This window comes from Streptomyces gossypii (genome assembly GCF_025165795.1).
GTDB lineage: Bacteria > Actinomycetota > Actinomycetes > Streptomycetales > Streptomycetaceae > Streptomyces > Streptomyces gossypii.
This window is the reverse complement of the sequence record NZ_JAJAGO010000012.1, coordinates 227147-315901: the sequence shown is the minus strand read 5'-3', so window position 1 is coordinate 315901 and position 88755 is coordinate 227147. Positions and strand designations below refer to the sequence as shown.

Here is an 88755-nt window from a genome sequence, read left to right as displayed (position 1 = left end):
GGCACACCGACTCGGTGTGCCCCGGTCAGGGCGCGCGTCACTCCCGGGCGCCGCAGCACTGGTGCGACGCCCGGGCCCGCGGCCCAGGGCCTGCCCGGAGCGGCGGGTGACCGGCCGGTCCGTGCCCGGCCGGTGCGTACCGCTCCGGATCGTGCGCCGATCCGGCTGCGCGCCGCCTCAGCGCGCTCCCGCACGGGCCATGCGGCCCACCGGGGCCGGATGGCGCCCCTGATCGGGAACCGGCCGTGGCGGCTGAGCGCGTTGCGCCTGCGCCTGAACCGGGGATGCCGTCGCACCCGGCCGTACGGTCGCCGCACGGTCGCCGGGCCCACCGCCCGGGCTGCCGCCCGGACCGCCGCCACCGCCGCCCGGCGCACGCCGTGGCTGCGCGGCAGCGCCGTTCTGCACATCCATCACGGCATGTGCCACGAGGCCGCCCATCGGGTCGTGCCTGATGAGGTCCCGCAGGCGCGAACGGCATGAACGCCCTTCGTTCCCGGGATAGAGATGCTTGCCGAGCCCGACCGCGTGGGCCAGTGCGGCAAGCGCCGCCGTCCGTGGGTCCGGCGGCACGCCGGTGCGGATCGCGCTGTCCAGCCGGGTCCGAATCTCCCGGCTGACCACCGACTCCGACGCCTGATAGCGCGTCGTCGGCAGCACTCCGCACATCTGGCCCGATACGGCATGCACCATGCCGCACCGCTCAAGATGCGAGAGGTAAGTCTGGCGCAGCCCCAGCCGGGGCCCGCCTATCCAGTGGACCGCGCGCACCGGGCTGCCACGCCTGCGCAGCAACTCGAGTGCGGAGTCCAGAGTCGGATCTCCTGTCGGCCGTGGCATCACCACGGCGATACGATCCCCGTCTGGGGCTATCCGTCCTGCCAGAGCCAGCTCGACTAGCTGTGCCCCGGCCAGGCCGAGGTCGAGCGACTGCGGCTGTGCAGTGGTACCCGTGGCCGGGTCCAGTGCCAGCAGCAGAAGCTCCTCCGGGATTGTTCTGCGGCTCCTGCCCATCCATGCCTCCCCGCGTGGATGAATGACAGGGTGACCCCTCTCACAATGGTCTGTCGAGGGTGCCTGGTCGGAATGTGCGGGAACCAGTAGGTATGTCGTCGTCGTCTGCGGGGTGGGAGGGCGACAGCGAGCCCGCAGAAGGCCCCCGGCGAGGTGGGACGGGGCGGAACGGAAACGGTTCCGAGAGACTGTTGACTGGTACGGCGAGCGGCGAGAGCACAGGAGGCATCGGTGGCGGGCGAGTCCCCCGACGGGTCAGCACGGGAAAGGTCGTCGGGAGAGACGGCGGGAGACGCCCGGACGGTTCCCCCCGAAAAGGAGGAAAGCCCGGCCGCGGATGCGGCCGGGGCGTCGTCGGCGGCGAAGGCGGCGGACCCACGGGCCGCGGCCGGTGCAGCGGGGACGGACGACCCCCCCGAGGCCACCGACGCCTCCGACGGCGCCGATGTCACCGACTCGACTGGTGACGACGGTGACGGTGACAGCGGCGGTGACGCGCGGCTGCGGGAGGCGGTCGCCGCGTGGGTGTCCACCGGACGCGAGGGCCCCGAGCCGGGAACGGACGGCGCCGATGCCGACGAGTCGGGCGAACCGGCGTCGGACGTGGCGCAGGCGGACGAGCCGCAGACGGACGTGCCGAAGCCTCGCGCGCCGAGGGTGGATCACCCCACGGCAATGTTCGGAGTGCTGAGGCCGGACGAGTCCGTCGGCGAGGACGATCCTGAGAGCGCGGCGCAGCAGCGCGCCGAGCTCCTCACCAACGCGTACTTCGGCACCCCGCGGCACGCGGACGCCTCGGACGACGCGCAGGACGACACCTCGGCGCGTACGGCGTCGGAGGACGCCGGAGAGGCCGCGGGGGCCGCTGAGCCCTCCGCGTCCGTCACGGACGCTCCTGAGTCCGCTGCGGCCCCGGCGGAGCCCGGACCCGTCGCTGAGGATTCAGACCCCGTGGACACGGATGACTCCGGTGACACCGCCCAGACGGCGGCTGAGGAAGTCGGCGCGCAGGCGCCCGGCGGTACGGCCCCGTCCGCGGAGGACGGCTCGGGTGGCTCGGGTGGCTCCGGTGGCTCCGGTGAGGGCGACGGGGACGCGCGCCCGGCCGCGGCCGGGCAGGCATCGGGCGAGAAGTCCGAGGCGCCCCCGGGCTCCGGTTCCGAGCCCGACGAGGACGCCGGTGAGCCGCCCTCCGGAAAGGCGCCGTCGGTGCCGGACGCATCGCCCGCGGGCGATGCGGCATCGGCCGCAGCCGCAGCCGAGGGTGTTGACCGCCCGACGACGGCGATACGTGTACCCAAGAAGGTCAGGGAGCCCGGCACATCCCAGGCTGCAGCCGCGCCGCTGCCCCAGGCTCAGGACGCCGACGCCGACACCGACGACGGCAACGCCGACAGCGACGGGACCGCGGAGAGGAAGTCCGAGCGGACCAGCCAGTTCATACCGCTCAAATCGGATGACCGCCCGGCGCGCCCGGCCATGCCCCCGCAATCCCCCGCCGCAGCGGCCCGTACGGAGGCGGCCGACGCCGCCCCCGACGCCCGCCGGCCGGAGGCTCCGCCCGCCGTCCCCCAGGCGGGCCCGCAGCCCCCCGCCGTGCCGCCCGCCCCGGCCCAGCCGCTGGCCGATCCGCCCCCGCTGGACCTGCTGGCGCAGCTGACCAACAAGCCCGCGCCGCCCGAGACGCCGATGCGTACGGTGGTGCGGCGGGTCAAGATCTGGACGCCGGTCGTCCTCTTTCTCGTCATCGCCTTTGTGATCGCGCAGATCGTCCGGCCCCTGCCGGAGTCCTCCCTGTCGATGACCGCACCGGCCTCCTACGCCTTCGACGGCGGCAAGCCGTCGATGCCATGGCCCAGCGAGGGGCAGGCGTATGTCGAGGTGTCCGGGCTGGGCGCGCTGGGTTCGTACGGTGACAAGGACAAGCCGGTGCCGATAGGCAGCGTTGCCAAGACCATGACGGCCTATGTCATTCTCAAGAACCACCCGCTGAAGAAGGGCGAGCCCGGCCCGCCCATCACGGTCGACAAGAAGGCCGAGGAGGACGGCAGGCTCGGTGAGGGCAATGGCGGCGAATCAGTGCTGGACACCGTCAAGGAGGGTGACAAGCTCTCCCTCCGGGACGCGCTCTCGGCCGTGATGATCCCGTCCGCGAACAACATCGCGCGGCTGCTCGCACGCTGGCACAGTGACGGTTCCCAGAAGGCGTTCGTCGAGGAGATGAACGAGACCGCCAAGGAACTCGGCATGAAGAACACCGAGTACACCGACCCCAGCGGTCTCATGGAGTCCACCGTCAGCACCGCCGTCGACCAGGTGGAGCTGGCGAAGAAGGTGATGGAGATACCGGCCCTGGTGGACATCACCAAGCTGCCGACCTGGACCGACCCGTCCGGCAAGCAGTGGCGCAACTACAACACGTTGGTGCCGTACAACGGCGCGATCGGCCTCAAGACGGGCAGTACGACGAAGGCAGGCGGGAACCTGCTCTTCGCGGGCCGGAAGAACATCGGCGGCACCACGCAGCTGATCGTCGGCGCCGTGCTGGGCCAGCACAAGCCGCCGATCATCGACACCGCCAACGCGGTGAGCAAGGAGCTGCTGATCGCGGCGGGGGAGACGCTGTCGGCCCAGAAGGTCGTCAAGAAGGGTGATGTGGTCGGGCAGGTGGACGACGGGCTCGGGGGTCTGACGCCGGTTGTCGCGACCAAGGACGTCACCGCCGTCGGCTGGTCCGGGCTGAAGGTGAAGCTCGCGCTGAAGACCGGCGCGAAGGGGATTCCGCAGACGGCGGACGCGGGCGAGAAGGTGGGCACGCTGACCGTCGGCGACGGTCCGGGCCAGGTGAAGGTGCCGGTGGCACTCCAGGATGATCTCGTGGAGCCCGGTTTCGGGGACAAGGTCACCCGCGTTCAGTGAGCCGAGCACGCGCCAGTAGTCGGTAGCCTGGCTCGACGCAATGGCCTCGGGGGGAGAAGAGGGCGCAGTGACGACCATGCGGCCGCCGCGCGTGCGGGCGGCGGACGACGAGGGTGACGGCGACATACGCCCGGCACCCTCGGCGAGACGTGCCCTTCGCGACGCGTGGTGGTTCCCCGTACTCGCTGCCATGCTGTTCGCCTCGGTGCTGCACCTGCTGTGGCTCTGGCTGGTGGCGAGCGGCGGGGGCGACCTGGCGGCGCAGGACGCGTGGGCGGAGTTCGTCGGCCGCCATCCGGATTCGGCGTACAACCTCGCCTGGTACGGGGGGATGCACCCGGTCTCGTACAGCGTGATCTCGCCGTATCTGATGGCGGTGATAGGCGTCCGCCCGGTGCTCATCCTTTCGGGGGTGATCTCGGCGGGTTTGCTGGCGCTGATCCTCGTACGGGCCCGGGGGCTGCGGCGCCCGATGGTGCCCGCGCTGTGCGGTGCCCTGACCTTCGCCTGCAACGCGGCCTCCGGCCGGGTCACCTTCGCCCTGGGGACGATGTTCGCGCTGGTCGTCATCGCGCTGCTGTGGGCCTGGCCCCGCCGGTGGGGGCGCCGTCCGGTGCTGCGCGGCGTGCTCGTCGGGCTGACGTCCGCGCTCGCGACGGCGGGAAGCCCCGTCTCCGGGCTGTTCCTCCTGGTGGTGGCCGCGGCGCTGCTGCTGCGCAAGCGGTGGGCCGTTGCCTGCGCGGTCGGACTGCCGCCGCCGATCATGGTGGGGCTCAGCACGCTCCTCTTCCCGTTCTCGGGAGAGATGCCGATGCCCTGGGTGTCGGTGTTCTTCCCGCTGTCCTCCGCGATCGGGGTCCGGCTGCTCGCGCCCACGAGCTGGTGGACGGTCCGCCGCTGTGCCGAGATCTACGGCCTCGGCATCGTGCTGACCTGGGCGATTCCCTCCCAGATCGGCTTGAACGTCGAGCGGCTGGGGCTGATGTTCGGCACGGTCGTGCTGGTCGCTCTGATTCCCACCGTGACGGCCCAGCGCTCCCGCCGCCGAGGGATCGCACTGATCGTCGCACTGCTGCTCGCGGCAGGCTTCCAGATCGGCAAGCCCACCTGGGACGTCATTCACACCACCCCGGAAGCCGCCTGGGCACACGACCTGGCACCGCTGGTGCATCAGCTCGACAAGCGGGACGCGGACCGCGGCCGGGTCGAGGTGGTCCCGGTCGAGAGCCACCGGGAGGCATCGGCCATCGCGCCGTACGTGAATCTGGCGCGCGGCTGGAGCCGGCAGGCCGACACCGGGCGCAACCCGCTCTTCTACGAGGAAGGCGGGCTGAGCCCGAAGCGCTACCACGAGTGGCTGCGGCGCTGGGCCGTGCGCTTCGTCGTGCTCTCCTCGGACGAACCGGACATCGCGGCGCGGGACGAGGCGCGGATAGTCCGCTCCGGACAGCCGTATCTGCGCAAGGTCTGGTCGGACCCGAACTGGACGCTCTACCGGGTGAACGATCCGATGCCGCTGGCCTCACCGCCCGCCGAGGGCGCGCGCGCAGACCCGGGCGAGGTGACGGTGAAGGTGCGGCACGCAGGCGAGGTGCTGGTCCGCATCCCCTGGTCACCCTGGCTGGGGCTGGTCAACGAGGACGGCGAGCGGATCAAGCCGCCCGACCGGCTGGCGACCAACAAGAACGGCTGTCTCCGTCCTGCCGATCCGATGCCGAGCGAGCCCACGCGGATCCCCTCGAAGGGCGAGGACGGCGAGGACGGCGAGGAGGAGCCGCTGACCGACGAGTGGACGGTGCTGGACGCGCCGCGCGCGGGCACGTACCGGCTGGCCGCGCCCTACCGGCTGCCGCGCGGCACACCGTGCCCGGAGCAGTCGCAGGACGACTGACACACGGGGCGGCGGCCGGGGCCATCCGTTGCCTCAGCCGTCGCCTCAGCCGGGCAGCGCGTCGATCACGGTGCCGACCGTGTCCGCCGCCGACGCAGTCTTGTCCTCGCGGAAGCGGAGGACCCGCGCGAACCGCAGTGTCACCCCCGCCGGATAGCGCGAGGAGCGCTGCACCCCGTCGAACGCCACCTCCACCACCAGTTCGGGGCGTACCACAACGCCCCACGGTTCGGTGCGGACGGCGAGCTGCTGGAGCCGCTCCGTCTGCCAGGCCAGCAGTACGTCCGTGAGCCCCTTGAAGGTCTTGCCCAGCATCGCGAAACCGCCGTCCGCCCGGCGGGCGCCCAGATGCAGGTTGGACAGCTTGCCGGTGCGCCGCCCATGGCCCCACTCGGCGGCCAGCACGACCAGGTCCAGGGTGTGCACCGGTTTGACCTTGATCCAGGAGGCGCCGCGCCTGCCCGCGCTGTACGGGGAGTCGAGCGCCTTGAGCACCACGCCCTCCTGCCCGCCCGCCACAGCCTCCTCGGCGAAAGCGCGGACCGCCCGGCGCACGGACTCGTCCCCCGGGTCGGCGGCCTCCATCCGGCGCACCCGCAGGGCCTCCGGCGCGATGCGGGTGAGCTCCGCGTGCCGGACGGCGGCGGGCTCGGCGAGCAGGTCGCGGCCGTCGAGGGAGAGCAGGTCGAAGAAGGCGGGGGAGAGCGGCAGCGACGCCTGTGCCGTGGCGACGTCGAGCCGTGAGCCGACCCGCGAGGACGTCTCCTGGAAGGGGCGCGGGCGGCCCCCCGGCCCGAGCGCGATGACCTCGCCGTCCAGCACGGCGCGGGTGGCCGTCAGCTGCCCGGCCGCCGCCGTGACCTCGGGGAGCCGCTCGGTTACCTCCTCCAGGGTGCGGGTGTAGATCCGTACGCCGCTCGGGTCCAGATGCACCTGCACCCGGATGCCGTCCAGCTTCTCGTCGACGCAGCAGGGTCCGAGCCGGTCCAGCGCCTCGTCCACGTCCTTCGCGGTCTGCGCCAGCATGGGATGTACGGGGCGGCCCACCTCCAGGCGGAAGGCCGTGAGAGCCGCGGGGCCTTCCGCGAGCAGTGCGCGGGCGACGGTGCCGAGCGAGCCGCTGAGCATCACCGCGTGCCGTACCTCGTCCGCCCCGGCTCCGGAGGCCGCGGCGAGGCCCTCGGCGGCGAGGGCGTCCAGGGCGCCCTGGCGCAGCTCGCCGGCGATCAGCCGGATCAGGAAGTCCTGTTCCGGCGCGGTGGCCGCGCCCAGCAGGGACCGCAGGAGCCGTGCCCGTTCCGCCTGGGCACCCTTGCCGGACACCGCGCCGATGGCGGTGAGCGCCTCGTCGAGCTCGGCGAGGGTGAGCCGTGCGGCGGTGGCGGGCGCGGGCGGGTCCTGCAGGGCGCGCCAGCCGACGCCGATGCGGCGCTGCGGGAGCCGTCCGGCGAGGTAGGTGATGGCGAGCGGCGCCTCTTCCGGCGGGGTGGCGCGGAACAGCCGGGCGAGCAGGGCGGTCTTCTCCGTACGCGCGGAGGCGGCCGTCACCTCCAGGGAGGTCTGGGCGACATCAGCCAGCAGCATGGGTCCATCGTGCACCAGGGCAGCTCCGGACAGCGCCGGACACCCAGGCGAGCTCCGGGCGGTCCGGGCGGTCCGGGCGGTCCGGGCGGCTCGGGCGGCTCGGGGCAGCGCGGGGCGCGCACGCCGCGGCGGATGCGCCGGGGTGCGCCGGTGCACAGGGGCGCGCCGCATCGGCTCCCGCCTCTCCGTTCCGTGGGACGGATTTCTTCGTCTGACGTGGCGTCAAGGCTCCGTGGCGTGGAATGATTCTCCGCGACCGCGCGATTACGGATCGCGCGTGAGCAGACGGTGGCGGAGCGCGCGCGAGCGCGGAAGAGTGGGGTCAGCATGCCGCAGTACGACGGGGCGGGGCGGCCCGTGGTGGATGTGACCACGCCGAGCGTGGCCCGGATGTACGACTTCTATCTGGGCGGCAAGGACAACTACGCGGTGGACCGCGCCGCGGTCGCCGAGCTGGACGAAGTGGTGCCCAGTACCAGGGCGCTCGCACTCAACAACCGGCGGTTCCTGCGCCGGGTGGTGCGCAGGCTGGCCGAGGAGTACGGCGTCCGCCAGTTCCTGGACCACGGTTCAGGTCTGCCGACGCAGGACAACGTGCACCAGGTCGCCCAGCGCGTCGACCCCGGCGCGCACGTGGTCTATGTGGACAACGATCCGATCGTGCTGGCGCACGGCCGGGCGCTGCTGGAGGAGGACGAGCGGACCGTCGTCATCCAGGCGGACATGCGGGACACCGAGGGCATCTTCGAGCGCCCGGAGGTGCGCCGTCTGGTCGACTTCTCGCAGCCGGTCGCCGCGTTGTTCGTGTCCGTCATGCACTGCCTGCCCGATCCCGACCCGGAAACGCTGCTGAAGCAGGTGGTCGAGCGGTTACCGGCGGGGAGTTTCCTGGTGGTCAACCAGCTGGTCAGTGAGGAACGGGAGACGCGCGACTTCGTCACCGACTTCATGGACCGCAGCACACACGGCTGTTGGGGCCGGGTCCGCGAACCACACGAGGTGGCGCGGTACTTCGACGGGCTGAAGGTGCTGGATCCCGGCCTCGGCCGGATCGACGCCTGGCGGCCCGATTCGGAGCTGTGCCCGCGGCAGCGCACCGACGAGTGGTACGAGTTCGGCGGCGTGGCGCGTAAGGGGTAGTGGCCGGGCACCCGGGAAGCGGGCTGCCCGCGCGCGGTTCAGAGCCGTTCGCGCATCCTCTTGAGGAACTCCACCGTGCGGGAGGGAGGTTCGGCAGTCGCCGACAGCCGGTCCATCACCACTATGTAGTTCTCCACCTCGTCCTGCTTGTCCAGATAGAGCGCCGTGGTGAGCTGTTCGAGATAGACGATGTCGGGAAGATCCGGCTCCAGGAAGCGGAGGATGGTCACCGGCCCGCCCGCGGCGGCGAGGCCGCCGATGTCGAACGGTGCGATCTGAAGCGTGATGTTCGGTTGCGCGGCGGCCTGGAGGAGATGGTCGATCTGATCGCGCATCACGTCGGGACCGCCCAGCGGACGGCGCAGCGCCGCCTCGTCCAGGATCGCCCACAGTTTGGGCGCGTGCGGCCGGCCCAGCACTTCCTGCCGGTCCATCCGGAGCCGGACGCGCCGCTCGATGTCCTTCGCCGGGGCACGCGGGTGCCCGAGTTGGGCGCAGGCGCGGGCGTACTCCTCGGTCTGCAGCAGGCCGGGCACGAACTGCACCTCGTAGGTGCGGATGACGGAGGCCGCCTCCTCGAGGCCGAGCAGCTGCTCGAACCACTGCGGCAGCACGTCGTTGTACTGATGCCACCAGCCGGGGATGCTGGCCTGCCGGGCGAGGGCGAGGAACTCCGCGCAGTCTCGCAGGTCGGTGACGCCGTAGAGGGCGAGCAAGTCCGCGACGTCCCGGTCCTTGTATCCCGTACGCCCCAGCTCCAGGCGGCTGATCTTCGCGTGGGAGCCGCGGATCGCGTCGCCCGCCGCCTCGCGCGATATGCCCGCTGCCTCGCGCAGCCGCCGCAGCTGGGTGCCCAGCACGATGCGGAGGATCGTCGGCCCGCCCCTGGGGTGGTCGAGAATGCGCCGGACCGACGACTGCTCCGCCCGCGCAGGCCGTGCTGGCATGTCCCATCTCCCCTGTCCGAATGCCGTGTTGCCGCGTACCTCGCGACGTCTGGCGTACGGCTGTACGGCGTTGTAATGCTTCAGTCTCGCACTCGGGTGCGCGAGCGTACAGCGGCGCACGCGGCGAGCTCACGCGGGCGCACAGGAATGCTCTCGGGTCCGCGGGTGCGCGCGCGAGCATGCGCGCGCCGCGTGCCCGTTGCGGGCACGCGGCGCCCTTGTGCGATACGTGCGGTGGACGGTGTTTGGTGGGCAGGGTGCGGTCAGGACCGCAGGAAGTCGTCGAAGTCACCGTCCTTCGCGCCCTGGATGAAGGCGGTGATCTCTGCCGGTGTGTAGATGAGCGCGGGGCCGGAGGGGTGCCTCGAGTTGCGTACCGCAACACCGCCACCGGCCAGTTCGGCCAGCTCGACGCAGTTGCCGCTCGGGTTGCTCCGCCGGCTCTTGCGCCAGATGACGCCCGCTAGCCGCGAGTCCTGCATGCCATGGTCAATATGCATGGGAAGCACCTTCCCACAGCGAAGTGTGCTTGCACCTGTTCTTGCATGTGTTCTTGCATGTGTACTTGCAGAGGTGTTCGCGGCGGGGGATGATGGCGTCGATCAGGCGCGGTATGCCTCCAATCCCCAAGTCTCGCTGCGGAGTTCGTGATGACGACACCCTCCCGTCTGCTGTCGGACGTGGATGAGCAGCCGTACGCCTGGGAAGCTCCGCTCACCCGCCTTCTGTTGCTGCTGGAGATCGCCAGCGAGCCGGACTGGCTGCGTGAACTGGCGGTGGCCACGGGTGATTCGCCCGGCCGCACGGGGGAGTGGCCGAGCGAAGGCGCCCGCGAGCCGGCGGGTGAGCGGGCGGTGCTGTGGGACGGGCTGCGCGAGTAGCCAGAGCCGCCGCCCGCCCCGACTCCCTTGTCACGTCGTCTAGTTGACCCAAACCCCGTGCCCCGGCGCTGTCGCCCCGGGGCACGGAAGCGCGCGGCGAGAGCGCGCCAACTGCAAGCGGTTGCGCGGGGAATGCCATGGTATGCGGTGGTAAACACGGGGCCCCGAATCCGCGAAGCCGAAGATGCACATGCGGTAATCTGGACCTCACAGTGCGCGGCACGGCACACTCCCCTCCGTGCCGGTGGTGACCGCTCCGGTACGGAAACGGATCACTGAGCTAGAGGCGGTACGAGCAGTGCGGCGACGATATTCGGGGCTTGTCGCGGTGGGGTTGGCCACGAGCCTTCTCTCCACGCTGACGGCCTGCGGGGGCGCGGATTCCCAGAGCGGCGATGTCACACTCCAGTTGGTGGCCATTGAGCACGGCCACCAGTCGGCGGACAGTTCCAAACGCTACTGGAGCAAATTGATCAAGGATTTCCGGCGCACGAACCCGGAGATCAACGTAGAGGTTGACGTCTTCAGCCGGGCCGAGATAGACGACCGGGTCGCGGAGATGGTCAAGCAGGGCAAGGAGCCCGATCTCGCGCAGTCGGTCGGTTCCTTCGCCGAGTACGCGGAGGACGGCAAGCTCTACAACGCGAGCGACGTCCTCTCCACGCCCGCTCAGGGCGAGCTCATCACCGCGCTCGCCGAGGCGGGCACCGTGCGGCGGGTGCAGTACGGACTGCCGTTCGCCGCCAGCACCGAGGCGCTCTACTACAACAGGAAGCTCTTCGCCGAGGCGGGCATCGACGACCCCCCGCGCACATGGAAAGAGGTGCGCGAGGCAGCCGTCGCACTCGACGAGGCGGGCATCGACACACCGTACGGCCTGCCGCTGGGCAAGCAGGAGGCCCAGATCGAGACGCTCAACTGGATGGTGGGCGGCGGCGGCAACTACGCGAGTGACGCGGGCACGTACGACATCGACTCCCCGCAGAACGTCCGCACGTTCAGCTGGCTGCGTGACGAGCTGGTCACCCCCCGCCTGACCGGGGACGACCCCGCCTCGACCAGCCGACAGGACGCGTACACCTCCTTCGCGAAGGGGGAGGTCGGCATGCTCAACGGCAACTCCTCGCTGATGGGCCTCGCGCTGGAGAGCGGCGTCGACTACGGGTGGGCGCCGCTGCCGGGCAGGACCGGGCCCGCCAAGGGGGCGGCCGGGATGGTGGACTGGATGACGGCGTTCACCCGGAACGGCCACCAGGAGGAGATCCGCACCTTCCTCGATTTCGTCTACGAGAAGAAGAACGTCATCGACTACGCGGAGCGGCACGGGCTGCTGCCGGTCACCGCCAGCGCCTCGGAGGCGATGCGCGAGGACGAGAAGCACCGCCAGCTGTGGGACTTCCTGGACCAGCTGCCGAACGCGCGCTTCTTTCCCGTCAACATGGTCTCGTGGGGCTCGACGGTGCGGAGCGTGCAGTCGAGCATCGGAAGAGCGGTCGCCAAGGACGGCAACCCGCGGGCAGTCCTCGGGTCGGTGCAGCGCAAGGCGAACGCGGCCGAGGTCGCCAAGAGCTGACACCGAGTCAGGACACCGGCAGACCCGTGCGCCCTGGCCTGGCGTCGACCGTCAGGCCAGGGCCGCCATCGCACCAAGCGCGAGATACACGCCGCCCACGGCGAGATGCTGCCGCCCGAGCACGCCGGGGCGGCTGTGCAGCCAGCCGCTCAGGGCGCCACCGGCCAGCGCGTAGGTGGCGTCCAGAGTGACGGAGAGGGTGAGGAAGACGACGCTCAGCGTCAGCATCTGGGCGCGGGCGACGCCGGTGCCCGCGCCGTTGTCGACGAACTGCGGGAAGAAGGCGAGGAAGAACAGCGTGACCTTCGGGTTGAGCAGGTTCACCAGCGCTCCTTCGCGGAACACCCTTACCGCCGAGGCGTGTTCACCGCCGCCCGTGAGCGCGCTGGAGCCGCGCTGCCGCAGCGCCCGCACCCCGAGCACCAGCAGGTAGGCGGCGCCCGCGTACTTCACCGTGGCGAACGCCGTCTCGGACCGGGTGATGAGGGCGGAGACGCCGAACACGGCCGCGGCGAGATGCACGAGGGTTGCCGATTCCACCCCCAGGACCGACACCAGACCGGTGCGGCGGCCGTGGGCCACGCTGTGCGTCACGATGTAGACGAGGTTCGGGCCGGGTACCAGGATCAGCGCGAGCGAGGCCGCGCAGAACGCCAGCAGGCGGGCGGGGTCCGGCATCAGTCCCGCACCCGTCCGTACGGCGGGCAGGCGCGGGCGGGAGGTGGTCTACGGTCGATGTCCATGGGTGGCTCCGTTCCTGGGGCGTGCTTTCCCGCCAGCCTGGTCCTCGGAGGGGCGGCGCACCCGTGCCAAAGGAGGCGGAAGTGGACCGGAACGAGACGGGCCGCCCCGGCTGTGACCTGCCCGGCGAGCCCGCCGCGCTGGTCGCCGTCCTCGGCGACTGGATGCGGGGGCCCGGGCCGCTCTACCGCAAGCTCGCCGCCGCGCTCGCCCGCGCGGTACGGCGCGGCGATCTCCGGCCGGGCGAACGCCTGCCCTCCGAACGCGCCCTGGCGGCGGCCCTCTCGCTGAGCCGTGCCACCGTGTCGACGGCGTACGAGGAGCTGCGCGGCCCGGGAGTACTGGACAGCCTGCGCGGCAGTGGTACCCGGGTCGCCGGGCCACCTCTGGGGCAGCGGCCGCCCGGTGCTGACGGCAGGGTCCCCGGCGGTCGGGCCACCTCGCTGGTGCAGCGGCTGGTCGACGGGCCGGAAGGCCCCGGCGGGGTCATCTCGCTTGCCACCGCCTCCGCGGGAGCCGTGCCGCAGGTACGGGAAGCCCTGCTGGAGCTGGCCGGGCGGGATCTGGACCCGCTGCTCACCGACATCGGCTACCACCCCCGCGGCCTGCCCGCCCTGCGTGAGGCCCTCGCGGCCCACTGCTCGGAGGGCGGCACGCCCACCAGCCCCGGCCAGGTGCTGGTGACCACCGGCGCCACCCAGGCGCTGGCGCTGGTCGCCCGGCTGTATCTGCGCCGACGGGACACCGTCGTGGTGGAGCAGCCCAGTTGGCCCGGCTGCCTGGACGCCTTCCGGGCACTCGGCGTCAGCCTGCACGGCGTGCCGATGGACGAGGACGGCGTACGGCCGGACGCGCTGGACCGTGCGCTGCGCGACCGCGCGCCCGCCCTGCTGTTCGTGATGCCGACTTACCACAACCCGACGGGCACCCTGATGTCCGGGGGAAGGCGGCGCCGGGTAGCCGAACTCGCCGCCCGCCACCGGGTGCCGGTTGTCGAGGATCTCGCCTACGACGCCAGGTTCAGCACCCTGGCCGAGCCGCCGCCCATCGGCGCCCACGCCGGACGGGACGCCGAGGTTCTCTCCGTCGGCTCACTGGCCAAATCCGTCTGGGGCGGGCTGCGGATCGGCTGGATCCGCGGACCGGAGCAGACCGTGGAGCGCCTCGCCCGGCTCAAGACACTCGCCGACCTCGGCGGCCCCGTGCTCGAACAGGTCCTGGCCGCCCGGCTGGTGCCGCAGCTCCCCGGGATCCGGGTGCAGCGGGCGGCGGAGCTGCGGGAGCGGCTGGCCTGGCTGGAGCGGCTGCTCGCCGAGCATCTGCCCAGCTGGCGGTGGCGCACGCCCGACGGCGGGTCGGCACTGTGGGTACGGCTGCCGGACGAGGTGGACGCCGGGGTGTACGCGCAGGTCGCACTGCGACACGGTGTCGAGGTCGTGCCGGGGGCCGCGATGGATCCGGAGGGTGCGTACGACAGTCACATCCGGGTGCCGTACACCCTGCCACTGCCGACGCTCACCGAGCTCGTGCGGCGGCTGGCGGCGGCGTGGGACGATCTGTGAGACGGGCCCGAGAAGGCCGAACTGACAGGCCCTAAGCCGCCTCCTCGCTGCGCACCCGTCCGCTGGCGGCGTCCATCCAGGCCTGCCGCAGCCGCGCCAGCTCCGCGAGGTCGGCCGGAGTCCACACCGCGCGGCCTGCCACGAACGCGCGGATCGCCGCATTGGCCTCCTCGACAGGTAACCGCGAGGACCTCGGTGCAGGTGAAGAACTAGGGGACATACCGTCAAGGTTAGGCCAGGGAAGCCGTAATCTCACCCACCGCGTTCAGGACAAGACTCCCCGGATACGCCCCCTGCGCCCCGCGCCCGGCCTGCCCCCTTTGCCGTACGGGCGGGCCCGGCGGGCATACCCGGCGCACTCCTTCGTGATTCCGTACGCCCCCGAGCTGCGAATTCGCCCGTACGAGTGGAAGGTGACCGCATGCGCGGCGGACTCCTGCGCGGGGCAACTGCCCGCGGCAGGGCTTCGGCGGTCACGTGCCGACTGGCCCGGAATGGGTGGCAGATCGTGTGGAACGTCACGGATCCGGCAGCCCCGCGCGGCGGCCAGGCCCGCTGTCGGCCGGTCCCGTCGACTCCGCTGCCGCAGTGCCGTCTTCACCCGGCCGGGCAGCCTGTGGTTGTGTAGCCCGTGCAGCTGGTTCGATCCGCCCGCCAGGCGGAGGCGACGACAAGAGGGAACCTGGTGAGAATCCGGGACTGCCCCGCAGCGGTGAGCGGGAACGAACGGCGTCATGCGCACTGGGCCGACCAGGTCTGGGAAGCGACGGCCAGTAGGAGCCCTGCCCGGTAGCGACCGACAGCAACCGGCGGGTGTGCCCGCGAGTCCGAAGACCTGCCACTGCTCGCGTGCGGTCCCGCACGCGGTGATCTCGGTGACCTCGAGGGCGGGTCGGCGGATGGACGGGCACCCACGCACGCGGGTGGAGCCGGTGGCGGAGGCGATCGCAGTCGCGATCACGACCGCTGTCGCTACCACACGCACCGCGCCGTCGCGCGCACAGGCATCGCGCGGCACCCGTAAGCCGTACCTTCGCGCCTCCAAGGCCGCACCGGGGTCGATCCGCGACTCGCGAAGGAGAGTTCCGTGGCTGACAGTTCCGCCACCACCGCCCACCCGCTCCACCCCCTGCCCACCGTCCACGGCTACCCCCGCCAGGGCACCGGCCGGGAGCTGAAGAGGGCAGTCGAGGGCTACTGGGCAGGCCGCCGCACCGCCGGAGAACTGCTCGGCACCGCCGCCCGACTGCGGCGCGACACCTGGCGCCGGCTCACGGACGCCGGAGTCAGCGAGGTCCCCACCGGCGACTTCTCACTCTACGACCATGTCCTCGACACCCTGGTGATGACGGGTGCGATCCCCCCGCGGCACCGCGCCGCACTCGAAGCAGACGCCCTGGACGGCTACTTCGCCATGGCGCGCGGCGACCAGCGGACACCCCCGCTGGAGATGACGAAGTGGTTCGACACCAACTACCACTATCTGGTCCCCGAACTGGGCCCGGACACCGTCTTCTCCGCCGACTCCACCAAGCCGGTCGCCGAGTTCACCGAGGCACGCCAACTCGGCCACGCCGCCCGGCCGGTGCTCGTCGGCCCGCTCACCTTCCTGCTGCTCGCCAAGCCCGCGCCGGGCGTCGACCCCGCCTTCGAGCCGCTGACCCTGCTGGACCGGCTGCTCCCCGTCTACGCAGAGGTGCTCGGCGACCTCCGCGCGGCGGGCGCCGACTGGGTGCAGCTGGACGAACCCGCGCTCGCGGCGGACCAGCCGCCCGCCGTACTCAGCGCCGCCACCCGAGCCCTGCGTGACCTGGGCGCGCTCACCGACCGCCCGCGGCTCCTGGTGGCCTCCTACTTCGACCGGCTGGGCGAGGCACTGCCGGTCCTCGCACAGTCCCCCGTCGAGGGGCTCGCGCTCGACTTCACCGGGCCCGCCGCCGCCAACCTCGACGACCTCGCGGCGGCCGGCGGCCTGCCAGGCAAGCGGCTGATCGCGGGCGTCGTGGACGGCCGCAACATCTGGACCAACAACCTGGAGAGGTCGCTGGCCACCCTCGCCACCCTGCTCGGCCTCGCCGGGCGGGTCGACGTCGCCCCCTCCTGCTCGCTGCTGCACGTCCCCCTCGACGCCACCCTCGAAACGGACCTGGACCCGCAGGTCGTCCGCTGGCTCGCCTTCGCCCGGCAGAAGACCGAGGAAGTCGTCACCCTGGCACGCGGACTGACCGAGGGCACCGAAGCCATCGGCCCGCAGCTCGCCGCCAACCGGGCCGACCGCCACGCCCGTTCCGCCTCCGCGCTCACCCACGACCCGGCCGTACGCGCCCGCTGCGCGGCGATCGGCCCCGCGGACAGCAGGCGCTCGCAGCCGTACGAGAAGCGGGTGGCGGCCCAACGCGCGCGTCTCGGACTGCCGCTGCTGCCCACCACCACCATCGGCTCCTTCCCGCAGACCACCGGACTGCGCACCGCCCGCGCCGACCTGCGCGCCGGCCGCATCGACGAGGCGGTGTACGACGAACGGATCGCCGCCGAGATCCGGCAGGTGCTGGACTTCCAGGAGCAGGCCGGGCTGGACGTGCTGGTACACGGCGAGCCGGAACGCAACGACATGGTCCAGTACTTCGCCGAGCAGCTGAACGGCTATCTGGCCACCCGGCACGGCTGGGTGCAGTCCTACGGCACCCGCTACGTCCGCCCGCCGGTCCTGGCCGGTGACGTCTCGCGCCGCGCTCCCATGACACTGCGCTGGACGCGCTACGCGCAGTCCCACACCGGCAAACCGGTCAAGGGCATGCTCACCGGGCCGGTCACCATGCTCGCCTGGTCCTTCGTCCGCGACGACCAGCCCCGGGCGGACACGGCACGGCAGGTCGCCCTCGCCCTGCGGGACGAGGTCGCCGACCTGGAGGCGGCGGGCACGGCCGTGATCCAGGTCGATGAGCCCGCGCTGCGCGAGACGCTGCCGCTGCGGAGCGCCGACCGCCCCTCCTACCTGGCCTGGGCGACCGAAGCCTTCCGGTTGACCACCGGGGGCGTACGGGCGGACACCCAGATCCACACCCACATGTGCTACGCCGAGTTCGGCGAGATCCTGGCCGCCATCGGCGACCTGGACGCCGACGTCATCTCCCTTGAGGCGGCCCGCTCGCACATGGAGATCGCCCGCGAACTCGCCACCGCGGGCTACCCGCGCGAGGTCGGGCCCGGCGTCTACGACATCCACGCGCCGCGCGTGCCGGGCACCGCGGAGATGGCCGCGCTGCTGCGTGAGGGACTGCGGGCGATCCCGGCGGAGCGGTTGTGGGCCAATCCCGACTGCGGCCTGAAGACCCGCGGCTGGGCAGAGGTCCGCGCCTCCCTCCACCACCTCACGGCCGCGGCGCGCGAGGTCCGCACCTCCCTCAGCTGACCCCGGCTGCGCCGGCCGCGCCTCCCGCCGCGACGGCGGGCGGGGCGGCGGGCGGGGCGGCCCGGCCGGGTTCGGCGGTGCCGGTCCGGCCTGGGCCGGGGGCGCAGCGGGAGGGATACGCAGCGGGCGGGGGCGCAGCGCCCCCGCCCGCGTCAGCTCATAGACGTGTCGCCGAGGGACTCCAGCAGCTTGCGCAGGCCGTCGCCCAACTGCGCGCACTCCGCGCGGCTCAGGCCCCCCAGGATGCGGGCCTCGTTGGCCAGGTGCTCGGACATGAAGGCGAGCGTGATCTCGCTGCCGCGTTCGGTGAGCCGCATCCGGACGGTACGGCGGTCGCCCTCGTCGCGGACGCGCTCGACCAGGCCCTTGGCCTCCATCCGGTCGATGCGGTTGGTGATGGCCCCCGAGGTCACCATGGATGCCTTCACCAGTTGCCCGGCCGTCAGCTCGTACGGCGGTCCGCTGCGCTGCAACGTGGTCAGGACGTCCAGCTCGCCCATTTCCAGACCGTGGGAGGCGGCGAAGGCCTTTATCTCCCGCTCCAGGTAACGCCCGAGCCGCTGGAGCCTGCCCACCACCTGGACGGGCCACAGGTCGTCCTCGAGTTCCGGACGCTCCTCAGCCCACTGGCTGATGATCACGTCCACCGCGTCACCCATCGAGGTTCCCTTCGAAGTTGGCTTTCTCAGCGTTGAGAGATTTGACGTTGAGAGATCGGGCTGTTTTTATTTCAACGTTGAGATTATCAGCCCTGAATGAATGACGGGAGGGTCAGCCAGCCATGCCCGAGACCTCAGAAACGTCCGCTCCGCCAACCCCACCCGCCGAGCCCGCCCCACGCGGCCAGGAAGAATCCGCCGGACCACCGCCCCGCCGTGTCCACGCGGCCTGGCTTGCACTGCTGGCCACACCCGTCGCCGCCGGAGCCAACAGCCCCGTCCTGATCCTGCCCGACATGGCGGGCTCGCTCGGCACCAGCAAGGCGACAGCGGCCTGGTTCGTCACCACCTTCGCCTGGGCCATGGCCGTCGGCACGCCGCTGATGGCCGGACTGCTGCGGCGCCACGGCGTACGCCCCACGCTCCGGCTGAGCGCCGCGCTCGTGGCGGCAGGCACCGTGCTGGTGGCCGTCGCTCCCTGGCTCCCCCTGGCACTGGCCGGGCGGGCCGCGCAGGCCGCGGGAGGCGCCGGACTGGTCACCCTCGCGCTGAGCCTGGGCGGCACGGCCCGGCGGATGGGCGTGATCACCTCCGGCTTCGGCGTGCTCGGCGCCACCGGGCCACTGCTCGGCTCCTGGCTCGGCGACACGGTGTCCTGGCGGCTCGCTCTCGCGGTCTCCGCGGTCGCGTTGCTGGCCGTCCCCGCGGTGCTTCGCTCCGCGCGGGACGAACCGGTGGCCGCGTCCGCGAGTGCGAGCGGGCGGGCGGCTGCGTCCGCGGGGCTGCCGAACGGCCCGTTCGACGCGCGAGGTGCCGCGCTGCTCACCGTGCTGGCCTCGTCCGTGGTGCTGATACCCCGCTACCCGGCTGCCGCCGTCCCCGTCGCGCTGGTCCTCGGGCTCCTGCTCGTGGCACACAGCAGGGCCCGCCCGGACGGCTTCGTGCCCCGCACCCTCGTGCGCACCCCTGCCTTCCTCACCTCGGCGCTGCTCGCCTGCGCGCTCTCCACCTCGTACTTCACGCTGCTCTTCGCCGTCCCCGAGATGCTGGACAGCGGGACGGGCTGGTCAACCGCCACCATCGGTACGGGCCAGCTCACCGCCCTGCTGGCCGGCTCGGTGCTCTCCTGGCTGCTTCCGGCCGCCGCATCCCGGATGGGGCGGCCGGCCGTGCTGACGGTGCTGATCGCGCTCGGTGCGCTGGCACCCATCACGGCGGTCCTCACGCCGTGGGCACCGCTGTTGCTGCTGGTCGCGACGATGGCGGTGTTCGCGACCGCAGCGGGCAACGCGACCCTCGCCTCGTACGCCGTCGGCGCGGCGCCGGAGCCCCAGCGGCCCACCGCGATCGGATTGTTCACCCTCTGCTACCAACTGGGCGGAGCCTTCGGCCCCTCCATCGCCGTCCTCACGGTCACGGGCTGACCCCGCAACGCTCCGCGCGATGCGCCTCAGTCGGCACCGCCGGGCTGCGTCGTCTCGCGACTTGCGTCTCGCGGCCCGCGTCTCGCCGTCGCGGCGGGGGCGGCCGCCCGTCAGGGGGCTGGGTCGAAGGCTTCGCCGAAGCGGTCGGCGATTCCGGCGGCCAGCCGGTCGCGGAGCTGCGTCAGCGCGTCGATGCGGTCCTCCAGGTCGGCGAGGCGGCGCAGGCTCACGTCCCGCACCTCGCAGGATTCCGGCGCTCCGTCGGCGGGGGGCACGGCAGCCGCGCCCTCCGCAGGGGCCGGGTCGAGCACATGGGCGAAGCTGCGCACGTCCGCGATGGTCAGCCCGGCCTCCAGCAGTTCCCGCAGGGTCCGCAGCCGCCGTATGTCCGACAGCCCGTACTCCCGGTGCCCGGAAGGCGTGCGCCGCGCTTCGAGCAGGCCCTGCTGCTCGTAGTAGCGCACCGCTCGAGGGGTGAGCGCCGCTGCCGCCGCCGCTTCGCCGATCCGCATTCCCGTCTGCCTCCGCATCAAGCGCCAGGGTCAGAGTTCCACCAGTACAGCACCCACATGGCGGCCACGGAGCAGCTCGTCCAAGGCCCGGGGCGCTTCCTCGATCCCCGACAACCGTACGTGCGGCACGGTGAGGGTGCCCTCGCGCAGTCCCCGGCCGAACTCCTCGGCCCACTGCGGCAGCGCGTCCAGGTGGTCGATGCCCGCGATGCCGCGCAGGGTGATCCCGCGCGAGACGAGCGTGGCGGTGTCGATCTCGGTCGGAGTCGAGGTGCCGCCCGACGCCTGGGTGGACAGCATGCCCACGACCGCGATCCGCGCGCCACGGTTGGCCAGGGCCAGCGCGGCGGTCAGCTGCTCGCCGCCGACGTTGTCGAAGACCGCGTCGATGCCCTCCGGGGCGGCTTCGCGCAACTGGTCGACGATCGGCTCGGCGCCGCGCAGTACCACGGCGTCGTAGCCCAGTTCCTTGGTGAGCTGGTCCGCCTTGCGCTGCGAGCTTGTGCTGCCGATGACCCGCGCGGCGCCGTGCAGCCGGGCGAACTGACCGGCCAGCGAGCCCACCCCGCCCGCCGCACCGCTGACGAACACCGTGTCACCGGGCCGTACCTCCGCCGCCCGCACCACGCCGAGCCAGGCGGTGAACCCCTGGGAGAGATGCGCGGCGACGTCAGGCAGACTGTCGAGGTCGAGGGACTGGGCGTCGGCCGCGTCCAGCGCCGCGTACTCACGCCATCCCGCTGAGTGCTCGACGAGATCACCGGGGTTGAGGCCGGGAGCGTCCGAGGTGATCACCTCACCGATGGCGGGGCCCCACAGCACCTCGCCGGGCACGTACAGCGGCATCGGCAGGTCGGCGCTGTCGCGCATCAGGGTGAGCATCACGGCGGCGACGCTCATGAACCGGTTGCGCACCAGCACCTGGCCCGGACCGGCGACCGGCACCGATGCCTCGACGACGCGCAGGTTGTCGACGGAGAACGCCCCTTCCGGGCGGGCGGCCAGACGTACCTCACGGTGGGTGGCCGGTACACCGGCCGGGTCGTGGGCGTCGTGTGCTGGGACGTGCGCGGTGCTGCTCATCAGGGGTCTCCTCGTCAAAGGTGCGGGCTGGGTGCCTGCGACGAACGTAGAACTTGACGCCCACGTCAAGTTCAAGTCCGCTCCGCTCCGCCCCGTTCCGCCCCGCCACGCCGTCCCGCCACTGCTGGTGGCGAAGGCGGCGTGGGGCGCTGGGACGCCGGGATCTCCCCGACCTCCGCGTCGGAGAAGCTGACCCAGACCTCGGACGCGACCGCCGAGGCCGCACGGGCCACCTCGCTGAGGTGACAGTGGGTGAAGCCAAGTCACGTTTAAGTGACGGGTATCACCCTTACGCGAACATCGGGCGACACGTGAGGAGGGCTGTCAGCATATGGCTACGCCCCTGTCAGCCGACCGTATGGTCAAGGCGCTGAAGGCGGAGGGAGTTGCGGTCAAGGAGTACCGGTCCTGGCGTACCCACAACCGGAACCACAAGGGTTCGTGGGGCGGGGTGAACGGTGTCGTCATCCACCACACGGCGGGCGTCGGCTCGGGCATGGCCGACTTCTGCTACGACGGCACCTCCTCCCTTCCCGGGCCGCTGTGCCACGCGTTCGTGTCGAAGAAGGCCACGGTCTATCTCATCGGGCACGGCCGGGCCAACCACGCGGGGAGCTTCGCGCGGAACGCGCACGACGCGGTGGTGCGGGAGTCGTCCAAGCACCCGCGGCCCGACTCCTCCGAGCCGATCGACGGCAACAGGCACTACTACGGCATCGAGATCGAGAACCGTGGCGACGGCGAAGACCCGTACCCCAAGGGCCAGTACGAGCAGGCGGTGCGGTGGGCGGCGGCGATCTGCCGGGCGCACAAGTGGACCGCTGATTCGGTGATCGGCCACAAGGAAGGCACCCGCCGAAAGATCGACCCCAGTTTCAGCATGGCCGAGTTCCGCCGCGACGTGGCCGACCGGCTCAAGGGCAAGCCCGGTTCGGGCGGATCGGAGAAGGAGGCGGACATGCCTATCCGTACGAGTCTGGGCAAGGACAAGGCGCAGAGCACCGGTTGGGGCGACTGGACGGTAGTGCGCTGGGACGTGGAGCACGCGGACCCTGCGAAGCAGCACGGCGACGGCAACTACCCCGGCTATGTCCCCAGTGTCACCTCGTGGGCGGACTTCAACGGGCGGCTGCGGATCACCGGCCTGGAGCCGGGAGACCAGGTCCAGGTGCGGTACGAGGTGCACGACTGGAAGGACGGCAAGTCGACCGGCACCTGGACGGAGGTCATCGCGGACCACCAGGCCACACCTGGCGACCAGTTCCTGTCCATGCCGTTCTCCAAGGGGCTGAAAAAGGGCCAGCACGTCTACGTCGCGGTCAAGCCGATCCCCGGCCCCCGCCGAGGCGACGCGGCGTCCCCCAAGGTGACGGACGGCCGCTGGGCCATCCGCCAGGACCAGAACTAGGGCGTGTTGGAGAAGTAGCGCCGGCCGCCCGGAGGGCGGGTCTCGCGGGGTCTGGTGCGGTCGGCGGCAAGGCGCCGGACCGATCCGGCCGACGGCCGTACCAGGCTCGCTCCTCTCCTGCGAGGGCGTCGCCTTCGTCCTTGCCGCCCTCCGCCCGAGGGTGCAGCAAATCTTCCCATTACCCGGTAAGACTCTGAGTGTCATGGGATAGTCACACCTCCGTCACCCCCCGCTCCGATTCCTTCCCTTCAGGAGCGACCACATGAGCCATCACCCCGGTGCGCCGCCGCAGCCCGGACCTGTGCCCCCTGCCGGACAGCTGCGAAGACGTCCCAAGTTCTGGATCGTGGTCGGCGTCGTCTGGCTCGTCACCTTTGGTTGTTCCGCCGCGCTGGTCGGTGGTACGGAGGACACGTCCGGCGACTCCAAGGCTGATACCAAGGCTGAGGCCAGACCGGGGCCGACCGTGACGGAGACGGTCACCCCGAAGCCCACCGGCAAGCCGAAGCCCGAGCCCACGGCGACCGTCACGGAGACCGAGCGCGCGACCAAGGAAGTCAAGGTCGAGGTGACGACGACCGTCACCGCCCCGCCGGACGGCTCCGGCGGGGCAGGCGCCGACGAGGAAACCTCCGGGGGCGATGGCCCGGTCCACTACGAGAACTGCGACGCGGCCCGCGCGGCGGGCGCGGCCCCCGTCCGCCAGGGAGAGCCCGGTTACGCCTCCCATCTCGACCGCGACGGGGACGGCGTCGGCTGCGACTGAGGGATCTCCCCGCAGGGCCCGGCTCGTTCGGCGTGCGAGGGGGAGGAGCTGCGGAGAGCAGGTGAGTAGCGGACTGAGTAGGAGTGCTCAGGACCGGGCGGGGGCGGGAAGGAAGGATGGGGGCATGACGACGCCCCCATCTGCCACCCAGCCGCCCTATCCGCCAACCGCCGGGTTTCCGCCGCCCGTCCCGCCCCGGCGGGCCGGCGCCCGTCGTGCCGTGGTGGTCGGGGTCGTGGCCGTGGTGCTCCTGCTGGTCGCCGGAAGCGCCACCGGGTGGTGGCTGATGCGGGACGACGAGGACGATGCCCCGCTGGCGGGCCGGCCGAGGGTGACGGACGACGCGGCCGGAGTCTCGTACGGGATACCCGAGGGCTGGAAGCACCAGGGGCAGGACGACCTGATCGACGCTTTCACCTCTTCGATCACCCCGAAGTCCGCCGACGGCGCCGGTGGAGCTGACGACAAGGAGGTCAGCGTCGTACTTGCCGGTCGCTCCGATGCCGTGCCGCGGTCCGCGCTGAAGCGGGAGGCGGAGAGCGCGGCCAAGTCGAACGCCGGGTTCTTCTACCCGTACGGAAGCTCGACGGTCCAGGAGTCCCGGAAGACGACGGTGAGCGAGCGCCCCGCGCACTCGGTAGTGCTCAAGGTGAAGGACAGCGAAGGCGGCACCGGCCGGCTGCGCCTGACCCTGATCGCGGTCGACGACCAGCGCTCCGCCTTCCTCCTCGGCGTCGCCCACGAGGGCGGACCGGACCAGCGCCGCCAGGTCGAGACGGTGCTGCAGAGCGCCTCCGTTACCTGACGGGTCATTTCCATCGGTGTGTTCGACGGCCTGCGGGTGGCAGCAGTCGCCGTCCGCGCTCATGAACGAGGTGCTGCCGTCGGGGCAGGCGAATCCGCCGGCGAACTGGTGCACGAGCCAGTGGCCGCGACGCCACAGCGTCCGGACGCACGAGGCCGAGGGCGGTACCTCCACCCCGATGCTGCCGGCCCGCTCCCGTCACACCTCGGCCGCTTTCTGGAGCGATACGCAGCCCGCCCCGGCGTCGTCCGACGCCGGGATGGAGGTGCTAGCATCTACGGCGCAGAGACAACCGGGTCGACTGCGGGACCAGAAGTGGGAGGTGAGTTGATGTCTGCCGTGAAGGCCACTGCCGTGTGCAGTGCCCGCCGGACCATCCTCACGTCCCGGGCCCCGGTCTGACCTGACGCTGATCCCCTCGTTGGAGCCCTGACGGCTCACGGGAGGCAGCACTCTGTGCCTGTCGGGGTCCCTGTTCAAGGGTCTCTACGTTGCCTCAACTCCTTTGGCATCATCCTCAGCCGTATTCCCTGGCGGACTACGGCTGGGACGAGGCGTGTGAGCACGCCTTCGCTCCCCATCGCGCTACCGGGCTGATCCCGGCCCGTACCGTGCGGGCCGAACGCGGCTCGTGCGAAGCAGTCACCGAAGCCGGAATCGTCCGTGCGGAGATTCCCGGCACCGCCGATCAGAGTGATCCGCTGTCGGCACCGTGTACCGGTGACTGGGCGGCCCTGCGCCCTGTCGCCACCTACCGCTTCCGGGAGCGCCAACTGTGAACAACACCGGCAACACACCCGACCACGCTCCCGGCATCGACCCGGTGACGGAGGCGCTCCTCGCCCTGCACCACGACCTGCCCCGGCAGGGGCCGGGGTCGGACGCCACCACGCGCCGCATGCTGGAGGTGGCCGGTCCCCTGCCCGAGCGCCCGCGGGTGCTGGACGCGGGCTGCGGACCCGGCCGCTCCACCCTGCTGCTGGCCGAGGAAGCCGTGGCGCACGTGACCGCGGTCGACCTGCACCAGCCGTACCTGGACGACCTCGCCGCCGAGGCGGCCCGCCGGGGCCTGGGCGACCAGGTCACGGTCGTCAACTGCTCGATGGACCAGTTGGCCGTCCCTGACCACAGCTTCGACGTGATCTGGGCCGAGGGATCCATATACACCATCGGCTTCGACCATGCCCTGCGCGCCTGGCGTCGCCTGCTCGCCCCGGGCGGCGTCCTCGTCGTCACCGAGATCGAATGGACCGTGCCCAGCCCTGCCGCCCCGGTGCGCGCCTACTGGGACGCGGCCTATCCGCTGCGCACCCATGCGGCCAACGCCGACGCCGCACAGGCCGCCGGCTACCAGGTGGTCGCGCACTGGCCGCTGCCGGAGAGCGACTGGTGGGACGAGTACTACACGCCGCTCATCCAGCGCATCGCCCGAGCGGACCCGCAGCGCCCCGGCATGCCAGAGGCGCTGGCCGCACACCGGACAGAGATCGACATGCGGCGCGAGCACGGCAGCGACTACAACTACGCCGCCTACCTCCTCCGCCCCCACGACCACAGCTCCGACACCACCGAAAGCGGAACCATGACCACCTGGACCACCCGCCTCGAAACCGCCGACGACATCCCGGCCATTCGCGAAATCCTCCTCGCGGCCTTCCCCACCGCCGTCGAGGCCGACATCGTCGATGCCCTGCGCGCCGACCCGAAGGCGTGGATCGACGGCCTGTCGATGGTCACTGCGGCCCCCGACGGCACCCCGGTCGGGTACGCGCTGCTCACCCGCTGCCACGTCGACGGCGCACCCGCCCTCGCCCTGGCCCCGTGCGCGGTAGTGCCCTCCGCCCAGCGCACCGGCGCCGGTTCGGCCGCCATCCGGGCCGCCCTGGCCGCCGCCCTCGCCATGGGAGAGAACCTGGTCCTCGTCCTGGGCCATGCCGACTACTACCCGCGGTTCGGCTTCACCCCCGCTTCCCGCTTCGGCATCCGAGCGCCCTTCGAGGTGCCCGATGAGGCCATGATGGCCATGGCCCCCGACGACACCCGCCCCGTCCCGGCCGGCACCATCCAGTACCCCGCCGCGTTCGGCATCTGACCCCTCCTGTGGCGCCCCGGGGCTCATGGCCCGGGGCGCCACAGCTCCTCTCGGGCCGCGTGACTACCGGGTGGTCTGGGAGGGAGCGACGGCTGTCGGGCCGCGGGGTCGCATCGGGGCCGAGGCCGCTTCCTCCTGTGGGCTGCGCGGCCAGGTCGGTACAACCAGGGCGTGTTTGAGAAGTCCCAGGTCCAACCGAACGGTGCGGTGTGGAGGATGGCGGTCCGCCCGCCCGGCGGCGGCGTCAGGCGACGCCGCCGCGGGGGCCGTCCGCGGTGTCCGGGTGCATCCGGACCAGATCGATCCGGGACTGGATCCGCAGCTTCCGGAATATCTGGCGCAGATGGAAGCCGACGGTATGCGGCGAGAGGAACATCTGCGCGGCAGTCTGACGGTTCGTCAGTCCCTGTGCCACCAGGTCCGCGACCCTGCGCTCGGTGCCCGTCAGGCTCGCCCACCCGGAGGCGGGCCGGTGCGCCAGAGTCCAGTGCCGGCGCCGGACCCCCAGCTGGCGCAGCCTGCGCCGTACGCGGGCCTCGTCCCGCTCGGCGCCCAGCCGCGCGTATCCGGCCATCGCCCGGTCGAGCGCGTCCACCGCGACCGGCCGGTCGCCGCCCGGGATGCTCCCGAGGTCCTCCGCCGCGGAGGCGCGCGCCCACGGGTCCTGGTGTTCCTCCGCCGCGCGCCGCAGCGCCCACGGGTCCCGTTCGTACAGTCCGCGGGCGTGCACTGCGGCCACCAGCAGTGCCGGTACCTCCGCGTTGCCGGCGGCGAGCTGCTCGGCGACCGCTGCCGTCTCGGCGGCCCGCTCCCGTTCGCCCGCGCCGAGGGCGGCACGCACCAGCCAGCCCGCCGCCGCAGGCTCTTGGGTGAGCAGTCGCCGCAGGGCATGCCGGTCGTGGTGCACCGTGAGCAGCGCGGAGCGCAGTGCCTCCGGGTCGCCGCGTGCGGCGGCGAGCTGCGCCGCCATCCACGCGCCGAGTGCCGTCAGCGCGCGGGCCTCGTCGCCCGCCGCAGGGTGCACCCCCACGGGGTGCGCCGCCACCGGGTTCACCATGGGAGGCGACGTGCCGTCGCGCTCCTCCGGCACCGATGCCGTCAGCCGCCGGACATGGCCCTCGGCCGTGGCGAGGTCTCCGCGACGCAGCGCCACGTCGGCGAGGACGCGCCAGCCGAGGGAGGAGAACAGCCGCATTCCCGCCTCGTCGGCTGCGGCAAGACCGGCGTCGGCCTCCTTCACCGCGGCGTCCGACTCGCCCCGGGTGAGGGCGAGGGAAGCGCCCAGGATCATCGGCGCACCGCGCAGTACGGGCCAGCCCTCGGCGTCGACCTCGGCGGCGAGCTGCTCGACGAGCGCCGCGGCCTCGGCGGTCTGCCGCAGCTGGGTCAGCATGACGGCCAGGACCATGCGCGGCGGTACGGGCCAGGTGGCGGTGGCGGCAGCCCCGTCGTCCACCCTGCCGACGGCCTCACGTGCGGTGCGCAGTGCCTCGCCGACGCGGCCCGAGCGCCAGTGGACCGCTGCCAGCACGGTGAGCATCCCCACGGAGGTGCCGCCCCTCCGCTCGGCTTCCTCGCGGGCCTCACGCGCGGCGGCCGTCACGTCCAGCAGGGCCAGCGCGTGCAGCCGGTTGAGCGCGGCCTCCTCCTGGTGGCCCCCGCCGCCCGCGCCCTGTCCGCCCGCGCCGCCCTGTCCGCCCGCGCCCTGGCCGGTGCCCGCCACCTGCTTCGCGGCGGCCACGGCTTCGGCGGCGCGGCCCGCCAGCAGCAGGGCGCGCGACAGCCCGCAGCCCAACGCCCCGGCCTGCTCCGCCGACTGGGCGTCGCCCAGGCTCTCCCGCGCCAGTGCCACCGCACGCGGCAACGGGCCGACGCGGGTGAGCGTCTCCACCGAGATGCGCAGAAGCTGCGGCCGCGCGGCGTCACCGGGGCCGCTGATCTCCAGTGCGCGCAGGGCCAGGTCTGCCGCCGTACGGGGCTCGGCGGCGGCGACCGTGGAGGCCGCCGCGCACAGCACCTCGACCGCCTGGGCGTCGCCCCGGCGCGCGCCGTGCACCAGGTGTGCCGCGGCCCGCAGTACGCCGCCGTCCCGCCCGAGGATCATGTCGGCGGCCTGACGGTGCAGGGCGCCCCGCAGCGGGCCCGGGATGGTGGCCAGCAGCGCCTGTCTGACCAGTTCGTGCCGGAAGGCGACGGTGTCGTCCTCGCAGATCACCGTCCCGGAGTCCAGCGCCTCCTGGAGCGCGGGGAGGGCGGCGGCGGTGGGCTCGCCCAGCATCCGTGACATGTCGTCCGGTGTGGAGTCCCGGCCGAGTACGGCGGCCACGTCGAGCAGCAGTCTGGTGGCGGGCTGGAACGCCTCCATGCGGTGGCGCACCAGTGCGCTGAAGCGGCGCGGGGGCAGCCCGCACACTGTCTCCCCGGCCGGTCGCGCTTCGCTGTCGGCGCCCCATACCCGCTCCTCCTCACGGAGGCCGTCGAAGAGGGCGACGAGGGCCGCCGGGTTCCCGTCGGCGCCTTCCGCGTAGTCGAGCAGCTCCGCGGCTGGTTCCGCTCCCAGCCGCTCGGCGGCAAGCTGGGCCACGGCGCGGGAGGGAAGGGGACCCAGCGGTACGAGTTCGGCGCCCTCGGTCTCCCGCAGCACGGTGAACAGCCGGTCGACCGTCGATCCGCCCCTGCCCGAGCACCGGGCGAGGACCCACACCAGCGGCTGGGCGGCGAACCGTGACACCAGGGTGCGCAGGGCAGCCAGCGTGACCGGGTCCGCCCAGTGCAGGTCGTCCAGCACGACGGCCACCGGGCCGCCCCGCAGCCTTTCCTCCAGGCGGACGCGGAGCCGGTCGATCAGGGCGGCGGGACCGGCGGCCGAGGGTTCACCGGCCGACGGGCCGGGCCCGGCCCCGGAGCCCAGCGCGACCATCAGCGGCGCCAGCGGTACGGCCCGGCGCACCTCGTCCGCCGAGGCGTGCGCCGTGGAGAACCCCGACTGTGCGGCCAGGGCCGCCGCATCGGCCAGCAGCCTGCTGCGGCCCGCGCCGGGCGGCCCCTCTATCAGGAGCACACCGCCGCGGCGTGGTGCGGATCTGGCGGTGTCCAGGAGGCGCAGCAGTTGCGCCCACTGCTGTTCCCGCCCTTGGAGCCGTGGCGCGGCGGCCGGCGTCGCCGGGTACGGGGCCTTGGCACGCGGGGCGTTGGAGTGCGGGTCGCACGGCTGCGGGCCGTTCGGCTGGGAGCTGCTCGGCTGGGGGCCGTTGGGGCGGGCGGCTTTGGAATGTGTTGCCTTGGACGGTGTGGGGCGGTGGGGGACCTTCGGCTGAGGGCTCTTGGGATGGGAGGCAGCGGGGTGGGAGGCAGCGGTCGCCGCCGGGTGCGGAGAGTGGGTGATATGGGAGGCGGGACGAGGCGTTGGCAACCCGGAGTTCCCCTGTAACTGACGATGTCGGCAGGTCTTCTCGTCGGGTGGCACGAAAGCCATTTCCACCACCGTCAACGAGGTCTGAATGCGAGCACACGAGCGAGAGCATGCGAAGGTGAATCCTGGACGAATACCTATTGATGTCGACTCATCCCATAATCAAGCCGTTGCCCGGTTGTGGCAATGTCGCCTGAATTCGGACCTTTTGGCGAGGGATCACCGACGAGTGTCGGAGGAGCGGCACCATAGAGGGCCGCTCCCCGCACAGGTGTGGCACAGACGAACGGGCCGCCGGGTGGTTCCGGAAGCCTGGACTTCCGGAACCACCCGACGGCCATTGGGCGTTGAGAATGGCCCCCTGGGATCAGCAGGTCTCCTCGGGGGTCCACCGGGAGAACTGCCGGAGCCCGTAGAGCAGCGGGACGTTCGGGGAGGAGCGCGTGCTGGCCACGTTTCCGAGAACCATGGTGTGACTGCCCACCGCGGTGAGCCGGGTGACCCGGCACTCGGCCACCGCGAAGGCGTCACGGATCAGCCAGGGGACCCCCGCCGAACCGAGCTGCTTCCACGGAACCGTCCCGAACCGGTCGTCGACCGGGGTGGAGAAGATCTCTGCGGTCTCCCGCGCTCGCGAGTGCAGCAGATTCACCGCGAACCGGCCGCAGTGACGGATCGCCCCCAGGGTGCTGCTGCGGGTCGTCAGGCACACCAGGAGAGTCGGCGGTGTCAGTGTGACGCTGCACAGCGAGGAACACGTGGCGCCGCGTGGCTCCAGCTCCTCGTCGATGCTGGTCACCACCGCCACTCCGGTCGGGAACGCGCTCATCAGCGCCCGGTACTCGTCGGCGTCCACGGCGAGCGGTCCAGCGGTCATTTGCCGTGTAGTTGGCGCAGGTACTCGTAGTTGGATGGAAGGGTGCCGGGCAGCGCCTGCTGTTCCTCCCTCACCTGGTCGAAGAGGCGCTGCGCACCCTCCACCGAGCCCTCGTGGTGCATGAGGGACGGCAGCGGATGGTCCGGCTCCAGCCCCAGCCCGGCGAAGATCGAGTAATAGCTGCCGTTCGTCCAGAAGTTGCGGAACTCCACGTCGAAGCTTCCGTAGTAGTCGCCCTCCGTGCTCACCGGCGGATTGATCGGCAGGCCGGCGCGGAACATCGCGATCTTCTCGCGGATCTGGTCGGGCAGGTGGATCTCCTTGTTCGCCCGCCAGAACTCGGTGTCGTTGCGCGGGGCCAGCGCGAAGTGCGCCTGGATGAAGTCCCGCGTGTCGTCGAACATCTCCTGGATCTCGGTGTTGAAGCGATCGGAGAGGACGGGGTCGAATCCCTTGTCCGGGAAGTGCTTCGCCAGCTGGTAGACCGAGGCGTAGATGAAGTAGATCCCGGTCGACTCAAGCGGCTCCAGGAAGCAGTTCGACAGGCCGATGCCGACGACGTTCTTCACCCAGGCGCGGCGGTTGCGGCCGACGCGGAAGCGGACGTGGTTGAGTTCCCCCTCGGTCTTCTCCGGGTCCAGCCCCCACAGGCGGCAGAAGTCCTCGGTCGCCTTGTCACGGGTGGTGAAGCGGTCCGAGTAGACGTATCCGGTACCGAAGCGCCCGAGCATCGGGATCTTCCACGTCCAGCCGGACTCCATCGCGATGGCGGAGGTGTACGGCTCGACGCCGTTCGCCTCGTCGTCGTGCGGCAGGGAGTACGCCACCGCGCTGTTGCACAGCAGGTGTTCGCTCATGTCGAGGAACGGCTCTTCCATCGCCTGGTTCATGAGCAGGCTGCGGAAACCCGAGCAGTCGACGAACAGGTCGCCTTCGAGGACGGCGCCGCTCTTGGTGCCCAGCGCAGTGACGAATCCGCGGGAGTCCTGCTGCACCTCGCACATCTCGTCCTGGACGTGGATGACACCCTGCTTGCTCGTCGCGTGACGGCGCAGGAAGTCGGCGACCAGGTGGGCGTCGAAGTGCCAGGCGTAGCGGGTGACGGGCGTCCCCTCGCGGTTGCGCGGCGCCTTGCGCTCGTCCATGAGCGCGACCTGCGGGAAGCAGGCGTAGTCGAAGGGCTCATCGGTGGTGCCGTGCTTGCGGTGGTAGGTCCAGTAGTGCGAGAGCGGCACCCCGTCGTGCTCCGGCAGCAGTCCGAAGGGATGGTGGAAGTGGTCCGGCCTGCCGTTGAGCTGGCGTGCCTGCGCCTCACCCTTCCCGGGTGTGCGCCAGTTGATGAACTTGACAGCCACCTTGAAGGCCGCGTTGCATTCGGGCATCCACTCGTCCTCGGCGATGCCGAGGTAATCGAAGAACACTTTCTGGAGATTGGGGACGGTGGCTTCCCCGACGCCGATCTTCGGAATTGACGGCGCTTCCAGGACGGTGATGGTGGCGGTGTTTCCGAGTGCCTTCGCAAGGTAGGCGGCGGACATCCATCCCGCTGTGCCGCCACCCAGAACGACGACCTTTTTGATTCGCTGGTCCATGGCAGAAATCCTCCCTGATGGGCCCCGACATCCAGATGTTGGTCAACGGTAGGAGCGCACCCGGCCTCCCCGGGCGAGTCGGCCGAGCAACCTACGCGATCGCGCGGGATGCGCTCCGCGGTGTGTGCCAGAAGGCCGCCGCAGCCGCATCACCCCTGGTTGTCCGCTGATCGACCGGGGGATGTGGGGGCGTCGGACGATCCTCCAGAGTCGACATCATGTGGGCATCAACGCAGACAGGATCCGAAGCGGCGGGAGACGGGCCGGCCGAGGACCACAATGGGGACGTCGTGGTCCTCGGCGCGGGAATCGCGGCTCTGGTGGCGGCGTACGAACTGGAGCTGCTGGGGCACCGGGTAATGGTCCTGGAGGGCAGCGAGCGAATCGGAGGGCGTGTCTACACCCACCGTTTCGGGACGGCGGACAACGCCCCGCACGTCGAACTCGGCGCCATGCGGATACCTCCGGGCCACGAGCTGACAATGCGGTACGTGGAAAAGCTCGGACTGAAGTCCGCACTGCGCCCGTTCCGTACGATCCTCAGCGACGAGAACAATTACCTGACCACCGGCAGCGGATACGTCCGGGTGAAGAACGCCTCCGGCCCCCTCCTGGCGGATCTGCGGCGCGAGGTGCCGACGGCGTCGTACGGGAGCGTCACCCTGCTCTTCGGCGCCTGGATGGCGGCGGTCGTCCGCGCCATGGCACCGGCCGAACTGCGGGACAATCTCGCCTCCGACCTGACCACGCTGCTCCGGCTCGCCGACCGGGTCGACCTGACACCGTACGTCCACGGCGCCCGGTCCGACCGGATCGACCTCGGCGCGGTCTTCCGCGAGCACCCCGAACTGCGGATGGGGTGCGGCCCGCGGCTGTACAGCTTCCTCGACGATCTCCTGCTGGAGACGGGCACCGGCCTGATGTACCTCAGCGGAGGCATGAGCCAGATCGCCGAGCGCCTCGCCGACCGCATCCGAGGGCCGATCCTGCTGGGCCGCGAGGTGATCAGCCTGGACGCTGGCTGCGATCAGGTCAGCCTGGGCATCCGGCACCGCCGCCACCGTACGGTGCGGCAGCACCCGGCGGTGCTGTGCACGCTGCCCTTCTCGGTGCTGCGCCAGCTGGCGCTGACCGGCTTCGACGACGACAAACGCGAGGTGATCGGCAGCGTCGACTACGGCGGGGCGACCAAGATCGCGCTGCACTGCCGGGAGGCGTTCTGGGAGCGTGACGGCACCCTCGGCGGAGCGTCGGCGACCGGCGGCCGCACCCGCCAGACCTACTATCCGCCGCACGAGGGCGACCCCGCCCAGGGGGCGGTGCTGCTCGGCTCGTACGCGATCGCCGAGGACGCCGACCTGCTCGGGCAGTTCCCCGAGGACGCCCGGCACGCCGCCGTCATCGACGAACTCGCGCCGCTGTACCCGCAGCTCAAGGAGCCGGGCACGGTGCTCGGCGCGGCCAGCATCGCCTGGGCCGGCCACCGGTGGAGCAACGGCTGCACGTCCCGCCGCTGGCGCTGGGGCAAGGACGCCACCGGCCGTGACGAGGAGATGCGGCGCGCGGCCCGTCCGCAGGGGCGGCTGTTCTTCGCCGGGGAGCACTGCTCTGCCACCCCGGCCTGGATCAACGGGGCCATCGAGTCGGCACTCGGCGCGGTGACCGCCATCGACACGGCACTGAGGAGTTCCCGTTGAGCGTTTTCGACCTGCCCCGTCTGCACTTCGCCGGCACCGCGGTCACCCGGCTGCCCACCGGGCCCCGCAGCGGGCTGTACGACCTCGCCCGGAACCGGGCGGTGACCGCCGAGGGCGAGCCCTTCCCCGCCGACCGCCCCGCCGAGGAGTACCACGCCTATCTGGACGGCCTCGGCCGGCACTTCGGGCCGGACGGCCGGACCACCGACGACGGGCCGTTCAGTACGGTCAAGGGCTGGAACTTCGGCGGCAACGGCCACTTCTGGGTGGACGCGCGGATCACCGGATGGGAACGCACACCGGGCGACGCCGACACCAGCGACCCCGTCGTCGGCCGGCAGGTCGACATGTGGGGCCACTACAACGACTACCTGGCGACCACCTTCAACCGCGCCCGCGTCTTCGACGTCGATCCGGCGTCCAACTGGACGACCACCGTGATGATCGGCCAGTTCTGCTTCGGCAGGCAAGGCCGCTCGCACGACGTCGGCTCCATGGCGACGGGGGCGGTCAGCGGCCTCCAGCCGCCGCGCTGGCAGAACTCCCGGTACGTCCTGGACGTCGGCGAGCATCCGCTGGCGAGCCGGTTCCGGCGCTCGGTCGTGCACCAGTTCGCCGTCGACGCGGGCTCCGGGCTGGACTGGCTGGAGGAGACGGAGGTCTCCGAGGCCGCACGGCTGCTGCGGTCGCGGGTCGCGGAGGAGGGCGTCAGCGGGCTGGTCGTACGGTTCGCGCTCACCAACATGGCCACCCCCCAGGCCAATGACGCGCCCGACGTGTGGCAGGTGCGGGGCACCATCGCGCCCCGGCTGCCGGACGAGGAGCGGACCACCCCGGCGGGGCGGGTACTCAGCGCGCGCGGGGCGCACCGCGAGGGCGCTCAGGTGACGGAGGACGCTGCGGGGCCCGCACTCCACAACGCGGCGGTGCGGGTGACCGCCGAGCACACGACCGTCGACCTCATCACCGCGGTTCCCGTCGTCCACCGGTGCACCGAGCCCGGTCCGGGCCCGGTGCACCGGCTCGGACCGCGCCTGGACGTGGGGGACTTGGAGCTGCGTACGCGTGACTCCGGGCGGCTGATCGCCCGCGTCCCGCGCGACGCCTACCTCGGTGACACCGACCCGTACGGCGGGCTGGTCACCGTACCCACCTGCCCCGAGGGGGCCGCCGAACGGAGCGGGCCCGACGAACCGCTGGTGCTGCTGGGCGTCCGTCCGGGACGCGAACCGGCCGTGCTGCTCACCGAGGAGGAGACGGTCGTGCGGGTCGATGACTCCGCCCTCTTCCTCGACCAGCCGAACCCCCGCACCGGCGAGGACAACGCCGCCGAGGTGGCGGTGCGCACCTACCGGCTGGGCCGCCCCGCAGCGGTGACCGGACTGCGGGTGCTCCAGTACTTCAACCCCCGTGCGCTGCCCGCCGATCCGCGGCTCACACCCGACGCGGCCGCCGCACGGTGCGACGACATCCAAATCCTCGACGTCCGGCCCGGGGGCCCGCCGGGTGCCTCGGACGGATGGGCCGAGTCCTGCACCCTGGAGACCGACGCCGAGGGGCGCGGCACGCTTGCCGTCAGGTGTGCCGAAGCGGGCGCCGCCCGGCTGCTGTTCCTCCCCGAGGGCGAGGCACCACCCTGCGACCGGGACGAACCGGGCTCCGCCGCCCGCGCGTACGACAACGACGACCGCCTCGGCTACTGGCCCGCGATGAGCACCGTCGACGTGCGGGCCCTGCCCGACACCTGGCACCTGGAGGACATCCCCCGCGACCAGGTCGGCTACGAGGTGCTCTACCGGGAGGTGTTCGCCCCCCACGAGCAGTTGAGCTCCTTCATGAGGGACGGCGTCTTCAGCCTGGAGGACGAGTGCCGGGTCGCCACCTACCCGCGGCTGATCTGGCTGATGTGCGACCCCCGCAACAAGGACAAGACCTTCTACATGCCGCCCAGCCGCGATCTGACCGAGCCGCAGGCAGGACTGCTGCTCGCCTACCTGCGGCAGGACGAGGCGAGCCGCAAGCCGCCGCCCCGGACGGTACCCCGGCAGGCACCGGACGGCGCCATCACCACCCGCGCCCAGCTCTACGACGGGCTGCGCGAGGCCGCTGGCGTCGAACTCGCCGTCATGATGCAGTACTTGTACGCCGCCTGGTCGATCCCGCTGTACGGCGCGGGCCAGGAGCTGGTGCGGCGGGGCGATTGGTCCCAGGAGCAGTTCCGGCTGGCCTGCGGCGACGGCGGGGAGACCCTCAGCAACGGAATGCGCGGCAGCCTGCTCAGCGTGGCCCGGGAGGAGATGATGCACTTCCTGGTGATCAACAACATCATCACCGCCATGGGGCAGCCCTTCCACCTGCCGCCGATCGACTTCGGGACGATCAACAGCCGGTTGCGGGTGCCGCTGGACCTGTGCCTGGAGGGGTTCGGGCTGGGCAGCGTGCAGCGGTTCATCGCCATCGAGCAGCCGCACACCAGCACCCCCGACCTCGCCGACAACGGGACACCGGGCAGCACACCCGGCTCGCCGGGCGTACGGACCGGGGGCCCGTACCGCTACCAGTCGCTCAGCGATCTGTACGCCGCGATCCGGGAAGGCATCAGCACGGTGCCGAACCTCTTCCTCGTCGACCGCGGGCGGGGAGGCGGCGAACACCACCTGTTCATGCGGGAATCGGTCAACCGCACGAACCCGGACTACCAGTTGGAGGTGGACGACGTCTCCAGCGCCTTGTTCGCCATCGACTTCGTCACCGAACACGGCGAGGGCAGCGTCCTGCAGTCGGTGGAGCACGACGAGGACTCGCACTTCGACACCTTCCTGCGGATCTCGGATCTGCTCATGGCCGAGCACATGAAGCAGCCCGGCGAGCGCCGGCCGCCGTGGAGTCCCGCCTATCCGGTGCTGCGCAACCCCTCGCTGCACGCCGGGAACCCGGCCCGCGAACAGGTGACGAACCCCGAGGCACGCGCGGCACTTGTGGTGTTCAACCGCTCCTACTTCCTGATGAACCAGCTGCTGGTCCAGCACTTCGGCGGTGCGGCGGACGCCAGCCTCCGCCGCTCCCAGCTGATGAACGCGGCGATCGACGTGATGACGGGGATGATGCGCCCGCTCGCCGAACATCTGGTCACGCTGCCCTCCGGGCAGCCGGGGCGTACGGCGGGGCCGTCGTTCGAGTTGGAGGAGGAGCCGGGATTCCTTCCACGACCGGACGTCGCCGCCCGGTCGATCAGCCTCCGCTTCACCCATCTCGCGGCCCAGGCGGCTGAGTTGCCCAAACTGCCGTCGAGGGTCCCGGAACTCATGCGGTTCTACGCCGAGTTCTTCCAGGACTTCAAGCCCTTCACCGCGTAGGTCAGTTCCGGTCCGGCACTACCGAGGGTCCGGAGCCGTCATCGGACGGCTCCGGACCCTCGGCGGTGAACGTGGAGCGGTGAACGTCAGTCGGCCGGGGCCCGCCAGAGCGCGACGCCCATCGCGGGCACCACGTCATGGAAGAACTCGGTCCCCGGCAGCCAGGCGGAGAACGTCTCGTGGAACTCCTCCCGGCTCGGCAGCACGCTGTGCTCGCACAGCTCCCGCCAACTCGGGTTGAGGAAGAGGTGCAGCGCGTCCGTGGCGGCCTCGATGTCGCTGGTGATCCGGTACGCCGTCTGCGCGTTCTGGAACGCGACATCCGTCAGCCAGTCCGCGTCCTTGCCCCTGCGGTCGTGCAGAGAGGTCCGCTCCGGCTCGAAGACCATCAGCAGCCCGCCCGGCGCGACCAGCGAACGCAGGTGCGGCAGGATCTGGTCGTACGGCCGCATGTGGAACACCGCGCTGTAGGAGAAGACGGCGTCGAACTGACCGTCCCTGGCGGCGGTGACGTCGTAGGCACTGCGCTTCTCGTAGCGGATGTTCGGGCGGGAGTGGCCCGCACGGCCGATGTCGAGCAGGGCATCGGCGACATCGATGCCGAGTACCTGCTCGTAGCGGTCGGCGAGCAGCGGGCAGTACCGGCCGGTGCCGCAGCCCGCGTCCAGCGCTCGCCCGCCGCCGGGCAGCCGCGCGTTGATCCAGTCGTTCAGCCCCGGTGCCGCGCTCATCTTCTCGGCGATCTTGTTGAAGTGATCGGCGACGTCGTCGAACAGCGAGCCGACCCTCTCCGACCTTTCCGAGAGATTCTCCGCTGTCGCCTCAACGGGTGTGGAACCAGGTGCACTCATACTTCAACCTTTCCCTTCTGACTGCTCTGCCGTATTCGTTGCCGTATTCGATGTCTTTTTCGGACGCCCTATGGGATACGCGTCCGGTGCGAAAAGGCTAGCCAGCGCACGGCCGTTCGTAGCGTGTGTGGCACCGATTCCACCTGACCGTGTGAGGTGCGCCGGAAAGGAACGCGTGCAATGCGGTCCGCCGGTACACGGAACTGCGTGTAAGGATGTTCACCGAGTGATGTGGTGGGTCCGGCCGTGCATTTCCCTGACAGCCCTCCGGCGGCTCGCCGGGCGGTATCCGGCCCGTCCGCCTCCCGCACGGCAAAGGCCCCGGCCAGCGGTGTGCGCTGGTCAGGGCCCTGTTGAGCTACCGGAGCCCGGTACTGCCGGGGCTCCTTCGTCAGCTTCTCAGCCGACTCCTCCGGGCACGGCTTCGGCCGTCCTGGTCAGGCTTGCTTCGATCGTCTCGATCAGACTGGTCGGCCCCTGTTCTCCGTAGCCGTCGGCGATGCGGCGTTGCAGCAACGTCTGGAGATGCTGGAGGCGTTCGGTGTCGATGCCGCGCGAGCGCCGCATATCGATCACCGACTGCGCCATCGGTTCGAACTCGGCGACCGTGCCGTAAGCGGTCGGGTCGTAGTCGGCTTTGTCGGCCTGCTGCGCGATCATCGGCATCAGCGGGGGGATTTCGCCGATGGTCCGCGCCACCACGGGAGCGAAATCGGCTGCGGACACACCCTCGCGGCGCATCAGGGCGAGGGTGTGCAGATAGCCGATCCAGAACTCGAAGTAGAGGCTGTTCATCGACATGTCGAACAGCGCGGCCACGCCGTGGTCGGTCCCGACGTAGCGGGCACCGCCGCCCAGTACGAGCAGCGTCGGCTCGTGCCGCTCGTACGCCGCCCGGGGACCCGCGTACAGCAGATGGGTCTCGGGCCCGCCGATCATGCGGTAGTCGGTCATGGCGGCGGCGGCCAGATAGTCGGTGCCGTGCTCGGCCGCCCAGGCGGCGGCGGAACGCGCCTGCTCCGGGACGCTGGTGGTCACGTTGACCAGAGTGCGGCCCGACGTGGCGGTGCCCAACCGGGCGAGGATCTCCTGTGCGGCCTTGTCGTCGGTGACACAGAGGATCACCAGGGAAGCGGTGGCCGCCGCCTCGGCGGGTGTTGCCGCGACGGTCGCGCCCGCCTTGACCAGCGGTGCGGTCCTGTCGGGCGAGCGGTTCCAGACGGCGGTCGGATGGCCCGCCGCCAGCAGCGTCGTGGCGATGGCGCCGCCCAGACGTCCCGTGCCGAGCACGGCGACAGCGGGGGCGCTCATGACGCGTCGGCGTGGTCGGTGTGACCGGTGTGACCGGTGTGACCGGTGCTGCCGGCCGGGCCGGCGAGACCGGTGCGGGCCCCGCGTACGGAGGGGTCCGGCGGGGCGGTGAAGCTGAGGATCTTGTTCATAACAGCGAGACTGCGCCCGGCCGCCGGGCTTCAAACTCGCAGGTCGCCCAGTGAAGATGCTTGCGATTCCGTGCGCGGTGAAAACCACGTGTCCGCGCGGGATGGGCCCCGCACGACCTCCCCGTATGGCGCAATGCCGCCACCCGAACCCACCTCCTCCGGGCGCTTACGCGTGATGTGGCGGCCCGTCCCGCCCGGCCACACTCTGGGGGACTTCCCGACTGCATCCAGGCGCGAAGAGGAGTGGGGATGAGCACTGCGAGGACGATTCCGCTGGCGGGCAAGTCCCTGCCCTTTCTGGGGCATGCGCTGCCGCTGCTGCGCGATCCGCTGGCGTTCCTGTCGTCCCTGCCGGCATACGGCGGGCTGGTGCGGCTGCGTCTGGGACCCCTGTCGCTCGTCATGGTGTGCGACCCGGGGCTGACCCGCCAGGTCCTGCTCGACGACCGCACCTACGACATGGGCGGGCCGATCATGGACCGGGCCCGCAAGCTGGTCGGTGACGGCCTCGGCACCTGCCCTCGCAGCCGCCACCGGCGTCAGCGGCGGCTCTGCCAGCCCGCCTTCCACCTCGACCGCATGCCCGCCTACGGGGCGGTGATGGCGGACTCCTGCAACGCCGCGTCCACGTCCTGGCAGCACGGCCAGGAGATCGACGTGACCGAGGAGATGTCGACCCTGGTCATGGGGATCGTGGCGCACACCATCTTCTCCGCGACGGCGCCCCAGATCTCGCAGAACATCAGGGACGACTTCAAGGCCATCTCCAAACCCGCGTTCTGGCTCATGGTCATGCCACCGGTCTTCGGCCGCCTGCCCACCCTCGGCAACCGGCGCTACCAGCGGGCCCACGACCGGCTGCGGAGCACCGTCGGTGAAATCATCGCCACCCGCCGTCCCGACGCCACCGACCACGGCGACCTGCTCTCCTCACTGCTGAGCGCGCAGGACCCCGACAGCGAGAGCGAGCACCAGGCGCTGAGCGACCGGGAGGTGACCGAACAGGTGATCAACATCTTCGCCGGAGCGGACGCCGCCGGGCCGACGCTTGCCTGGGCGCTGTACCTGCTCGCCACGCACCCCGAGGTCGAGGAGCGGCTCCACAAGGAGGTCGACGAGGTCCTGGCCGGTGGCCCCCCGACTTTCGCCCATGTGGCCGAACTGAAACTGGCCGACCGGGTGATCTCCGAGGCGCTGCGGATGTACACGCCCACCTGGTTCGGCAGCCGGGTCGTCACCGGGGACACCGATCTCGGGGGATTCCAGCTGCCCGCCAAGACGATGATCGGCTGGAGCCCGTACCTCATCCACCGGCTGCCCGAGCTGTACGACAATCCGGACCGCTTCGACCCGGACCGCTGGCTGGACAGCCAGCTGGACCGGGAGGCGTACCTCCCCTTCGGCGCCGGGGGCCGCAAGTGCATCGGCAACCGCTTCGGCATCAACACGGCCGCGCTCGCGCTGGCCTCGATCACCTCACGCTGGCGGCTGCGTCCGGTCGGCGACGAGCCGCTCAATCCGGTGGTCAAGACGATGCTGGCTCCGCACGGCGTGCGGCTGCGAGTGGAAGCCCGCTGACGCGCTCCCACTGATCCCTGCGGGACGGACCCGTCACGCCCGTGCCGGAGGCACGCACCCCGCAGGCTCAGCAGCCGCCGGAGACGGTCGCTCCCGCGCCGATCTGGAGCGTGGACGGCGCGGCGCAGCAGCCGCCACCGGCCTCACCACCGGCCTCACCCTCCTGCGCGCCGGGCTCGTCGAACAGACCGGCTCCGCCGCACACGCCGGTCTCGGCCAGGACCAGCTCGACGCGTGCCGCCGCCTCGTGGTCACCGGCCAGCGCCGCGGCGATGGAGCGGACCTGCTCGTAGCCGGTCATGGCGAGGAAGGTCGGGGCGCGGCCGTAGCTCTTCATCCCGGCCAGATAGACGTCCTGCTCGGGGTGGGAGAGCTCCTTCGCGCCGTGCGGGTAGACGGTGCCGCAGGAATGCTGGTTGGGGTCGATCAGCGGGGCGAGCTCGACCGGTGCCTGGAGTCGTTCGTCCAGCTCGAGCCGGAGCTCTTCGAGGAAGGACAGGTCGGGCCGGAAGCCGGTGAGGGAGATGACCTCGTCGACGGGGTCGAGGCGGCGGCCGTCCTCCGCGACGAGGACCAGCTGCTCGCCGCTCTCTTCGAGGGCGATGGTGCGGAAGCCGGTGACGGCGTCGGCGAAGCCGTCGTCCACCGCTGCCTTGGCGGCGAGTCCGAGCGCGCCGCGCGCCGGAAGCTGGTCGGCTTCGCCGCCACCGAAGGTGGAACCGCTGATTCCGCGCCGCAGAATCCACACGCCGTGCGTGCCGGGGGCTTCCTTGGCGAGGGCGGCCAGCGAGGCGAGGGCGGTGAAGGCGGAGGCGCCGGAGCCGATGACGGCGGTGCGCCTGCCCGCGTAGCGAGCCCGTACCGCCGGGTCCTTGAGGTCGGGCAGCCGGTAGGAGACGCGCCCGGAGGCGGCACGCTCGCCGAGGGCGGGCAGGCCGTCGCCACCGATCGGGCCGGGGGTGGCCCAGGTGCCGGAGGCGTCGATGACGGCACGGGCGGTGAGACGCTCCTCGGTGCCGTCGGCACGGGAAAGGCGGACGGTGAACGGCTGCTCCGCGCGGTCGGCGTCCACGACGCGGTCGCGGCCGAGGCGGGAGACGCCGGTGACGGTGGCGCCGTAGCGGACCCGGTCGCCCAGGGCGTCGGCGAGCGGCTGCAGGTAGCGCTCGGCCCAGTCGGCGCCCGAGGGGTACGCGGCGGCGTCGGGGGCCCTCCAGCCGGTGGGCGCCAGCAGCTTCTCGGCGGCGGGGTCGACAAGCTCGGACCACGGGGAGAACAGCCGCACATGGCCCCATTCGCGAACGGCGTTTCCGGCGACCGGTCCGGCTTCCAGGACCAGCGGGTCGAGGCCGCGTGCGGCGAGGTGGGCGGCGGCGGCCAGACCGATCGGGCCTGCTCCGATCACCACGGTGGGCAGGGCGGTGGTGGGCGCGTTCACGAAGACTCCCAATGTTTCGACATCCGTCGATGACTTGTGCCTTCAGCATCCCACCTGTATTGATGTACGTCAACATAGACATTCATCGAAACAGGAGTCCGTTCATGAGGGAACAGTTCGAGGTCGCGGTAATCGGCGGCGGGCAGTCCGGCCTGGCCGCCGCCCATGCGCTGCTCCGGGAAGGGCTGCGGCCGGTGGTCCTGGAGGCATCCGGGCGCCCGGCCGGTTCCTGGCCCCGCTACTACGACAGCCTCACGTTGTTCTCGCCAGCCCGCTACAGCGCCCTGCCGGGTTCGCCCTTCGGAGGGGACGGCGACCGCTACCCGCACCGCGACGAGGTCGTCCACTACCTCACCCGTTACGCGGACCAGCTGGACGTCGAGATCCGTACGGACACACGCGTCGGCACCGTCGAGCCGGACGGTCCCGGCTTCACCCTCCGTACGTCCGACGGGCGCAGCATCGGCGCGGCCGGAGTCGTCGCGGCCACCGGTGCCTTCGCCAGACCCCTGCGCCCCGCGCTCCCCGGCGCGGCGGACTTCACCGGCGAGCTGCTGCACGCCGCCGGCTACCGCAACCCCGAGCCGTACGCGGGCAAGCGGATCGTCGTGGTGGGCGGCGGGAACTCGGCCGTCCAGATCGGCCACGAGCTGGCGCAGTCGGCCCGGGTGACCCTCGCCAGCCGCAGCCCCCTGCGGTTCCTCCCGCAGATACGCGAGGGCAGGGACCTGCACCACTGGCTGACGACCACCGGCTTCGACCAGCTGCCTCCCGCATGGCTCGCCCATTTCGTCGACGCCACCCTCGTGCTGGACGACGGCCGCTACCAGGCGGCCCTGGAGACCGGCCGCCTGGTGCGGCGGCCGATGTTCACCGCCCTCGAAGGCGATGAGGTGGTCTGGGCCGACGGCACCCGGGAGCAGGCCGACGCCGTGCTGCTCGCCACCGGGTACCGGCCAAGTCTGAGCTGCCTGGAGCCGCTCGGCGCGCTGGACGCCGACGGCGCCCCCCTGCACAGCGGCGGGATCTCCCTCACCCGTCCCGGCCTCGTCTACCTCGGCCTGGAGTTCCAGCGCTCCTTCGCCTCCAACACCCTGCGCGGGGTCGGCCGGGACGCCCGCCATGTCATCTCCGCGCTGGCCGCCCATGTCCGCGGGGCCCCGGCCGCGGCCGGCTTCTGACGCCGACGGTGCTCACCGGTGTTCCCCGGAGGCCGCCGTGACGAGCGCATCCGGGTGGAACCTGCGGCGCCAGGCCAGTGAGACGTAGACCAGACCGATCAGTACGGGCACCTCGATCAGCGGCCCGACGACGCCGGAGAGTGCCTGGCCGGAGGTGACACCGAAGGTGGCGATGGCGACAGCGATCGCCAGTTCGAAGTTGTTGCCCGCGGCGGTGAAGGCGAGCGTGGCGGTGCGGTCATAGGCGAGACCGATCGCCTTGCCCAGTGCGAAGGACCCGAACCACATGACCGCGAAGTAGACGAGCAGCGGCAGCGCGATACGGGCCACGTCCAGCGGCTGCGAGGTGATCGTCTTCCCCTGGAGGGCGAAGAGGAGGACGATGGTGAACAGCAGTCCGTAGAGCGCGAACGGCCCGATCCGGGGCAGGAAGTTCTCCTCGTACCTCACCCGGCCCATGGACTTCTCCCCGTAGCGGCGGGTCAGGAACCCGGCGAGGAGCGGGACGCCGAGGAAGATGACGACGTTCAGGGCGATCTTCCACATCGAGATGTCGAGCTGCTCGCCGTCGCCCAGGCCGAGCCAGCCGGGCAGCAGATCGAGGTAGAGCCAGCCCAGCAGCCCGAAGACGAGCACCTGGAAGACGGAGTTGAGGGCGACCAGCACGGCCGCCGCCTCACGGTCGCCACAGGACAGGTCGTTCCAGATGATCACCATGGCGATGCAACGGGCCAGCCCGACGATGATGAGACCAGTGCGGTATTCGGGCAGGTCGGGCAGGAAGGTCCAGGCGAGCGCGAACATCACGGCGGGCCCGACCAGCCAGTTGATCACCAGCGAGGAGATCATCAGCTTCCGGTCGCCGGTGACGGCGTCGAGCCTGTCGTAGCGGACCTTGGCGAGTACCGGGTACATCATGATCAACAGCCCGGCCGCGATCGGCAGCGAGATGCCGCCGATCTCCACTTCGGCCAGCGCGTCGTTGAGGCCGGGGATCAGTCGGCCCAGGCCCAGTCCGAGCGCCATGGCGGCGAGGATCCACACGGCCAGGAAGCGGTCGAGGGTGGAGAGCTTGCCGACGACTCCCGCTGCGGGATCGCTCCCGCCTCCCTTCAAGGCGTCGCTTCCCGCGCCGGTGGGCGCCGCGCCGGGTTCGGCTTCGGTGCTGGTCACGGGCAGGGCCTCTTCCGGTCTGTGGCGGCGGTGGTGCGCGCGGTCTCGGCCAGTGCGGTGAAGGAACCGGCGAGAGTCGCCAGTACGTCCGGCCGCAGCTTGTAGTACGTGAACCGGCCGCACGGCTCGGTGTCCACGACGCCCGCCTCGCGTAGCACCCGCAGGTGATTGGAGAGGTTCGTCTGCCGCGCACCGGTCTCCTCCACCAGATGGGTGGTGCAGAGCGTCTCGCGGGCGAGCAGGGTCACGATCTGGAGCCTGAGCGGGTCGGCGATCACGCGGACGAGTTCCGCGTCCGGTGGGATCAGTTCAGTTTTGGCTGATGTCATCATGGGCTGATATTCTCACACATCACTGCTGCGTGATGCCAGCGACCGCTGACGTCGCGCGGGGAGCGCGGCCCTCGACGAAAGAGACCCTCATGTCCGACCCGCTTGCCTCCGGTCCGTCCCTCCCCGCCAGGCCGTCCGTGCTCTTCGTGTGCGTCCACAACGCGGGCCGCTCCCAGATGGCCGCCGCCTGGCTGACCCACCTGGCCGGAGACCGCGTGGAGGTGCGCTCCGCCGGCTCCGCCCCGGCCGACCAGGTCAACCCGGCCGTCATCGAGGCGATGCGCGAGGTCGGCATCGACCTCACGGCCGAAACCCCGAAGGTCCTCACCGCGGACGCCGTCCGCGCCTCGGACGTCTGCGTGACCATGGGCTGCGGCGACGCCTGCCCCGTCTTCCCCGGCAAGCGCTACCTCGACTGGCAGCTGTCCGACCCGGCAGGCCGGGGCGTGGCAGCCGTCCGCCCCATCCGCGACGAGATCCGGACCCGCATCGAAACCCTGCTCACCGAAATCGCCCCGAACCCTCCCGCCTGACCATGCCGTCGGCGCCCCTGGTTCAGTCGTCGGTCCGGCTCCGGTCGTAGTGGGTCTGGGCGGCAATGACGGTGGGCATTCGGGCTTCGAGGTGGCCGATGAGGTCGAGGAGCTTGGCGGCCGTGGTCGTGCCCAGGTCGGTGAGCTGGTACTCGACGCGTGGGGGCATCACGGCGTGGACGGTGCGCTGGACGAAGCCGTCGCGCTCCAGGGACTGCAGGGTCTGGGACAGCATCTTCTCGCTCACGCCGTCGACGCGGCGGCGCAGGGCGTTGAAGCGTGCCGGCCCCTGGTGAAGACCGGCCGGCACCAGTACGCCCCAGCGCCCGGTGAGGTGCTCCAGGACCGGCCGGGAGGGGCAGTCGCCCCCTCACGCCCTCCTCGGCCGCCCCGCCCGGCCGCTCGCCGCCGCCGTCGCCACCGTCGAAGACCCGCCGACTGAGACGGCAGGCTGCGAGGGGCGCACGAAGGAGCGGGCACCTTTCCTTCCGCGGTCTCCCCACGCCCCCGCGTCGAGCCGCGCGCCCCCTGGTTGCTCCCCGCACGCCCGCCTCATCCCTGAAGCAGGGGGTATGACGCCCCCATCGTGGCCACGGGGAGCAGGGGCGAGTCGGCTGATGCCCGTGGGCGCGGCGTCCGCTTCCACCGGACGCATCGACGATCCGGCGAAAGGCTGGAAAGCCCATGGGATCAGCATGTCTGTCACCGTCTCGCAGGTACGGGCCGCGAACTGCCCGGCTCCGGCGCACCGTTGCCGTCGTCGGCAGCGTGCTCTGCCTGCTCGGCCTTCCGATGACGGCCGCGGCCCCCGCCGCCCTCGCGGCCCCCGCGACCCACGCCGCCGATGACTCCTCGGCCCTGCTGCTGTGCCACGGCACGGTGAACGTCTCCTACGATCCCCCGCTGACCTACATCCCCAAGCCGACCACGGTTTCCGCCACGGAGGACTTCAACTACTGCCCCACCGGCGGTGTCACCGGAGGTTCCGCCTCCGCCTCCTACGAGACCACGTCAGGCTGCACCTCGCTCCGCCTGTTCGTGGTCTCCAGCACTACGTACCACTGGGATTCGGGCCAGACCAGCGTGGTCACCTACACGACGACGGCGATCGAGCGGCTGCTGAACGGTACGGTCCTGGTCACCGAGCAGGGCACGGTGACCAGCGGTTTCGGTGAGGGAAGAACGGCGGTCTACCAGATGGTCCTGCCTCAGCTGGATCTCCTGGCCTGCGTGAGCGGCGGGGTGGACGAGCTGACCGGGAGCGAGGTGCTGACCTTCGTCTGAACGAACCGTCAAGACCGACCGACGGCCCGGCACCGCGGCACACGCGGATGGCACTTCGTCTCGCCCCCCGAGTGTGGAGAGCCGGTGCGGTGTCCGGGAAGATGTGGTCGCTGCGCGGGCGATCGACCGAGAGTGGGAAGCCACGACGGTCTCGACCGGATCGTCCGCGGAACGACGAGGAGCGGGGAAGGCGTTGTCGGGCACGGGGATTGAGGCGGGAAAGGCCGGGCCGGGGCAGTTCGTCGGGGGACGCTACCGACTGCTGGAGCGGATCGGCAGCGGCGGCATGGGGACGGTGTGGCTGGCCGAGGACCCTCTCCTCGGCCGGCAGGTGGCGCTGAAGCAGATGCATGCCCCGCGCGAGGGGATCGGCCCGGATGAGGCGACCTCGTACGAGCGAACGCGGCGTGAGGCGCGCAGCGTTGCCCGCATCAGCCACCCGAACGTGGTCGTTGTGCACGATGTCGTCGACCACGAGGGGCTGCCGTGCATCGTCATGGAGTACGTCCCTTCCCGCACGCTCAGCGGCGTACTGGAGCAGGACGGCCCTGTGACCGCTGACGAGGCCGTGCGGATCGGGCAGGGGATGATCGGGGCGCTGCGGGCCGCGCACGCCGCCGGGGTCCTCCACCGGGACGTCAAACCGGGCAACGTGCTGCTCGGCGCGGACGGGCGTGTGGTCCTGACGGACTTCGGCATCGCGGTGGCCACCGGCACCTCTTCCCTCACCCGGACCGGCGAAGTCATCGGGTCCGTGGACTACCTGGCACCCGAGCGTCTCCGCGGCGGACCGCCCGCCGCCGCCTCCGACCTGTGGGCGCTCGGCGCCACGCTCTACGCAGCGGTCGAGAGCCGGCCGCCCTTCCAGCGGGACACCGCCATGGGGACCGCCTATGCGATCACCGCCGACCCGCCGCATCCCGCAGCCCGCGACACGGCACTGAACCCGCTCATCGCGCAACTGCTGGAGAAGGACCCGGCGGGCCGGCCCTCGGGGGAGGACGCCGAGGCGTGGCTGCGGGCCCTGGCGACGCCGGCGGCCGGTGCGTACACCACCGCACCGGAGAGCCCGTCCGCACGGGGGCCGGGCCTTCAGCCGGGCCCGGTCCGAACGGACCCGGCCGCCCCGGCCGCGCCAGCCGCCCCGGCCGCCCCGACACCCCGGCCGCGCACCGGCCGCCGCTGGGGAGTGTGGGCGGCCGCCGCCGTCCTGGTGGCCGCGGCTGCGGCCGGGACCGCCTTCACGGTGCTGGACCACGAGGACGGCGGCGGCAAGGGCCCGTCGGCCGGTGACCAACCGGGCCGCGAAAGCCCGGAGCACGAACCTGGCCGGGAAAGCCCAGACGCACCGGGCCAGGAGAACCCCGCCGACAAGCCGGGCGGGGAGAGTGACACGCCCGTCTCCCCCTCCCCGCTGCCTGAGGGGTACCACTTCGAGGAGGAGACGGCGTACGGCCTCTCCGTCCCCCTCCCGGACGGCTGGCGCCACACGGACACCGCCGACAGCGACCTCGCCTACACCGACCCGGCGAGGCTGGTCGGCCTGCGGGTCAGCGTCGCCGACCTCGCCGCGGCGGACCAGCTCCAGCGCTGGAAGGATGACCGGGACCAGTCCGTCAGCCAGGGGAAGCTCCCCGGATACAGCGAGTTGCGCATGCAGCGCACGACGTACCGGGGCATGCCCGCAGCGGTCTGGGAGTTCACCTTCCAGGGGAAGGAACGCGCATACCGGGCCATCTACTTGGGCTTCGGCGAACCGGGCGGCAAGGAGTACGCCCTCTACCTCTCCGCCCCGAGCGCCGACTGGGACCAGGACAAGAAGGTCTTCGACCAGGTGCGCGAGAGCATCCGGATCAAGGACGCCGGCTAAGGCGTGCTGTGGAAGTCCCGCCTGTCTCGCGGGGTCCGCCCTCCGGGCGGCCGGCGCTACTTCTCCAACACGCCCTGAGGTCTCTCGTTTGGATCTTGCTGGGCTCGCGCCGCCGCGGGCCCCCGGCGGCTCAGCTGGTGAAGGACTGCGGGCCGAAGCGGCCCCACGCCACGAGGACGGCAAGCGTGAGCACGACCAGGTTCGCCATGACCGACTGGGCCTCCTGACGGCGGAGGTGTGTGATGATCGCGCCGACCATCAGCAACACCAGCCCCACGGCCGCCAGCGGAACCACGACCGGCGCGATGTCGAGCGCGGCGGGCAGGATCAGGCCCACGGCAGCCAGAACCTTGAGGGTGCCGATGACCTTGATGGTGCGAGCGCTGAAGTCGTCGACGAATCCCAGTCCGGAGGCGGCCAGCTTCTCTTTGGGCTGGGCCAGCATCATGGCGCCGGCGACCAGGAAGGCTGTGGCCAGCAGCCCCGCAATGATCCACAGAGCGATGTTCACGGCGTTCTCCTTGCAGGTGTGGTGAGCGACCGGCCCATGCAGCTGAGCTGCCCGTCCGCTGGATGATGTGGGACTCGGCAGTACGACGGCACAACCCCTGGGAGTGTGAGGTGACGCGCGGCCTCACAGTCCGCTGCGATGTTTCGTCGTACTGGTGAGGGCAGCTGCGAGAAAGGGAGTCGTCCACACCATGACCACCCCGTCCGAGCCGGGAGACGGCCGGCTCGATCCGAGTCTGAGCGCGATCATGAGCGAGCGGCGTCAGCTGATCAATCTCGCCTACCGGCTCCTCGGCTCCCTGGCCGATGCCGAGGATGTCGTGCAGGAGACGTACGCCCGCTGGTACGCGATGTCGCCGCAGGGGCGGGAAGCCATCGAATCACCCGCCGCGTGGCTGACGAAGGTCGCCAGCCGCATCTGCCTCGACCTGCTCCGCTCGGCACGAGCCCGGCGGGAGCGCTACGTGGGCGAATGGCTTCCGGAGCCGCTGCCCGCTCACACGGAGTGGGTCAACGGGCGGTCGGGCGGCACCGCGGCCGACCCGGCCGACCGGGTCACCCTCGACGAGTCGGTCAGCATGGCCTTCCTCGTCGTACTCGAATCGATGACCCCCGCCGAGCGCATCGCGTTCATCCTGCACGACGTCTTCCGCTACTCCTTTCCCGAAGTGGCCGAGATCGTCGGCCGTACGCCGGCGGCATGCCGCCAGCTCGCCTCGTCGGCCCGGCGTCGTCTGCGCGCGTCCCAGGCTCCCGCGACTCCACCAGCCCAGCGCGCGGACATCGTCAGAGCGTTCAAGGAGGCATGGGAAGCCAAGGACATCGACGCCCTCATCGGCCTACTCGACCCCGACGCCACGGCGGTCGCCGACGGCGGCGGTCTCGTCAGCGCCCAGGTCCACCCGGCCGAGGGCGGTGAGCAGATCGCGCGGGGCTTGGTCGAATTCCTCCTCAACGCACCCGACCTGCGGTTCCTGGAGCGCACGGTCAACGGCCAGCCCGGTCTGGTGGCACAGCAACAGGGCGTCACCGGGACGGTGATGGCCTTCGACATCGCAGCCGGCCGGATCCGGCGCCTCTGGGCGGTACGCAATCCCGAGAAGCTCCGCCCTTGGACGACGGGCTGACGCGCGTGCTCACGCCGTCTCCGGAGGTATCACCGCAGCGGGGGCGTTTGGCGCCCTCTGCGGACGCCAGGGGTGTCTCCGGTTCCCCGCCCCTCGCAACTGCACGCACCAGAGCCCGTCACCGTTGGGATTCTTCCAGCAGTCGCAGGGCCAGGGCCTTGAGTTCGGGGCCGGCCTGGGCCGCGTTGCCGGAGTCGAACGGTGGGTGTGGGTCGTATTCGACGGCGAGTTGGACGGCACGGGCGGTCGTCTCGTCGGTGAGGCGGGCGGCCAGGTACAGCGCCATGTCGATGCCGGCGGAGACCCCGGCCGCCGTGATGACCTTTCCGTCGTGGACGTAGCGCTCGGGCACATAGGTGACGCCGAACGTGGACTCCAGATAGTCCTTGGACGCCCAGTACGTCGTGGCGCGTTCGCGCAGCAGTCCGGCGGCGCCCAGGATGAGGGAGCCGGTGCATACCGACGTGGTCCACCGCGTGTGCCGGTGGGCTTTGCGCAGAAAGCCGAGGATGGCCGGGTTCTCCATGGCGGCGAGCGTGCCACGATTGCCCGCGCCGGGGACGAGGACGACGTCCAGCCGCCCTGCCTCCGCAAGCGAACGGTCGGCCATGACCGCGGCGTCTCCGGTGTCGGTGCGGACCGGTCCACGTCGTTCGGCGATCATCGTGACCGTCGCGCCGGGCAGCCGGGAGAGGACCTCGGCGGGCCCGGTCGGGTCGAGCAGGCTGAAGCCGTCGTAGAGCAGGATTCCGATGCGTGGGCCGTGCCCCGCCCCCTCCGCGGTGTCGGCGGTGTCGGCAGCGTTCGCCGCCGCTGGGATCCCCAGAGCCAGCCCAGCCGAGGCCAGGGCTACCGCCCCGCCGAGCGCCGCCCGGCGCGTCGTCGCATGTGTCGGGTACTCGTTCGCGTTGGTCATGCTTCCGGAGTCTGCGCGGCGGACCCCGCCCGCGGCGTGGGCATGTCCGGCATCCTGCGGATCCTGTCCCCTGTGACCCCGTAGTGGTCGAGCAATGCCTGCCGCAGCGTCTCCGCCGACCCGAATCCGCACCGGCGGGCGATGGCGGTCAACGGCAGGCCGCTGGAACGCACGAGATGCGCGGCCCCCTCGGTGCGGGCGGCCCGCACGGCCCGTGCAGGCGTCGTTCCGAGGTGTGCCGCGAACAGCCGGGTGAGGTGACGCGCGCTCACTCGGGCGCGAGCGGCCAGCGTCCGGACGTTGAGGTCGTCCGCCAGATGGCCGCTGATGTATCCGAGCAGATCCCGTACGAGCCGGTCGCCGCTCGGCGGGGCGGCCAGAAACATGCTGATCTGCGCCTGGTCAGCGGGCCGGTGAAGGTATGTCACCAGTTCGCGGGCGACCTGCCGTGCCAGGGTCGGGCCGTGGTCGTCCTCGATGAGCGCCAGCGTCAGGTCCAGTGCGCTGGTCACCCCGGCGGAGGTGTAGACGTGACCGTCACGGACGTAGAGCGGCGCGGGGTCGACGGCCACGGCCGGATGGCGGGCGGCCAGGTCGGCGCTGTACCGCCAGTGGGTGGTCACCCGCCGGTGGTCCACCAGCCCGGCGGCGGCCAGTACGAACACCCCCGTGCACACGGCCGCCACCCGCCGGGCCGTGCCCGCCAGTCGTCTCACCTGCGCGCCAAGGTGCTCGTCCACGGCGGCCTTCTCGTGCCCGGCTCCACCCACGACGAGGAGCGTGTCCAGCCTCCCCACGACGTCGGCCAGCCGCCGCCCGCCCGCGACCCCGATCCCCGCCGAACTGCGCACCCCGCGCCCGCTGGCCGTCGCCAGTTCGATGGCGTACGGCGGTGCCGCACCCAAGCTGTTCGCTATGTCCAGCGCACTGCTGGGGCAGGCGATGTCCAGTATCTGCGCATCGTCATAGGCGACGATCACCACCCGACGCATCACCGCGTCGACCTCCCCAGGTGGAAGCCCTCACGGGGGCGTCCACACCGGCAAGTTGACAATGGAGGAGTCCCGCGCGCAAGCGGGAATGTGCCCGGCCGTTGCCAGTGGAGCGCCCTGCTGCTCCGGATCAGCCCCTACGGTGGCGTTCATGACCGGACTTCCCGTTCCTGTGCCGGATGTGCGCGTCCGTGTCCAGTACGTCGGGGCCTGCGGACCGTACGCACACATCGTCGCGCAGTTCGAACCACCCGGCCCGGACGGCGGCTTGGAGTTGCTGAGCGCCGTGCCGGAGGCGCGGCTGCCGGCCGAGTACCTCCCGGCCTTGCGGGAGGGACTGCTGGAGGGGCTTGGCGGGGTGGCGTGCGCGGTACTGATCACGGACGGCACCTTCCACGAGGTGGACTCCAGCGAGTTCGGCTACAAGATCGCGGGGAAGCAGGCGGGCCGGGCCGCGCTCATCGGCGCGGGACTGCTGCCACCGGCGGAGGCCGGCGCTCTGCGCTGGGCGACGTGGCCAGGCCGGCTTCTGCCGCGGGCGAGGCGCCTCCCTCCGTCCGGCTACTCACGCCGGCCTGGGTAGCCTTCGCCGGCGGCCCAGCCCATGGAAGCGGCGCCGGCCCTCGCTGGGGCGCGCGAACCTGCCGGCGAGCCGTGGCATGCCCGGCGATCCGGGGCGTCGTCGCGGCAGTGCCTACAGGCCGAAGAGCCGCGCACCGTTCTCGTAGCAGACCCTGCGCAGCCACTCGTCACCCAGTCCGAGCCGTTCCAGGGCTTCGAGCTGATGCACGTACGGATAAGGGATGTTGGGGAAGTCGGATCCGAGGAGAACGCGATCGCCGAGGCCGGCGAGCCGGCCGAGTTCGGTCGACGGGAAGGGGGTGAAGCGCTCGCTGAAATCCGTGAACACCATTGTCGTGTCCAGGCGTACCTCGTCGTACCGCTCGGCCAGGTCCAGGAAGTCGGTGTACTCCGGCATCCCCATGTGCGCCACGATCAGGGGAAGCCGCGGGTGCCGGGCGAGGAGCCGCCCCACTGGTTCCGGCCCGGTGTGTTTGCCGGGGACGGGACCGGAGCCGCAGTGCATGACCACGGGGACTCCCGCCTCGGACAGCATCCCCCACACGGGATCGAGCAGTTCGTGGGTCGGGTCGTACGCCCCCACCTGCAGATGGGACTTGAAGATCCGAGCACCCGCCTCGACCGCCGTGCGCGCATATTCCTCTACGCCCTCCTCGGGATAGAGGGTGGCCGTATGCAGGCAGTCGGGCGTGCGCGCCGCGAAGCCGGCGGCCCAGTCGTTCAGCCAGCGTGCCATGCCGCCCTTGTGGGGATAGAGCATCGCGGTGAAGGCGCGGACCCCGAACTGCCGCAGCAGCGCGACTCGTTCGGCTTCCTCCTGCCTGTAGGTGATGCCCCACTCGATGCCGGTCGCCGGGCCGACCGCGTCGAAGTACTCCCACACCTTGCGCAGGACCCGCTCTGGCATGAAGTGCGTGTGCACATCGACAAGCCCGGGCACTCCGATACGGCGCCGGAACCCCTCGACAGCTTCGATCTCGTCCACGGGGCCGATTCCTCTCCCTGCCGCCGCGCAGGAGGCCGTACGCGGCGATGGTCACGGCCTCACTGTCACGCAGACGCGCCGTCAGAACAACTCCCTCGCCCGCTCCTCCCGGTCACCGGACGTGGTCGGGGCTACGCCTCGGCCCCGTACGTCCCGTACTGGGGGAGTCCTGTCGATTCGTACACGTGCATCGCCAGTCCGCCCGATGTCGTCCCATTGCGCACGAGCCGCAGGCCGGCCGGGGCGCCGCCGTCCGGGAACAGGCGGCGCCCCCTGCCCACGACCACCGGAGCGATCGCGAGGCGCAGCTCGTCGATCAGTCCGGCGGCCAGCAGGGACTGGGCCAGCCGGGCGCTGCCGTGGATCTGCAGCTCGCGGCCGGGCTGGCGCTTCAGCTCGGCGACCTGAGCGGGGACGTCGCCGGACAGGATCGTCGTCGGGTCCCAGTCCGCCTTGGCCAGGCTGTGGGAGGCGACGTACTTCGGCAGGCCGTTCAAGATGCCGGCGAACGGGTGCTCGGTCATCGTCGGCCAGTCCCGAGCGAAGTTCACGTAGGTACGGCGGCCGAACAGCAAGGCGTCCGCCGTGCCGAGCCAGGTGCCGGCCTGCCGCTCGAACTCCTCGTCCACGTGCGGCACGAACCAGCCGCCCTGGGTGAACCCGTCACTGGTGTCCTCGTCCGGGGCGCCGGGGCCCTGGGAGACGCCGTCCAGCGACAGGAACTCCTGCAGTACCAATCTCATCGCGCACCACTCTCTTCGGCTGGGGTCGTGTCCGCCTTCCCTCCCTTCAGACATCGTGCCGCACGAAAACTCATCGTCTGATACGCCCCTCGGCGTCGGCGTCGGCGTCGGGCCGGGGCCGGAGCCGGGTCAGGTCAGGTCAGGTCAGCAGCCGGAGCCGGTCGTCAGCGGGCCGGTAGGCCGCTGGCAGGACCGGCGCCCCTTTGGGCCGGGCCGCCGGCCGCCCCCGCCCGGTGGTGGTGCCCTGCACCCCCGGCGGTTCACCGGCCTCCACGGTTCACCAGGTGTCGCGCTCGGCGTCCGGGTGACCGCGCGACGGCAGCAAGATCCTGCGCGCGCGACCTCGCCACCGCGTCGCCTGCGTGAGAGGATCTTGTCGGCGGCAGCCGGCTGTGAGAGCCTCTCCGCGCGGCCGCCGCTTTCGAGCAGCACACCCGACATTCCGCCCCCCGACGGCCTGGATCTGTAGATTTGTACAGCCGGGGCATGCAGCTGCCAGGCGCGCCGACGGTTGCGCCGGTGTTCGTGAACCTCGCAGGCGAGGACCGTATGTTCGACTTGAGCGTGCCGGTCGTGACCACGTTCCTGGTGTACGCGGCCGCCATGATCGGCATGGGTGTCTGGGCGTACACCCGCACTCAGACGTTCGCCGACTTCGCCCTGGGTGGCCGCCGGCTCAGCGCGTTCGCCGCCGCCCTGTCCGCGGGGGCCAGCGACATGTCCGGCTGGCTGTTCCTCGCGCTTCCCGGAGCGGTGTACGCGGCCGGCATCGGCGCCAGCTGGATCGCCGTCGGTCTGGTGGTCGGCACCTACCTCAACTGGCTGTTCGTCGCGCCGAGGCTGCGTACCTACACCGAGCGGGCCGGGAACGCGTTGAGCCTTTCGGCCTATCTGGAGGAGCGGTTCGAGGACCGCACCCGGGCGCTCAGAATGGTCTCGGCGGCGGTCACCGTGGTGTTCTTCACCGTCTATGTGGCAAGTGGGCTGGTGGCCGGCGGGCTGCTGTTCGAGCAGGTTTTCGACATCCGTTTCGGGCTCGGGGTGACCCTGACCGCCCTGGTGATCGTCATCTACTCGTGCCTCGGCGGCTTCCTCGCCGTCAGCCTGACGCACATGATGCAGGGCACGCTGATGTTCCTGGCCCTGGTCGTGCTCCCCGTGGTCGGTATCGTGGCGCTCGGCGGCTTCGGGGCACTGCGCGAAGCCCTCAACGACAAGGCGCCGGGCCTGCTGGACGTGGGGGCGGAGGCCCACTACACGGACGGCCAGTGGTCGGCGGGCGGGTCGCTCGGCGCCGTCGCGATCGTCTCGCTGCTCGCCTGGGGGCTCGGCTACTTCGGCCAGCCGCACATCCTGGCCCGCTTCATGGGAATCCGCAGCATCCGTGCCATCCCCGCGGCCCGCCGTATCGGAACGGGATGGGCCATCGTCGTCCTCGGCGGCGCCACGCTCGTCGGCCTCGTCGGGATCGCGCGGATCGGCGTGCCGCTCCAAGACCCGGACACGGCGTACATCGTCCTGAGCCGGACGCTGCTCAATCCCTGGATCGCCGGGCTGATACTGATCGCCGTACTGGCCGCGATCATGTCGACCGCGGACAGCCAGCTGCTGGTGGCGTCCGTCGCCCTCACCGAGGACTTCTACCGCGCGCTCCTCAACCGGCGCGCCTCGGACAGGGCGCTGGTGTGGGTGGCTCGCGGCGCCGTCGTCGTGGCGATCCTGGTCGCCTTCGTGATCGCGCTCAGAGGCGGCGGGCTGCTGAGCATCGTCGGCTACGCCTGGGCGGGTTTCGGCGCGGCCTTCGGACCGGTCGTCCTCCTGTCGCTGTACTGGCCGCGCATGACCTGGGCGGGGGCCATGGCCGGCATCGTGTCGGGGGCGGCCACGGTGCTTCTCTGGAAGAAGACCAATCCGTTGCTCGGGCAGCTCGAGTCGGGCATCTACGAAATGGTCCCCGGTGTGCTGGTCGCCACGGTCGCCGCGCTGGTCTTCGGCCGATTCGTCGGCCGGCCGCCCAAACGGGCCTTCTGGCGGATGCCGGGCGGCGGGGTGAACCAGCTGACGTTGACGCCGTTGCTCACCCACGCACCGGTCGGCATCGCCGTCCTGGACAGGGACCTGCGCTACGTCTGGGTGAATGAGCCGCTGGACCGCCTGATCCCCCTCGAGCAGCGGCTGGGGCGGCAGATGAAGGACGTGCTGCCGAGGCTGGAGGCGGAGGCGTTCGAGGGGCAGATGCGGACGGTTCTGGAGACCGGGGACCCGGTGATGGACTACGAGTACCGCGGCCCCGCTTACACCGACCCCGACCGCGGGCGCGCGTCCTCCGCCTCCTTCTTCGCGATGAAGGACAGCCAGGGCCGGCAGGTGGGCGTCTGGTACATGGTCGTCGACGTCACCGAGCGGTGGCGGGCCCAGGAACGCCTGGCCCTGCTGAACCACGCCAGCGCCCGTATCGGCAGCACCCTGGATGTGACGCGGACCGCGCAGGAGCTGGCCGACGAGGCCGTGCCGTCCCTCGCCGACTTCGTCGCCGTCGACTTGCTGGACACGGTCATGAGGGGGGAGGAACCGGCCCCCGGGCCGGTCGGCATGACGCCCGTCCTCCGCCGCGCGGGTCAGCAGTCGGTGCGCGAGGGTGCTCCGGAGGCGACTCTGGCCCTGGGAGAAACGGTACGGCGTGCCCCCTCGTCGCCCGTGGCCCGCTGCCTGCTGGAGGGCAGGACCATGGTGGAGCGGACACTGGACCCCGCCACCAGCGCCTGGGTGACCGAGGACCACTTCCTGGGCGCCTCCATTCGCGCGTACGGCTTCCGCTCGCTGATGGTCGTTCCGGTCCGGGCGCGCGGCGTCACCCTGGGCGTGGCGACGTTCGCCCGGTCGCGCCGCCTCGGCCCCTTCGAGGAGGACGACGCACGCCTCGCCGAGGAGATCGTCTCCCGTGCGGCGGTGTGCGTCGACAACGCGCGCCGCTTCACTCGCGAGCGCACCGCGGCCCGTTCCATGCAGCGTTCGCTGCTGCCGCAGGAGCTGGCGGGAGGGTCCGCTCTGGAGGTGGCGTCCTGGTACCTCCCGGCGGATGCCCCCAGCGGTGTGGGCGGCGACTGGTTCGACGTGATCCCGCTCTCCGGAACCCGGGTCGCACTGGTCGTCGGTGACGTGGTCGGACACGGCATGAACGCGGCGACCACCATGGGGCGCCTGCGCACCGCGGTCCGCACGCTCGCCAACCTGGACCTTCCGCCGGACGAACTGCTCGCCCATCTGGACGATCTGGTCATCGGCCTCATGGGGGCACACGACGGCGACGGGACGGCGTCGGCCGAGGACGAGACCGCGGGAGCGGCCTTCCTGGGTGCCACCTGCCTGTACGCCGTGTACGACCCGGTCAGCAGACGGTGCACGCTGGCCCGTGCCGGTCACCTCCCGCCCGTCATCGTCGGCCCGGACGGCGGCGTCGCCGACATCCTCGACATGCCCGCCGGGCCGCCCCTCGGCCTCGGCTACCTCCCCTTCGAGTCCGTCGAAGTGGAGCTGGCCGAGGGAAGCCTCATCGCGCTCTACACCGACGGCCTCATCGAGACCTTCGACCGGGACATCGACATCGGGCTCTCCCGCCTGGGCGACGCCCTCACGGCGCCGGGGCCGGAGCTGGAGGAGATCGGTCGCACCGCGGTCGACGCGCTGCTGACGGGACCTCCGTCCGACGACGTGGCCCTGCTCCTCGCCCGGACCCACGGCCTGGCTCCGGAGCGGGTCGTCTCCTGGGACCTGCCCAGGGACCCGGCCGCCGTCGGACACGCCCGCACCCTCGCCGGCCGGCAGCTGGCGGAGTGGGACATGGACGAGCTGACGTTCACCACGGAGCTCATCGTCAGCGAGCTGGTCACCAACGCCATCCGCCATGCGGCCGGATCCGTACGCCTCCGCCTGATCCGGGACCGCGGCCTGATCTGCGAGGTCTCCGACGCCAGCAGCACGTCTCCGCGCCTGCGCCATGCCCGGACCACCGACGAGGGAGGGCGCGGCCTGCTGATCGTGGCCCAGCTCGCCCAGCGCTGGGGCACCCGCTACACGGCGACCGGCAAGATCATCTGGACGGAGCAGATCATTCCCCCGGACATGCTCGCCGCCGGAACCGTCGCCTGAGAAGGTGCCGACGATCTTGTCCTGACACCGGCCGGCAGCCGGTGCCTGCGGCTGCGCGACCGGATGGTGCGGCGCTGCTCGTTCTCCGCTTCAGCCCCGACGACTGGGCCGAGCCCGTCGCGTACGCGCCGTCGCGGGAGGTCTGTCTGAAGGAGGACCATACGGGGCGCCCCGGGCACTTCTTCCTCTGAACAAGCGGCTAGCCTCCGTACGCATGACCGAACCTCAAACCAACGACCGACTCGGGGGTGAGCTCCCGAGACCCCCGGCCCGCCGCGTCCTGTGGTTCGCCGCGGGCGCCACCGCGGCCCTGCTCGTCGCCGACCTCGCCACGCGCGCCTACAACCGGTACGACCCCATACCGGGTATCCGCAGGTTCGTGAACGTCGACGTCGAGGCCAACCTGCCCACCTGGTGGAACAGCACGCTGCTGCTCGCCGTGGCGGGCGTGGCGCTGACCGCCGCACTGCTCAGCCGGCGCGGCGCGCGCCCCGGGCGGCTGTCCTGGCTGGGTCTTGCCGCCGCGACCGCACTGCTCAGCATCGACGAGACGGCCTCACTCCACGAGCGCCTCGGCGAGGTCGGCAAGTCGTGGAAGGAATGGGCCGGGGTCTCGCTGCCCACACACGCCTGGGTGCTGCCCGGCGTGGTCCTCGCGGTGACGGGCACCTTGTGCGCGGTGCTGTGGGCGCGGAAGCTCCCGCGTGACCTGCGGTACGGGCTGCTGGGCGCACTGGCGGTGTACCTGGGCGGGGCGCTGCTGACCGAGGCGTTCAACGGCTGGGCGCACGAGAACGGCTACAGCACCGTGCTCATGCTGGGAACGATCGTGGAGGAGGGTTTGGAGATGAGCGGCTGCCTCGTTGCCCTCGCCGTCCTCAACCGGTACGTGATGCTGGAGCACGACCCGGCGTCCGGGCGCGCGGTGGTCCGGCTGCGGGACCTTTCGCAACACTCCTAGGGCTGCTGCCGACGCCGACGCCGACGCCGACGCCGACGCCGACGCCGACGCGGACGCCGACGCGGACGCCGACGCGGACGCCGACAACGGCACGGGCCCGTGCGCGACGTGAGGCGCGCACGGGCGGGGACGCCGGGTCAGTGGTCGTGGCGGGCGACCGGCCAGTCCGGCGGCACGGGCGTCCTCCGCGCCGGCTGTCGTTCAGGCCGCGGCCTGGAGCCCGTGTTTGAGCGCGGTCCCGATCTCCACCGCACGACGGGCCTGGAACGTGACGGCGGCCAGGTTCTCCGCGCCGGGGGCCTCGCCGTTGTAGCCGACGTGGCTGGCGCCGTACGGGTTGCCGTTCTTGATGTCGAACTGGACGGGGTCGGCGTAGCCGGGAGCGACGATGATCGCGCCCCAGTGGTAGAAGGTGTTGTTCAGTGCCAGGAGGGTGCTTTCCTGGCCGCCGTGGGTCTGCGAGGTCGAGACGAAGGACGAGATGACCTTGTTGACCAGCTTCCCCTTGGCCCAGATGCCACCGGTGGTGTCGATGAACTGCTTGAGCTGGGCGGTCGGCAGCCCGTAGCGGGTGGGAGTGCCGAAGAGGATCACATCGGCCCACTCCAGGTCGTCCAGGCTCGCGACGCCCACGTCCTTGGTGGCCTCACGGTGGGCGGCCCAGGCCGGGTTGGAGGCGATGGCGGCCTCCGGCGCCAGTTCGGCCACCTGACGCAGCCGGACCTCGGCGCCCGCCTTCTCCGCCGACTCAGCGGCGGCCAGGGCCAGCTGGTGGACGTTACCGGTGGACGAGTAGTAGATGACGGCGACGTTCGTCACGGTGCGCTCCTTGATCGGATGTGCGGGGCGTGGAGGTTCCAGAACCGCAACTGAGCATCGCGCGGCACTCGTTGAGCTCTCGAACGATGCGGGGCGATTTCGTCACGTCCGATCGGGCGCGGCGGGGGAGGAGCCGTTCCGGCCTGCCCTTGTGACGAAGTATCCGGTGTTGAGTGCCCCTGTCACACCTCTTCCGTCACAGTGAGTCAGACCGACGCAGCGCGGGATCCTGCCGCTCGTCGACGCTGCCCGCGGGCGCAGCGGGCCGGCCTCTGCGCCGTCCTGCGCCGTCGGCGGCTTCCCGCGATGCTGCGGCATCTGGCGGCCGGGCAGGTCGGGTTGGTGACCTGCGGTGCGAACGTGCCGGTGGCGGAGGTGCGTCGCGCGTTGGCGGCGGAGCTCGACCGCCGGGCGGCATGACGCGCGCTGCGACCGGCGATCCTGGCGACCCCGGCGGCTCGGGAGCCGTAGCCGGCGGGGTGGGCCGCCGAGATCCGAAGGAGACGGCCTACGCGGAGCGGCTCATGCTCCGTTCGCCGCGCTCTCCCTGGTGGCGCGAGGCGGAGAGGGTCACGATCGCGTGCGCGACGGAGCTGAGCGTGACATGACGGTGCCAGCCGCCGAACGTACGGCCCTCGAAGTCCCGTACGCCGACCCGGGTGCTGATCTCGGCGAAGTCGTTGTCGACCCGCTCGGTCAGCCTCCCGAGCCGCAGCAACAGGACCGGCGGCGCGTCGGTCAGGTTGGTCAGCCACAGCTCGTCCGGCTGCCGCCGCCCTCCCGTCCAGGCACCTGCCAGCTGCAGCGGCAGTCCTCCGCCCGAAGCGGGCAGGGTGACCTTGGTGCCGGTCACGAGCGCCGGGCGGTTGACCGGGCGTTGCGGGCCGGTCAGTCCGACCTGCCGGGACGCCTTCTTCACCCACTTGACCAGCTGCTGGGCCTGCAGCAGTTGGTCGCCGTGCCCCGTGGACAGCGTCTCGTTCGGCAGTAGCGGCGTGGTTCCGTCGATGCGCAGGACGAACGGGATGCCCTGGCGAAAGAAGTTCCGCACCAGTTCGCCCGCGTCGTGGTCACGGACGTCCATCACCAGGGGACGGCAGCGCAACCCCCAGGTGCGCAGCGGCTCCAGGGCCGTGTGCAGCGCCACGGTGCCGGGATCGGCCTCGTCCTCGCCGTCCGGTATCTCCGCGCGCCTGCGCCGCTCCGTGTCCCGCAGCCAGTCGCTGGGCAGGATCATCCGCCAGTTGACGGGCGCGCTCTGCTCCTCGTTGGCCATCCAGACGCTGTACGACTTCTGGCTGTTGACGACACGTCCCAGCTGGGGAACGAAGGACTCCTCGACCCCCACCGTGTGTTCGCCGGTCTTGACGACGAACATCGGCCGGATCACCCAGGCGTGCGGCAGCAGCGTCCGCTCCAGATGGCCGGCCAGGGCTCTGCGCACCGGCAGCCAGTCCCAGGACGACTTGCTGATGAAGTGGTGCAGCCGCTGTTCGGCGGCGCCGCCCCCGACGACCGAGGCAATCGACCGCATGGATTTGCGGCCGGGGGTCGAGAGCAGCCCGGAGACGTACGACTCGCCGCGCTCCCGCTGATCGCGCCGGGGCAGTGACGTGAGCATGTGCTTCGAGAACTCGGTCACGAAGTCGTCGGCGCCACCGCCCCAGGCGGTGTCCGGCCGTCCTTCCCTGCCCTTGGTCCCTTCCACCGGGTCCCCTTCCCCTGGATGAGACCCGGTCCGTCGCTCCTGTCGGCATGCCGGGGAGTCGACGAGCCGGGCCAACTCGACGACCTCATCAAACCACGCAGTTGGTTTTTATTCGAGCGAGTAGGGGGCACTCTGTCAGATCCAAGTGACCGATTTGCGTGGCGTGTATGGGAAAAGGCTGGGGAATTGGCAGGCGTGGCTTCGGAAGAGAGCTTAGGTGAGTGCTCGCCTGGAGGTTACTAAAAAGGAAGGTGGTCGGTTTTTCATCAGTGGCTCGTCACCACGTGCCCGTACTCGCCTGCTTTCGTACCGGGTATGCCGTGCCCGGCGCCGAGAGACCCTGGGCCGGGCCCGCGACGGACCCGGCCTTGATGACCTCTCGTTGCCTGCCCAGGGCCCTTCGCCGTGTCAGGACGAGCCGGACACCGGGGGGTTGAAGCGCGAGAAGACCGGGTCGGTCCAGCGCAGCGGCACCGCGCCCCGTAGCTCACGGACCTCGCTGACGTGGAAGTCGACAAGCCGCTGGGCTCCGGGGACGAGAGCAGCCGAGTCGGCGTCCCAGTCGGTGTGCGCGCTTCCCGTGAGGTGCAGCAGGGCGCCGGTCCGCCAGTCCGGGAAGACCAGGCCGGCGGCGGGGTTGAGCGCGAGGTTGCCCAGCGTGAGGAACATGGCGTTGCCCAGGTAGTCCGGCCAGCGCAGATGTGTGGGCGAGAGCACCTGCACGAAGCCGGTGCTGCCGCCGCGGTGCGAGACGTCCGCGTCGCCCTGGGGGGACGCGGTGGCGACGAAGAAGGTGTCGGCCCCGCTGACGGCGAGCTGCTGACCGGCGGTGAGCGCGGTGCCGGTGGTGGCCGAGCGGGGGCCCGCCTCGCCCGGGGGCAGGAGGGTGAAGTCCCGCTTCTGGATGTACTTGGGGCAGTTGGCTATCACCTGGTGGAGATCGACCTGGAATCCTGTCCTGGTGGGGTGGGCGAGCCCGTTGATCCGCATACGGCGACGGTTCGCGGGCTCGATGGCGATCATTCCGACGTCCACGCTGCCGGCGAGGACGCCGGCCAGCGGATCATCGGGGGCGGGCCGGGTGTCGACGGTCAGCGTGATCGGGTTGACGGCTCGCAGGAAGCCGGGCTCACCCGCCAGGACCGTGGCCCACATCCGGCCCGTGCTGTCCGCCGCCCCGAGCACGACCATCGGCTGCTGGAGCAGGAACTCCGCCGCGATGTCCGGGACGGTAGAGCCGATGCCGCCGAGTGCCGTCTCGGCGTACTGGCGCAGGCCCGCGCGTTCCTGTACGGCTACTTCTCCGCTGTGGTAAATGGCCACGAGATGCTCTCCAGGTGCGGTCGGGGTGGGCGGACGGAGTGGTACGGGTTCTCTTGCGCGAGCCCGTCGGGCGGATCTCTGCGGGGCGGCCCCGAGGTGCCCGGTACGTGTCCCGGACCGGGCACCTCCCGGACCTGGCACCTCCCGGACCTGGCGGGCCCGGGAGGTGCCCCTGCGGTCTGCTCTCAGAATCCGCCGGACAGGCTCTGGGCGGCCTAGAAGAAGCCGCAGGTGGGGGCACCGGCCACCGGCGCCGTGCCCTCGGCGCCCTCCGGCGCGTAGATTTCCAGGCGGGTGCCGTCGGGGTCGGTGAAGAAGATGCCGCCGGAGGACGCGCCCTCGCCGTGCGGAACGATTCCGTCGTAGGCGAACTCGGTGCCCAGCTCACGGAGTACCTGCTCGGCGGACTTCACGTCCTCGACCGACTCGACCTGGAAGGACATGTGGTGCAGTCCCGCGCGGTCGGTGGCGAAGCCCTCCGTGGACTGCTGCCACAGCGCCACCAGGAGCTGCCCGTCACGGGTGAGCAAGGCGAAACGGCGGCCGTCCTCCTTGCCCTCGGCGCTGATGGAGAGGCCGAGGGCCTTGGTGTAGAACGCGATCGAGCGCTCGATGTCGGTGACGTTGATGCCGACGTGTCCGGTCTGCATGGTGCTCATGGTCAGTCACATTCCTTCTTGTGAGATCCGGTTCTCGGTGACCGGAAGTACGTGGTGTGCGGTTCTTCGTGGGGCTGGGGGCCGACTCCCGCCTGGGCGGGTCGGCGGTCAGGAGGTGGCGGCCTGCCGGCCGGGGAGAGGTCCGTCCGGAGCCAGCGCGAGGGCCGCCGCCAGTTGTGCCTGATAGGAGGCGGTCCGGGCCGCGCGGTTGGCGGTCAGGGCGCCGACCAGTGCACCGTCGCGGTAGTAGGCGAGGTCGAGACGGCGGCGCTCGGTACTCTGCTCGCGCACCTCGACCGTGTCGGCGAGCTCCGGCAGGCCCACCGAGCGGAACTTGACGCCGTACTGGTCGGACCAGAAGGACGGCACCGGCCGGTACGCGGTCGGCTCCTGGGGGAAGAGCAGGGTCCGCGCCGCGACCTCGGCCTGCTCGACGGCGTTGCTCCAGTGCCCGAGTGTGAGACCGCGCCCCGGTACCCAGGGATGCGGCCAGCGGGCCACATCCCCGGCCGCGACGATGCCCGGCACGTGGGTACCGTCCGTGCGCAGCGCCCGGCAGTACGCGTCGACGCGCACGCCCTGGTCGAGGGCCAGGCCGGAGCCGGCGAGCCACCCGGTGGAGGGCACCGCGCCCAGAGCGACGACAACGGTGCCGGCCGCCACCGAGGTCCCGTCGGACAGCTCGGCCCCGGTCACCCGGTCGTCGCCGTCGCCGTCGCCCGTCAGGGCCTCCACGCGGGTGCCGCAGCGCAGGTCCACGCCCGCGTCCCGGTGCAGGCGCTCCACGAAGGCCGCGGCCTCCGCGCCGAAGCGTCCGATCCAGGGGCGGGCGGCCTTGTCGACCAGGGTGACCGGCACATCGGCGGCCCTCGCGGCGGCGGCGATCTCCGTACCCACGAAGCCCGCACCCGCGATGAGAAGCGGCCCGCCGCCGGCCAGCGCCGCGCCGAGAGCGCGCGCGTCGTCAAGACCGCGCAGCGTGTGGACGCCTCGGCGTGGCGCGTCGGCGACCCAGGGGCGGGCGCGGGAGCCGGTGGCGATCACCAGTCCCTCGCAGGGCATTTCCGTACCGTCGTCGAGGGCGACGACGAGGCGCCTGGGGTCGAGCCGTTCGGCGGCCCGGCCCAGCACCCAGTCCGCCTCCAGCCCGTCGAGGGGGAGCCCGAAGCGTTCGGCGTCGGCCGGGCCCGTCAGGAACTCCTTGGACAGCGGCGGCCGGTCGTAGGGCGGGTGCCTTTCGTCCCCGACGAGGGTCAGCCGCCCGCCGTATCCCCGCTCGCGCAGAGCGCGAGCGGCGCGCACTCCGGCGAGCGAGGCGCCGACGACGATGATGCCCGGGCCCGTGGCGGACGTGAGTGGGCCGGACGTGAGCGGGCCGGTCATGCGTGGCCCGGTCATGCGCCGGCCGCCAGTGAGCCGCCGGTGAAGGTGATGGCCCGGACCGGGCAGACGGCCGCGGCCTTGGCGACCTTCTCCTGCAGTTCGTCGCCGGCCTCCTCCGTGTAGAGGAGGTAGTCGTCGTCGTCGAAGGAGAACACCTCGGGCGCGGCGAAGACGCACTGGCCGTGGTTGTCGCACAGGTCCCTGTCGACGTGGGTCTTCATGACGCTGCCTCTCCTCCTTCTTCGCGCGTTGCCGCGCCTAACTGTCTAAGTAAGTTTGAACGGTTGGAGGTTATTCCGGCCCGGCTGGAGAATTTGCCGCGTGCGGCCCGATCACGACGATGCGCGAGCACGGGAGGCCCCGGCATCCCGGCCTCCGACACTTCGTCAGGTGCGGGGACGCCAATGCCGAGTTGCCCCTTTGGGCACAGCGAAGGGCCCGCCACCGCGTGGGTGGCGGGCCCGTGAGCCGTTGCTGGGCGACGTACTGGAGCGGCGCACGCGTCATGCGTACGCGTCGATGTGGCGGCAAACCGGCGGCGCTGCGAAACGCTCCGCCGGTGGTTTCTGTATCCCTATGCCCCCGCGGGGGTCCTGGAGGCGAGCGGCCCCTCGGCCGGGTCGTCCCTGGCGGCCGTCTCCGGCGTCTCTGCCTCCGCGGCCGGGTGATCGGTGACCGCGGCCACCACCCGCGCCCCGCGGTCGGGCCGCGTGTCCAGCCTGCCGAGGATCCCCGGCACGGCGATGGCCGGCAGCATGTGGTCGTACAGCAGGCCGATCTGGCGCTCCAGGCACTCCAGGTTGGTCGCCGCCTGAGAGGTCAGCGACAGTCCGGTGAAGGAACCGACGAGGATCGCGGCGGTATCCTCCGGCACCACGTGCGGAAGCAGCTCGCCCTGTGCCCTGGCTTGCCCGAGCAGGTTCGCGACCAGTCCGGTCCACTCGCTGTACGGGGCGTGGAAGATCTCCCGCGAGCTCTGGTCCGCGGCGAGCCGGGAAGCCGCGCGCAGCACGACCTCGCGCGGCATCCGATGGGCCAGCACCATGCTGACGTCCACGACCTCCTGCAGCTTGCACGCCTGCTCGGGCACCCCGTCGGTGGTCACCGCATAGGCGAGTACGCCCCTGGCGAGGTCTTCCTTGGATGAGAAGTGGAAGTACAGCGCGCCCTTCGTCACATCCGCGCGGAGGAGGATGTCCGCGATGGTCGCCGCCTCGTATCCACGCTCAGCCAAGACGGCGGCGGCTGCCTCCAGGATCGCCGCACGAGTCCTGTTCGCGCGCTCCTGGCGTGCCATCAGGCCCCCTCTCACTCCCCGTTCGCCTGCAGGTTCTGCCTCAGTTTGCCTCAGAACGAGTGGCAAAACAAACCGGGTAGTCTGTATCTTGGCCGTGGAGTGGGCGGCCGCTCCGCGCGGAAGGCCCACGGCCGGGGCGGGGGTGCGGCCCCGGCCTGGGCCCCTCGGGTCAGCCGTCGATCGGCGGCGAAAAGGAGACGATCTTGCTGCCGTTACGGGCGACCAGCATGTTCTCGTAGAGCAGCAGTTGGGGCGAGTCCACGAAGCCGGGCCCCGGCTTGCCGGTCTCGACGACGGTGTGCCAAGCCCGCTGGCCCGTGCGCAGATCGAGGGCGGACAGTTCCCCGGCCGGGCTGAAGAAGTACACGGCTCCCTCCCTCTCCGACACCACGGGAGAGGCGAGGCCCGTCATCGTGTCCTTGTCGGGCATCTTGACGCCCACAGGGCCGGTCCACAGGGTCTTTCCCGTAGTCAGCGAGTAGGCCGAGGCTTCACCCTGCCAGGACACGGAGATCAAACGATCACCGACGATATCCGAGCCGGCCAGCTCCCCCTCGATCCGATAGGGGTGTGAGACCCGCTCCCCGGAGCCGCTGATGGTGGTCAGTCGCAGATCCTTTCCGGCCGCATCCTTCGCCGCTCCGATCAGGACCATCCGGTCCTTTGACGTCCCGATGAGCTCCTGCCTGCCGGGAAGGGCCGTGACCTTCTCGGCACTCCCGGTGGCGGGATCGAGACGGAAGACGTCGGCGCCGTCCGGCTTCTCGACGTCCTGCATACACACGAGATGCGGTACGTCGCTCAGCACCGTCCGTTGGCACACGGTGCCCTTGTCCCAGGTGTGGCGCCACTTCTCCTTGCCGGTCAGCGGGTCGAGCGCCGACATCGTGCGAAGCGACGGGGTGTTCGCCAGCACAGCGCCGTCGATGAGCATGGCGGCCTGGTCGGAGCGGTCGTCCTGCGGCATCTCGACTGCCCACAGCACATCGCCGGTGTCGGCGTCCACCGCCATCAGGTCGGTACCGCCCGCATAGTCCCCGTTCGGCTGCTTCTCCGCGGTGTGATTGCGGTAGGCATAGACCACGCCATCGCGCACAGCGAACGGGTGGTCGATTCCGCCGCCTTCACGATTGACCTTGACAGCCCACAGCTGTTCGCCGGTGTTGGCGTCGAACTTCGCGGCGTCGTACTTGGGCCCGCTGCAGTACAGCGCGGAACCGTCCACCAGGCAGCCCCGCTCACTGGCGCCCGGGGCGTCGATCTGCCACGGCTCCCAGCCCTCCGGCGACGCCGCCGGCAGCACAGGCCGGTCCGGCCCGGCCGCACCGCCGCCCCCGAAGCCCGACACCGCCCCCATGGTGATCGCGGCAACGGCCACCACAGCCCCGGCGGCCTGCGAGAAACGGCGCCGGCTGCGCCGCCGCAGCACCTTCTCGACCAGGTCATCGGGTGCCTGCACCCGGTCCAGGACGACCGCGTGCAGCGTCTCCCGGACCTTCTCCTCCACCTGCTCCGTCGTCATGCCTGGATCTCCTTCGGCGTATAGCTGAGCGGCTGCACCTTTTCCGCGAACCCTTCGGGCCCGAGCTCCGGTACGAGCACCCGGAGTTTGGCGAGTGACCGGTGCGCCGTACTGCGCACCGTGCCGACCGGACACCTCAGCAGCGCCGCCACCTCGGCCTCCGGCAGGTCTTCGTAGTAGCGCAGCACGACCACGGCCCGCTGCCGCTTCGTCAGCTGCCCGAGCGCCGCCCACAGTGCGATCCGCAGCTCGGAGTCCGGCCCGGCGTCGGCGTCCCTTCCGTACTCGGGCAGTACGGGCACCGTCGTCTCGGCGCGGTGCCTGCGCAGCCGCCAGCGGTTGACCTGCTGGCGGTATATGACCTGGCGGACGTACGCCTCGGGCTGCTCGACCTGCGCCCAGCGCCCGTAGGCTTTCATCAGCGCGATCTGCAGCAGATCCTCCGCGGCATGCCGGTCCCCGCCGGTGAGCAGCACCGCGAGTTGCAGCAGCGCGGTGGAGCGCATCGCTACGAACTCCCGGAACTCATCGTGACTCGAGGCCTCCATCGACCCTCCCCTTCTTGGCAACCATCACGACGCGATGAGCCGCCCGCAGCTATCCCTCAACACGTGAGCTTGTGTGTTCACACCACGTTGGGGACACCTGCGTGCCGTGCCACACGGCGGCGGATGCGCCGCCGGGCGGAGCAATCGGCCGAGAGCGGAGGAGCTGTTCATCTCGCCGAAGACGGCTGCGGCAAGTAAGGCATGCATCGCGCGCCTTGCGGGAGCGGCACGGCCCACGTGCCTGCCTCTGCACGAACCGGCTCCGCTGCGGGGCAGCCATCGATGGCTCGCCCAGCCGGGTTTCCTGGGGCGTGGCGTCCATGTGGCGTCAGGACCGCAGAGCGGCCTCCGCATGCGTTGACGGCGGCACTGGTCCTGAGCGCGTTCGGCGTCTCCGACCGCGGCCACCCATCGTCATCCGTGCACCTGAGCGTCGTGGATGTCAGTCCGACGACGCTTACACGCTGATGGCCCGTGCGGACGGCATCTTCGTCCCCGGCGTCACCGACACCGCGCTCATCGCGGCGCTGGCCAGGGGCATCTCCGTACCGCTGAACGTGATGGCCGTCCCCGGCGCCCGACCGTGGCCGAGCTCGGAGCTCTCGGCGTGGCTCGCGTCAGTCTCGGTTCGGGCGTGGCGCAAGCCGCCTACGCCGCCGCCCGCCGCGCCGCGCAGGAACTCTTCGGCACCGGCGACTACGGCTCCCTCGCCGAGGGCATCGCTTACCCCGAACTCCAAGCACCTCTCTCCGAGCGCCACTGACCGGCCCACCAGCTGGCCTCGCACACCCGGAGGCGTGCGGGGGAACCTGGTGTCGAGGTGATGACCGGGCTGGGGCCGATGTCCGGGCTGGCGGAGAGTACGGTGCTGTGCGGTAGCGTCCGCAGGCATGGCGACGGCTTCACTCGATGCGTTACGGGCCGAGTTGCGGGATCTGGCGGAACCGGCTGTCCGGGCCCAGCAGGTACGTGTGCTCAGTCCCGCCGACGATGACCAACTGCTTGGCGTACGTGTGCCGAAGCTGCGGCAACTGGCCCGCGCGTACAGGGCGTTGACGTTGGACGACGTGGACGTGCTGCTGCACAGCCGGGTTCATGAGGAGCGGTTTGCCGGGCTCCTGATGCTGGCCGAGCGGGTTCGCTCGACGCGTGGCGCGGACCGCAAGGCGCTGGCTGATTTCTATTTGGCACGCACAGAATGTGTCGGCAACTGGGACTTGGTGGATGGTTCCGCACATGTCGTTCTGGGACCGTGGCTTCTGGACGATCCCTCGCACCTAGAGGGCGTACTGGACGAGTTGGCCGCTTCGGCGTGGTTGTGGGACCGCAGGATCGCGGTGCTCTCCACGCTGGCCCTGATCCGCGACGGCCAGTTCCAGCCGACGTTCCGCCTGGTGCTGGCACTGCGTCAGGATCCGGAGCCGTTGATCCACAAGGCGCTCGGCTGGATGTTGCGGGAGATCGGCCGTCGGGACGAGCCGCTGATGGTGCACTTCCTGGACCAGCATCTCGCCGAGCTGCCGCGGATCACGGTTCGCTACGCGACGGAGCGGCTGTCGCCGGGTGAGCGCGCACGGTTCGTGAAGAGGCGTCCGCGCCCGCACCCTCGTGTATCCCCCTGAACGGGCATGACTTCTGGCTGCGCCCCGTTTCAGCTGTCCCGTACCGACGGCGGCTGTGTCATGGACTCGTAACCACCCTTCTCCCGGAGGCGTGGCATCGGTCACGATGATGATCGACCAAGGAGTACAGCAGCCGCGCAGTCGCCGACCGCACCACGCACATGCTCTGGGGGATCCCGCACCATGCTTCGTACGCACTGCCGCAAGACCGTCCTCACCACCGTCGCCCTCGTGGCGTCCACCGCTCTGCTCACGGCCTGCCAGGACAGCGGCAGCGACTCGGACAGCAAGAAGACGAAAGGTTCCTCCTCCTCTTCGAAGGACGCGAACGACTCGAAGGGGTCGGACGAGTTGGGGGAGTTGAAGGAGACGTCCGGTGGCAGCGAGGACCAGGGCAGCGGCGACGACGCGAAGACGCAGACCGGCGACAACTCGGACGGCGGCAAGGGTGTCAGCGGTACCTGGTTCGGCACGGTCTCGTATCTGGCTCCGGGTAAGTACACGGTCAGTGACATGAAGGGTGTGAAGCAGGCGTTCTTCACCTCCACGACCACCAAGATCCAGGGCTCCGGTGACATCTGTGGTGACGCCGGCGGCCAGGCGGCCCAGAAGTGCACGGAGGCGGAACTCGAGGCCGCTGCCAAGAAGGGCGTCTCCGCGAAGGTGCGGATCAAGAACGGCACCGCCGTCAGCGTCATCGACGACCACTGACGCCCGCGCTGGCCACGCTCCGGCCCGGCCCGGCCCGGCCTGGCCCAGCCCAGCCCAGCCCAGCGCAGTGCCGAGAGCACCTGCGGGTCTGTGCCCTGTGTGCTGCAAGTCAGAAGCCCTCCTGCCCTCTCGGGCAAGGGGGCTTCCGACCTGCCCCCGCGCCCCGCCGAGCTGTGAACCTCAGGCGGGGAGTGTCTCGTCGAAAACCCCCAGCCGGTGCGCGATGGCCGCGGCCTCCCCTCGGCCTGAAGCACCCAGCTTGGCCAGGATGTTGGAGACATGCACGCTCGCCGTCTTCGGCGAGATGAACAGCTCCTCCGCGATCTGCCGGTTGCTCCGCCCGGCGGCGACCAGCCGCAGCACGTCCCGCTCCCGGACGGTCAGGCCCAGCTCCGCTGCCGGCGTCGGGGGCGGGTCCGTCTCTCCGTCGGCCTGCTGCAGCGGAATCCGGGCGCGGCCGGCCAGCGTGGTGATCTCCGTCTCGAGGGGCGCCGCGCCCAGCTCGCGCGCTACCACCTCCGCCTGCCGCAGCAGCTCACCGGCCGCATCGCGGGACCCGGCGCCGCCCTGGGTGATCAAGACCTCCGCGAGCCGCAACCGGGCGGTGGCCAGCAGCGGCGGGGCCTCCAACTGCTCGATGGAGGCGACGGCCTGCGTCCATAGGGCGGTGGCGTCCCGGCCCGAGGCGGTGAGCAGCTCGGCTCTGGTCATCAGGGCCTGCGCGGCCCACAGCGGTACGAACTCGGGCTGGCCCTTCATCGCCTTGCGGATCCACTCGACCGCCGCCCTGCGCCCCGGCTCGGCCGCCGCGAGCTTGCGGGCCCGCGCTTCCGCCGCCGCGGCCTCGCACAGCAGCGGCCAGCCGTAGCGCTGGTGGCTGGGGGCGATGGCTTCGCCGACCGCCGTCTTGAGAAGGGAGCGAACGTCGAGGATCCGGCCGTCGGCGGCCGCCAGTGCGATGGCGATCCGGGCCATGGCCAGGGTGTGCTGCGGCTCCGGGTAGGGGCCGGTGGTCCAGGTGTCGGCCTCCTCAAGCCGGCGGCGGGCTTCGTCGTAGTCACCCCGGGCCAGGGCCAGTTCGGCCTGCTGTCCGGCGATCTGCCCCCGGGTGCGGACGCTCACCCCGCGGCGGCCGAGGGCCCGCTCGAGCGCTTCCTCGGCGTCGGCCCAGCGGCCGAGCTGGGTGAGGGATTCGGCGAGGTTGCCGTCGATGAACGAGGCGGTGTCCGGTAGTCCGTGCCGCTCGGCCAGCCCGCTGCCCTCCTCGGCGGCGTCGACGGCCTCGGCGTAGCGGCCGATGCCGTGCAGCCCTGTGGACAGGTTGCCGTAGCCGCGCAGCAGGACGTTGGCGTTGCCCGGCTCCAGGTCCCGGGCGCACACGTCGCGGGCCCGCGCGAGGCCCGAGTCGACGTCGCCCGCGTCGATGGTGAGCCAGGCCAGGGTGTGCTGCGCGGTGAGGCCGGTGGTCTCGGCGCCTGTCATCCGGCAGAGCTCCACCGCCTGTTCTGCGGTCTCGATCGCTGTGGGTCCCGGCTGGTGCACGGCGTACCAGTGCGCCGCATGTGTCAGCACATCGGCGTGTACGACGGACGGCGGCAGGCCCTTCACCAACTTCTGGGCGTGGGCGATCTCGTCCCAGCCGTCGGAGCGGGAGAGGTCGCGCATCAGATGATGGCGTTCGGTCCAGAACCAGGCTGCCCGAAGGGAATCTTCCCTGCCCGGTGAGGTATCCCCTGCTCGAGCGGAGCCGAGAGCCTGGGGAGGAAGCCGACGGCTTGGGGAAGGGCCGGCCTCCAGCTCGCGCAGCGCCCGCTTGCAGAGGGCGAGTGCCCGCTCCCGCTCTCCCGCCGGACGCGCGGCGACGACGAGCGCGGCGAGCAGGTCCACGAAGTCCCCAGGCATGTCCGGGGAGATGGCCGGACACAGGCCGTCCTCGACGCCTTGCCGCATCGTCTGCCGGCGCAGCTCCTCGGGTGTGTCGTCCCACAGTTGCAGTGCCTGCTCCAGCAGATGGTGCTGCTCGGCGAACGCGTGCCGGCCGCGGGCGGCAGCCGCCGCGGCGATCACGGCGGGCAGCGCTCTGGCGGGGTCGCGGGCGCCGAACCAGTAGCCGGCCAGCCGTCCGGCCCGCTCCTCGGACCGTACGAGCGTGGGGTCGGCCTCCAGCGCCTCGGCGTAGCGGCGGCTGAGCCGGGAGCGTTCACCGGGCAGCAGGTCGCCGGCCACTGCCTCGCGCATCAGGGCGTGCCGGAAGCGGAAGGACTCGCTCTCGTCGGAAGGCTGCAGGACGGCGGCGCCGACAGCGGAACGCAGGGTCTCGATCAGCTCGTCCTCGGCGAGGCCCGTGACGGTGGCCAGCAGCCGGAACTCCACCTCGGAGCCGCCCTCGGCGGCGATCCGCACCAAGCGCTGCACCTCGTCCGGCAGTGCCTCGACCCGGACCAGCAGCAGGTCGCGCAGGGAGTCGCTGATGCCGCCCGGGGAGCCGTCGAGGATGCTGCGGGCCAGCTCCTCCACGAAGAACGCGTTGCCCTCGGAGCGTTCGAAGACCCGGTCCAGCACCTGCTCGGACGGGGCCTCGCCGCGGATGGCGGCGAGCTGGTGGCGGACCTCGCCGCGGTCGAAGCGGGAAAGTTCGAGGCGGGTGACGGTGCGCAGCCGCTCGTACTCGGCGAGGGCGGGGCGCAGCGGGTGGCGGCGGTGCAGGTCGTCGGCGCGGTAGGTGGCGAGGATGAGCAGGCGGCTGTCGGTGAGGGCGCGCAGCAGATAGCTGAGCAGCTCGCGGGTGGAGCGGTCGGCCCAGTGCAGGTCCTCCAGGGCCAGGACGAGGGTCCGGTCCGCGGCAAGGCGCTCCAGCAGGCGGACAGTGAGCTCGAAGAGCCGGGCACGGCCGTCGGCTTCGGGCCGTCCCCGGTCCATCTCGCCGAGCTCGGGCAGCAACCGGGCAAGCTCGCCTTCCTGGCCGGCGACGGCGGCGTGGAGCTCCGCGCCGAGCTGGCGGCGCAGGGAGCGCAAGGCGGTCGAGACGGGGTGGTAGGGCAGAGCGTCGGCGCCGGTTTCGACGCAGCCGCCGAGGGCGACGACGGCCCCGTCCGCCGCAGCCCGGGTGAGGAACTCCTGCATCAGCCGGGTCTTGCCGACGCCCGCTTCGCCGCCCACGAAGAGGGCGTGGGGCTCCCCGGCGTCCGCCCGGAACAGGGCCTCGCCGAGGGTGGTCAGCTCGGCGCTGCGGCCTACGAGGACGGGGCTTGTGTGACTGCTGTGCACGCTGCCGAGCATCGCATGCCGTACGAGGTGGGGGACAGCGGTTTCGGCGTCGACGGGGGCCGCGGCGGCCGGGTGTCCGGCCATGCGATGCCCTTGCTCCGTCACTCGGCGCGGAAGTAGTGCTTGCGGCTGTCGGCGCCGGAGGTGCCGTCGGCGGCGGCACGGGCCGCCTTCGCGGACTTCACGGCCTGCTCGGCCTCGCGGACCAGGCGACGCTGCGCGGCCCGGGCGAGGAAGGCGGCCTGGCGGGCGGCCTGGCGGGCGGCCTGGAACTCGTGGTGCAGCATGACGGTCTCCTTGGACGAACTGGTCTCTTGCCGTGATTCCAGCGTCGTGTCCAAGGTGGGAGCGCCACATCGGGAGGCTTGCGTATCCTGCCGCACAGCGGGTGCCTTAGGCCTGGGGCGAGGATGCCTTACGGCCTGGTGCACGACAGCCAGCGGGCTCCCGACGCCCTGCGACTCCGCCTCCTGCGTTGTCCTCAGTCGACGACGCTCCGCGTCGCCTCCCTCCTCCGCCTTGGATCCGAAGCCCATGACGCCGCTCGCTGATCCACTGGCTATCGTGCACCAGGTCGTTAGTGAGAGCCGAGGCCGTCGAGGTGCGGGCCGCGTCGATCGAGAGGCTCGCCGACGAGGGTGACCGCCTGTCCCGGGCGGACGCGCCGCGGTGCTCACCCTGCTGACCGCTGTGGCCACCAGCGGCTGGCACGCGGGGCCGGGCCACGGCAGCCCGGGGCCGTGCCGTCGCCCAGGTCCGCTCAACCGGAAGAGGGCGGCTTCGCGCGCGAGTGTCCCAGCGGCTCGCCGGCCGTGGAGGTTTCGTCGATCATGGGAGCGAACTCACCGACGGCGCCGAACGCCGATGTCACGGTGCCGAAGCGCCCGCGCAGAGCACCCTGGCCGCGCAGGAGCGGCAGCACGGTGCCGAGGGCCGTGCTGGTCAGCGCGGTGCCGCCTGGTCACGGGGTGACGATGGCGAAGCCCGGGTCCGGGGTGCTGAGGTGGCCGAGGAGTTCGGCCAGCTTGCCGGGGTCGCCGGTGACCTGGATGCCGGTCCGGCCGCTCAACTCGTGAGGCGAGGCAGTACCGAGGAGGACCGCACGCAGGGTGGCTTCGTCGAGAGTGATCTCGACGTCGGGGTCGGCCGCGGCGGGGCCGGTGCCGGTGACGTGGGTGAGGACCCCGTTGCGCAGCCGGAGGGTGAGGGGGTCGCCGCTCCTGAGGTCGAAGCGGACGGTGATGTCCGCGTCCCAGGCGCGCGGCCCGTCCACGCGGATGGCGAGGGCGTCGCAGAGCTGGTCCGGCGTCAGGGCGGCCAGCAGGTCCGGCGCGACGGTGGAGGTGGGGGTGCCGATCGGCCCGTGACGCAGCTCCAGAGCGCCTGTGAGGTAGAAGTTGCGCCAGGTGCCGTTCTCGCTGCCGTATCCGAGCTGTTCCAGGGCGTCGGCCTGCAACTGCCGTGCCTCGGCGTGGTCCGGGTCGGCGAAGAGCACGTGGTTGACGACCTGGGCCACCCACCGGAAGTCGCTGTCGGCGAAGGACTGCCGCGCGCGTCGCAGGACCTCCTCCGCACCGCCCATGAACTCCACGTACCGGCGGGCGGCCCCGACGGGCGGGTGTTCCCACAGGTGGGCCGGGTTGCCGTCGAACCAGCCCAGATACCGCTGATACACGGCCTTCGTGTTGTGGCTGACCGAGCCGTAGTAGCCGTGGGTGTGCCAGGCCCGCTCCAGGGCCGGGGGCATCTCGATCGTCTCGGCGATCTCCAGCCCCGTCAGACCCTCGTTGAGCATGCGCAGCGTCTGGTCGTGCAGGTAGGCGTACAGGTCCCGCTGCTCGGACAGGAACGCCGGCACGCGGTCGTGGCCCCACACCGGCCAGTGGTGTGAGGCGAAGGCGACGTCCGTGGCGTCGACGAAGAGGCTGATGGCTTCGGTGAGGTAGCGGGCCCACTCCCGTGGGTCGCGGACCTGGGCGCCGCGCAGGGTGAGCAGATTGTGCAGGTTGTGGGTGGCGTTCTCCGCCATGCACAGGGCCGCGTGGTCCGGGAAGTGGATGTTCAGTTCTGCCGGGGCCTCGGTGCCGGGGGTGAGCTGGAAGACCATGCGGATGCCGTCGACGGTCTCGGTCTGACCGGTGCGGGTGATGTGCAGCGTCGGCGGGATGAGCCCGACCGAACCCGTGGAGAGGGTCTGCCCGAGACCGGCCCCGATCTGTCCGCGCGCGCCTCTCGGCAGAGCGGCGCCGTACATGTAGGCGGCGCGCCGGTTCATCGCCGCACCTGCGTACACGTTCTCGCTGACGGCGTGCTCCAGGAAGCCTTCCGGCGCGATGACCGGCAGACCGGCCGCGACGTCCTGGTCGCCGATCACACCCCGCACACCGCCGAAGTGGTCGGCGTGGCTGTGGGTGTAGAGCACGCCGGTGACCGGCCGGTCACCGCGGTGGGCGCGGTACAGGGCGAGGGCCGCGGCGGCGGTCTCGGCGCAGAGCAGCGGGTCGATCACGAGTACGCCCCGCTCACCCTCCACCAGCGTCATGTTCGACAGGTCGAAGCCCCGCACCTGGTAGAGGCCCTCGACGACTTCGAACAGACCGTGGTCGGCGGCCAGCCGGCTCTGCCGCCACAGGCTCGGGTTGGCCGTGTCCGGGCAGTCCTGCCGCAGGAAGCCGTACGCGCCGAGGTCCCACACCACGCTCCCGTCCTCGGCGCGGATCACGTTCTCCTGCGCGGTGCCCATGAACCCGCGCCGCGCGTCCTGGAGGTCCTGGGTGTCGTCGAAGGGGAAACGTTGCCGGACCGCCTGGTTGGCCTCCGCGATCGGCTGCTCCGCAGGCTTGGACTCCGTGTTCCCGAGCATCGGCATCTCCCTCGCAGGCGGCATTGCGCAAGCCGGCAACGCGACGACGCCCGGCCCCTGCCACTGTCACCCGAGCCGGGAGACCGGACGAGCGGGTGTACGCCGTCGGAGGGAGAACGCGCGGTTGCGGAAGCCCGCGCACGCGCACACGAGAGGTCCACTCCACTCCGGCTCGCCCGCACCTCGCGCGCCCGGAAGCTGGAGGCACCGCCTCAGCAGTGCTTGGGGCCGAGGAGGCCGATGAGCACGGCACCGGGACACCTTCCGCCGCCTCGAACAGGCAGGCAATCCCCGCCCCGGCCACGAGCCGAACCGGCCTCATCACCACCCCCTGCCGGTGACCCACCCCGTAACCCACCCGGTACGCGCGCGACTCCCGAGCCGCGGACCGATCCGTGCGGCTGAACCACGCCGGTCAGACCGGGGACGTTCGGCCGTGGTCGGTGCACAGCGCCCAGATGACGAAGACAGCCAAGGCGATCGACACGATCGACCAGAGCGGGTGGTAAGGCAGCCACATGAACTGGGCGATGACGACGAGGGCGGCGATTCCGACACCTACGCCTCGTGCCCAGTCGGAACCCTTGAGGACACCCCAGCCGGTGACGGCGATCAGGATGCCGAGAATCAGATGGATCCAGCCCCAGGTGGTGAGGTTGAGCTCGAAGACGTAGTCACCGACGCGGGTGTAGACGTCGTCCTCGGCGACGGCGGCAATGCCGCTCAGGATGCCGAAGACGCCTTGCACCAGCATCAGCACACCGGCGAACACGGTACCGCCGGAGGCCCAGCTGCTGCCCGCGCCGCCTCGCTGCCGCGTGGGGCGTCCGGTGTTCTGAGCCGCGTCGGCCATGATTCTCTCCATCCCTCGGTACTTTTTCGGGCAAGGACTTCGAGCGTCGACCGGCGACAGCCGAGCGGCGAGCGGTGTGAGCCGTTCGAGGGAGGGTTGTCGCGGGGCTTGATCGACGTGGCCGGGCGGGCTTCAACGCAAGGACGGTCCACCCGCGCGCTCCGGTGGTCTTCGCCACTCGGCGTGCTCCGTAGGGCGGCGCCGGACGCGGACGCGGCCGTCACAGTGATGCGGCCCCTTCCGTGTCCGTCCCACGAGCTAGTGCTGCGTCAGGCACGGTTTGCCCGGTGGCGAGGCGTCCTGGTGCGGTCAGCGGCAAGGCGCCCGGTCGGCCTCGTAGTGGGCCTGCTCGGCCGGTCGGGTAACGCGGCCGATGGCCGTGCCAGGGCGGCGAGCGGGGCAGACCTTGCCCGACGAAGCACTAGGCGGGGGCTATGCCGTGACTGCGGGTTCGGTTGCCGTGAGGGTGTCCGCGTGCTCCGCAGCCCACTGTCCGAAGGTGCGGGCCGGGCGGCCGGTGACCTTCTCGACGGTGTCGACGACCGTACGGCCCACCTCCGGGGTGTTCCCGTACGCCTCGATCAGGAAGCCGATCACGTCCTCCGGGTGGCCCGCCGCCCGCCATTGCGCGACGGCCTGCTCCTCGGTCAGCTCGACCAGGTCGATCTCCCGGCCGCAGGCCGCGGCGATCGTCGCCACCTTGTCACCGACGGTCAGCAGCTCGGGGCCGGTGATCACGTACTCCTGGCCCCCGTGCCCCTCCGCGGTGAGCGCGACCGCGGCGACGGCACCGATGTCGCCCTCGTGGACCATGGCGCTCAGCCGTGAGACGAACGGCTCACGGACGGCGCCCGAGGCCATGATCCCGTCCGTCCACTCCAGCGCGTTGGACATGAACTCGACCGGCATGAGTACGGTCCAGTCGACACCGTCGTCGGCGCGCACGGCGTCCTCCAGCAGGGACGGCCCGCCGCCGTGCAGCACGGTGACCCGGCGCACGCCGGCCGCGCGGGCCAACTCCATGATCCGCGGGCCGGTCTCCAACGGGGCGAAGTAGGGCCCGCCGAAGGTGATCAGATGGAGGCCGGTGACGCCCTCCAGGGCCGGGAGCAGGCTGTCGGGCTCGGTCAGGTCGCCCTGGACGACCTCGACTCCGACCGGGAATGCGGCCGTCGCCGCATCCCGGGTGAGGGCGCGGACCGCGTGGCCGCGGGCGAGCAGCTCAGCGACGACCTGGCGGCCGACGGTTCCGGTGGCGCCGGTTACAAGAATCTTCTGCGTCTGTGTCATGGCACGACCCTAGGAAGCCTTCAGGTCAGTTTCCGTCCGCAGGCCGCACTCCAGGCGGCACTGAGCGGTCCGGTCTCGGCCTTGCTGGTGTCGGCGGAGCGCTCGCTCGCTGCGGAGTTCCCCCAGCAGGTCCAAGCCCGCACCGTCCTCTCGGCGATCGGCGATCGGCAGCGGTGAGCGGACGTTCTCCCATATCGCCCGCCATATCGCCCGCGCCGCCGGCGGGATCGGGGCGACCCCGCTACAGCGGTCGCTGGGGATACTTGCGGACAAGCGGATGATCGCGGCGGAGCTTCCCGTGTCCACACGGCCTTCGAAGGATCGTCGCTACCGGGTCGCCGATCCCTGCCTCCGCTTCTGGCTGAAGCTCCTGAGCCCCGCGATGGAGGAGATCGAGCGAGGCCGGGGTGACCTGACGCTGCGGCGCATCCGCGAAAACCCGACCAGTTGGCGTGGCACGGCTGTTGAACTCTGGTGCGCGAGGCTCTGGCACGACTGCTGCCCGACGCGAACCTCCCCGCCGCCCCCGCCATCGGCGGTTACTGGACCCGCACCAACGATGTGGAGATCGATGTCGTGGGAGCGGACCGCGCGCCGATCGCCAACGATCTGTTGTTCGTCGGCTCGGTGAAGTGGCTGGAGAACTCCCCGTTCGACCGGCGCGATCTCGCGGCGCTGCACCGAAACCGCGCCGCGCTCACGCCTGCTCCCGTGCCTGTGATCGCGCTCCCGCGCAGCGGGACCGACTGCGCGGGGCTCGACGCTGCGTACGGCCCGGCGGAACTCCTCGCGGAGTGGTCCTCCTGAGCACGCCGGGATGCACGCCGGACCGGAGGCGTACGGCCTGCGGGCAGGACTCGTGGCGGCCGAGCTCTGGCCCCGGCAGCCGACCCTGCCTCGCGAACTCAGCCCGAGGCCGAACAGAGCAGCCTTCCTGGGGGATGAACCCCAGGTCAGAGCGGTAACGGGTAGTGCAAAGTTACCAGGCGTGAAATGTCCGCCAGAGGTGCCCCGTTGGGCTCGCAAGGCCCTCGTCCGCCCGGACGGAGGAACCCGGCCGTTCGGACCGGAAGCATGGCCGGTCGGCCGAAGCGGAGCCGGAGAACGCGGGCCAGCGTACTTCTCAGCAGGTCCCACCACTGAGAGGAATGCCCGATGGTTCAGCGAACGTCCGACCGCAACGCCGGCGTGACCATCGAGTTCGAGAGGGACGTCTTCAAGCTGTTGCTGGAGACGAAGCGCACGGTGGCCAAGCAGGAACGCGCCCTACGCGGCACGGGCACGGCTGCCAACCAGCCGGAGTGGTTCCGTCAGCTGCCCCAGGCGCGACGGCCGGCAATATTCGGCTACCTCCGGGCTCGGCGGCCCTGCCCAGGCACCGGACGGGGCCTTCCGGCAGCTCACGGGCCCCTCCTGGCGGGCCGTACGGCGCTGCGCCAGGATATACGGCATGGCTGAGATCTCTGAACTCGTGCGGCAGCTGGACCTGCAACCCCACGTCGAGGGCGGCTGGTTCCGGGAGACGTGGCGGACCGGGGCGAAGACGACGCCGGAGGAGTATCCCGGGCCGCGGGCGTTCGCCACCGGCATCTACTTCCTGCTGCACCCCGGCGAGATGTCGCGGTGGCACCGCGTACGCTCCGACGAACTCTGGCTGTGGCACCGGGGCGGGCCGCTGCGCCTGCGGCTGGGCGGCGAGGGCGCCACCCCGGACGAGGCGGACACCGACGATACGGTGCTGGGAGGGGACGTGGCGGCCGGTGAGCAGCCGCAGTTCCTCGTGCCCGGCGGCGTCTGGCAGGCCGCCGAGCCAGCGGGCTCCGAACCGGTCCTGGTGACGTGCGTGGTCGCCCCCGGCTTCGACTTCGAGGACTTTACCGACATCAAAGACGTCCAGGGCTGACGGGAGCGGGACACCCCGAGGCACGGACGTCTCCGATCCGTGCCGCCCCCCGTCATCTCGTGACTAAGGGCTGTCCCGTAATCCCCGGTGGGTCAGTGCGCGGCGTCAGATGCGGTGCTTCGCAAGGCGGAGGGGCGTCCTCGTACTGGGCGTCTCCGGGCGTCTCCGGGCGTTCCGGCAACGCAGCGAGGTGCCGTAGCTGTCGTCGTGCGCCCGCCAGGGATTACGGGACAGCCCTTAGCGCTGCGTATCCGCGACGATCGCCGAACTGCGCAGGTTGGACGAGCCGGCCTGGCTGGAGATCCGGTCCGTGGGGGCGGTGACGGGTTTCCGGGTGATCGCCAGGTGTTCGAGGTGGGTCTCGGCGCCTTCCGCAGTCGAGTCTGCAGTTCGGTGATCTGTGTTCGGAGGTTGTCGGTCAAGGCCCCGGGCGGCGTCCTCCTGGATGCCGGGTGCGTCGTCCGGTCCTTGCACGCCGTGATCACTGGCCCGAGCAGCAACCATCGCTCGACCGATAAGCCGCTCGGGCACGGCTTGCGTTCACTCACCCAGCCACCCCGACAGACCACCGGCTGCGGCCCGGCGGATTCCGCCCACACCCACACCATCAGGCGATAGCAGAAACGCCCGAAGGCCCACGACCCACCCTCGCACGCTGTAAGCGCTGCTGGTCGGGCCAGGCATCCCTGAGGGAACCGAATCCTGACTTTGTCACTGCAGTGCAACCGCCTCGCACGTCACGGCAGTTGCTGCGAATCGCTGGCTAGGGTTCCCTCGGTATCACTGGCACATCAGAAGGGCTGTTCATGAGGCTCAAGCGTGTGGGCCGCTTCGGCACCACCGGCGCCTTGGTCGCCGCGGCATTCGGCGCGTCGATCGTCGTCACCCCGTCGTCCGCCTCCGCGGAGAGCGCGTGGGAGTGCTACGGCAAGGAAGTCAGGCGCTGCGCCACCGTCTGGTGGGACGAGTCGGCCGACACATACCGGGCGCGGGCGAAGATCACCGACGTCGCCGGCGGCGGCAACTACCAGGTCAAGGTCACCGACGTGAAGCTCCGGCGCTTCAACGGGGAGAAGGAGGTGACGGTGCGCACCGCGAAGGACCACGACGGCTGGAAGGGCACCCAGGACTTGGCGGGCACCAGCGCCGTCGATCCGTGCAAGTGGGACCAGAGCTTCAGCGTGGTGGCGACGTACAGCTGGAGAAAGGGCGGGAAGTCGGGCGAGAAGACCTGGAGCCCCAACATGGGGTGGTCGCTTCTCTGCAGGTGACCCGCCGAACGTATCCGCCCCGCGCCGAACGGTGCGGGGCGGGCGTGTCGGTTGTAATGCCGCACCAAACAGACGGCACCGGCAGTCCTGGATCTCCGGAGTAATCGCCTGGTGGCATCAGCAACGACTGATCGTTGAAGAGGCTGCTGGCGGATGGAGGGCGCACTTACTGCACCAAACCGAGGGCATGGGTGGACTCGAAAGTGCTTGCGCCCTATCGGTCCGAGGCCGTCGGATTGATTCTCCGCCGCGCGTTCTCGATCAGACGGCCGCATGCAATGACGGTCAAACGCGTCAGGTGCAAGTTGAAGGCACGAATGGCTTCGTCGATCTTTTGAGGCGCCGCATCCGTGGTCGGAGGCTGCCTCCTCGACCGGACCAGTGCACCCGCCGTCCTCGTCGGCTGCGGTGCGCTGGTGATCCTCATCGCCCCCGCCGGCATCGTTGTGCTGGAGCTGTATGGAGAGCGTCGTCGACGGCATCAGCCCTCACACGTTCCGGCCGAGCAGACGAGGGGTACCGATTGAGACCGGACGGCGACACATCACTTGGACCGGACCGAAGCGCTCGACACGTGACCGACGACCTTGTTCCTGATGACCTGTGGGAGCGTGTCGCACCCCTGCTTCCCGCACCACCGGCGCGCAGGCACCGATCCCCCGGACGAGTGCGCGTTCCCGACCGTGTGGCACTGGCGGGCATCGTGTACGTCCTGCGCAACGGCAGGCCCGATCGGACCGGCTATCCGGCTTCGGGCCGAGCGGCAGCCGATGCGTCGTTCGCTCGGCGGCGTCGGTAGTACGCGACGGTGAGGATCGCCAGGAGCGGGCCCCAGGCGAGGAGCGGGGCGTACGTCGTCCACAGCGCCCAGGCGGCCGGACCGCTGGTAGGGAAACCGTCGCCGTTCTCGTTCAACGGCTCCACGAAACCGAAGATCTGGTTCAGCACGGTGTACGCGCAGAGCATCATGATCAGCGTTGCCCCGAGTGCGGCTGGAATGACCACCGCCGGGATCGGGATCCGTCTGCCGTGCAGCCCCGGCACCCAACGCGGGACGACTTCGCCCCAAGGCCGCACCAGCCCGAGGGCGAGCAGCGCGAGTCCTTCGGATACCACGGACAGCCCGATCACGTACGGGCGTTCCCACGCCGCCCAGTGGTAGTCCGCGTCGTAGCCGGACAGGCCCAGCACCAGCGCGACACGCCATAGCCCAGACGGCAGGACACACAGCGGGATGGCATGGGCCACCCGGACCGCCCAGCGGGGAACGGGCTCGACGGGCTTGCGGCCGGTCGGCGCGCCGACTGACATCTCGGCGGCGGTTGCTGCTGCTGAGTCCCTGGCATGCGTGGTCATATGTGCCCTCCCTGGCGAGATCCGACGTTGTCGATCTTCGCGTGCGGGGTGGGTGCTCAGCGTCAGCCGTCGGGTTGACCCGGTGGGCGACCACAGGATGACACCGCCGGCGCCAGCACGAGCGGATTTCCTCCAGTAGCCCGCGCGATAGTGTCGGCAAACGATCGCTTGACGACACCCTTCGGGCATGTCCGTTGAACCCGGATGTACCGGGGCTCCGGGACGGTGCCGACCCGCCAGGACCAGGGTGTTCTCGGGCGGGGAGAGGTAGATGCCCACCTCGTCGCGTGCTTTGCTCACGAACTGCGGGTCGGTGGACAGCTTCCAGGTCTGCACGATGTGCGGTTTGAGCCCGAAGGCCCGCCAAATCCGGGAGATGGCCGACTGTGACGTCCCGGTCGCCTGGGCCATCGAGCGTGTCGACCAGTGCGTGTCGCCCTTCGGCGGCGCCTGTTCGAGGGTCGTGGCGATCACCGCCTCGACCTGCTCGTCGGTGATCTTCCGCGGCGCCCCCCGGGCGTGGCTGGTCGGTCAGCCCTTCCAGCCGGTCCGTGACGAACCGGGCCCGCCACTTGCGCACCGTCTCCCGCGAGACGCCCCATACCTGGGCGACCTGCGAGTTCGTCCTACCCTCCGCACACGCCAGCACGATCTTCGACCGCAACACCAACGACTGAGCCGCACCCCGCTGCCGCGACCGGCCCCTCAACACCCGGCGTTCCTGCTCGGACAACTCAGGCGACAACGGCTTCGGACTCGGCATCCACCCGCGCTGGCAACTGCCAAGGAACAGGCTGATTTCGCATGACCGCATCCTGCCACGCCTACCGCAGGGTGGCCGCTTCACCGACGGATGCAGGCCACGGATATGGTGCTGACGACCGATGGAACGGCGGCTGTGGCCTGCTTCGAGCATTGCGTGGACGGTGGCGTGTCTGGCCCGGATGCGGTTGGCGAACCGGTCACTCTTCCACGGCGAGGCCGGGGCCTCCCCGGACAGCACAGGCTCGTCCGCCTCCTCCTTCCTGACCGGTTCGGGCAGGAGGACGTGCAGACACTGGCGATGGCGGGCGACAGCACGCTCGGCGGCATCACCGAGGTTGCTCCACAAGTGCCACCGGTCAGCGACCTGGAGGGCTTGCGGTGCCCCGGCCCTGGCGCCTTCCGCGAAGAACGGCGCACGGTCGCGGCAGACGACCTCGATCCCGGGGCGGGCGGCAGGCCACCCCGGCCACGCTGGGCGCCTCCCGGTCGGTCAGCAGGTCCACCGGTCGTCGGGTCTCGACGTCGACCAGCACGGTGCCATAGGCATGGCCCCTGCGGGTGGCGAACTCATCGACGCCGACCACCCGAGGAGACGGGATATCCGGCTCGGGCAGGGCACTGACCAAGCGCAGGACCGTGCTCCGACTGACGGACACGCCCAAAACCGCGGACAGTCGGGCACCGGCCCGGCCCGCCAGGGCGAGACCTACCGAAGCGAGCCTGGAGCGCAGCCGCTCTGTGCACTGGCCGTGCTTCCGGGTCAAGCCGGGTATCTGCTCGACGAAGGTCCGGCGCGGACACACCCTGTCCAGAATCCGGAAGCGCCGGACGCTCAGGTGGAGTACGACTCTTCGCCCACCACTCGGGACATCGGCGGGAAACCGCAGGTAGGAGCTGTGAACCCGAGCCGACCAGATGCCGCACTGCGGGCAGGCGGCGCCCCGTGAGGTGCTGTGCGCGTCAACACGGACTCTCGCGATATCGACGTCTACCGACAGCACCGCGACGTCCGCGATCGACGGGAACAACAGCTCCTCAACCGGAGCACAACTTCTCTCACGGGCGAGATGTCAGCCCCACCGCGACGATCACGATCTATTTTCGGTCTGCTTCTCACGCCATCCGGCAGCCGCCAACAGTCACTCACCGTGCACGTGTCACTGAGTAGGCCCGGAGCGCGGTGCCGGGATTGCTCCCGGTCCGTTTCTCCGGACCTCTCGCCGAACCCGCCGTGCGCCTCTCAACGCAACGGGCTCTCCACGGTCTCTGCCGTCAGACGGGGTTCGCAGGCTGCCATGGGTTGGGGATCGTGCTGGCCCGGTATCGGTAACGGCTGACCGTGACCGATGCGATCCGGAACAGTTCGATCCCGTCTGCCGCGATCGGCAACCACCGCCCGGTGGGAGTGGTGAACCGACGGCGGACGTCGCCCCAACTCCAACGGTGGCCATCCCGCAGCATGCGGATCAAACGCCACCACACGAAGGCGTCAAGCTTGGTGAAGACATGTTTGGCGACAGCGTGCTTGAAGTAGTTGGCCCAACCGCGCATGATCTGAGTGAGTCTGATCAGCACGGTGGCAAGATCCTGCTGCGATGTCCTGCCTGTCAGAGCACGGATCTTCGCCTTCAGGGACCGGGTGGGCCGGTCCGTGATGAAGGTGTAGATGTGCCATTTGTTCGTGCCTCCTTTGCGTTTCCACTGGATGCGGAAGCCCAGGAAGTCGAACCCATCACTCATGTGCGCGATCCGGGTCTTCGCCTGTGACAGGCGCAATCCCAGAGGTTCGAGCACATCAGCGACTTCTTCGCGCAGTGCCGTGGTGTCGGCCTCGGTGCCGTGCACCAGGACGACGAAGTCGTCCGCGTAGCGGACGGCCCGCCACGTCGGCCGACCCTTGCGGCGCCGGTAGGCGCGTTTACCTTCGGTGGCCATCGTCCCGCCCGGCTCCCACGACTCGTGCAGGTGCTCATCAAGCGCCGACAGAGCAATGTTCGCCAGCAGGGGGGAGAGGATGCCGCCTTGCGGGGTGCCGGTCAACGTCTCCTTCGTCTCACCGAGTTCAGTAAGAATCCCGGCCTTGAGGAAGGATTTGACCAGCATCAGGACACGCTTGTCCTTCACCCGGTGACGCACTCGGTCCATCAGGGCCGTGTGGTCGATCGAGTCGAAGCACGCCTCGATGTCCGCATCCAGCACCCAGCGATATCCCCGGGTGCCGAAATAGTGGATCTCGGCGATCGCGTCCTGGGCCCGCCGTCGGGGCCGGAACCCATAAGAGACCGGCTTGAAGTCGGCCTCGAAGATCGGTTCCAGCACCAGTTTCAGCGCCGCCTGAACGACCCGGTCCGCGATCGTCGGAATCCCGAGCTTGCGAACCTTCCCCGAGCCTCCCGGCTTGGGAATGCTGCGTTCCCGCACCGGCAGAGGGCGGAACGAACCGCCCTTGAGGGCGGCCCGCAGGTCGTTCAGGAACCCGGGGACACCGATGGACTCCTCAACGTCGGTGGCGGTTAGGCCGTCGACGCCGGGAGTCCGGGCTCCCCGGTTGCCCGCGACCCGGTCGAACGCCACCAACAGCGTCGCCGGGTCGTGCACGAAGTTGAACAGGTCATCGAACCGGCGGCCGGGATCGGCCACCGTCCAACGGTGAAGCTTGGCCTGCATCTCCAGTACCCGGGCCCGAGGGCCCGGGGCTCCGCCGTTCGGCGGGGCGTCTTCCGGCATTGCAGCGTCCTTCCCTTCTCGATACCGCTGCCGCCCTTCCCCATGCGGCCGGCTTTCCCGGCCTCGGAGTACTACGGCGGCTCCGCCCCGTCCCCAACCGATCGGCGGTCGATGCGCCCAGCCTCGGCAGCCTGCTGGAGACAGGTGGCGGGGCGAGGTTCGGGACGGTTCCCGTGTTCACTGTGGTTCGCTCGACGGAGTAGGAGCCCGGCTGTGTCCCTGCGGTATCGCCACGAGTACGCCGCAGGCTTTCCTCGTGGCCTCCCAGCCAGCTTTCGTAAACCGACCGAGGAGTTGTCAGACCACCCGAAAGGATGACCCGAGTACGCACCGCTTCCGGCCCAGATCCACCAGGTTCGAGCCGGAGGCTCGTTAAGAGACGTAAGACGCCGGTTCCTCGCGTACTCCTCTCCATCACGCTTGCCGGACCCGCCCCATCTGGCAGTACTGGTCACGTCCCGGCTTTGTCAGGGCCGCTCTCACCCTCCCCGGCATCACCCGGATCAGTCGGGTAGGTGCGGCGCATTACTGCGCCGCACCCCCCTCAGAACCGCCCGGGCGGCTTTCACCGCAAGCGGCTCAAGCAAGTCCTGCTGGCGTTACAGATTGAGATACCGGGCCCTCTGCCGTCTCCCGCCTCTCTCGGGGAAGACATGAGGCGTGAATGATGCGCCGGTTTTCCAATTCTTCTCCTCGAACAGCAATCCGTTGGCTTCGGATCCCAACCTTGACCGTCGTCAGCCACTGCTCCCATTCCTCGGGGGACTGCGGCTGGTGATAGGCGTGCAGGAGAAAGTCCCCGCATTCCGGACAGCGGCCACCCTGCCGTCTGAGCAGAAGCATGCCGAGAGAATTCACCGGAGGCGAGGCTGCC

Annotated in this window: 71 protein-coding genes, 5 pseudogenes and 1 riboswitch (1 of these 77 running past the window's edge); of the genes and pseudogenes, 32 read left to right on the top strand and 44 right to left on the bottom strand. The window is 71.0% G+C overall.

The annotated features are described in order from the left end of the window. Positions 1–177: 177 nt before the first annotated feature. Positions 178–1014 (bottom strand): GOLPH3/VPS74 family protein, encoded by an 837-nt coding sequence (locus LHJ74_RS25435; RefSeq protein ID WP_260220547.1) that lies wholly within the window; start codon positions 1012–1014, stop codon positions 178–180. Between the two features lie 231 nt (positions 1015–1245). Here LHJ74_RS25435 and LHJ74_RS34265 point away from each other — a divergent pair, with 231 nt between their 5' ends. Both LHJ74_RS34265 and LHJ74_RS25425 read left to right on the top strand, forming a co-directional pair. Continuing rightward, positions 1246–3933 carry a serine hydrolase gene (locus tag LHJ74_RS34265; protein WP_311203347.1) on the top strand — a complete coding sequence of 896 codons (2688 nt, stop codon included), beginning with the start codon at positions 1246–1248 and terminating at the stop codon, positions 3931–3933. A 76-nt stretch (positions 3934–4009) separates the two neighbouring features. Further along, entirely contained in the window at positions 4010–5824 is a 1815-nt protein-coding gene (locus tag LHJ74_RS25425; RefSeq protein ID WP_260220564.1) for a DUF8823 domain-containing protein, read from the top strand. A gap of 45 nt (positions 5825–5869) precedes the next feature. Here LHJ74_RS25425 and LHJ74_RS25420 read toward each other — a convergent pair whose 3' ends face one another. Next, complete coding sequence (locus LHJ74_RS25420; protein ID WP_260220546.1) at positions 5870–7408, bottom strand: ATP-dependent DNA ligase; 1539 nt, start codon at positions 7406–7408, stop codon at positions 5870–5872. Positions 7409–7735: 327 nt separating this feature from the next. On the opposite strand from LHJ74_RS25420, the gene LHJ74_RS25415 reads away from it, so the two are divergent. After that, entirely contained in the window at positions 7736–8548 is an 813-nt protein-coding gene (locus tag LHJ74_RS25415; protein WP_260220544.1) for an SAM-dependent methyltransferase, read from the top strand. Positions 8549–8586: 38 nt separating this feature from the next. Here LHJ74_RS25415 and LHJ74_RS25410 read toward each other — a convergent pair whose 3' ends face one another. Next, positions 8587–9495 carry a Sco1979 family transcriptional regulator gene (locus LHJ74_RS25410; RefSeq protein WP_260220543.1) on the bottom strand — a complete coding sequence of 303 codons (909 nt, stop codon included), beginning with the start codon at positions 9493–9495 and terminating at the stop codon, positions 8587–8589. Between the two features lie 263 nt (positions 9496–9758). Then, positions 9759–9995, bottom strand: coding sequence for a DUF397 domain-containing protein (locus LHJ74_RS25405; protein WP_260220542.1), 237 nt, complete (start codon positions 9993–9995; stop codon positions 9759–9761). A gap of 150 nt (positions 9996–10145) precedes the next feature. On the opposite strand from LHJ74_RS25405, the gene LHJ74_RS25400 reads away from it, so the two are divergent. Continuing rightward, positions 10146–10376 carry a hypothetical protein gene (locus tag LHJ74_RS25400; protein ID WP_260220541.1) on the top strand — a complete coding sequence of 77 codons (231 nt, stop codon included), beginning with the start codon at positions 10146–10148 and terminating at the stop codon, positions 10374–10376. Positions 10377–10788: 412 nt separating this feature from the next. Beyond that, a complete protein-coding gene (locus LHJ74_RS25395; protein ID WP_260220539.1) occupies positions 10789–11949 on the top strand; it encodes an extracellular solute-binding protein in 1161 nt (386 codons plus the stop codon). A 51-nt stretch (positions 11950–12000) separates the two neighbouring features. On the opposite strand, the gene LHJ74_RS25390 is transcribed toward LHJ74_RS25395, so the two are convergent. Continuing rightward, a complete protein-coding gene (locus tag LHJ74_RS25390; RefSeq protein WP_260220538.1) occupies positions 12001–12627 on the bottom strand; it encodes a LysE family translocator in 627 nt (208 codons plus the stop codon). A gap of 146 nt (positions 12628–12773) precedes the next feature. On the opposite strand from LHJ74_RS25390, the gene LHJ74_RS25385 reads away from it, so the two are divergent. Then, the gene (locus LHJ74_RS25385) at positions 12774–14252 is read left to right on the top strand and encodes an aminotransferase-like domain-containing protein (protein WP_260220537.1); all 1479 of its coding nucleotides are present in this window, start codon (positions 12774–12776) and stop codon (positions 14250–14252) included. 31 nt (positions 14253–14283) lie between these two features. On the opposite strand, the gene LHJ74_RS25380 is transcribed toward LHJ74_RS25385, so the two are convergent. After that, complete coding sequence (locus LHJ74_RS25380; protein WP_260220536.1) at positions 14284–14472, bottom strand: hypothetical protein; 189 nt, start codon at positions 14470–14472, stop codon at positions 14284–14286. Between the two features lie 400 nt (positions 14473–14872). Further along, positions 14873–15109: riboswitch (cobalamin riboswitch) on the top strand. A 230-nt stretch (positions 15110–15339) separates the two neighbouring features. Here LHJ74_RS25380 and metE point away from each other — a divergent pair. Continuing rightward, positions 15340–17664, top strand: a complete 2325-nt coding sequence (gene metE / locus LHJ74_RS25375; protein ID WP_260220535.1) for a 5-methyltetrahydropteroyltriglutamate--homocysteine S-methyltransferase — start codon at positions 15340–15342, stop codon at positions 17662–17664. Positions 17665–17816: 152 nt separating this feature from the next. Here the strand turns inward: metE and LHJ74_RS25370 are convergent, their stop codons facing one another. Continuing rightward, positions 17817–18323 (bottom strand): MarR family winged helix-turn-helix transcriptional regulator, encoded by a 507-nt coding sequence (locus LHJ74_RS25370; protein WP_260220534.1) that lies wholly within the window; start codon positions 18321–18323, stop codon positions 17817–17819. A 122-nt stretch (positions 18324–18445) separates the two neighbouring features. On the opposite strand from LHJ74_RS25370, the gene LHJ74_RS25365 reads away from it, so the two are divergent. Continuing rightward, complete coding sequence (locus tag LHJ74_RS25365; protein WP_260220533.1) at positions 18446–19747, top strand: MFS transporter; 1302 nt, start codon at positions 18446–18448, stop codon at positions 19745–19747. 110 nt (positions 19748–19857) lie between these two features. Here LHJ74_RS25365 and LHJ74_RS25360 read toward each other — a convergent pair whose 3' ends face one another. Continuing rightward, positions 19858–20277: a MerR family transcriptional regulator gene (locus tag LHJ74_RS25360; RefSeq protein WP_260220532.1), complete on the bottom strand. Its 420-nt coding sequence runs from the start codon at positions 20275–20277 to the stop codon at positions 19858–19860. Between the two features lie 12 nt (positions 20278–20289). Next, positions 20290–21342, bottom strand: a complete 1053-nt coding sequence (locus LHJ74_RS25355) for an MDR family NADP-dependent oxidoreductase (protein ID WP_260220531.1) — start codon at positions 21340–21342, stop codon at positions 20290–20292. Between the two features lie 331 nt (positions 21343–21673). Between LHJ74_RS25355 and LHJ74_RS25350 the strand changes: the two genes are divergently transcribed. The 5 genes from LHJ74_RS25350 to LHJ74_RS25330 all read left to right on the top strand — a co-directional run bounded on the left by LHJ74_RS25350 (position 21674) and on the right by LHJ74_RS25330 (position 26413). Then, complete coding sequence (locus LHJ74_RS25350) at positions 21674–22750, top strand: peptidoglycan recognition protein family protein (protein WP_260220530.1); 1077 nt, start codon at positions 21674–21676, stop codon at positions 22748–22750. Between the two features lie 262 nt (positions 22751–23012). Then, positions 23013–23516, top strand: coding sequence for an excalibur calcium-binding domain-containing protein (locus LHJ74_RS25345; protein ID WP_260220528.1), 504 nt, complete (start codon positions 23013–23015; stop codon positions 23514–23516). Between the two features lie 124 nt (positions 23517–23640). Continuing rightward, positions 23641–24321: a hypothetical protein gene (locus LHJ74_RS25340; RefSeq protein WP_260220527.1), complete on the top strand. Its 681-nt coding sequence runs from the start codon at positions 23641–23643 to the stop codon at positions 24319–24321. Between the two features lie 491 nt (positions 24322–24812). Beyond that, positions 24813–25100 carry a ribosome small subunit-dependent GTPase A gene (locus LHJ74_RS25335; RefSeq protein WP_260220525.1) on the top strand — a complete coding sequence of 96 codons (288 nt, stop codon included), beginning with the start codon at positions 24813–24815 and terminating at the stop codon, positions 25098–25100. Beyond that, positions 25097–26413 carry a bifunctional class I SAM-dependent methyltransferase/N-acetyltransferase gene (locus LHJ74_RS25330; protein ID WP_260220524.1) on the top strand — a complete coding sequence of 439 codons (1317 nt, stop codon included), beginning with the start codon at positions 25097–25099 and terminating at the stop codon, positions 26411–26413. Before LHJ74_RS25335 ends, LHJ74_RS25330 begins: the two co-directional genes overlap by 4 nt. Positions 26414–26657: 244 nt before the next feature. Here LHJ74_RS25330 and LHJ74_RS25325 read toward each other — a convergent pair whose 3' ends face one another. The 3 genes from LHJ74_RS25325 to LHJ74_RS25315 all read right to left on the bottom strand — a co-directional run bounded on the left by LHJ74_RS25325 (position 26658) and on the right by LHJ74_RS25315 (position 32294). Beyond that, positions 26658–29825: a helix-turn-helix transcriptional regulator gene (locus LHJ74_RS25325; RefSeq protein ID WP_260220523.1), complete on the bottom strand. Its 3168-nt coding sequence runs from the start codon at positions 29823–29825 to the stop codon at positions 26658–26660. A gap of 367 nt (positions 29826–30192) precedes the next feature. Beyond that, positions 30193–30702, bottom strand: a complete 510-nt coding sequence (locus LHJ74_RS25320; protein WP_260220522.1) for a flavin reductase family protein — start codon at positions 30700–30702, stop codon at positions 30193–30195. Further along, entirely contained in the window at positions 30699–32294 is a 1596-nt protein-coding gene (locus LHJ74_RS25315) for a tryptophan halogenase family protein (protein ID WP_260220521.1), read from the bottom strand. Before LHJ74_RS25315 ends, LHJ74_RS25320 begins: the two co-directional genes overlap by 4 nt. Before the next feature lie 218 nt (positions 32295–32512). Between LHJ74_RS25315 and LHJ74_RS25310 the strand changes: the two genes are divergently transcribed. Together LHJ74_RS25310 and LHJ74_RS25305 are read left to right on the top strand one after the other, a co-directional pair. After that, positions 32513–33991, top strand: coding sequence for a flavin monoamine oxidase family protein (locus LHJ74_RS25310; RefSeq protein ID WP_260220520.1), 1479 nt, complete (start codon positions 32513–32515; stop codon positions 33989–33991). After that, entirely contained in the window at positions 33988–37347 is a 3360-nt protein-coding gene (locus LHJ74_RS25305; protein WP_260220519.1) for a ferritin-like domain-containing protein, read from the top strand. The genes LHJ74_RS25310 and LHJ74_RS25305 overlap by 4 nt, the downstream gene beginning before the upstream one ends. Before the next feature lie 86 nt (positions 37348–37433). On the opposite strand, the gene LHJ74_RS25300 is transcribed toward LHJ74_RS25305, so the two are convergent. The 3 genes from LHJ74_RS25300 to LHJ74_RS25290 all read right to left on the bottom strand — a co-directional run bounded on the left by LHJ74_RS25300 (position 37434) and on the right by LHJ74_RS25290 (position 39640). Beyond that, positions 37434–38198 (bottom strand): class I SAM-dependent methyltransferase, encoded by a 765-nt coding sequence (locus LHJ74_RS25300; RefSeq protein WP_260220518.1) that lies wholly within the window; start codon positions 38196–38198, stop codon positions 37434–37436. A 399-nt stretch (positions 38199–38597) separates the two neighbouring features. Next, positions 38598–39509: an NAD(P)-dependent oxidoreductase gene (locus LHJ74_RS25295; protein ID WP_260220517.1), complete on the bottom strand. Its 912-nt coding sequence runs from the start codon at positions 39507–39509 to the stop codon at positions 38598–38600. Next, on the bottom strand, positions 39506–39640 hold the full coding sequence (locus tag LHJ74_RS25290; protein ID WP_260220515.1) for a hypothetical protein: 135 nt from the start codon (positions 39638–39640) through the stop codon (positions 39506–39508). The genes LHJ74_RS25295 and LHJ74_RS25290 overlap by 4 nt, the downstream gene beginning before the upstream one ends. A 249-nt stretch (positions 39641–39889) precedes the next feature. On the opposite strand from LHJ74_RS25290, the gene LHJ74_RS25285 reads away from it, so the two are divergent. Beyond that, positions 39890–41218, top strand: coding sequence for a cytochrome P450 (locus LHJ74_RS25285; RefSeq protein WP_260220514.1), 1329 nt, complete (start codon positions 39890–39892; stop codon positions 41216–41218). Positions 41219–41285: 67 nt separating this feature from the next. Here LHJ74_RS25285 and LHJ74_RS25280 read toward each other — a convergent pair whose 3' ends face one another. Then, positions 41286–42656: an FAD-dependent oxidoreductase gene (locus tag LHJ74_RS25280; protein WP_260220513.1), complete on the bottom strand. Its 1371-nt coding sequence runs from the start codon at positions 42654–42656 to the stop codon at positions 41286–41288. Positions 42657–42760: 104 nt separating this feature from the next. Here LHJ74_RS25280 and LHJ74_RS25275 point away from each other — a divergent pair, with 104 nt between their 5' ends. After that, positions 42761–43837, top strand: a complete 1077-nt coding sequence (locus LHJ74_RS25275) for a flavin-containing monooxygenase (protein WP_260220512.1) — start codon at positions 42761–42763, stop codon at positions 43835–43837. Positions 43838–43849: 12 nt separating this feature from the next. Here the strand turns inward: LHJ74_RS25275 and arsB are convergent, their stop codons facing one another. Next, positions 43850–45010, bottom strand: a complete 1161-nt coding sequence (gene arsB / locus LHJ74_RS25270) for an ACR3 family arsenite efflux transporter (RefSeq protein ID WP_375546834.1) — start codon at positions 45008–45010, stop codon at positions 43850–43852. Next, positions 45007–45342, bottom strand: coding sequence for an ArsR/SmtB family transcription factor (locus LHJ74_RS25265; protein WP_260220511.1), 336 nt, complete (start codon positions 45340–45342; stop codon positions 45007–45009). The genes arsB and LHJ74_RS25265 overlap by 4 nt, the downstream gene beginning before the upstream one ends. A gap of 89 nt (positions 45343–45431) precedes the next feature. On the opposite strand from LHJ74_RS25265, the gene LHJ74_RS25260 reads away from it, so the two are divergent. Beyond that, positions 45432–45875, top strand: a complete 444-nt coding sequence (locus LHJ74_RS25260; protein ID WP_260220510.1) for an arsenate reductase ArsC — start codon at positions 45432–45434, stop codon at positions 45873–45875. A 22-nt stretch (positions 45876–45897) separates the two neighbouring features. On the opposite strand, the gene LHJ74_RS25255 is transcribed toward LHJ74_RS25260, so the two are convergent. After that, positions 45898–46218: a winged helix-turn-helix transcriptional regulator gene (locus tag LHJ74_RS25255; protein WP_260220562.1), complete on the bottom strand. Its 321-nt coding sequence runs from the start codon at positions 46216–46218 to the stop codon at positions 45898–45900. A gap of 341 nt (positions 46219–46559) precedes the next feature. Here LHJ74_RS25255 and LHJ74_RS25250 point away from each other — a divergent pair, with 341 nt between their 5' ends. Further along, a complete protein-coding gene (locus tag LHJ74_RS25250; protein WP_260220509.1) occupies positions 46560–47159 on the top strand; it encodes a hypothetical protein in 600 nt (199 codons plus the stop codon). A 193-nt stretch (positions 47160–47352) separates the two neighbouring features. Beyond that, positions 47353–49029: a serine/threonine-protein kinase gene (locus LHJ74_RS25245; RefSeq protein ID WP_311203346.1), complete on the top strand. Its 1677-nt coding sequence runs from the start codon at positions 47353–47355 to the stop codon at positions 49027–49029. A 130-nt stretch (positions 49030–49159) separates the two neighbouring features. Here LHJ74_RS25245 and LHJ74_RS25240 read toward each other — a convergent pair whose 3' ends face one another. Then, a complete protein-coding gene (locus LHJ74_RS25240) occupies positions 49160–49540 on the bottom strand; it encodes a DoxX family protein (protein ID WP_260220508.1) in 381 nt (126 codons plus the stop codon). 190 nt (positions 49541–49730) lie between these two features. Here LHJ74_RS25240 and sigJ point away from each other — a divergent pair, with 190 nt between their 5' ends. Next, positions 49731–50666, top strand: a complete 936-nt coding sequence (sigJ, locus tag LHJ74_RS25235; RefSeq protein ID WP_260220507.1) for an RNA polymerase sigma factor SigJ — start codon at positions 49731–49733, stop codon at positions 50664–50666. 118 nt (positions 50667–50784) lie between these two features. Here the strand turns inward: sigJ and LHJ74_RS25230 are convergent, their stop codons facing one another. Both LHJ74_RS25230 and LHJ74_RS25225 read right to left on the bottom strand, forming a co-directional pair. Beyond that, on the bottom strand, positions 50785–51582 hold the full coding sequence (locus tag LHJ74_RS25230; RefSeq protein WP_260220506.1) for a DJ-1/PfpI family protein: 798 nt from the start codon (positions 51580–51582) through the stop codon (positions 50785–50787). Continuing rightward, the gene (locus tag LHJ74_RS25225; protein ID WP_260220560.1) at positions 51579–52574 is read right to left on the bottom strand and encodes a GlxA family transcriptional regulator; all 996 of its coding nucleotides are present in this window, start codon (positions 52572–52574) and stop codon (positions 51579–51581) included. Before LHJ74_RS25225 ends, LHJ74_RS25230 begins: the two co-directional genes overlap by 4 nt. Positions 52575–52725: 151 nt before the next feature. Between LHJ74_RS25225 and LHJ74_RS25220 the strand changes: the two genes are divergently transcribed. After that, the gene (locus LHJ74_RS25220; protein WP_260220505.1) at positions 52726–53157 is read left to right on the top strand and encodes a hypothetical protein; all 432 of its coding nucleotides are present in this window, start codon (positions 52726–52728) and stop codon (positions 53155–53157) included. A gap of 111 nt (positions 53158–53268) precedes the next feature. Here the strand turns inward: LHJ74_RS25220 and LHJ74_RS25215 are convergent, their stop codons facing one another. Beyond that, a complete protein-coding gene (locus LHJ74_RS25215; RefSeq protein WP_260220504.1) occupies positions 53269–54141 on the bottom strand; it encodes an amidohydrolase family protein in 873 nt (290 codons plus the stop codon). A gap of 131 nt (positions 54142–54272) precedes the next feature. After that, positions 54273–54884 (bottom strand): dihydrofolate reductase family protein, encoded by a 612-nt coding sequence (locus LHJ74_RS25210; RefSeq protein WP_260220503.1) that lies wholly within the window; start codon positions 54882–54884, stop codon positions 54273–54275. A 549-nt stretch (positions 54885–55433) separates the two neighbouring features. Between LHJ74_RS25210 and putP the strand changes: the two genes are divergently transcribed. Then, a complete protein-coding gene (gene putP, locus LHJ74_RS25205) occupies positions 55434–59033 on the top strand; it encodes a sodium/proline symporter PutP (protein WP_311203350.1) in 3600 nt (1199 codons plus the stop codon). Positions 59034–59247: 214 nt separating this feature from the next. Further along, positions 59248–59994: a DUF8692 domain-containing protein gene (locus tag LHJ74_RS25200; protein WP_260220499.1), complete on the top strand. Its 747-nt coding sequence runs from the start codon at positions 59248–59250 to the stop codon at positions 59992–59994. A gap of 201 nt (positions 59995–60195) precedes the next feature. Here LHJ74_RS25200 and wrbA read toward each other — a convergent pair whose 3' ends face one another. From wrbA to LHJ74_RS25155, 9 genes are all read right to left on the bottom strand, one after another. After that, positions 60196–60813: an NAD(P)H:quinone oxidoreductase gene (gene wrbA, locus LHJ74_RS25195; protein ID WP_260220498.1), complete on the bottom strand. Its 618-nt coding sequence runs from the start codon at positions 60811–60813 to the stop codon at positions 60196–60198. Between the two features lie 508 nt (positions 60814–61321). Beyond that, the gene (locus LHJ74_RS25190) at positions 61322–62521 is read right to left on the bottom strand and encodes an IS701 family transposase (protein ID WP_260220497.1); all 1200 of its coding nucleotides are present in this window, start codon (positions 62519–62521) and stop codon (positions 61322–61324) included. A 408-nt stretch (positions 62522–62929) separates the two neighbouring features. After that, the gene (locus LHJ74_RS25185; protein WP_260220496.1) at positions 62930–63844 is read right to left on the bottom strand and encodes a pyridoxamine 5'-phosphate oxidase family protein; all 915 of its coding nucleotides are present in this window, start codon (positions 63842–63844) and stop codon (positions 62930–62932) included. Positions 63845–64059: 215 nt separating this feature from the next. Beyond that, complete coding sequence (locus LHJ74_RS25180) at positions 64060–64503, bottom strand: VOC family protein (protein ID WP_260220495.1); 444 nt, start codon at positions 64501–64503, stop codon at positions 64060–64062. Between the two features lie 108 nt (positions 64504–64611). Then, positions 64612–65901 carry an NAD(P)/FAD-dependent oxidoreductase gene (locus LHJ74_RS25175; RefSeq protein ID WP_260220494.1) on the bottom strand — a complete coding sequence of 430 codons (1290 nt, stop codon included), beginning with the start codon at positions 65899–65901 and terminating at the stop codon, positions 64612–64614. Continuing rightward, positions 65898–66107, bottom strand: a complete 210-nt coding sequence (locus LHJ74_RS25170; protein WP_260220493.1) for a ferredoxin — start codon at positions 66105–66107, stop codon at positions 65898–65900. Before LHJ74_RS25170 ends, LHJ74_RS25175 begins: the two co-directional genes overlap by 4 nt. Before the next feature lie 353 nt (positions 66108–66460). Further along, positions 66461–67183 (bottom strand): ScbR family autoregulator-binding transcription factor, encoded by a 723-nt coding sequence (locus LHJ74_RS25165; protein ID WP_260220492.1) that lies wholly within the window; start codon positions 67181–67183, stop codon positions 66461–66463. 169 nt (positions 67184–67352) lie between these two features. Then, entirely contained in the window at positions 67353–68705 is a 1353-nt protein-coding gene (locus tag LHJ74_RS25160; RefSeq protein WP_260220491.1) for a PQQ-binding-like beta-propeller repeat protein, read from the bottom strand. After that, on the bottom strand, positions 68702–69253 hold the full coding sequence (locus LHJ74_RS25155) for a SigE family RNA polymerase sigma factor (protein WP_260220490.1): 552 nt from the start codon (positions 69251–69253) through the stop codon (positions 68702–68704). The genes LHJ74_RS25160 and LHJ74_RS25155 overlap by 4 nt, the downstream gene beginning before the upstream one ends. A 470-nt stretch (positions 69254–69723) precedes the next feature. Here LHJ74_RS25155 and LHJ74_RS25150 point away from each other — a divergent pair. The 3 genes and pseudogenes from LHJ74_RS25150 to LHJ74_RS25140 all read left to right on the top strand — a co-directional run. Continuing rightward, positions 69724–70016: pseudogene (locus tag LHJ74_RS25150) on the top strand (isocitrate lyase/phosphoenolpyruvate mutase family protein); the annotation flags it as partial. Between the two features lie 127 nt (positions 70017–70143). Next, positions 70144–70875 carry a DNA alkylation repair protein gene (locus tag LHJ74_RS25145; RefSeq protein ID WP_260220489.1) on the top strand — a complete coding sequence of 244 codons (732 nt, stop codon included), beginning with the start codon at positions 70144–70146 and terminating at the stop codon, positions 70873–70875. A gap of 183 nt (positions 70876–71058) precedes the next feature. Further along, complete coding sequence (locus LHJ74_RS25140; protein ID WP_260220488.1) at positions 71059–71586, top strand: hypothetical protein; 528 nt, start codon at positions 71059–71061, stop codon at positions 71584–71586. Positions 71587–71766: 180 nt separating this feature from the next. Here LHJ74_RS25140 and LHJ74_RS34260 read toward each other — a convergent pair whose 3' ends face one another. The 6 genes and pseudogenes from LHJ74_RS34260 to LHJ74_RS25105 all read right to left on the bottom strand — a co-directional run bounded on the left by LHJ74_RS34260 (position 71767) and on the right by LHJ74_RS25105 (position 79859). Beyond that, positions 71767–74865: a helix-turn-helix transcriptional regulator gene (locus LHJ74_RS34260; protein ID WP_375546838.1), complete on the bottom strand. Its 3099-nt coding sequence runs from the start codon at positions 74863–74865 to the stop codon at positions 71767–71769. A gap of 89 nt (positions 74866–74954) precedes the next feature. Further along, positions 74955–75140 (bottom strand): hypothetical protein, encoded by a 186-nt coding sequence (locus LHJ74_RS25125; protein WP_260220487.1) that lies wholly within the window; start codon positions 75138–75140, stop codon positions 74955–74957. A gap of 539 nt (positions 75141–75679) precedes the next feature. After that, positions 75680–75808: pseudogene (locus tag LHJ74_RS25120) on the bottom strand (cation:proton antiporter); the annotation flags it as partial. A 6-nt stretch (positions 75809–75814) separates the two neighbouring features. Next, positions 75815–77716, bottom strand: a complete 1902-nt coding sequence (locus tag LHJ74_RS25115; RefSeq protein ID WP_260220485.1) for an alkyl/aryl-sulfatase — start codon at positions 77714–77716, stop codon at positions 75815–75817. A gap of 415 nt (positions 77717–78131) precedes the next feature. Continuing rightward, positions 78132–78569 (bottom strand): DUF7144 family membrane protein, encoded by a 438-nt coding sequence (locus tag LHJ74_RS25110; RefSeq protein WP_260220484.1) that lies wholly within the window; start codon positions 78567–78569, stop codon positions 78132–78134. A gap of 432 nt (positions 78570–79001) precedes the next feature. Then, complete coding sequence (locus LHJ74_RS25105) at positions 79002–79859, bottom strand: NmrA family NAD(P)-binding protein (protein WP_260220483.1); 858 nt, start codon at positions 79857–79859, stop codon at positions 79002–79004. Between the two features lie 48 nt (positions 79860–79907). On the opposite strand from LHJ74_RS25105, the pseudogene LHJ74_RS25100 reads away from it, so the two are divergent. From LHJ74_RS25100 to LHJ74_RS25080, 5 genes and pseudogenes are all read left to right on the top strand, one after another. Further along, positions 79908–80666: pseudogene (locus LHJ74_RS25100) on the top strand (DUF234 domain-containing protein); the annotation flags it as partial. Positions 80667–81014: 348 nt separating this feature from the next. Further along, positions 81015–81317, top strand: coding sequence for a hypothetical protein (locus LHJ74_RS25095; RefSeq protein ID WP_260220482.1), 303 nt, complete (start codon positions 81015–81017; stop codon positions 81315–81317). Continuing rightward, positions 81310–81762, top strand: coding sequence for a cupin domain-containing protein (locus LHJ74_RS25090; protein WP_260220481.1), 453 nt, complete (start codon positions 81310–81312; stop codon positions 81760–81762). Before LHJ74_RS25095 ends, LHJ74_RS25090 begins: the two co-directional genes overlap by 8 nt. Before the next feature lie 806 nt (positions 81763–82568). Next, positions 82569–83033 (top strand): hypothetical protein, encoded by a 465-nt coding sequence (locus tag LHJ74_RS25085; RefSeq protein ID WP_260220480.1) that lies wholly within the window; start codon positions 82569–82571, stop codon positions 83031–83033. Between the two features lie 574 nt (positions 83034–83607). Continuing rightward, a pseudogene (locus LHJ74_RS25080) lies at positions 83608–83757 on the top strand (transposase); the annotation flags it as partial. 17 nt (positions 83758–83774) lie between these two features. Here LHJ74_RS25080 and LHJ74_RS25075 read toward each other — a convergent pair. From LHJ74_RS25075 to ltrA (LHJ74_RS25055), 5 genes and pseudogenes are all read right to left on the bottom strand, one after another. Then, positions 83775–84389, bottom strand: coding sequence for a hypothetical protein (locus LHJ74_RS25075; RefSeq protein ID WP_260220479.1), 615 nt, complete (start codon positions 84387–84389; stop codon positions 83775–83777). 568 nt (positions 84390–84957) lie between these two features. Further along, positions 84958–85152 (bottom strand): annotated as a pseudogene (locus tag LHJ74_RS25070) (helix-turn-helix domain-containing protein); the annotation flags it as partial. 358 nt (positions 85153–85510) lie between these two features. Continuing rightward, positions 85511–86155 (bottom strand): transposase family protein, encoded by a 645-nt coding sequence (locus tag LHJ74_RS25065; RefSeq protein WP_260220559.1) that lies wholly within the window; start codon positions 86153–86155, stop codon positions 85511–85513. A gap of 271 nt (positions 86156–86426) precedes the next feature. After that, positions 86427–87794 (bottom strand): group II intron reverse transcriptase/maturase, encoded by a 1368-nt coding sequence (gene ltrA / locus LHJ74_RS25060; RefSeq protein ID WP_446033490.1) that lies wholly within the window; start codon positions 87792–87794, stop codon positions 86427–86429. A gap of 666 nt (positions 87795–88460) precedes the next feature. Then, positions 88461–88755 carry the 3' portion of a group II intron reverse transcriptase/maturase gene (gene ltrA, locus LHJ74_RS25055; RefSeq protein ID WP_260220477.1) on the bottom strand. Its footprint extends 1487 nt past the window's final position, so only the last 295 of its 1782 coding nucleotides appear in the window; its start codon lies off the right edge, out of view; it ends in the stop codon at positions 88461–88463.

Excerpts from the sequence above, each read along its gene's own strand:
- LHJ74_RS25435 (WP_260220547.1), bottom strand. The coding sequence starts at position 1,014 with ATGGGCAGGAGCCGCAGAACAATCCCGGAGGAGCTTCTGCTGCTGGCA.
- LHJ74_RS25425 (WP_260220564.1), top strand. The coding sequence starts at position 4,010 with ATGCGGCCGCCGCGCGTGCGGGCGGCGGACGACGAGGGTGACGGCGAC.
- LHJ74_RS25420 (WP_260220546.1), bottom strand. The coding sequence starts at position 7,408 with ATGCTGCTGGCTGATGTCGCCCAGACCTCCCTGGAGGTGACGGCCGCC.
- LHJ74_RS25415 (WP_260220544.1), top strand. The coding sequence starts at position 7,736 with ATGCCGCAGTACGACGGGGCGGGGCGGCCCGTGGTGGATGTGACCACG.
- LHJ74_RS25410 (WP_260220543.1), bottom strand. The coding sequence starts at position 9,495 with ATGCCAGCACGGCCTGCGCGGGCGGAGCAGTCGTCGGTCCGGCGCATT.
- LHJ74_RS25405 (WP_260220542.1), bottom strand. The coding sequence starts at position 9,995 with ATGCATATTGACCATGGCATGCAGGACTCGCGGCTAGCGGGCGTCATC.
- LHJ74_RS25400 (WP_260220541.1), top strand. The coding sequence starts at position 10,146 with ATGACGACACCCTCCCGTCTGCTGTCGGACGTGGATGAGCAGCCGTAC.
- LHJ74_RS25390 (WP_260220538.1), bottom strand. The coding sequence starts at position 12,627 with ATGCCGGACCCCGCCCGCCTGCTGGCGTTCTGCGCGGCCTCGCTCGCG.
- LHJ74_RS25380 (WP_260220536.1), bottom strand. The coding sequence starts at position 14,472 with ATGTCCCCTAGTTCTTCACCTGCACCGAGGTCCTCGCGGTTACCTGTC.
- LHJ74_RS25370 (WP_260220534.1), bottom strand. The coding sequence starts at position 18,323 with ATGGGTGACGCGGTGGACGTGATCATCAGCCAGTGGGCTGAGGAGCGT.
- LHJ74_RS25365 (WP_260220533.1), top strand. The coding sequence starts at position 18,446 with ATGCCCGAGACCTCAGAAACGTCCGCTCCGCCAACCCCACCCGCCGAG.
- LHJ74_RS25360 (WP_260220532.1), bottom strand. The coding sequence starts at position 20,277 with ATGCGGAGGCAGACGGGAATGCGGATCGGCGAAGCGGCGGCGGCAGCG.
- LHJ74_RS25355 (WP_260220531.1), bottom strand. The coding sequence starts at position 21,342 with ATGAGCAGCACCGCGCACGTCCCAGCACACGACGCCCACGACCCGGCC.
- LHJ74_RS25350 (WP_260220530.1), top strand. The coding sequence starts at position 21,674 with ATGGCTACGCCCCTGTCAGCCGACCGTATGGTCAAGGCGCTGAAGGCG.
- LHJ74_RS25345 (WP_260220528.1), top strand. The coding sequence starts at position 23,013 with ATGAGCCATCACCCCGGTGCGCCGCCGCAGCCCGGACCTGTGCCCCCT.
- LHJ74_RS25340 (WP_260220527.1), top strand. The coding sequence starts at position 23,641 with ATGACGACGCCCCCATCTGCCACCCAGCCGCCCTATCCGCCAACCGCC.
- LHJ74_RS25320 (WP_260220522.1), bottom strand. The coding sequence starts at position 30,702 with ATGACCGCTGGACCGCTCGCCGTGGACGCCGACGAGTACCGGGCGCTG.
- LHJ74_RS25315 (WP_260220521.1), bottom strand. The coding sequence starts at position 32,294 with ATGGACCAGCGAATCAAAAAGGTCGTCGTTCTGGGTGGCGGCACAGCG.
- LHJ74_RS25310 (WP_260220520.1), top strand. The coding sequence starts at position 32,513 with ATGTGGGCATCAACGCAGACAGGATCCGAAGCGGCGGGAGACGGGCCG.
- LHJ74_RS25300 (WP_260220518.1), bottom strand. The coding sequence starts at position 38,198 with ATGAGTGCACCTGGTTCCACACCCGTTGAGGCGACAGCGGAGAATCTC.
- LHJ74_RS25295 (WP_260220517.1), bottom strand. The coding sequence starts at position 39,509 with ATGAGCGCCCCCGCTGTCGCCGTGCTCGGCACGGGACGTCTGGGCGGC.
- LHJ74_RS25290 (WP_260220515.1), bottom strand. The coding sequence starts at position 39,640 with ATGAACAAGATCCTCAGCTTCACCGCCCCGCCGGACCCCTCCGTACGC.
- LHJ74_RS25285 (WP_260220514.1), top strand. The coding sequence starts at position 39,890 with ATGAGCACTGCGAGGACGATTCCGCTGGCGGGCAAGTCCCTGCCCTTT.
- LHJ74_RS25275 (WP_260220512.1), top strand. The coding sequence starts at position 42,761 with ATGAGGGAACAGTTCGAGGTCGCGGTAATCGGCGGCGGGCAGTCCGGC.
- LHJ74_RS25265 (WP_260220511.1), bottom strand. The coding sequence starts at position 45,342 with ATGATGACATCAGCCAAAACTGAACTGATCCCACCGGACGCGGAACTC.
- LHJ74_RS25260 (WP_260220510.1), top strand. The coding sequence starts at position 45,432 with ATGTCCGACCCGCTTGCCTCCGGTCCGTCCCTCCCCGCCAGGCCGTCC.
- LHJ74_RS25250 (WP_260220509.1), top strand. The coding sequence starts at position 46,560 with ATGGGATCAGCATGTCTGTCACCGTCTCGCAGGTACGGGCCGCGAACT.
- sigJ (WP_260220507.1), top strand. The coding sequence starts at position 49,731 with ATGACCACCCCGTCCGAGCCGGGAGACGGCCGGCTCGATCCGAGTCTG.
- LHJ74_RS25230 (WP_260220506.1), bottom strand. The coding sequence starts at position 51,582 with ATGACCAACGCGAACGAGTACCCGACACATGCGACGACGCGCCGGGCG.
- LHJ74_RS25225 (WP_260220560.1), bottom strand. The coding sequence starts at position 52,574 with ATGCGTCGGGTGGTGATCGTCGCCTATGACGATGCGCAGATACTGGAC.
- LHJ74_RS25220 (WP_260220505.1), top strand. The coding sequence starts at position 52,726 with ATGACCGGACTTCCCGTTCCTGTGCCGGATGTGCGCGTCCGTGTCCAG.
- LHJ74_RS25210 (WP_260220503.1), bottom strand. The coding sequence starts at position 54,884 with ATGAGATTGGTACTGCAGGAGTTCCTGTCGCTGGACGGCGTCTCCCAG.
- putP (WP_311203350.1), top strand. The coding sequence starts at position 55,434 with ATGTTCGACTTGAGCGTGCCGGTCGTGACCACGTTCCTGGTGTACGCG.
- LHJ74_RS25200 (WP_260220499.1), top strand. The coding sequence starts at position 59,248 with ATGACCGAACCTCAAACCAACGACCGACTCGGGGGTGAGCTCCCGAGA.
- LHJ74_RS25180 (WP_260220495.1), bottom strand. The coding sequence starts at position 64,503 with ATGAGCACCATGCAGACCGGACACGTCGGCATCAACGTCACCGACATC.
- LHJ74_RS25175 (WP_260220494.1), bottom strand. The coding sequence starts at position 65,901 with ATGACCGGGCCACGCATGACCGGCCCGCTCACGTCCGGCCCACTCACG.
- LHJ74_RS25170 (WP_260220493.1), bottom strand. The coding sequence starts at position 66,107 with ATGAAGACCCACGTCGACAGGGACCTGTGCGACAACCACGGCCAGTGC.
- LHJ74_RS25165 (WP_260220492.1), bottom strand. The coding sequence starts at position 67,183 with ATGGCACGCCAGGAGCGCGCGAACAGGACTCGTGCGGCGATCCTGGAG.
- LHJ74_RS25160 (WP_260220491.1), bottom strand. The coding sequence starts at position 68,705 with ATGACGACGGAGCAGGTGGAGGAGAAGGTCCGGGAGACGCTGCACGCG.
- LHJ74_RS25155 (WP_260220490.1), bottom strand. The coding sequence starts at position 69,253 with ATGGAGGCCTCGAGTCACGATGAGTTCCGGGAGTTCGTAGCGATGCGC.
- LHJ74_RS25145 (WP_260220489.1), top strand. The coding sequence starts at position 70,144 with ATGGCGACGGCTTCACTCGATGCGTTACGGGCCGAGTTGCGGGATCTG.
- LHJ74_RS25140 (WP_260220488.1), top strand. The coding sequence starts at position 71,059 with ATGCTTCGTACGCACTGCCGCAAGACCGTCCTCACCACCGTCGCCCTC.
- LHJ74_RS34260 (WP_375546838.1), bottom strand. The coding sequence starts at position 74,865 with ATGCTCGGCAGCGTGCACAGCAGTCACACAAGCCCCGTCCTCGTAGGC.
- LHJ74_RS25125 (WP_260220487.1), bottom strand. The coding sequence starts at position 75,140 with ATGCTGCACCACGAGTTCCAGGCCGCCCGCCAGGCCGCCCGCCAGGCC.
- LHJ74_RS25115 (WP_260220485.1), bottom strand. The coding sequence starts at position 77,716 with ATGCTCGGGAACACGGAGTCCAAGCCTGCGGAGCAGCCGATCGCGGAG.
- LHJ74_RS25110 (WP_260220484.1), bottom strand. The coding sequence starts at position 78,569 with ATGGCCGACGCGGCTCAGAACACCGGACGCCCCACGCGGCAGCGAGGC.
- LHJ74_RS25105 (WP_260220483.1), bottom strand. The coding sequence starts at position 79,859 with ATGACACAGACGCAGAAGATTCTTGTAACCGGCGCCACCGGAACCGTC.
- LHJ74_RS25095 (WP_260220482.1), top strand. The coding sequence starts at position 81,015 with ATGGTTCAGCGAACGTCCGACCGCAACGCCGGCGTGACCATCGAGTTC.
- LHJ74_RS25090 (WP_260220481.1), top strand. The coding sequence starts at position 81,310 with ATGGCTGAGATCTCTGAACTCGTGCGGCAGCTGGACCTGCAACCCCAC.
- LHJ74_RS25085 (WP_260220480.1), top strand. The coding sequence starts at position 82,569 with ATGAGGCTCAAGCGTGTGGGCCGCTTCGGCACCACCGGCGCCTTGGTC.
- LHJ74_RS25075 (WP_260220479.1), bottom strand. The coding sequence starts at position 84,389 with ATGACCACGCATGCCAGGGACTCAGCAGCAGCAACCGCCGCCGAGATG.